We start from the raw sequence: 111,748 nt of genomic DNA on the forward strand, positions 1-111,748 counted from the left end.
GGGCGGGGCAGACGGGGCGTCAGGTGAGGGGTGGCAGCTGCGCGTGGACGGCGGCGCGGGCGGCCCGGGCGTCGGGCGCGGACAGCGCGAGCTCGGCCAGCCGGACGCACTCGTCGCGGGTGACGGAGAGCAGCGTCGTCGCGACCTCGGCAATGGCACGCGCCGTCATCGACAGGCTGGTCACGCCGAGGCCGGCCAGCACGACGGCGAGCGCGGGGTCGGCCGCGGCCTCGCCGCAGACCCCCACCGGTCGGCCGGCTTGGACGCCCGCCTCGGCGGTCAGGTGCACCAGGCGCAGCGCCGCCGGCTGCCAGGCGTCGTTGAGCGCGGCGAGGTCGCCGAGCAGCCGGTCGGCGGCCATCGTGTACTGGGTGAGGTCGTTGGTGCCGAGGCTGGCGAACGCGACCGCCGACATCAGCGCGTCGGCGGTGAGCGCGAGCGCCGGCACCTCGACCATGACGCCGGCGGTGGCCAGGCCGTGGGCGTGGGCGCGCTCGACGAAGTCGGCGGCCTCGCCGGCGGTCGAGACCATGGGCGCCATGACCCAGACCTCGGTTCCGGACGTCGTGGCAGCCCGGGCGATGGCCTCGAGCTGGTGGTCGAGCACCTCGGAATGCCGGACGGCCGTGCGGTAGCCGCGGACGCCGAGGGCGGGGTTGGCCTCCGTGGCGTCGGTGAGGAACGGCAGCGGCTTGTCCGCGCCGGCGTCGAGGGTGCGGACGACGACCTTCTTGCCGGCGAACGGCTCCAGCACCGCACGGTACTGCTCGACCTGCTCGTCGACCGTGGGCTCCTCGGCGCGGTCGAGGAAGCAGAACTCGGTCCGGAACAACCCGACGCCCTCGGCGCCGGCCTCGGCGGCGGCCGCCGCGCCCTTGGGGTCGCCCACGTTCGCCAGCAACTGGACGCGGTGCCCGTCGGCCGTGCGACCGGTGCCGTCGAAGGTCCATTCGCGGTTCGCCAAGGCCTGCACCTGGGCGACGGTGTCGGCGGACGGGTTCGGCTCGATGGTCCCGAGGGCGCCGTCGACCAGGACGACGGCGCCGTCGGCCAGGTCCAGCACGCCCGGCGCCGCGACGACCGCGGGCAGTCCGAGCGCACGCGCCAGGATCGCCGTGTGCGAGGTCGGCCCGCCGCCCTCGGTCACCAGCGCCAGGCAGGTCGACGGGTCGAGCGTGGCGGTGTCGGCGGGCGCGAGGTCGTGCGCCACCAGGACGAACGGCTCGTCGCGATCGGGAACGCCCGGCGCCGGCCGGCCGTCGAGCACGGCCACGATGCGGTCGCGGACATCGGCGACGTCGCGGGCGCGCTCGGCCATGTAGCCCCCCAGCGACTCGAGCATCGCCTGGACCTCGGCCGCGGCCTCCCACACGGCGCGCGCCGGCGCCGTCCCGTCGTCGACCTTCTTCTGCGCCGCCGTGACCAGCGTCGGGTCGGCCGCCATCAGCGCCGTCGCCTCGAGCACGGCGGAGCCCTCGCCGTGCGCCGTCGTCGCCCGGTGCTCGAGGTCGGCGCGGACCTGCTCCGCGGCGGCGGCGATGCGCGCGCTCTCGGCGGCGACGTCGGCGCCGTCGGCCAGCCGCGCCTCCGCCGCCGGCTCCGCTACCGGATCCGGCATCCGGACCACCGGACCGACCGCTCGCCCGGAACTGACACCCACCCCGCTGATCACTGCCACGGCGTTCCTCCTCGAACCTGTCCCACACACGATCATCGGCACTTCCCGCCTCGACGCCGCGGGAAGTGCCGACGATCACAGCAACTGCGCTACCTCGGCTGCCCGTCCGACGGCGGCGGCGTCCGCGGTGCCGCCGGCGGCTCAGGAGCGGGCGGCGGCGGGGGCGCCACCGGCCGCTCCGCGTCGGCCGGACGGTCCGGTGCGGCCACGCCGGCCGGGACCTTCTCCTCCTCCTGGACGATCTCCGCGGCCTCCTCGCCGAGCGAGGCCTGCACCGCCTCGTCGTCCTCCTCGCGGCCAGGCGTCCGCAGGTTCCACTTGGTGATCACCCAGCGGAACAGGAAGTAGTAGACGACGGCGTAGCCCAACCCGATGACGATCAGCAGGAGCGGCTTCTCGGCGATGCGGAAGTTGATCGCGTAGTCGATGAAGCCGGCCGAGAACCCGAACCCGTCGCGGATGTCCAGCGCGTTGGTCAGCGCCAGCGCCGTCCCGGTCAGCACCGCGTGGATGAAGTACAGCGGGAACGCGACGAACAGGAACGAGAACTCCAGCGGCTCGGTGACGCCGGTGAGGAACGAGGTCAGCGCGGCGCCGAGCATGATGCCGCCGACGATCTTCTTCTGTGCCGGCTTCGCGGTCTGCCAGATCGCCAGGGCGGCGGCCGGCAGGGCGAACATCATGATCGGGAAGAAGCCGGTCATGAACGCGCCGGCCGTCGGGTCGCCGTTCAGGAATCGCAGGATGTCGCCCTGGACCGGGTCGCCGCCCGGCGGCGTGTACTCGCCCAGCTGGAACCAGGGGAACGAGTTGAGGATGTGGTGCAGGCCCAGCGGGATGAGCAGCCGGTTGAAGAAGCCGTAGAGCCCCCCGCCCAGCACGTCGTTCTCGGTGACCCACTCGCCGAGGTTGGTCAGGCCGGCGTCGAACGGCTTGTACAGGAAGCTCATGCCGACGGCGATGAAGACGGCCGCGACGGCGGTGATGATCGGCACGAACCGGCGGCCGCCGAAGAAGGCGAGGTACGGAGGGAGCTTGATCCGGTAGTACCGCTGCCATAGCAGGGCCGCGACGATGCCCATGATGATGCCGCCGAGCACGCCGAAGTTGATCAGCTGCTGCTCCTCGCCCTCGGCGGCCTCGCCGAGGACGTACGGAGACATCGCGTCGGTGACGCTCTCGTAGACCAGGTAGCCGACCACGGCGGCGAGCGCCGTCGAGCCGTCGGACTTGCGGGCGAACCCGATGGCGACGCCCAGCGCGAAGATCAGCGCCAGGTTGTTGAAGATGCCGGCGCCGGCCGCGCCGACGACCTCGGACACCGGCTGCAGCCAGTGCAGCCCGTCGTACTGGGCCAGGCCGGCGGGCAGCCCCTCCGGAACGGTGCCCGGCTCGCCGCCGAGCATGTCGTTGGAGCCCAGTCGCAGCAGCAGCGCCGCGGCGGGCAGGACCGCGATCGGCAGCATGAGGCTGCGGCCGATGCGCTGCAGGACGGCCAGGCCGGGGAAGCCGCGCTTCCCGGTCGCGGTGGCTGTCACGGCACTCATTCCAGCTCCCCTCTCGCGGTCGTGAGGATCTGACGGTTCACGTGCGTCTCCTCTACAGGTGATGTCCCGGGCCGGAGCCCGTGTGGGGGGTTCGTTCCAGCGTCATGTGCACCTGGTACCGGTCGGCGCGGTACCACGAGGTGACGTGCTCCATCGGCCGTCCGGCGGCGTAGGAGGTCTTGCGGAAGACGAGCAGCGGCGCGGCCGGCGGGACGCGCAGCAGCCGGGCGCGCAACGGGTCGGCGCCCTCGGCCCAGACCGTCTGGGCGGCGGAGTCGAGGACGCGGCCGTAGTCGTGCGCCAGGATCGAGTAGACGGAACTGGTGAGGTCGCGTTCGAGCAGTCCGGGCAGCGGCGATGACGGCAGCCACGACACCTCGTGCGCCATGGGGGCGCCGTCGGCCGAGCGCAGCCGCTCGATCCGGTAGGCGCGGTCGGTGACGTCGAGCCCCAGAGCGGCCCGGGCCGGCGGCGGCGCGGCGGTCTCGTCGGCGCCCAGGACCACCGTCGACGGCTTGTGGCCGCGGCGGCGCATGTCCTCGGTGAACGACGACAGGTGCATCTGCGATTCGATGCTGGCGGCCGCCACGAACGTGCCCTTGCCGCGGACCCGGTAGAGCCGGCCCTCGGCGACCAGCCGGCCGACGGCCTCGCGGACCGTGGCCCGGCTGACCTTGAACCGGGCGACCAGTTCGCGTTCCGAGGGGACCGGGGCGTCAGGCACCAGCTCGCCCTCGATCATGGCGAGCAGGATCTCTCTCAGCTGCCGGTGTTTGGGCACCGGTCCGTCGACCACGTTCACGGAGACCCTCTTTCCGGACTTAACGGACACTGGTAGTAACTGGTCTAGATGACTTGACCAGTGGCCCATACAATGTGGCTGCGCCTCTCGCTTGTCAAGGGGTTGTGGCAGCCGACCGCGAGGTCTGACGCCAGTCCCTGCGCGAGGTGCGGCCCGAATCGACCGGTCGACGGACTTTCCGCGGCCCCGACCTGATGCGAGTCCCGTGCTGTCCTTGCGCCGATCCACGCTCAAGTACCTCCAGGTGCGCGACTACCTGCGTGGCCTCGTCGTGAGTGAGCTGCGCCCCGGTGACCCCGTGCCGTCGGAGCGGATGCTCTGCGAGCGGTTCGGCGTGTCGCGCATGACGGTGCGCCAGGCCGTCGACGCGCTGGTCGTCGAGGGGGTGCTCGAGCGGGTCCAGGGCCGCGGCACGTTCGTCGCGCCACCCAAGGTCGACCTGCAGGTCCGGCTGGCGTCGTTCACCGAGGAGATGACCCGCCGCGGCATGACGGCGGGCGTCAAGGTGCTCGCGTCGGGCTTCGTGCGAGCCGAGCCGGACATCGCCGAGGCGCTCAAGGTGGCGCCGGGCGAGGAGCTCATCCACCTGCACCGGCTGCGTTTCGCCGACGACGAGCCCATGGCCGTCGAGCACACGTGGCTGCCCGCCGTCCGGCTGCCCGGCTTCCTCGACGACGGCATCCCGGCCAGCGTCTACGTCGAGCTCGACGCCCGAGGGCTGGTCCCGGACTGGGGCGAGGACACCATCGACGCCGGCGAGGCCGACCACGAGGAGGCCAAGCTGCTCATGATCAAGCCGGGCAAGCCCGTGCTGCGCATCTCGCGGCGCGCGTTCACCGGCGACGCCGCCATCGAGTACAGCCGCTCGGCCTTCCGCTCGGACCGCTACACGCTGTGGGTCCCCGTGGCCCGGCCCAACCCGTCGGTGGTGCCGCGGCGGCGTACGGCCACACCCTGACCCCGTCCCCACCCCTCGACAGGAGAGAAGCGCGTGACCGAAACGATCATGGCTCGCGAGATCGCCGAGCAGCCCGAGGCGCTGGCCCGGACGCTCGACGCGCTGCTGCCGCTGCGCCCGGAGCTGCGCACGCTGACCGAGGGCCGGCGCGTCGTGCTGTTCGTGGCCCGCGGGTCGTCGGACAACGCCGCGATCTACGGCCGATACCTGCTCGAGGTGCACGCGGGCGTCCCGGGCGGGCTGGCCGCGCCGAGCGTCGCGACGCATTACCACGCCGACCTCGACCTCTCCGAAGCCGTCGTCGTGTCGGTGTCGCAGTCGGGCGAGACCGAGGAGATCGTCGAGACGCAGGCATGGGCCGCCGCGCACGGCGCCCGCACCATCGTGGTCACGAACGACGGCGGCAGCTCACTCGCCGCCGCGGCCGACCTGGCGCTGGTCACGCGCGCCGGCGCGGAGCGCGCGGTGCCGGCCACGAAGTCCTACACCACGCAGCTGGCCGCCATGGCGGTGCTGGCCGACTCGTTCGCCGCCAAGCCGGGCACGCTCGACGCCGACCTCCGCCGCGTCCCCGCCGAGGTGCAGCGGCTGATCGAGCGGCGCGACGGCGTCGACGAGGCGGCCGAGCGGCTGGCGTCGACGCCGGAGACGCTGGTCAGCGGCCGCGGCATCACCTTCGGCACGGCGCTCGAGACGGCATTGAAGCTCGAGGAGACCTGCCTGCGCCCGGTGCGCGGGCTCTCCTACGCCGACCTGCGGCACGGGCCGATCGCCGTCGTCGACGCCGAGCACGTCGCGCTGCTGGTGTCGGCGGCCGACGGGCCGATGGTCGTCGGCCTCACGGAGCTGGCCCACGACCTGCGCCGGCGCGGGGCCGCGGCCACCATCGGCGTGGGCGGCGACGCCGCGTTCGCCGGCGCCGTCGACGTCTGCGTCACCGGCCCGGACCTGCCGGAGTCGGTGGCGCCGCTGGCGCTCGTCGTTCCCGCACAGTTGACGGTCGAGGCGCTGGCGCGCAGGCTCGGGCTGGACCCGGACGCGCCCCGCGGGCTCTCCAAGGTCACCCAGACCGACCCGGCCGGCAGCTGAGCCGGCCCCGCACTCTCAGCACACCCAACGGAGGGGACACATGGACAAGGCCGAGCAGATCCTGGCGGCGCTGGGCGGCGCCGACAACATCGTCGAGATCGAGCCGTGCGCCACGCGGCTGCGCACCGAGGTGCACGACGCCGCGCTGGTGGACGAGAAGGCGCTGAAGGCCGCCGGCGCCTTCGGCGTCATCTCGGCCGGGCAGGTGGTGCAGGTCGTGGTCGGGCCCGAGGCGGACACCATCGCCACCGACATCGAGGATCTGATGTGACCCAGCTCGACGTGCTGTCGCCGGTGCCGGGGCGGGTGATCGAGCTGGCCGAGGTGCCGGACCCGGTCTTCGCCCAGGCACTGGTCGGCCCCGGCCTCGCGGTGGACCCCGTGCGCACCGGCCGCGTGACGGCGGTGGCCCCGGTGGCGGGCACGCTCGTCAAGCTGCACCCGCACGCGTTCGTCATCCAGACCGCCGGCGGCGCCGGCCTGCTGACCCACCTCGGCATCGACACCGTCCAGCTGGCCGGCGACGGCTTCGAGCTGCACGTGGCCGAGGGCGACACGGTGGCCGCCGGCGACGCCGTCGTCACCTGGGACCCGGCGGCCGTCGAGACGGGCGGCCGCTCGCCGGTGGTCCCGGTCGTCGCGCTCGAGGCGATGCCGTCGGACCTGACCGGGCTGCACCCCGCCGGGCCGGCCGAGGCCGCCGACGTGCTGTTCACGTGGGTCCGGTGAGCGGCGGGCTCGACCCGCAGCTCGCCGGCCGGCGGGCGGCGCTGATCGACCTCGACGGCACGCTGGTCGACAGCGAGCCGGCGAACCAGGCCGCCTACCGGTCGTACTTCACCACCCGCGGCTGGGAGGTGGGGCCCGACGTCTACCGGCAGTTCGCCGGCCGCCGCGGCGCCGACGTGTTCGCCCAGCTGCCCGGGCCGTGGACCGGCGAGGACGCCGCGGCGCTGGTCGAGGGCGTGCTGGCACACGTGGACCACGACGCCCACCCGCTGCGCCCGCTGGCCGGCGCGGCCGAGCTGATCCGCCGGCTGCACGCGGCCGGCGTGGCGATCGCGCTGGTGACGTCGGCCAAGCTGAGCTGGGCCGAGTACGCGGTGGGCGACGTGCTGGGCGTGCGCGACTGCTTCACGGCACTGATCACCTGGGAGACGGTCGGCGCCGGCAAGCCCGACCCGGCGCCCTACCTGGCCGGCGCCGACGCGGTGGGTGCGCCGCCGGCCGACGCCGTGGCGCTCGAGGACACCGTGCCCGGCCTGCGGTCGGCGCTGGCCGCGGGCGTGGGCCTGGTGATCGGCGTGGCGTCGGGCGCCGACCGGGGGACGCTGCTGGACGGCGGCGCGCACCGCGTGGTGGCCGGGCCGGGCGACCTGCTGAAGTCCTGACCACCGTTTGATCGATCTGGGTACGGGTACATCGCCGCCATAGCAAGCCTGCGACTGGTCGACGAGCCCCGTAGGAGGTCGGAACCATGATGATCGTGCTCGCACTGCTGCTCCTCGCGGTGGCCGGTGTCGCGGTGTACGTGATCGCGATGGACGGGACCGGTCAGATGATGATCGACGAGTTCGGCCTGAACACCGAGGTCCCGATCTGGGCCGTCTTCGTGGCCGGCGCCGTGACGATGTTCGTGGTGGTGGCGGCCGTGGCCGCGTTCGCCTCGGGCATGCGCGCCGCGAGGGCCCGCCGGACCGAGATCCGGTACCTGCGCCAGAAGGTGGCCACCCAGGAGACGGCCGAGGATCACGCGGTCGCCGACCGCTCCACCACGGACGGCGCGCCCGCCGGCCGGACCACCGACGACACCGTCGCCGACGACGGACAGCACCACCGGCTGGGTCGCTGGCGCCGGCGCCACGCCGCCGACGACACCCGGACCGACAAGCCGCCGGCCGAGGCCACGCGCAGCTGAGACGTGGGCGTGGTGACACCGGGCCCCGGTCGTGGAGGAATCCACGGCCGGGGCTTCGTCTGTGCCGGTCAGCCCGGGGAGTGCGGCCGCGGCGCCGGCTGCAGCCCGGCGGGCAGCTCGTAGCCGGCTTCCCACGGGAACCGGCCCGCTGCGTCGTCCCAGATCAGCTGCAGGGCCGGGACCGGCCCCGCGGCGCCGAGGTCGTAGTAGCGCTGCGCCGACCCCAGCAGGGGTGGGTCGCCGCCGTCGTGGAACGGGAACAGCCGCAGCTTGTGGTCCCAGCCCGCCAGCCGCAGCGGGCGCCCCGGGCCGAAGCGCTCGCCGTCGCGCACCCGCTGGCCGAACTCGTTGAGCAGCCACGCGCTGGTCTGCAGGTCGAGACCGTAGACCAGCAGCTCGGGGTGCTCGAAGCCGTACAGCCCGACGGTGTAGGCGAACGGGGGCGACCCCGCGGCGTACTGCACCGCCCAGCCGTGCCGGCGGACCGTGTCGCGCAGCCACGCGTCCTCCTGGTCCTGCCATTGCTGCAGCTGGAGAGCGGTGCACGCGATCGACGACATGTCAGGCCTCCGGGGATTCCATCGAGGGAACAGGAGTTCGAACGTTACGCGGACCCACTGACAATGTCGCGGCGACGGCGGCTCAGCGGTCGCGCCGGCGCTTCGCGGCGGCGATGTCCGCGCGCAGCTCGTCGGCGTTGCGGCGCGGGCCGTACCCAGGCGTGCCGGGCTGGATGCGCCAGCCCTCGGCGAGCGGGCCGATGTCGACGGCGTCGAAGCCGAACCGGTCCATGACCTTCGCCACCTGTGCCTTGGCGCCCTCGTCGTCGCCGGCGACGACGAGGGCGCGGCGGTCCGGCGTGCCGGGCGGGGCGCCGTCGGTCGTCAGGGCCGAGGCGTAGATGTGGTTGAACGCCTTCACGACGTGCGACTGCGGCAGGTGCGCCTGCAGTAGCTGCGAACTGGTGGTGCTCTCGTCGTCGAGCTCGGCGATGTGGCCGTCGCGCTGCCAGTAGTAGTTGGTGGTGTCGACCACGGTCTTGCCGTCCAGCGGCTCGGCCGGCACGTCGTGGATCGCCCGCAGCGGGATCGTTACGACGACGATGTCGCCCCCGGCCGCGGCCTCGTCGGTCGTGCCCGCCCGGGCCCGGTCGCCCAGCTCGTCGACCAGATCGACCAGCGTCTCGGGCCCGCGGGAGTTGCTGAGGACCACGTCATACCCGTTCGCCACCGCGAGGCGCGCCAGCTGGCCGCCGATGTTGCCGGCGCCGATGAAGCCCAGAGTCGTCATGCTCGGTTGAACATCGAAGCACCGGCGAACAGTCCCCGGACCAGGCGGGGATCACTCCTCGCCGGCGAGCGACAGCACCCGCAGGCGCTGCCCGGCGTACCAGGTGGCACCCACGATGACGACCGCGAGCAGCACCCCGGCCACCGCGAGCCGGACGTCCGACGACACCAGGTCGCGGGTGGCGATCGCCTCGGTCAGCGACAGCGACCACTGCTGCACGCTCAGCGTCCGCGCGCCGGGGACGAACGAGCCGAGCAGGCCCTCCCAGATCAGCGCGTACGCCAGCCCGTACACGACGGCGTGCCGGGTGACGACGGCCAGCAGCAGGAAGATCGCGCTGTAGGCGATGGACGCCACCAGTGCGGCCACGCCGAAACCGAGCGCGATGCGCCCGGCCGTCCCGGACATCACCAGGCCCGCCACGAACGTGGGAACCGCGGCGAACAGCACGGTCCCCGTCGCGGCGACCGCGAACTTGCTCAGGATGATCCTCGGCCGCGAGATCGGCTTGGACAGCAGATACACGACGGAGCCGTCGTCGATCTCCGGGCCGATGACACCGGTGCCCACGATGAGCCCGAACAGCGGCACCAGGGCCGCCACCGCGACCGCGCCGAGAAAGTCGGCCGTGACCTGGTGGTCGACGCCGACGGTGAGGCGCAGCAGCACGGCCATGGCGAGCAGCAGCACCGACATCGCCAGCAGCAGCCAGGCCCGCCGGCCTCCGAGCAGCGCCCGGTAGGTCAGCCGGACAACGGTCCCGTTCATGCCTGAACCCCTAACTCTTCACCAGGTAGGAGAAGACGCTCTCGAGCGACTCGTCCGTCGGCGAGACCTCGTAGAGCCGGATGCCCGCGGCGCGGGCGACGCGTGGCAGCAGCTCGGTGAACCGCAGGAAGGACACCGCCTCGACGCTCAGCACGTCGTCGGTCAGCTGGACGCCGGCGGTGGAGCCGTCGGCGATGAGCGCGGACGCGAGCGCACGGTCGTCGGAGGAACGGATGACGTACTGGTGCGGCCGGTCGATCATGAGCCGGCGGATCTCGCGGAAGTCGCCGGACGCGGCGTGCCGGCCGGCGACCATGACCTCGATCTGTTGCGCCAGCTGCTCGACCTCTTCGAGGATGTGCGAGCTGAACAGCACCGTCCGGCCCGCGGCGCCCATCTGGCGCAGCAGGTCCATGAGGTGCAGTCGCTGCCGCGGGTCCATGCCGTTGAACGGCTCGTCGAGCAGCAGGACGGCGGGGTCGTGCACGAGCGCCGAGGCCATCTTGACCCGCTGGCGCATGCCCTTGGAGTACTCGCCGACCTTGCGGCCCTGCGCGAACTCCATCTCGACCGTGGCGAGCGCCCGCTTGGCCGCGGCGCCGGGGTCGGGCAGGCCGTGCAGCTCGGCGTTGGCCAGCACGAACTGCCAGCCGGTCAGGAAGTCGTAGGAGGCCTCGCGCTCGGGCACCAGCCCGATGGTGCGGTAGATCTCCGGGTTCTTCCAGACGGTGACGCCGTCGAGCGTGACGGTGCCGGCCGAGGGCGCCAGGAACCCCCCGAGCATGCTGATGAGCGTCGACTTGCCGGCGCCGTTGGGACCGAGCAGGCCGGTGATGCCCGGGCCGATGGTCATCGTGACGTCGTTGACGGCGACGACGTTGCCGTACCAGCGCGACACGGTGTCCACGGAGAGGACGTTCATGAGACGGAGACCTTCCGGTAGCGCAGGTTCAGCAGGGCCCAGCAGGCGCCGATGACGGCGAATGTCACCAGCACGTACACGACGCCACCGGCGTCACCGGGCGGTGGTGCGACGGCGGACGAGGAGGCGTCGAGCACCCAGGATTGGAAGCCGTCGACCAGCGTGATGGGCGACAGCAGCCCCAGCCAGCCGGCCAGGTCGGCGTTGCCGACCTCGTAGCGGATGATCCCCTGCAGGGCGCTGACGGCGGCGAAGCTCAGCGCGAAGACGGTGATGATGGCGGCGACGCCGAGTCCGCGCCGCGGCGTCAGCGATGCGATGACCAGCCCCACGCCGGCGAACACCACCGCGAACACCGCCGCGCCGACCAGCGCCAGCAGCACGTCGCCGGTCTCGCGGCCGACCGGGAACTCCGCCAGCAGCGCACCCACGTACATGATCAACAGTGGCGCCGTCAGCAGCAGGAACAGCGCCGTCGCCAGCCCCGCGAACTTCGCCAGCACATAGTCGGAGCGCTCGAGCGGCCGCGAGAAGTACAGCGGGACCGTCTTGAACCGCAGGTCGCGCGAGAGCGACGCCGGCGCCTGCGCGGCCACGAAGATGGTCAGGATGCCCTGGGTCACGACCGCGTAGCGCGAGTACGCCAGCGGCAGCTCGCCGGTGATGCTGGACGTGACGTTGGCGATGACGGTGATGATGAACGCGGGCAGGCACATGACGCCGAGCAGCAGCATCGGCAGCACCTTGGCGCGGGCCGACCGGCCCAGGCCGTAGGCGCCGCGCAGGCTCTGCGCGAACAGCGCCCGGGTGACCTGACGCCGGCCGAGCCGCGGGCCGTCGTACTTGCGGTAGCCGATGTCGTGGATGACACCCGACGGCGGATTGGGCATCGGGCGGCTCATTCCTGGTCCTCTCCGAAGACCTCCGAGATGTGGTGCCGGCGCTGCTCCAGCCGGATCAGCCCGACCCCCTGGGCGGCGACGGTGTCGCGCACGACGTCGTAGGTCTCGTCGTCGTCGAGCGAGAGCTCCAGCAGGTGGCCGTCGCGCTTCACCGTCAGCCCGGCGGCCGTCAGCGCGTCGGCGACGGCATCGGTCTCGGCCGACACCTCGATCGCCAGGAACTGGCTGGTGCGGGTGAACTCCGACGTGGACGACGACCGCAGCAGCTGGCCGCCGTCGACGACCACCACGTGGTCGGAGATGCGCTCCAGCTCGCCGAGCAGGTGCGACGTCACCAGCACGGTGATGCCGAACTCGGCCCAGATGCGCCGGATCAGCAGCAGCATCTCGTCGCGGCCGACGGGGTCGAGCCCGTTGGTCGGCTCGTCGAGCATGACGATCTCGGGGTCGTGCACGAGCGCCTGGGCCAGCTTGACCCGCTGCTTCATGCCGGTGGAGTAGCCGCCGATGGGGCGGTACCGCTCCTCGTAGAGGCCGACGTGGCGCAGGGTGTCGGCGGTCCGCTCGCGCGCGGCGTCGGCCGGCAGCCCGGACATGCGCGCCATGTGCACGACGAACTCGGTGGCGGACACGTCGCCGGGCAGGCAGTCGTGCTCGGGCATGTAGCCGACCCGCTCCCGGATCGCCGGCCCGTCCTTCGTCACGTCGAGCCCGAAGACGCGCGCCGTGCCGGACGTCGCCGGCGACAGCCCGAGCAGGACCTTGATCAGCGTCGACTTGCCCGCGCCGTTGGCGCCGACGAGCCCCACGACGCCCGGCTCGACGTCGATGGTGAGCCGGTCGAGCGCGGTGGTCGCCGGGAACCGTTTCGTCAAGTCCTCGGTCTGGATGACTGGCACGGCTCGACGCTACCGGTGCCACCCCGCCGCGCGCGTCGGGCGGGGGTACGACACGCGATGTCGTACCAGAGCACGACCTTCCCCGAGCCGGCGGCACGGTGTGACCCTGAGACCACTCTCAGGGTCGCGCCGTCAGAGCGTGTCGGCGGCCTTGCGCGCGGCGATCTGGACCGGGTCCCACACCGACGAGAACGGCGGCGCGTAGGCGAGGTCGGTCATGGCCAGCTCGCCGACCGTCAGCTCGGTCCACAGCGCCATGGCGCACACGTCGATGCGCTTCGCCGAGCCGTCGCGGCCGACGATCTGGGCGCCCAGCAGCCGGCCGGTCGGGCGCTCGGCGACCATCTTGACGGTGATCGGCTGTGTGCCGGGGAAGTAGCCGGACCGCGTCGTCGACTCGATGGTGACGGCGACGTGGTCGAGCCCGGCCTCGACGGCGTCGCCCTCGGTCAGGCCGGTGCGGGCGAGCTCGAGGTCGCACACCTTCGTCAGCGCGGTGCCGACGATGCCGGGGAACCGGGCCGAGCCGCCGCCGAGGTTGGTCCCCAGGATCCGGCCCTGCTTGTTGGCGTGCGTCCCCAGCGGCACGTGCACCCAGGCGCGGCGGACCCGGTCCCACGTCTCGACGCAGTCGCCGGCCGCCCAGACGCCGTCGGCCACCCGCTGGGTGTCGTCGGTGCGCAGCCCGCCGGTCTCGCCCAGCGGCAGCCCGGCGGCGCGGGCCAGCTCCGTGGCCGGCCGCACGCCGGTCCCGAGCACGACGATGTCGGCCGCGAACGTGCCGGCGTCGGTCACGACGGCGGTGACGCCGCCGGCGCCGGCCTCGAACGCCGTCACGTCCGCGGAGGTGACGACGTCCATGCCCATGCGCTCCATGGCGGCGTGCACCTGGGTGCCGAGGTCGGGGTCGAGGGTGTTCATCGGCTCCGGGCCGCGGTCGACGACGGTGACCGTCAGGCCGCGGCGGACCAGCGCCTCAGCCATCTCGAGGCCGATGTACCCGGCGCCGACGACGACGGCGCGACGCACCTCGCGGCCGAGGTGGGCGATCACGGCGCCGCCGTCGTCGAGGGTCTGCACGCCGTGGATGCCCGCGGCGTCGGCGCCGGGGACGTCCGGTCGCACGGGCGTCGCGCCGGTGGCGACGATCAGCTGGTCGTAGCCGAGCCGCTCGCGCCGGCCGGCCGCGTGGTCGACGACCTCGACCCAGCCGGCGTCGGTGTCGATGGCGACCGCCTCGGTGAGCAGGCGGACGTCGATGCCGTTGGCGCGGTGTTCCTCGGGCGTGCGCGCGACCAGCGCGCCGGGCGAGGCGACGTCGCCGCCGATCCAGTACGGGATGCCGCACGCCGAGTAGGACGTCCAGTGCCCGCGGTCGACGGCGATGACGTCGAGGTCGCGGCCGGCCGCCTTCGCCGTCCGCAGTGCCTGCGAGGCCGCGCTCATTCCGGCGGCGTCCGCCCCGATCACCAGCACGCGGTCAGCCATCGGCACCTCCGGGGACGACGTGCCGGCGGATCCAGGCGTGCATGGCGATGGCCGCCGCGGCGCCGGCGTTGATGGACCGGGTGGAGCCGAACTGCGCGATCGACAGGACGGCGGTGACGTGTTCGCGCGCGGCCTCGGACAGGCCGGGTCCCTCCTGCCCGAACAGCAGGACGCAGGCGCGCGGCAGGTCGAACGTCTCGAGCGGGACCGCACCGGGCAGGTTGTCGATGCCGATGACGGGCACGCCCTCGGCCCGCGCCCAGGCGGCCAGGGCGGCGAGGTCGGCGTGGTGCCGTACGTGCTGGTAGCGGTCGGTGACCATGGCGCCGCGGCGGTTCCAGCGGCGCCGGCCGACGATGTGCACCTCGGCGGCGAGGAACGCGTTCGCCGTCCGCACGACCGAGCCGATGTTGAAGTCGTGCTGCCAGTTCTCGATCGCCACGTGGAACGGGTGCCGGCGCCGGTCGAGATCGGCGACGATGGCCTCGTTGCTCCAGTAGCGGTACCGGTCGACGACGTTGCGGCGGTCGCCCCGGGCGAGCAGGTCCGGGTCGTAGCGCGGATCGTCGGGCCGAGGACCGGGCCACGGGCCCACGCCCGGCAGCTCCGGCCCGTCGGGCACCGTCTCCTCGCTCACGGTGCCCAACGGTAGCCGGGATCGTGCCGGCGTCAGCCCTGGGCCTTGAGCTTGTCCAGGGCGACGGCGGCCAGCGCGTTCAGGTCGAACGTCGTCGACTCCGGGTTCCCGGCGACGTAGACGCCGCGGTCGCCGTCGATCATGTAGATGACGCGGGTCGGGACGGCCGGCATGTTCGCCGACTCCGTGACGGTCTCGACCGCGATGACCTCGTCGGCGTCGACCTCCGGTGCGTCGACCGTGCTGGTGCGGACGGTCATGTCGAGGGTCTGGCCGGCGGCCTCGCCGCTGATCGTGATCTCGCCGCAGCGGTCGTAGTAGTCCTGGACGCTGGCGACGTCGTCGGCACTCGCGTGGGTGTAGACGGCGTTGACCAGGACGTCCGCGCCGGAGGTCGCGGACATGCCGGCGGACTCGGCGCCGTCCTTCTGCAGCGGGTTGTTGTCGTAGGCCTGGCAGTCGGCCGGCTCGTAGCTGACGCCCTCGAGCAACTGCGCCATGCCCTCGGCGGCGCTGCTCAGCTGGGCGACGTCGAACGCGGACACGGTGGCGCCCTCGGGCAGGTCCTCGGCCGTGAGCAGCGCGGCCTGCAGTTCGCCGGCGGCGGCCTCGCCGCCCTCATCCTCGGCGCCGGCCTCGTCCGTGGCGTCGCCGGCGGGGGTCTCGCCGGCCGCGGCGGTCTCGTCGCCGCCGGTGGTCGCGTCGCCGCCGGGCTCGTCGTCACCGCCGCACGCTGCGAGGAGGAGGGTGGCGGCCACAAGCGCAGAAATTCCGAGCTTTCGCATGATGTGTCTGGATCCTTGACTGAGGGGTGTGCATAGGACATCCCCTGACATGAGCAGTCGTATCCGCTGTCACGCAGGGGAACGGCGGCAAATCTACCGACCTCCGGGCGCGCGCGTGGGCGGTGCCGAAGATTTGCTCCGGACGGCCGATGCACGACGTGGACCGGCCGAACTGGTATCCCTTGGGGCATGGCCGTCGACTTCCACGAGTACGTGGCGACCCGGCGACGGCCCCTGCTCCGCCTGGCCTACCTGCTCACCGGCGACCCCCACCACGCCGAAGACGTCGTCCAGACCGCGCTGCTGCAGGCCTTCCGGCAGTGGCGGCGCGTGAGCAGGGCCGACCAGCCCGACGCCTACGTGCGGCGCATGGTGGTCAACGCCTACATCGACGGCAAGCGCCGGCGCAGCTCCACCGAGTCCCCGACAGCCCCGGAGGACCTCCCCGCCGCCGTCCAGCACGACCACACCGACGCCCACGCCGAGCGGTCGCTCATGTGGACCGCGCTGGCCGGGCTGCCGCGGGTCCAGCGCGCGGTCCTGGTGCTCCGCTACTACGAGGATCTCGACGACGCCCGCATCGCCGAGCTCCTCGGCAGCAGTCCCGTCACCGTCCGGTCGAACGCCTCACGGGCGCTGGCCAGGCTGCGGAAGGAGTGGACCCGTGTCTGACCTCGACCCGGAGCTCGAAGCCTTCCTGCGCACCACGCTGATCGACCACGCCGCCGACGCCCCGGCCGGTGACGACCTCGCCGCCGCCGTGACCCGCGTGGGGCGGGCACAGCGCCGCCGGCACCGGCTGACCGGCGGGGCGGTGGCCCTCGCGCTCGGCGCCGTGGCGGTCCTCGCCGGGTCGCAGCTCGGGCCCTTCGCCGACGACGTCGAAGCGCCACCAGCCGGCGCCCGCCGGGACCTCGGGACCGGGGTCGGGAAGGCACTCCCGCCCGAACCGTCGATGCGTACCTGCGACGGGACCGGCTGGCCGGCCTTCGACGTCGCGCTGCTCACCGAGCGGCCACCGGTGGACCCGTCCAGCGACCTGGGCCAGGACATCGCCGGCAGCGATCTCGACACGAGCCCCGTCCAGGCCGCCCGCTGGGCCCTGGCCGGGCAGGTGGGCAACGTCGCCTATCTGCTCGGATGGACGTCCAGTGGCGCCGTCGTGAAGACGATGTTCAGGAACGACAACCCGGCGGGCACCTGGACACGTGCCGGTGCGGTGGAGTTCTGCGAGCTGCAACTCGCGTTCGCCGACGGCCGGCAGCCGGCCTCCTGGTCACTGGCCGCCGAGCCCGGACCCGAGGCCACCACGATCCGGATCCATCTTCTGCCGCCCTGGTGCGCTGAGGGCTACGTGGACACCGCGCCCGACCTGCTGACCGACGTGCTCGTCGACTACCGCGACGACTCCGTCGTGGTCACGCCGCTGGTGCGGCCGCCGGCAGAGCCGGAGACCCACAGCTGCGAGGCGGGGGAACCCAGTGTGGTCGACGTCGATCTCGCCGGGCCGCTGGGCGACCGACAGCTCCTGGACGGCCGCTGGGACCCGCCCCGGCCGGTCGGCCAAGGGGCCTGACGGATCAGCGTCCGCGACCGGCCGCCGTGGTCGATCGCTGTTGATCGGCTCCCATGCTCCGCGGGACACTCCCTAGAGGCCGAGGTCGGCCTGGGAGTAGGCGGCCCGGTACTCCAGCCCCGCCGCCTCGATGCGCTCCTTCGAGCCGGTCGCCCGGTCGACGATGACGGCGACGGCGACCACGCCGGCGCCGGCCTCGCGCAGCGCCTCGACGGCGGTGAGGACGCTGCCGCCGGTGGTGGAGGTGTCCTCGACGGCGAGGACGCTGCGCCCGGCGACGTCGGGACCCTCGATGCGCCGGCGGAGGCCGTGCTGCTTGGCGTCCTTGCGCACCACGAACGCGTCCAGGGTGCGCCCGGCGGCGTGCGCGGCGTGCAGCATCGAGGTCGCGACCGGGTCGGCGCCCAGCGTGAGCCCGCCGACGGCGTCGAAGGCGAGGTCGGCGGTGAGGTCGTTCATGACGTGCCCGACCAGCGGGGCCGCCGCGCCGTCGAGCGTGATGCGGCGCAGGTCGACGTAGTAGTCGGCCTCCTTGCCGGACGACAGCACGACCTTCCCGTGCACGACGGCCTTCTCGGTGATGTGGCGGCGCAACTCGTCCCAGGCACTCACGAGGCACGAGCGTACGGCAGGCTGTGCACCGTGCAGCCCGGTGCCGTCGTCGTCGTGTCCGGCCCGCTCGGTCCGTGGGCCGCCGGGCGGGCGCTGGCCGAGCCCGGACGCCTGCCCTACCCCGTCGTCGTCGCCGAGCCGGTCGCCGACCGCACGCCGTACGCCGTCGCCTGGCTGGCGGCCGCGGCCCGCGACCTGCTCGCGGCGCCCGCGCTCACCGCGTCGCCGCTGCTCCTCGTCGCGCACGGCACGGCCGGTCCGCTGCTGCCGGCGCTGGCCCGCGCCCAGCGGGCCGCCGGCCGCCGCGTCGGCGGCTACGTGTTCGCCGACGCCACCCTGCCGCGGGCGGGCTCCCCGTCGCACCTCGACCTGCTGCGGGCGGCCGACGGCGAGCAGGCCGACGCCGTCCACACCACCCTGCACGACGGCGCCGGCTGGCCGCCGGGCGCCGCCCACCCGGGTGACCACGACTTCTGGACCGAGCGGCTGCCGCCCGCACCGGACTGGCCCGACGCGCCGTGCGGCTACCTGCACACCGGTGCCGCCGTCGCCGGCATCGGGCCGGCCGACTTCTGGACGCGGTCGGCCGCGGCTCGCGGCTGGCCGGCGCACACGATGGCCGGCGGCGAGGACGTGGCGGACGCGCTGGCGGGGCTGATCGCCGCACTCCCCGGCTGACCACGACCCACGCGATCAGCGCCGGCGTGCCGCGGGGTGCCGCCGGCCGATGGCGCGCACCAGCCGGCGCGGCAGCCGCGGCAGGGCGGCGGCCGCGACCTTGTACACCGTCCCGGGGACCGAGACGGTCCTGCCCAGATCGAGGTCGCGCAGCGCGGCGTCGACCAGGGCGTCGGCCTCGAGCCACAGCCAGGACGGCAGCCCGGACATGTCGATCTGCGCGCGGTCGTGGAACTCGGTACGGACGAAGCCGGGCGCGAGCGCCATGATCCGCACGCCGGTGCCCTCGAGCTGCGGCGCCAGGCCCTCGCTGAACGCCGTCACCCACGCCTTGGCCGCGCTGTAGCTGCTGCGCGGCAGCCAGCCGGCGACAGAGCTCACGTTGACGACGGCGCCGTGGCCGCGCTCGATCATGCCGGGCAGCGCCGCGTGCGTCAGCCGCAGCACGGCCCGGATCAGCACGTCGACCAGGTACTCCTCGGCGGCGACGTCGTTGTCGAGGAAGGACTTCCCGAGCCCGAAGCCGGCATTGTTGACCACCAGGTCGACCGGGCGTTCGGTGGCGCGCAACCGCTTCTCGACCGCCTCGGTGTCGGTGGCGAGATCGGCCGGCAGCACCTCGGCGCCGACGCCGTAGGCGCCGCGCAGCTCGGCCGCGACCGACTCGAGCCGGCCCTCGTCGCGAGACACGAGGACCACGTCGTGGCCGCGCGCCGCGAGCGCGCGGGCGAAGGCCAGCCCGATGCCCGCGGTGGGGCCGGTGACGAGTGCCGTTGCCATGGAGCCATCCATCCTCTACGTGTCGGGCCTTGCACGACACAGTCTGCTCTCTGTCCGCGTTCCGCTCTCGACCGACGCCTCGCGCGGGCCACCGGCCCCTGGTCGTCGCCGGTGTGCAAGGCCCTCCACAGGCGCCGACGATCACCATGTGAGACCGGGTGGTCGATTCGGCCGAACCGGACGATCATGGTGACACTTCGGGCATTGCGGTCGATAAGGTCATGATTCGTGAACGATCTTTCTCACACGGCCGTCGCCGACGCGGCCCGCTACTTCGACACATGGGTGGCGTTCCGCCAGCAGTACGACCGCGTGCCGGGCATCCAGGCGGCCGTGCTGCACGAGGACAAGCTGCTGCTGTCCACCGCGTACGGCTGCGCCGACGTCGAGCAGGGCACGGCGCTCACGCCGCAGCATCTGTTCCGCATCGCGTCGCACTCGAAGACGTTCACCGCCACCGCCGTCCTGCAGCTGGTCGAGCGCGACCAGCTGCGTCTGGACGACCGCGCCGGCCGGTGGCTGCCGTTCCTGCGCGGCACCGCGCTCGCGGGCGTGACGGTGCGCGAGCTGCTCGGCCACGGCGGCGGCGTCGTCCGCGACAGCGGCAACGGCGACTACTGGCAGCTGGCGCACGCGTTCCCCGACGAGGACCGACTGCGCGCCATCCTGCTCGACGACGGCGCCGGCGTGCTCCCCGCGAACGAGCGGTTCAAGTACTCCAACATCGGCTACTCGATGCTCGGCCTCATCGTCGCGGCGGCGGCGGACATGCCGTACGACGCGTTCGTGTGCGAGCACATCGTCGAGAAGCTGTCGCTGGAGAACACCGGCCCCGAGTACGACCCGGACCGCGCCGGCGACTACGCCACCGGCTACACCGCGCTCTCCTACGCCGACCACCGCATCCCCATCGACCACGTCGACACCGCCGCCATGGCCGCCGCCACCGGGTTCTTCAGCACCGCCGAGGACCTCGTCCACTATGTGGCGGCGCACTTCCACGGCGACAGTCGGCTGGTCTCCGACGCGTCCAAGCGGCTCATGCAGCGGGCGGAGTGGAAGGTCGAGGGGCGCGGCGGCGCCGAGTACGGGCTGGGGTTCGGCCGGTCGATGATCGGCGACCGGCTGGTCTTCGGGCATGGCGGCGGCTACCCCGGGCACCTCACCCGCACGTCGTTCGACCCCGTCGGGCGGCTGGCCGTCTCCGTGCTGACCAACGCCATCGACGGGCCGGCGGTGATGCTCGCGGAAGGGCTGATCCGGCTGGTGAACCTCGCCGAGAGCGCCAGCCCGCTGCTGGAGCCGTCGCCGGTCGACCTGTCCCGGTTCACGGGGCGGTTCGCGACGATGTGGCGGGTCTTCGACGTGGTCGACCTCGCCGGGCGGCTCTACCTGCTGGACCCCACCGAGCGCGACCCGACCTCCGAGCCGGTGACGCTCGCCGTCGTCGACGACCACACGCTGCGCATCAGCGGCGGCACCGGCTACGCGCCGGTGGGCGAGCCGATCCGCTACGAGTTCGCCGTCGACGGCGTGGCGTCGGTGCAGGCCTTCGCCATGACGGCGCACCCGATCGACCGGGTGGCCCGCGCGGTGCGCACGCACGACCGCGTCTCACCGGGCACGCCGTTGCTCACGGATGGTGGCGGCGACGCTCCCGCGCGATGATCTCGCAGACGGCCCACAACAGGGGCAGGGCAAGGACGACGAGGGTGGAGGTCATCGCTCACTCACTCGGTTCGGGTCATGCCGTGGCTCCACTGGCCGGCCCACGCCGCCGCGGGGCACGGCCAGGTCTCTCCGCACTCGCGGCACGACGACGACCGATGGGGCATCCAGCGGCGGCCCGGGACGTGGTCGCGCAGCAGCCGCGAGGCGTAGGCGTCCACCTCATCGGGCGACCAGTCGACGAGTCCGTACCCGTGCGCTCGCGCCGTGAAGCGGGCCATCTCTCCTCCGTCGTGCCGGGCCTCTGGAAGGGCCCGCGCGTGCGGTCTCGTCCGCGGCCGTCCACATGTGTCGCGGATCGGGGGCTGGCAGCGCTTCGCCACGGCTTGGATCAGCCGAAACGCTGCGCCGTAGCCCTTGGCGAAGTATCGTGCATGATCTGAGCCACCCGCGGGAACAATTCGGCTGTCACGCCCGCCACCTGTGACGCCGTCCGCGACTTTGTGACATTGCCTGGAGATGCCGTGACAGACCATGATCCGGATTCCGCGGCCGCCTTTTTCGGTGGTGAGCTGGCGCGCGCGCGTCACCGCGCCGGCCTCACCCAGGAACAGTTGGCCGAAAAGCTGAACTACTCGCGCGGGGCCGTGGCTAATGTGGAAACTGCGCAGCGGCCTCCGCAGCGAGAGTTCGCGGAACGATGCGACGAGATCCTGGGTACTGACGGCCTCCTCGTCCGAGCATGGAAGATGGTCAGCCGTGAGTCGGTGCCCGCGAAGTATCGAGGGTTCATCGAGGAGGAAGAACGGGCAAAGTCGATCCACACGTACGAGCAGACATTTCCGCCCGGACTCCTGCAGACACAGGCGTATGCACGCGAGCTCCTGGCGGGCGTCAGGATGGCCTATGACAACCACGTCGACACGCAGGTCGAAGCCCGAATGCGGCGGCAAGAGATCTTGCGTCGCGATGATCCACCGAGGCTACGAGCCGTGATCGACGAGGCCGCACTCCGCCGGATGATCGGCGGTTCGGACGTCATGCGTGATCAACTCCAGCACCTGCTCAAAATGGGCGAGATGCGGCATATCACCATCCAGGTGATGCCCTTCGTCGCGGGAGCACATGCCGCGCTGAACGGACAAATGACGATCTTCGACCGCCTGAACGGGCAACCGGTGCTGTATTACGAAGGCCCCACCGGGGGTCATCTCATGACGGACAGCGGGGTCGTGGGAGATGCCGTGGACCGGATGGACGTGCTCCGGGCCCAGGCGTTGTCACCAGACGAATCGGCGGGCACGATCCGCCACATCATGGAGGAATTATGAGCGAGGTGTCGGAGCTGGCCGGCGCCGTGTGGCGCAAGTCCAGCTACAGCAACGGCGACGGCGGACAGTGTGTCGAGATCACGCCGTTGACGGACGGTGGCATGGCCGTGCGCGACAGCAAGAATCCCAACGGTGGCATTCTGAAGTTCACCGCTGGTGAGTGGTCGGCATTCGTGATGGGCGCGAAGGCCGGCGAGTTCGACTGAGACCGGACGAACCTCTGACCGCCCCCGCAGCCATCGGCAGCGGGGGCGGTCTGCTTCCCCTCTCCCCTGTGGGACTCGCCGCCGTCTGTGATCTCGCGCTCGGCCGTGAGCCGGCGGGACGGGCATGACCGCCCTGGCCGGACCCACGCGCGGGCCGTCGGGACGGCTGCGGATCACCGAGCTCACGCCGCTGACCCCGGCCATGCTGCGGCTGACGGCCGCGGTCGAGCAACCGCACCTGCCCCTCGATCCGGACTGCCCGAACCAGGTGCTGCGGCTGTCCCCGCCCGGCCCCGACACGGCCGCCGCGTCCGCCGTCGCCACGAGCGGGGCCCGGCCGGCCAGCCGCACCTACACGATCCGGCGGGCCGACCCGGCGTCCGGGCTGATCGACATCGACGTCGCCCTGCACGGCGACGGGCTGTTCGTTCGCTGGGTCCGCGGCGCGGCGCCCGGCGACCTGCTCGACTTCACCGGGCCGCGGCCGCACGCCGTCCCGTCGTTCGACGCCGACGCCGTGGTCATGGCGGCCGACGAGACCGGGCTGCCCGCCTTGGCCGCCGTCGTCGAGGCCGCCCCCGCGGGACTGGCCGTTCACGCCGTCGTCGAGGTGCCCGACGCCGCCGAGGAGCAACAGCTCACGAGTCCCGCGGACCTGCGGGTCACCTGGCTGCACCGCGACGGCGCCCCGGCCGGGACGACCGGCGCCCTCGAGCGGGCGGTCCGGTCGCTCCCCTGGCCCGAAGGCGCCGTCGACGTCTGGATCGCCGGCGAGGCGGGCGAGGTGCGCGCGATCCGCCGGGTCGCCGTCGCCGAGCGCGACGTCGAGCGCCGGCGGATCCACGCGTTCGGCTACTGGCGCCTCGGCCGCGCCGGCTCCCCCGCCTGACGGCGTCAGGCGGAGCGGACGCTCAGCTTGTCGGCGCCCTCGTCGAGGTCGACGACGACGGTGTCGCCGTCGCGCACCTCGCCGGCCAGGATCGCCTTCGCCAGCTGGTCGCCGATGGCCGTCTGCACCAGGCGGCGCAGCGGCCGGGCGCCGTAGACCGGGTCGTACCCCGTGAGCGCCAGCCACTCCTTCGCGCTGTCGGTGACCTGCAGCGCCAGCCGGCGGTCGGCGAGCCGCTGCGCGAGCCTGACGACCTGCAGGTCGACGATGCGGGCCAGCTCGTCGGTGCCGAGCGGCTCGAACATGACGATGTCGTCGATGCGGTTGAGGAACTCGGGCTTGAACGACGCCCGCACGACCTCCATGACGGCGTCGCGCTTGGACTTCTCGTCCAGCGACGGGTCGGCCAGGAACACCGAGCCGAGGTTCGACGTCAGGATGAGGATGACGTTGCGGAAGTCGACCGTGCGGCCCTGCCCGTCGGTCATGCGGCCGTCGTCGAGCACCTGCAGCAGGATGTCGAACACCTCGGGGTGCGCCTTCTCGACCTCGTCGAGCAGCACGACGGAGTACGGCCGGCGGCGGACCGCCTCGGTGAGCTGGCCGCCCTCTTCGTAGCCGATGTAGCCGGGCGGGGCGCCGACCAGCCGGGCGACGCTGTGCTTCTCGCCGTACTCGCTCATGTCGATGCGGACCATGGCCCGCTCGTCGTCGAAGAGGAACTCCGCGAGCGCCTTGGCCAGCTCGGTCTTGCCGACACCCGTCGGGCCGAGGAACACGAACGAGCCCGTGGGCCGGTCGGGGTCGGAGATGCCGGCGCGGGAGCGGCGGACGGCGTCGGACACCGCCGCCACCGCGGCGCGCTGGCCGACGACCCGGCTGCCCAGCTCGTCCTCCATGCGCAGCAGCTTCTCGGTCTCGCCCTCGAGCAGCCGGCCGGCGGGGATGCCGGTCCAGGCGGCCACGACGTCGGCGACGTCGTCGGGCCCGACCTCCTCCTTGACCATGGTGGTCGCCGCCTGGGTCTCGGCGGCCTCGCTGGCGGCGGCGAGCTCCTTCTCGAGCTCCGGGATGCGGCCGTAGAGCAGCTCGCTGGCGCCGGCGAGGTCGCCCTCGCGCTGCGACCGCTCGGCCTGGCCGCGGAGCTCGTCGATCTGCTCCTTCAGCGCGCCGACGCGGTTGAGCCCGGCCTTCTCCTGCTCCCAGCGGGCCTCGAGGGCGCGCAGCTCCTCCTCGCGGTCGGCGAGCTCGGCGCGCAGCGAGGCCAGCCGCTCGCGGGAGGCGGCGTCGGACTCCTTGTCCAGCGCCAGCTCCTCCATCTTGAGGCGGTCGACCTGACGGCGCAGCGTGTCGATCTCGACCGGCGAGGAGTCGATCTCCATGCGCAGCCGGGAGGCGGCCTCGTCGACCAGGTCGATGGCCTTGTCGGGCAGCTGCCGGCCGGAGATGTAGCGGTGCGACAGGGTGGCGGCCGCGACCAGCGCGGCGTCGGCGATCTGCACCTTGTGGTGCGCCTCGTAGCGCTCGCGGAGGCCACGCAGGATCGCGACGGTGTCCTCGACGCTGGGCTCGCCGACGTAGACCTGCTGGAACCGGCGCTCGAGCGCGGCGTCCTTCTCGATGCGCTCGCGGTACTCGTCGAGCGTGGTGGCGCCGACCATGCGCAGCTCGCCGCGGGCCAGCATCGGCTTGAGCATGTTGCCGGCGTCCATCGCGGAGTCGCCGGTGGCGCCGGCGCCCACGACGGTGTGCAGCTCGTCGATGAACGTGACGACCTCGCCGTCGCTGGCCTTGATCTCGTCGAGAACGGCCTTGAGCCGCTCCTCGAACTCGCCTCGGTACTTCGCCCCGGCCAGCATGGCGCCGATGTCGAGCGCGACCAGCCGCTTGCCGCGCAGCGACTCCGGCACGTCGCCGGCCACGATGCGCTGGGCCAGCCCCTCGACGACGGCGGTCTTGCCGACGCCGGGCTCGCCGATGAGCACGGGGTTGTTCTTCGTGCGCCGCGACAGCACCTGCACGACGCGGCGGATCTCGGAGTCGCGGCCGATGACGGGGTCGATCTTGCCCTCGCGGGCCCGCTCGGTGAGGTCGACGCCGTACTTGTTCAGCGCGTCATAGGTGCCCTCGGGGTCGGGGCTGGTGACGCGGGCGGAGCCGCGCACCTCGGTGAACGCCGCGCGCACCTTCTCGGCGGTGACGCCGTGCCCGGCCAGCAGGTCGCGCACCGGCGACGCCACGTGGGCCAGCCCCACGACGAGGTGCTCGGTGGAGACGTACTGGTCGTCGAGCTCGCGGGCGACCTCGCCGGCGTGCGACAGCACGGAGTAGGTGGTGCGGGCGAGGTTGGGCGACGCGACGGTGGACCCGGCCGCCTTGGGCAGCGCCTCGAACGCGGCATCGACGTCGCGGCGGACGGCTGCGAGGTCGGCCCCGGAGGCCTCGAGCAGCGAGCCGGTCAGGCCACCGGACTGGATGAGGAGCGCCCGCAGGACGTGTACCGGCTCGACGGCCGGGTTGCCTGCCGTGGCCGCGCTGCGGACGGCGACGGACAGCGCCTCCTGCGCCTTGGTGGTGAGCTGGTCGTTCATCGATCTCCTCGGGTGCGTGGTCTCGTGATAGAGGCAACCGCCACAGAGTTGAGCCTATTCCACTCAACTCTGCGATTTCCACCCAGGAGAGTCGCACCACCGAGTGGCGATGGGGCCGAAGGTCTTTCCCTGATTCCTCGGTCCAGCGCACAGGGCGGCTGCGGAGCGCTCGCGATCCTCGCACGACCCGACGTCGGGACAAGGACATGGGTCGGGGATGATGGGCGGCGATGTCCGGTCCTCGCCTCGCGGCCGCGCTGGCCGCCGCCGCCCTCGTCGGCGCCGCCCTGTCCGCGTGCTCCGCGCTCGACGACCGGTCCGTGCCGGAGTCCGACCTCGAGACCGCCGTGAAGCAGCTCATGGAGGAGCAGTCCGGTCACCCGGTCGAGTCGGTGACCTGCGACGGCGACCTGCCCGGCGAGGTCGACGCGTCGGTGCGCTGCACGGCCACGGTCGACGGCGAGACCGTCGGGCTCACCGTCACCGCCACCGACGTCGACGGCAACGACGTCCGGTACGAGGTGCGCACCGACACCGCGACCCCGGCCCCCACGCCGCCGGCGACGCCACCGGGCGAACCCACCCCGTCACCGAGCAGCTGACGCCGTCCAGCCGGTGACGTTGGCCCGCACGGCCGCCGCGAACACCGCGGCGGGGTCGCCCGCGCGCGGCGGCATGAACTCGCCGAGCTCGATCGAGACGAGCCCGTGCACGTTGGCCCAGAGCGCGGTGGCGATCGACTCCGGCGCCGGGGTGGCCGGGAAGGCGCCCGCGCGGACCGCCCGCCGGACCGCGTCGAGCAGCGGCTCGAACGTGCGCGCCCCGGTGCGCGCCGCGCGCCGGCCGACGTCGCCGGGCCGGAGCTCGTCGCCGAACATGACCCGGTAGCCGTAGGGATCGGCGAGCGCGTTCTCGCGGTAGGCGTGGCCGAGGCGCACGATGTCGTCGACCGGGTCGGCGCTGACGCCGACCGCGGCCAGCCGCCCGGCGAACCGGGCGAACACCCGCTCGTAGAGGGCCGTGACCAAGCCGGGCTTGCCGCCGAACAGGGAGTACACCGCCGCCGTGGACGTGCCGGCGTCGGCGGCCAGCGTGCGCAGGCTCAGCGCCGCCACGCCGCCGGACGACACCGTCTCGGCCGCCCGTTCGAGCAGCAGGTCGCGCAGCGCGTCGTCGTGCAAGCGAGGTCTACCCACTTGACGAGAATAACCTGACGCTGTTTCATAACAGTGTTAGATTATTCGCTCCACCCGTACGAGAGGTCACCGACATGCTCGAGCTCAGTACGGAGGCCACCCGGCTGGCCGGTGTCCTCCTGCTCGCCGCCGTCACCATCGAGTCCGGCGGTTGGTACCTGACCCGCATCGCGCGCGGCAAGGTCCCGGCCACGGACTTCCAGCGCTCGTTCGCGCGGGCCGGGCACGGTCACGCGGGCATGTTCGTCACGCTGGGCCTGATCACGGCGATCCTCACCGACGCGACGTCGCTGGACGGGTTCGCGGCGTGGGTGGCCCGCAGCGGCGTGCCGATCGCCGCCATCGTCATGCCGGCCGGGTTCTTCTTCTCCTCGCTCGGGCCCGGGCGCACGAGACCCAACCAGTTCATCTGGCTGGTCTGGATCGGCGCGCTGATCCTCGCCGCCGGCCTCGCCACCCTGGGCGTCGGCCTGCTGACGGCCTGACGCCTCCGGCCGGGGGCGGTCAGTCGCGGGCGACGTAGCGGGACCGGTAGACCGCCAGCGCCGACGTGAACGCCGGGACCGGCAGGTAGTCGGCCGGCTCGTCGGCCGCGCCGGTGATGAGGTCGAGTTGCTGGCGCAGGGCGTGCACCTCGGCCTCGAGCTCCAGGATGCGCTTGATGCCGACGAGGTTGACGCCGTCTTCCTGGGACAGTCGCTGCACCTCGCGGAGCATCTCGACCTCGCGCAACGAATAGCGCCGGCCGCCGCCGGGGGTGCGCCGGGGCGTCACCAGCCCGAGGCGGTCGTACTGGCGCAGCGTCTGCGGGTGCATGCCGGCCATCTCGGCCGCCACGGAGATGACGTACAGCGGCTCGTCGTCGCTGACCAGCCGCGCGGCGCCGGACATCGTCACGATGAAGCGTCCTCCGGCCTCCATGGTCATGCCTCCTTCGCCGCCAGGTTCATCAGCTCGGCCCGGACGTCCTCGCCCGAGGTGGCCGTCTGGAACTCCTCGAGCGCGTGCTTGGCATCGCCCTTGAGGTTCGGCGGCACCGACACCTCGACGGTGACCAGGAGGTCGCCGCGCGTGCCGTCCTTGCGCGCCGCGCCGCGGCCGCGGACCCGGAAGGTGCGGCCGTTGGGCGTGCCCGGCGGCAGCTTGAGGGTGACCGGGCTGCCGCCCAGCGTGGGCACCTTGATGTCGGCGCCGAGTGCGGCCTCGGGGAACGTGACCGGCACGGTGACCGTGAGGTGCTCGGCACGGCGGCCGAACACGGGGTGCGACCCGACGTGGATGATCACGTAGAGGTCGCCTGCAGGCCCGCCGCGCTCGCCCGGCACGCCCTTGCCGCGCAGCCGGATGCGCTGCCCGTCGACCACGCCGGCCGGGATGCGCACGTGCATGACCTTGCTGGTCGTGCCGCGGCCCGAGCCGCTGCACACCGGGCAGGGGTCGTCGACGACCAGGCCGCGGCCCCGGCAGTCCTTGCACGGCTCGGCCATGCCGAAGCCGCCGGAGTCGGTGCTGGTGAAGCCGGTGCCCGAGCACGTGGGACACACCCGCGGAACCGTGCCCGCCCGCGCGCCGGTGCCGGCACAGGCCGAACACGCCGACGAGCTGGTGAGCTTCAGCGGGATGGTCTTGCCCTCGACCGCCTCGGAGAACGTGACGGTGACCTCGCGCTCGACGTCGGCGCCCCGGCGGGCGCCGGTGCCCCGCGGTCGGTTGCGCTGGCCGAAGATGCCGCCGAACACGTCACCGAGACCGCCGCTGCCGCTTCCGGAGAACAGGTCCCCGAGGTCGAAGTTGAACGATCCGCCGCTCCCGCCGCCCGCCGGGGTGCGGATGCCGCTGCCGAAGAGCGTGCGCGCCTCGTCGTACTGCTTGCGCTTGGCGGGGTCGGACAGCACGGAGTACGCCTCGGAGACGTCCTTGAAACGCTCTTCGGCGGCCTTGTCGTCCTTGTTGCGGTCGGGGTGGAGCTCGCGAGCGAGGGTGCGGTAGGCCTTCTTGACCGTGGCCGCGTCGGCGTCCTTGGCGACGCCGAGGATCTTGTAGTAGTCCTTCTCGATCCAGTCCTTCGTGCTCACGGGCTCACCCCTCCTCTCCGTCTACGGAACGTCAGCTCTGGTCGTCCTTATTCTCCGCCGAGTCGTCCCCGGCGGACGAGTCGGCGGACGAGTCGGCGGACGGCTCCGGCAGCGCCTCGGTCGGCTCGGCCACCGCGACCCGGGCGGGCCGGATGACGCGCTCGCCGATGCGGTAGCCCGGCTGCAGGATCTGCGTGCAGGTGGGCACCTCGACGTCGTCGGCGTAGCCGTGCATGAGCGCCTCGTGGATCATCGGGTCGAAGGCGTCGCCCGGCTCGCCGAAGCGGACCAGGCCGGCCTTCGCCGTGACCGACTCGAGCGCCTCGCCGACCGACCGGAACGCCCCGGTGAGGTCGCCGTGCTCGCGGGCCCGGCCGATGTCGTCGAGCACGCCGAGCAGCTCGGCCAGCACCTCGGCCTTGGCGGCCTCGCGGTTGGCCTCGCGGTCACGATCGACCCGCCGCCGGTAGTTGACGTACTCGGCCTGCAGCCGGCGCAGGTCGTCGAGCCGCTCGGCCGCCTCGGCCTTCGCCGCCGCGAGCTCCGCATCGGACACGGTTCCGCCGGGACCGGGCGCGGCGGCCGTGGCCCCCGCGCCCGCCGCGGCGGACTCCGAGCCGGCGTCGGCGTCGGTGTCGCGCCGCTCGCCGGTCTCGGGGTCGATGCGGCGCCGGTCGCGGATGACGGGCTTCAGCTCCTCGGAGCCCTCCCCCGCGGTGTCAGGTCGCTGCGCATCGGTCACTTGGTGTCCTTCTCGTCGTCGACGATCTCGGCCTCGACGACGTCCTCCTCGGCGTTGTCGGTGGTGTCGGAGGACGTCGCGCCGTCGGCGCCCGCGTCGGGGCCGGCCTGCGCGCCGTCGCCGGACGGGGCCTGCGCGCTGGCGTAGATGGCCGCACCCAGCGCCTGGAACGCCGTCTGCAGCCGCTCAGTCGCCGACTTGATGGCGGACTCGTCGTTGCCCTCGAGCGCCTTCTTGGCCTCGGCGAGGGAGGTGTCGACGTCGTCGCGGACCTCCTGCGAGAGCGTGCTCACCTTCTCGGTGTTGTCGGCGAGGAACTTCTCGGTCTGGTAGACGAGCGACTCGGCCTGGTTGCGGTTCTCGGCGGCCTCGCGGCGCTTGCGGTCCTCTTCGGCGTACTGCTCGGCCTCGCGGACCATGCGCTCGATGTCGTCCTTGGGCAGCGACGAGCCACCGGTGATGGTCATGGACTGCTCGCGGCCGGTGCCGAGGTCCTTGGCCGACACGTGCACGATGCCGTTGGCGTCGATGTCGAACGTGACCTCGATCTGCGGGACGCCGCGCGGCGCCGGCGGCAGGCCGGTGAGGTCGAACGTGCCGAGCTTCTTGTTGTAGGCCGCGATCTCGCGCTCGCCCTGGTAGACCTGGATGCCCACCGTCGGCTGGTTGTCGTCGGCCGTGGTGAAGATCTCGGAGCGCTTGGTCGGGATGGTCGTGTTGCGCTCGATGAGCTTCGTCATGACGCCGCCCTTGGTCTCGATGCCGAGGGACAGCGGGGTGACGTCGAGCAGCAGGACGTCCTTGACCTCGCCCTTGAGGACACCGGCCTGCAGGCTGGCGCCGACGGCGACGACCTCGTCGGGGTTGACGCCCTTGTTGGGCTCCTTGCCGCCGGTGAGCTCCTTGACGAGGTCGACGACGGCGGGCATGCGGGTGGAGCCGCCGACGAGGACCACGTGGTCGATCTGGTCGACGGAGATGCCGGCGTCGCGGACCACGTTCTGGAACGGCGACTTGGTGCGGGCCAGCAGGTCGGCCGTCATCTGCTCGAACTGCGCGCGCGAGAGGGTCTCGTCGACGTGGACGGGGTTCTTCTCGGCGTCCTGCGCGATGTACGGCAGCGAGATGGACGTCTGGGTGCTGGACGAGAGCTCGATCTTCGCCCGCTCGGCGGCCTCGCGGACGCGCTGCATGGCGATCTTGTCCTTGGAGAGGTCGAGGCCGTGCGCGGACTTGACCTGGCCGATCAGCCAGTCGACGACCTTCTGGTCCCAGTCGTCGCCACCGAGGTGGTTGTCGCCGCTGGTGGCCTTGACCTCGACGACGCCCTCGCCGATCTCGAGGAGGGACACGTCGAAGGTGCCGCCGCCGAGGTCGAAGACGAGGATGGTCTGGTCGTGCTCGCCCTTGTCGAGACCGTAGGCCAACGCGGCGGCCGTGGGCTCGTTGACGATGCGCAGGACGTTGAGGCCCGCGATCTCGCCGGCCTCCTTGGTGGCCTGGCGCTGGGAGTCGTTGAAGTAGGCCGGGACGGTGACGACGGCGTCGGTGATGGTCTCGCCGAGGTACGCCTCGGCGTCGCGCTTGAGCTTCTGCAGCACGAACGCGGAGATCTGCTGCGGGGTGAAGTTCTTGTCGTCGATCTTCTGCGACCAGTCGGTGCCCATGTGCCGCTTGACCGAGCGGATGGTGCGATCGACGTTGGTGACGGCCTGCCGCTTGGCGACCTCACCGACCAGGACCTCGCCGTTCTTGGCGAAGGCCACGACGGACGGGGTGGTCCGCGACCCCTCGGCGTTGGCGATGACGGTGGCCTCGCCACCCTCGAGTACGGCCACGACGGAGTTCGTCGTGCCCAGGTCGATGCCGACGGCACGTGCCATGGCAGTTACCTCCAGAGTCCACTCAGCAGTTGAGTCAGTATGGCTCAACTATAACCTTGAGCCGATGCGGCTCAACTTCACTACCCCCGACAACGACCGACCGGCTCTGAGGATTCCCTCAGTTCCGCCGCGTACGCTGGCCCGCATGTTCCCGGAGTTCCAGGACGACGACCAGCCGCGGCGCACCGACCTCCGCACCAAGATCGTCGCGGCGGTGCTCATCCTGTGCCTCGTCGCCGGGGCGGCGCCGTTCCTCGCCGCCCTGTTCTTCTAGGCATGGCCGTTCAGGAGGACGCGCGCCCCACCGCGGTGCGCAGCCGGCTCCTGGGAGTCGACGCGGCCCGTGGCATCGCCCTGCTGGGCATGATGTCGGTGCACATCATCCCGGCGATCGGCGACGACGGCGGGCTCACCGCGTCGCGGCTCATCGCCAGCGGCCGCTCGTCTGCCCTGTTCGCTCTGCTGGCCGGAGTGGGCCTGGCGCTGGCCACCGGAGGACGCACGCCGCCGCGGGGCCGGCCGCTGGCCGCCGCGAGCGTCGGCGTGGCCCTGCGTGCGCTGGTCATCCTGCTGGTCGGGCTGTGCCTGGGCGCGTTCGACTCCGGCGTCGCGGTCATCCTGGTCAACTACGCGCTGCTGTTCGTGCTGGCGATCCCGTTCCTCGGGCTCGGGCCGTGGATCCTGCTGCCTCTCGGCCTGGCCTGGGCCGCCGGCGCGCCGCTGCTCAACCACTACTGGCGCATCGGCGAGCCGTTGTCGTCGTACGACTCGCCCTCCTTCGACTCGCTCGAGAACCCGGGCGCCCTGCTGCGCGAGCTGCTGGTCACCGGCTATTACCCGGTGTTCCCCTGGATGGCGTACCTGCTGGTCGGGCTGGGCATCGGCAGGCTGGCGCTGTCGTCGACCAGGGTCGCGACGCTGCTGCTGGCCGGCGGCGCGGCGCTGGCCGTGGCCGCCTGGGTGACGTCGACGGTGCTGCTCGACAACGGCGCGCTGGAGCACCTGGTCGCCGCCGGCCTGGGCGGGCACCCGGCCAGCCCGTTGGACTTCGCCGCGGCCGTGAACCACACGTCCTTCTACGGCACCACCCCGGCCACGTCGTGGTGGTGGCTGGTGGTGGCGGCGCCCCACACCGCCACGCCGTTCGACCTGCTGCACACCATCGGCACGAGCGCGGCGGTGCTGGGCCTCATGCTGCTCCTGGCGGCACGGGCCCGGCCGCTGGTCTGGCCGCTGGCGGCCATCGGCGGCATGACGTTCACGCTGTACACCCTGCACGTCGTGCTGCTCTCAGGCCCGGTGCAGGGCCACGACCTCTCGACCTACCTGACGCACGTGGTGATCGTGTTCGCCATCGCGATGCCCTGGCGCGCGTTCATCGGCCGCGGCCCGCTCGAGGCGGTGGCGGCCGCCATGGGCCGGGCCGGTCGCGACCTGGTGCTGTCACCGTCGCCGCGGCGACAGGACTGACAGGTCCACCGCGGCGGCCATCGCGGCGTAGCCGGCGTCGCCCGGGTGCAGGTGGTCGCCGGAGTCGTACTCCGGGCGGATCCGCTGCGGGTCGGCCGGGTCGCGGAGGACCGCGTCGACGTCGATGACCGCGTCGAACGCGCCGGACCCGCGGATCCACTCGTTGACCGCGACCCGCACGGCCTCGCGCTCCGGCGTCCACGTGCCCCAGCCCCGGAACGGCCCGATGGTGGCGCCGATGACGCGCATCCCCTGGTCGTGGCCGCGCTCGACGATCTGCTCGTAGGCCGCGATCAACCTCTCGGGGTCGTACTGCGAGTTCGGCTGCTGGATGTCGTTGACGCCCTCGAAGACCACGACGGTGCCGGCGCCGGTCTGGGTCAGCGCGTCGCGGTCGAGCCGGGCCAGCGCGTTGTCGCCCTGGCCGGGACTGTTGGCGTGCAGCAGCAGCCGGTTGCCGCCGATGCCGGCGTTCAGGACGCCGAACCGCTGCGGCCGCGGCAGCTGGAGCATGCGGTCGGCCAGGTAGTCGGGCCAGCGCCGGTTCGCGTCGCGGGTCGAGCCGCTGCCGTCGGTGATGGAGTCGCCGAGGAACACCACCGCGCCGGACGTCGCGCCGCGCACGTCCAGTCCGTCGAGGAACCAGAACGACGTGGTGGTCCGGTCGAACGCCGACCCCGACGGCGTGGCGGTCCGGTCGCCGTCGGCCAGCCAGCCGGTCGAGTGCGCCGCGGAGTGGTACGTCGCCGGCCCGGTCGGGCCGGGCACGTGCAGGCTGACGAGGACGTCGTTGTCGTCGGCGATCCGCAGCGCGACGGGGTCGGACACCACCTCCGCTCCGGCCGGGACGGTCACGCTCGCGTCGCCCGAGAACGTCACCGGCCGCAGCGTCGCCGCGTCGACGTCACCCGGGTTCGCGCCCGGCAGGGCCAGCGTCGCGGCCCCGACGACCAGCGGCTGCGTCCCGTACACGTTGCTGAGCCGGAGCCGGGCCTGCGTGCCGCCCACCGACACGTGCAGCCGCTGCCGGAACGTGGTGTCGGTGAAGCCGGCCAGCGCCGCGCCGCTCTCCGGCCGCGCCACCGCGGTGGCCCAGGTGCCCACCCAGCCGGTCGCACCTGCGGTGGCGTCAGCGGCGGCAGTGCTCGGGACCGCGGCGTCGGCGGGCGGCTCGGCCAGTGTGGCGCCGGCCATCAACGCGGCGCCCGCCGCGGCGGCGGCGGTCAGCAGCCCGGCCCAGCGGCGGAGGGATCTCGGCAACGAACGGGACGGCGGCATCGGCGGCTCCTCGTCGTGTCGGCTGCGTCCGGCGGGGGTGACCGCACGCGGCAGTCGTGACGCTAGAGCCGCCGCGGCCCGGCCCGCCAGCCGTGGTGCGCCGAACGGCCGGCCCCGTGCGGCAGACGGTTTCCGCTGCTACGTCCGCGCAGCTGCCCGCCAGGCTTGCGGACAAACTACTTTGTGCCTTAAAGTCATTGGCATGACGAACCCGGATGAGCTGACCCCTGAGGAGTCGCTGCGGCTGATCGCCCGCGAGCAGGCGGCGGTCGCCGGGCGGCACCGGAGCAGCATCGTGCTCTACTACCTGCCCTGGGGCCTCGCCCTGTTCATCGGCTTCGGCCTGCTCGCCCTCGATCAGGGGCCGGGCAGCGACGGCCCTTGGGCCGACCTCCCCGACGCGTTGCCGCTGGCCGTGCTGTTCGTGCTCATGGCGCTCGCCGCCGCCGTCACCGTCGTCACCTCGGCGCGCGAGGCCCGTCGGATCGGCGGCGAGAGCACCCGCCGCGGCGCCATCTACGGAGCCGGCTGGGCGCTGGGGTTCGGCACGATCTTCCCGCTCCTCGGCCGGTTCGCCGAGCACCTGCCCGAGGACCAGCGCGGGCTGCTGTTCGGGTCCATCAGCGTGGCCGTGACCGGCGTCCTGTACGTAGCCGGCGCGGCCATCTGGCTCGACTGGAGCATGTTCGTGCTCGGCGGCTGGCTGCTGGTGGTCAACCTCGTGGGCGCTCTGGCCGGACCGGGGTGGCACTCGCTGGTCATCGCGGTCGCCGGCGGCGGCGCGCTCATCGTCGCCGGGCTGGTGGCAACGGTGACGGCCCGGCGAGCCGAGCCATGACGACGCCGCCCGACCTCGACCCCGTCATCCACGCCCAGGCCCGGCTGCGAGTGGTCGCGGCGCTGTCCGCGCTCCCCACCGGCGACCACATGACCTTTCCCTACCTGCAGAAGGTGCTCGACATGACCGCCGGCAACCTCTCGGTCCACCTCGGCAAGCTCGAGGAGGCCCGCTACGTCGAGATCACGAAGACCCACCAGGGACGACGCCCGGTCACCTACGTCGCCCTCACCTCGCGCGGCCGCGCCGCGTTCGACGACTACACGACGGCGATCCGCGCCCTGCTCGACGGCGCCGCCGGAACGGAGCAGCCATGACCGGGCTCATCGCCCGCGCCGCCGGTGTCTCGCGCCGCTACGGCGATATCGTCGCGCTCGACCACGTCGACCTCGACATCCCGCGCGGGCAGCTGGTCGGCCTGCTCGGCCCGAACGGCGCCGGCAAGTCGACCCTCATCAACCTGTTCGTGGGGCTGCGCCGGCCCGACGACGGCCGGGTCGAGATCCGGGGCCGGAACCCGATGACGCCCGCCACCCGCCGCATCGTCGGCGTCACGCCGCAGGAGACCGGGCTGCCGCTGAGCCTGCGCGTCGGCGAGACCGCCCGCCTGGTGGCGGCGCACTTCGCCGACCCGGTCCCGCCGGCGGAGCTGTTCGAGCGGTTCGGCCTCACCGGGATCGAGGGGCGCCAGTGCGGCTCGCTCAGCGGCGGGCAGAAGCGGCGGCTCGCGGTCGCGCTGGCGTTCGCCGGCCGGCCCGAGATCGTCTTCCTCGACGAGCCGACCACCGGGCTCGACGTCGACGCGCGGCACCACCTGTGGGAGGGCATCCGCGCCTTCCACGCCGAAGGCGGCACCGTCGTCCTGACCAGCCACTATCTCGACGAGGTGGAGGCGCTGGCCGAGCGGGTCGTCGTCATCGACCACGGCCGCGTCATCCGCGACGGCAGCACCGCGGAGATCCGCGACGTCGCCGGCATGCGCCGGGTCAGCCTGACGGCCGGCGAGCTGCCGGCGCTGCCCGGCGTGGTGTCGGCGGCGAGCGACGACACCGGCCGGGCGCACCTCATGACCACCGACGCCGACGCGCTCGTACGCGAGCTCGTCACCGCCGGCGTGCCGTTCCGCGACCTCGAAGTGCGCAGCACGTCGCTCGAGGACGCGTTCCTGGCCATGACCGCGAACGACCACCGGAGCCTCGCATGAGCCTCGTCCTCACCTACGCGCGCTACCAGTTCCTCGAGACGGTGCGCATCCCCGTCGCCGTCATCGCGACCGTGTTCTTCCCGGCGGCGTCGATGCTGTTCTTCGTCGTCCCGAGCATCGGCAGCGACCCGCGAGCGGCCACCCTCGCCACCGCGTCCATGGTGGTGTTCGCGTCGATGGTCACCTGCCTGTTCCAGTACGGCGCCGGCGTGGCCGAGGACCGCGCGCTGCCGTGGGAGCCGTTCGTGCGCACGCTGCCCGCCGGCCCCGGACCCCGCTTCGCCGCCCGGGTGCTGGTCGGCACCGCGTTCGTGCTGGTGGCGGTCGTCCCGGTCGTGGTCATCGCGGTCCTGTTCACCGAGGCCACGCTGAGCCCGGCCCGGTTCGCCGCCGCCCTGGGCGCGTTGGTGGTCGTCGTCGTGCCCTTCACGCTGCTGGGCCTGGCCATCGGGTACTCGCTGCCGGCCAAGGCCGCCACCGCCGTCGCGACCATCTCGTTCCTGCCGCTGGCCTTCGGCGGCGGCCTCATGGGCGACCCCGAGGACCTGCCCGGCTTCATCGAGACCATCGCGCCGTTCCTGCCCACGCGCGGCGCCGGGGAGCTGATCTGGGCCGCCGTCTCCGACATCGCCGTCGAGCCGGTGTCGATGATCATGCTCGGCGTGTGGACGGTGGCAGCGGGTGCCGCGGCGGTGGTCGCCTACCGCCGCGACGAGGGCCGCCGGTTCAGCTGAGTCGGTCCTCCAGGCGCAGGACGGCGACACCGCGGGGCGGCAGCTCCACCCGTCCGCCCGACGGCGCCGGGCCCACCAGCGCCGTCGCCGCGGGCACCGGCACGAGTGCCGTCGCCGTCGCGTGGTTGAGCAGGAACGCGTAGCGCCCGGAGTCGTTCGACCGCACCGTCGCCTGTACGCCCGCGGGCAGCCCGGGCAGCACCGGCGTCACCCCGGCGCCCGTCAGCACCCGGCCGACCAGTGCGTCCATGGCGCCGTCGGCCAGCCGGGTGCCGACGTACCAGGCGACCCCCGTGCCGTAGGCGTTGCGGGTGACCGCTGGCCCGCCGGCCGGCTCGGACGACGCGAACGTGCCGACCACCTCGGCGCCGGCCGGCTCGACGATCTCGGACCAGACGGTCGCCGGGGTGACGGTGCCGGCGAGCTCGACGTCGACGGTGCCGCCCTCCTCGAGCGGCCAGAACTCCGCCACCCGCAGCCCCAGCACGTCGCGGAACGGCGCCGGGTAGCCGCCCAGGTGGACGCGGTCGTACTCGTCGACGATGCCGGAGAAGAACGACATCAGCAGGTGCCCGCCGCCGTCGACGTAGGCCGTCAGCCGGGCCGCGTCGGCCTCGGACACCAGGTACAGGTTCGGGACGACGACCAGCTTGTACGCGGACAGGTCGCGCGACGGCGGCACGACGTCGACGGCGACCGAGCGGCCCAGTAGTGGCGCGTAATGCGCCGTGATGGCGTCGAACTGCTCGAGCACCGCGGGATGCGAGCTGCGCTGCAGACCCCACCAGCTGCGCCAGTCCATGACCAGCGCGACGTCGGCCGTGCTGCGCCCGCCGGCCACCTCGGCGGCCGCCCGCAGCTCCGCCCCCAGCTCGCGGACCTCCTGGAATCCGCGGGTGTGCTCGCCGCCGTGCGGGACCATGGCCGAGTGGAACTTCTCCGCGCCGCCGCGTGACTGTCGCCACTGGAAGTACAGGACGGCGTCGGCACCCTGGGCCACGGCCTGCCACGACCACAGCCGCATCAGCCCCGGCGGCTTCGGACTGTTGCGCGGCCGCCAGTTCACCGCGCCGGGCGCCTGTTCCATGAGCATCCACGGCTGGCCGTGGCGCAGCGAGCGCATGAGGTCGTAGCCGAACCCGGCCAGCACGTGGGCGTCGGGATCGTACGGGTCGGGGTAGGAGTCGTAGCTGACGACGTCCTGGTGCGGCGCCCAGGCGAACGGATCGGTGCCGCGCGGCATCGGGATGAAGTTCGTCGTCACCGGCACGTCCGGGGTGATCCGGCCGACGATCTCCTTCTCCATGAGGTAGCAGGCCAGCAACGCGTCGGAGCCGAACTCGGTGAAGTCGATCTCCTGGGCCGGGTTCGGGAACGTCGGCGCCGACCGCGGCGGCTGCACCTCCTCGAACGACGAGTAGCGCTGTGACCAGAACGTCGTCGACCACGCCTCGTTCAGCCCGTCGACGTCGCCGTAGCGGCGCTGCAGCCAGACCCGGAAGTCCGCCGCCGACACGTCGCACCAGCAGCGCGACACGTGGCAGCCGTACTCGTTGCCGATGTGCCACTCGGCGAGGGCCGGGTGGTCGCCGTAGCGCTGCGCCACCCGCTCGACCAGCTGGCCCGCGTAGCGCCGGTAGACCGGGCTGGACGGGCAGTAGTGCTGCCGCCCGCCCGGCCAGAGAGTGACGCCGTCGGCCGTGACCGGCAGCGTCTCGGGGTGCAGCCGGGCCAGCCAGGGCGGCGGCGACGCGGTCATGGTGGCCAGGCCGGCCACGATGCCGGCGTCGGCCAGGGTGTCGAGGACGCGGTCGAACGTGGCGAACTCGAAGCGGTCCGGCTCGGGCTGGACGACGGCCCACGAGAAGATGCCGACGCTGACCATGGTGACGCCGGCGTCCTTCATCAGCCGGACGTCGTCGGCCCAGACCTCCTCCGGCCACTGCTCGGGGTTGTAGTCACCACCGAAGGCGATGCCGGTGATCTTCGCGTTCCACGGGCGTGGGCTCAAAATCGCTCCCAATTTACCGGTTTGTTATTGCACCGTCAATAGCATCTTGTCCTACTGACATGAGCATTGACCCTACCAACTGCTGTCGCTACGTTACGGGGACCCCCACGTCCGAAATGTCCAGCGAGCACCAGGGCTATTGCACGCATCGCCGGGCTCAATGTACGGAGGTCCCGACCATGTCAATGAAGCGTGCCCTGACGGGTGTGGCCGCAGCCGCTCTCGCCGCGTCGGTGCTGGTCGTCATCCCCGGTGACGACCGGTCGAGCACCGCGGACGCCGCCCCCGAGGACATTCCCACCCCCGAGGAATTCTTCGGATTCGCCATGGGAACCAGCGGAAAGCTGGCTCCTTTCGAGGAGATCAAGGACTACTTCGAACTCGTCGCCGAGGAATCGGACAGCGTCGAGTACGAGGTCGCCGGCACCACGACGCTGGGACACGAATACCCCGTCATGCGGGTGAGCTCGGCCGAGAACCTGGCCGACCTCGACGAGATCCTCGAGGCCAACGAGCGCCTCGCCGACCCGCGCTCGGACCTCAGCGAGAGCGAGGCCCGCGCCCTCGCCGAGCAGAGCGTCCCCGTCTACTACCTCGAGGCGACTCTGCACTCCACCGAGGTCGGCAACCTGCCGGCGCTGGTCGACGTCATCCACCGGCTGTCGACCGAGCGGTCGGAGTTCGTCCAGAACATTTTGGACAACCTGGTGATCCTGGTGGTGCCGTCGGCGAACCCGGACGGGCAGCATCTGCTGGTCGACTACTTCAACGAGACCGAGGGTACGGCCTACGCGCGCACCTACCCGGACCTGTACCACAAGTACGTCGGCCACGACAACAACCGCGACTGGATCTTCTTCACGCAGGAGGAGTCGCGCATCCGCACCCGGCTGGAGCAGCAGTATCGTCCGGTGATCCTGCACTTCATGCATCAGGCCGGGTCCAACAGCCCGCGCATGTGGGTGCCCCCGTTCGACGAGCCGCTGGGCCCGAACATCGACTCGATCACGATCTCCGCCTCGAACGCGCTGGGCGCCGAGGTCGCCAACGCCGCCGCCGAGGCGGGACTGCCCGGCGTCAGCACCGACGACGCCTACGGCATCTTCTGGAACGCCGACGTGTTCGGCACCGGCCCGCACCGCGGCGCCTCGCTGTTCCTGCACGAGATCGCCTCGGTGCGCGACCTCGCGCTGCCGTTCTCGAACCCCGACGGCTCCCCGCCCGGCGCCCGCGACCGCACGATGCGCACGTTCGACCCGTACACGGAGCCGACGTGGACGCTGGAGCAGATCGTCGAGTACGCCAAGCTGTCGATGTACACCGGCCTGGACAGCGTGGCCAAGGACGCCGACGACTGGCTGTTCAACAACCTGTATCAGGTCAACCGCAGGAACATGGAGCCCGACGGCGGCCCCGAGACCTACCTGGTGCCGGCCGGCCAGCGCGACCCGTACGCCGTCAAGCAGCTGGTCCAGATCTTCGACACCGCCGGCGTCGAGGTCGACCGCGCGCTGTCGACGGTGCGGGTGGGCCGGACGACCTACCCGGCCGGCACGCTGCTGATCCAGACGCGGCAGCCGATGGGCAGCTGGGTCGACCAGGTGCTCGAGGTGGACCACTACCCGGAGCAGGCGCGCAAGTGCGCCGGCTGCCCGCTGATCATGCCGTACAGCGAGACGACCGACAATCTCGCCATGCTGCTCGGCCTGACGGTGGCGACGGCGGACGACGCGCGAGTGGCGCGCACGGAGCGGATCGACGCCGACGACATCACCGCCCCCGCGGTGCCGAACCCGCCGGCGAACGGCGCCTACCTGGTGCGGCCGACGTCGTACGGGCTGACGCACGTGATCTCCGGGCTGCAGGCGGACGGCGTCCCGGTGTTCCGGGCGACGGCGGCCTTCCAGTCCGGCAGCATGGCCTACGAGCCCGGCACGCTGATCGTGCCGGCGACGGCGGCGGCCCGCGGCGCCCTGGCCGAGGCGTCGGCGCTGACCGCGCTGCCGGTGACGACGGCGCCGCAGGTGCCCGCCGTCGCCGCGCTGGAGCTCAAGCCCGATACGACGATCGGGCTGATCCGCGGCGCCAACAACATGCCCGGCGGCTGGCTGATGTGGCTGGCCGACACCTACGGACTGAACTACGAGGTGGTCGAGGCCGACGACTACGCGAACCTCGCGCGGTTCGACACCATCCTCGTCGCCCCGGGGGTGAACAAGGCCCGCATCGTCACCGGCCTGAACCCGGCGCAGTACCCGGAGGAGTTCCACTGGGCCCGCGGCGTCGGCGAGACCGGCTGGCAGGCGCTGGCGACGTGGGTGCAGCAGGGCGGCAACCTGGTCGCCGTCGGCGCGGCCGCGGAGACGGCACGCGAGCTGCTGGCGCTGCCGATCACCAATGCCACGCCGCGTGACCGGGCCGCGTTCAGCGCCCCCGGCACGCTGCTGAACGCGCAGTTCGACCCGGCCGCCCCGGCCACCTGGGGCATGCCGGCGAACTGGCCGGTCTGGTACAACAACAGCCCGGCCTACACCGTGGCCGGAGGGTCCGGCGCCACCGTCGCGTCGAGCTATCCCACCTCCGGCGAGTTGCTGGCCAGCGGGTACGCCCACGGCCAGGCGGCGCTGGCGGGCCTCGCCAACGTGGTGACCGTGCCGGTGGGCGAGGGCCAGGCGACGGTGGCGGGTGCGGACATCACCTTCCGCAGCTGGCCGCGGTCGGCGTGGACCATCGTGTCCAACGCGCTGTACAACGGTCCCGGCACCCCGGTGTCCGCGGCCGAGCTACCGGCCCGGGTGACCGCCCGGTAGGCGCCGCGCACGACTCGCCCCCGTGGCCCGCCCTGGGCCGCGGGGGCGGTTCGCGCCTCGGGCGGGGTCAGGCCTCGTCGGCGCCAGGGCGGCGGGAGCCCAGCTCTTCGTCCAGCCGCAGCAGGCCGGGACCGTCGTCGCCGATGAGGTGCAGCCGGCCGAGGATCTCGGAGACCGTCGACTCCTCCTCGATCTGCTCCTCGATGAACCAGCTGAGCAGCGGGAGGCTGTCGATGTCGCCCTCGGCCAGGGCCAGCCGGTAGAGCGAACGGATGGAGTCGGAGACCTTCTGCTCGTGCGCCAGCGACGCCTCGAACGCCGCCACCACGGCCGTGCCGGGGTCCTGGGGCGCCGCGATGCCGCCGATCTGCGGGCGGTTGCCGCGGGCGGTGACGTGCTGGATGAACTTGACGGCGTGGGCGCGCTCCTCGTCGGACTGGATGCGCATCCACGACGCCATGCCCGGCAGGTTGGCGTCCTCGAGCGCGATGGCCAGCTGCAGGTAGGCCACGGACGACTCGACCTCGAGCGTGATCTGCTCGGAGAAGGCCTTGGCAAGCGTGTCGTTGAGCTTCATGAGCACGACGTTATCGCAGCTCAGAGCGCATTTCCACGAAGTCGTGCCTAACCTTGCGAAGGTTCGCCGAACCTCCGCGGCAGCGTCACTACCACCGGGATCGCGACCACCAGCACCACGATCGCCGCGCCCGCCACGAGCGCCGCGAAGCCGCCCGACGCCATCACCAGCCCGGCGATCGGCGCACCGCCACCGGCCGCCAGGCCCATGGCCACCTCGCCCCGCCCCTCGGCCCGCAGCCGCTCGCCCACCGGCACCGACGCCGTGAGCAGTGCGCTGCCGGCAAGCACGCCGGCGTTCCAGCCCAGGCCGAGAAGAGCCAGCGACACGAGCAGCACGACGCCGTCGCCCGCGCCGGCGGCCCCGACCACGCCGGCCGCGGCCATCAGCACGGCGGCCACCACCGTCACCACGGCCGGGCCGGCGCGGTCCAGCAGCGGACCGGAGACCAGCGACGGGGCGAACATGCACAGCGCGTGCACGCTGACGATGCCGCCCACCAGCGCCGGGCCGTGGCCGTGCGCCAGCAGGTGCACCGGCGCCACCGCCATGACCCCCACCATCACCAGGTTCGTCACGGCCAGCAGCGCGACCGCCCGCCACGCCGTCGCCGTCGCCGTCGTCGTCACCCCCGCCGGCACACCGCCCGCAGCCAAAGTCGATCTTGGAGAAACCGGGGTATCGCCGGGCGGAATGTCCGATCGACGGCGCACGTTCTCCACGATCAACTTTGGGAGGAGAAGGAGGAGGGTGGCCGCGGCGGCGAGGAAGGCGACGACGGAGACCAGGTACAGACCGGTCAGCGACGGCAGCCCGGCCGACGACGCGAGCCGGCCGCTCGCCGCGAGCAGGTTCGGGCCCGCGACCGCCCCGGCCGCCACCGCGAACAGCACGATGCCCAGCGCGCGGCCCCGGGCGTCCGGCCCGCCGGCCTCGGCCGCGGCGTAGCGGGCCAGGAACACCGGCGCGTTGCCGATCCCGAAGATCGCGCTGCCCACGAGCAGCAGCCCGAAACCTGCCCCGGCAGCGGCGGCGACGACCACCACCGCGCCGACGGCGCCCAGGACGTAGCCGAGGGCGAGCGCGGCGGGCCGGCCGGTGCGGGTGCTGACCCGCGAGATCAGCAGGGCGCCGACGGCGGAGCCGGCCACGTGCACGCCGATCGGCAGGCCGGCCGTCGCGGGGTCGCCGGTGAGCTCGGTGGCCAGCAGCGGCCCGGCCATGCCACCGGCGGCCAGGCCGATGCTGCCGACGGCGGTGGCGGCGGCGAGCAGCGCCACCCGGGTGCGGGTCGACGGGGGCCACGTGGGCGCCGCCGGAAGCATGGAGGTCGTCATGTCCCCACGATCGGCGCCGTCACCTGCGGGCGTCCAACACCTGTTCGAGCGCCATTGACCGTCTCATGTTGTCAATCGGTAGGGTGGCGGGGTGGCCGTCCCCGACGTCGACACCCGGCTGCTGCGGCATTTCGTGGCCGTGGCCCAGGAACTGCACTTCGGCCGCGCCGCGGCCCGGCTCCTGATCGCCCAGCAGGCGCTCAGCCGCGACGTCGCGCGGCTCGAACGCGAGGTCGGCGTCCGGCTGTTCGTCCGCACCACCCGGCGGGTGACCCTCACGCCGTCGGGCGAGCGCCTGCTGGCCCGGGCCACCGAGCTGCTGGCCCTGCACGACGCCATGCTCGCGGAGCTGCGCGACTCCGCCCGCCCGCTGCTCGTCGACGTCATGCACGACCGCTCGACCGCGCTGCGCGTGCTCGAGACGGCCCGGCCGCTGGCGCCCAGCGCCGAGCTCGAGGCGCGGTTCCACGGCGGGTGCGACGCCGCGGTGCGCGGCCTGCTGGCGCACCGGGTCGACGTGGTGTTCGGCCGGCTGGCCGGCATCCGGGCCGCGCTGCCCGCCGACGTGAACCGCCGTCCGGTCCGGCTGGAGCCGCTGGGCCTCATGATCCTCGACGACGACCCGCTCGCCCGCCACGACACCATCCCCATGGCGGCGCTGCGTGGCCGCACCGTCGACACCAGCGGCGGGAACCCCGAGGCGCCGGAATGGGTCGCACTCGGAGCCGAGCTCGTCACCGGCCACGGCGGCACCGTCGCCCCGGACCACCACCCCGGCATGGCCGCCGTCGCCGCCGCGCCGCCCGAGGAGACCACCCACCACCTGCGCACCACCGGCTGGCCGGTGCTCACCAAGACCGACGCCGCGCCGATCCCGGGCACCGTCGTGCGGCCGCTCACCGATCCGGTCCCGCTGTACCCGTGGACCATGGCGCACCGGGCGGCGCTGCGCCACCCCGGCATCGACGCCCTGCACCGGGCGCTGGACGAGCTGATCCCCGCCGAGGGCTGGCTCGACCCGCCGCCCGGCGCCTGGCTACCGGCCGCCGACCGGGCGCTGCTCGGCGACGCCCCCCGCTGAGGCCGGCCGGCCCGAGACCCAGGTGTCGGCGACCAGGGGCACGCCGGGGCGGTAGGCGAGGTGCACGTACGACGGCGCGTCCAGCACGACGAGGTCGGCGCGCGCACCCGGCGACAGCCGGCCGACGTCGGTGCGCCGCAGGGCCGCCGCGCCACCGGCGGTGGCCGCCCGGAGCGCCTCGGCCGGCGTCAGCCGCATCTCGCGCACCGCGAGCGCGATGCAGAACGGCATCGACGACGTGTAGCAGGAGCCGGGGTTGCAGTCGGTGGCGATGGCGACGGTGACGCCGGCGGCCAGCAGCCGGCGGGCGTCGGGGTACGGCGACCGGGTCGAGAACTCGACACCGGGCAGCAGGGTCGCGACAGTGCCCGAGCCGGCCAGCGCGGCCACGTCGGCGTCGTCGAGGAACGTGCAGTGGTCGGCGCTGGCCGCACCCAGCTCGCAGGCCAGCTGCACGCCCGGGCCGGGACCGAGCTGGTTGGCGTGCACGCGCGCGCCCAGGCCGCGGTCGATGCCCGCCGTGAGCACCGCGCGCGCGGCGTCGGCGTCGAACGCCCCGGTCTCGCAGAACACGTCGACCCAGCGGGCGTGCGGGGCGCAGACGTCGAGCATGGCACCGGTGACGAGGTCGACGTACGCCGCCGGGTCGGAGGCGTACTCGGCCGGCACCACGTGCGCCCCGAGGTACGTCGTCTCGTCGGTGTGCTGCCCGGCGAGCGCGAGCGCGCGGGCCTCGTCGGCCACCGTCAGGCCGTAGCCGCTCTTGATCTCGACGGTGGTGGTGCCCTGACGGCGCATCTCGGCCACCAGCCGGGCGAGATTGGCCGCCAGCTGCTCGTCGGCCGCGGCCCGGGTGGCGGCGACCGTCGTGCGGATGCCGCCCGCGGCGTAGGGCTGCCCGCTCATGCGCGCGGCGAACTCGGCCGACCGGTCGCCGGCGAAGACCAGATGCGCGTGACTGTCGACGAAGCCGGGGACGACACAACGTCCGCCGAGGTCGACACGGGTGTCGGCGCTGGGCGCGGCGGGGGCCGGGCCGACCCAGAGCACCCGGCCACCGGAGTCGGCGATCAGGGCAGCGCCGGAGATCTCGCCGAGCGGCGAGCCGTCACCGTGGGCGGGATCGTTGGTCACCAGCAGCCCGATGCCGTCGAGCAGGGTCGTTGCCACGACCGCAGCCTAACGAGACCGAGCTACGGGCTGGTGCTGGCGAGCACGCCCCAGGTGACCAGTTTCTCCCGCAGCTCGGCGGGCGGGATCTCGTAGAGCAGGGCGGCCAGCGAGATGTCCTCGGACCGGATGGTGAGCACCGGGCTGCCGAAGTCGTTGCGCTGGCGCTGGATGGAGGCCACGAAGGTGGCCAGCCGCTCGGCCTCGGGCGGTGCGTTGCGCAGCGCGTCGAGATCGAGGACGACCTTGCCCTCTTGGGCCGGGATACGGGACCGGGCGCCGTCGGACACCAGGGTGTCGACCGGGACGCCGTAGAACTCGGCGAGCTCAGCGATGCGCCGGATGGACGCCACGCGGTCGCCGCGTTCGTAGGAGCCGACCACGACAGCGCGCAGCCGGCCACCGGACTTCTCTTCGACGGCCTGCAGCGAGAGCCGGCGACGCTTGCGCAGCGCGCGCAACCGTGCACCCACGACCTTCGCGAAGTCCTCCTCGGTCGAGTCGGGACTGCCGTCGTTCATCGTCGAGCTCCCCAAAGGTGCCTCGTCCTCCGTACTGATCCGCCCGCACCAGCACGCCTGCGCCGCCCCCCTGGCAGGTCCCGGACTACGCCCGGACAGATCAGAGGATACCGGGCATTCGCGCCCGGTTGATCACCGGACGTCCGTGACCTTCTTCAGCTTCGCATGCTAAGAGGTGTGGCAGGAACACGCCAGCGGCACGTGTTCCACGTCACACCATGCGTAACGGGACTCCTGGATTCCGCGCCTGCTCCAGGACCACCTGGGCCGGCAGCGGCTTGGACATGAAGAATCCCTGAGCGCGGTAACAGCCGAGGTCGAGCAGCGTGGTGACCGCTGCCGGATCCTCGACCCCCTCGGCCACCGTGGTCAGGTTGAACGCCTCGGCGAGGCGGACGATCGCGGCGACGATGGCGCGATCGCCGCTGCTCTCGGCGAGCGCCGAGACGAAGCTGCGGTCGATCTTGAGGATGTCGACGGGGAGCTGCTTCAGCTGGGCCAGCGAGCTGTACCCGGTGCCGAAGTCGTCGATGGCGAGCGTGACGCCCAGGCCCCGCAGCCCGTTGAGGGTGGCCCGCACGTCGTCGATCTCGCGCATCACCGTGCTCTCGGTGATCTCGATGCCGAGCTCGGCGGGGGCCAGCCCGTACCGGCTCAGCAGGGTCGCGACGAAGCCGACGAAGTCGGCGCTGATGAGCTCGCCGGCGGAGATGTTCACGCGGACCAGGGGCGGCGGCACGGGCGACGTGCGCTTCCACGTCGCCAGCTGCCGGCAGGCCTCCTCGAGCACCCAGCGACCCAGCTCGGCGGCGAGGTTGATCTCTTCGACGACGGAGATGAAGGCGTCGGCGGCGAGCAGCCCGCGCTCGGGATGCTGCCAGCGCACCAGCGCCTCGACCCCGGTCATGCGGCCGTCGCGGAGGTCGAACTCGGGCTGGAAGTACAGCCGCATCTCGTTGTTGCTGATGGCGGTGCGCAGGCGCAGCTCGAGGTCGGCGCGGACGAGGAGTTTGGACCGCAGGTCGTCGTTGAACACCACTACCGAGTCTCCACCGCGCTCCTTGGCCTCGAGCAGCGCGACGTCGGCGTTGCCGAGCAGCTCGTCGACCGTGCTGGGTACCTCGCCGTTGACCACCACGCCGATGCTGGCGCTGCGGCTGATGGAGTGCCCGCCGACCTCGAGCGGCTCGGCGACGCGGTCGAGGATGCGCCGGGCGGCCCGCTCGGCCGCCGACGTGGACCCGATGTCGTGCAGCACGATGACGAACTCGTCGCCCGCGAGCCGCGCGACGAAGTCGTGCGGACGGACCGAGTCGCGCAGCCGGTGGGCGACGGCCTGGATGAAGTTGTCGCCGACGGTGTGGCCCAGCACGTCGTTCACGGTCTTGAGGCGGTCCATGTCGGCGAAGAGGACCGCGAGCGGGGCGCGCGGGTCGGCGTCGAGCACCGCTTTGAGGTCCTCGACGAAGGCCCGGCGGTTCCACAGGCCGGTGAGCTCGTCGTGGTACGCCTGATGGTGCAGGCTCTCCTCGGCCGCGACCCGGGCGTCGAGCTGCACCAGCAGTGCGGCGATGGCCCGCAGCGCCCGCACCTCGGCGCGGGTCCAGATGCGGTCGCCGAAGTGGATCAGCCCCAGCACGCCGAGCGTGGTGTCGTCGTGGATGAGCGGCACCATGGCCAGGGAGACCTCGGGCACGCCGGAACCGGCGCGGACCCGCTCCTGGTATTCGAGCTGCCCGTCGGACGGCCGGGTGATGAACGGCTCGCGCTGGTCCTTGATCATCGCGAAGATCGCGTCGTCGGTCTCCCACGGCACGATGCCGAGCGGATCGGGCTCGGGCACATCGCGCCGCCGCGGCCATTCGTCGACGAGCACGCTGGCCTGCAGCTCGGGATCGTTGTGCCGGAGGAAGCAGGTGTCGGCGCCGAAGTAGCGGCCCAGTTCGCCGAGCACGCGGTACAGCGTCTCGGCGAGGTCGCGGGCGGTGACGCTCATGAGCTCCGCGGCGACGTAGGTGACCAGGGCGTCGAGGCGCCCGTGCTGGTCAGTGACCTCGCCCGCCTCCATGACCGCCGTGCACAGCTGGGCGGAGACCGTCAGCAGGTCGCGGTCCTTCTGCGAGTACGACCGGCCGTCGAGGCGCACGAGGCAGAGGCTGCCGCGGAAGTCGCTGTAGGCCACCCGGGCGGCCATGACGCCGACGCCGGAGGCGGTGGTGTGCTCGACCAGCGCGCCCGTGGGATCGGCGGCGGCCTGCGCGGTGACGGCACGGATGGCCTCGCGCATGACGGTGATGTCCTTGCCGTATACGCCGGACTGGGCCGCGCTGCCCCACGAGACCAGCGGCATGCCGCCGTCGACCGCGAGCACGTCGGCAGAGATGGAGTCCGTGGCCCGAGCCAGCGCCTCGAGAAGTGGCTGGATCGTCTCCGGGTCCATCTTCATAGGTTGCTCCCTGCCTCCAGGGCGTCCCGGACGGTGCGGTGGGCAGACAGGCGGCGGCTCCGGACGCTGACGTTAGGAGCGTAGCCGATCCGCATCACCAGCGCGACGTGCCTCCGGTCCAGACCGGTGACACCGCCGAATTCATCGTGCAGGCGGCGAAGCCGGTCGGCGTAGCGGGGCGACAGCTCCTCGTAGTCGGCGTCGTCGACGGCGTAGATGAACACCGGTGACGTGGGGTGTACCGCCAGCCCCAGCCGCTCGGCCTCGATCCAGACCCGCTCGACCGCCTGGCCGCCGCGCACGTAGTCGGCCTGCGACGACCCCGCGACGGAGAGGACGGCCAGCCCGGCGGCGGCGTCGATGCGGTCGCGGGTGGACTCGCCGAGGGCCCGGCCGAGGTCCTGCTCGGCCAGGACGGCCATGACGTCGGCCCGGCGGGCGACGCTCAACTTGGCGAGATCGGAGCGGTCCAGCTCGAGGGTGCGGACGTCGATGCCCCAGTCGAGCGCGTCGATGCCGGGCCAGCGCAGCTCGCGCATCATCTCCCGGTGCAGGTGCTCGGTGAGGTAGCGCAGCCGGTCGGACTCGCCCAGCAGCTCGGCCAGCTCGTGCAGCCGGTCGCGGTCGGTGACGAGGTGCAGCTCGGCGTCCTCGGCGGCGGCCGCGGCGCCCAGCACGGCGCCGGTCCCCGCCGGCAGCGGGACGGGCTCGTGGAAGTGCCGGTTCGAGACCCGGCGCAGCATGCCGTCGTACAGCGCGGCGAGCTCCGGGTCCGTACCGGCGCCGAAGCGCAGGCGCGCGACACGGTCGCCGTCGGGCCGTATCTCGACGTCGCCGAGCAGGCCGTGCCGGGCGGCCGCGACCCGCGCGTTGAACAGCGCCGCGCCGATGGCGACGTGGCTGCCGCGGTACGCGACGTCGAGCGTGGAGGTCTGCGCCGGGTCGAGGTCGATGTCCAGGCCCTCAGGGCCGAGGGTGAAGAGCCACGGCTGCGTGTTGCCGCCCGACGGCGCCAGCCGCGCGGCGTGCGCGACGGCGGCCCGCGACTCGGCCGGCACCGGCTCGGGGTCGCGGACGAGGTCGGCACCGAGGTCGGCGGCGGCGGCCGCCGGCGGCTCGGCCAGCTTGGACAGCACGACGTCGAGGTCCACCCGGGCCCGTCCGGACGACAACGGCGCACCCAGGGCGAGCCGCCGAACGGCGGCGGCCACCGACGCTGCGCCCAGTGTGATGTCGCCGCCCAGCTGCGGCCAGGTGTTGAGGCTCTCGTCGACCTCCGCCATCGAGGCGGCCATCGACGCCGACAGTTCGGCCGGCTCCAGTACCCGCATCACGTACGGGACCCTGTCGTGCGTCGACAGGCCCGCAAGGTCGGCCGGGCGCGCTTCGCCGAGAAGCCCGTGGAACAGCGGCCGGTTCGGCTCGAGGTCGTACCGCTCGACGTCCAGCAGACCGCGATCGCTGGTCTCCATGATGACCGGCAGGCGGTGCCGCCGCGCGGCTTCGCGCACCGCCAGCTTCAGGTCGAACGAGTCGCACTCCTCGACGACGATGTCGAGGCCGTTCAGGAAGTCGTCGATCGACTCCAGGGTCACACCGGACGGCTCGATGCTGACCTCGAGGTACGGGTCCAGCTCCGCGATGCGGCGGGCCGCCACGACCGCCTTGTTCACACCGAGGTCGAAGATCGTCGCCGGGATGCGGTTGAGGTTGGACAGCTCGATCTCGTCGAAGTCGGCCAGCCGGATGTGCCCGCAGCTGCGCTCCAGCGCCAGCGTGTGCGCGATCGCGTGACCGACGCTGAGGCCGACGACGCCGACGGAGAGCCGGCGCAGCCGTTGCTGCTCCTCGGCGGTGATCTTGTTGCGGTTGCGGTTGGTGCGCAGCGTCTGGAAGGCCTCGGGCCCGAGCAGGTGCACCAGGGTGCGCCGCCACGGGTAGAAGTACCACCGCGTCGGCTCGTCGACGATCTCCGGGGAGGGCGCGGAGAGCAGCCGCGCGAGGTCACGCCGCTGCTGCTCGATGGTGTCGACGACCTGTACCGTCGGATCCGTCCTCAGGCCGGCCAGCAGGGAGGGGTCGTCCACAAGCTCGGGGCGCCAGCTGGCCCCGTTCGTGGCATCGGTCATCGTGTGCCCGGAACCTCCGTGCCCGTCGCGGTGCGGAACTCGTTCTCGAACAGACGGCGCTGTTCCTCGGTGGCGCGCCCCACCGCCGTCGCGCCGTCCCACGTCAGCATCGTCGTGCGGTAGCGATCGTCGGGGTAGCGGGCCGGGATGACGCCGGGCAGTTCCTCGGCGCCGGAGCTGGCCCAGCGCGACGCCGCGTGCTCCGCCGCCGAGCAGTAGGCGTAGCGCACCCCGAGCAGCCGCATGGCGTGCACGAACGCCCTCGACATGAGGTCGGCCAACGCGGACTTGTGCTCCGACGTAGCGTCCACCCAGACGCCCTTGAGCTCGATGACGCCGTCCGGCAACGCGGACTCGATCCAGTGACTGGCCAGCGAGGCCGACACCGGCTCGCTGACGAGCTCGCGGGGCGCGTAAGCGTCGCGCACGGATCGCAGCGGGCCGTTGACGTAGCAGCCGGCCCAGACCTTCCCGCTGTCGTCGGACACGATGGCGAACACCGGTGCGCTGGAATCCTGCGTGGCCACGGGCAGCGCCAGGGCGTGCTCGACGCGATGGCGCCGGTAGCTGGCCCGGGCGCCGTCGGCGTATGCGGTCCAGTCGTCGAACCGCTGGCTCGGCGTGGAGAAGCGCATCGTCATGCCCGACGCCTCGTCCCGGAAGCGGTACAACGCGCGGGTGGTGTCGGCGACAGGCTTGAGGGGGCTGGTCATGGCATCCGCACCTGGCTTCACGGCTCCGTCCGGTCTGCTCGATCTGTACCGTATGCGCCGTTCAGGTTATAGATGAATTATGCCCGACTCGGCGCGAGGGTGACGCCGGAATGGAGAACGCGACGGGTGCCTGCCCCCCAACAGACCCGCCGCGTCTCCACCTTGCGGCAGCAGGACCAGCCCGCGGAAACCTGCCACCGCCCCGTTTGGGACGTGGTGCGAACGTCCCCGGACGCGCGCACCACGTCCCCTTTTCGCGGTACGGCCTGTGCAGGGCGGAGGGCCGTACCGGTCCAAGGTCACGGCCCGGAGGCCGTGAGTCGCACCGCCACTCGCTGCTCCTACGGTCTGAGGAGCCACTTTCGCGGCATCCCCGTCCCTCATGACCTATCCAACGAATTGGACCAGAGCACCGAATTGCTGGTGCGGATGATTAGAGAATAGACACGAGAAACCCATCGCGCAACAACTACTTTGCGTAACAAAATGTGACGCAGAGTAGCGGAATCACGCCTGCCGGGAGCGTGACGCTCCGTGATCGAAAACTCACTCTACGTCACTGTTCTCCAGCTCAGAGGCGGTGCGGACCTGGCGACGCCGCCTCTTTCCGCACGTCGGCCACGACACCGGACCATAACGCCCCGTAATGGTGCCGTGAAGCGAAACGGGCGTTTTTCCCAGGCGAACCGAGAATACGATTCCCTCGGCGCATTTTCGTTTCGGCGCAATGCCCGCCTCGGGAATCGGCCCGAGGCGCGCAATGGATGTCGGTGCCGCTCACCGGCGACGACGCGGGCTCCGGCGCGGCCGTCCGCGCCGGGTCACGGGCGCACGGGCCCGCCGGACCGGGCGGGCGCACCGCCCGTCGACGAACTGTGAACTCGATCTTGCCCGTCGTCATCGGACCGGTCAGACTCTCCACAAATGTCTGTTTCCCCGGCTTCCTACCGCGAGGCGTTCGCGGCGACCGAGTTCCGCTGGCTGTGGTCCGCGCACCTGCTGTCGGTCGTCGGGGACCAGCTCGCCCGCGTGGCGCTCACGCTGCTGGTGTTCGACCGGACGGCGTCGGCCGGGCTGGCGGCGCTCACCTACGCGCTGACCTACCTGCCGGACCTCGTCGGCGGCGCGGCGCTGGCCGGGCTCGCCGACCGCTTCTCCCGCCGCGGCGTCATGGTGGTGACCGACCTCGCCCGGGCCGGCCTCGTGGCGATCATGGCCGTCCCCGGCGTCCCGCTGGCCGGGCAGATGGCGCTGCTGGTCGTGGTCCAGCTGCTGACGGCGCCGTTCTCGGCCGCACGGCAGGCGGCGCTGCCGGACATCCTGAGCGGCGACCGGCTCACGCTCGGCCTGGGGATCTTCTCGATGACGTACCAGGTGGCGCTCGTCGTCGGGTTCGGCGCGGGCGCGGCGCTGGTGGCCCAGCTGGGCGTCTCCGCGGCGCTGCTGATCAACGCGGCGACATTCGCGCTGTCGGCGCTGCTGATCGCCCGCGGCGTCGGCCCGCACCACCCCGTCGCCCCCGCCGTCGACCCGCGGACGGCCGGCGCCGGTCAGTGGGCGACCATCCGGGCCGGCTGGCGGGTCGTGGCCGGCGACCCGCGGCTGCTGACGCTGCTCGCCATCGCCTGCTGCTCGGGGTTCTACGTCGTGCCCGAAGGGCTCGCCGTGCCGTATGCGGCGGAACTCGGCACCGGCCCGGCCGGCGTCGGCTGGCTGCTGGTGGCCAACCCCGTCGGCACCGTCATCGGGATGCTGCTGCTGCGCCGGGTCCGGCCGGACCGGCGGCTGGCGCTCATGGGCCCGCTCGCGGTGGCCAGCAGCCTCGTGCTCATCCCGACGGGCTGGACGCCCGGGCTCGCCGTGACGGTGCTGCTGTGGACCGTCAGCGGGGCGTGCTCCGCCCACGACATGGTGGTCCAGGCCACCTACGTCGAGTCCGTCCCCGCGCACTGCCGCGGTCAGGCGGTCGGGCTCGCGATCGCCGCTCTCCGGGCGGCACAGGGTGTCGCCATCATCGCCGCGGGCATCCTGGCCCAGCTGCTGACGCCCTCGACGATCATTCTCGTCGCGGCGGTGCTGGGAGTCCTCGCTGCCGCGGCCGCATGGCACCGGTGGTCACGACTGGCCCCGCCCCGCGCCCATCCACCACCCCAGGGCGAGGCCGACATTCCCGGCCGGCCATGAACGACCGGCTGATTCCGACGCACTGTGGGACCTCAGGTCCAGGTGTTGTCGCGCATGTCACCGCTCCTCTCGCTCCGCTCGGGCGCCGTGCTGTTCGTTCACGTCCAGGTGTTGTCGCGCATGTCACCGCTCCTCTCGCTCCGCTCGGGCGCCGTGCTGTTCGTTCACGTCCAGGTGTTGTCGCGCATGTCCCGCTCCTCCTTCGCGTGCCTCGGGCGTCATGGACAGCCGGTTCTCACGTCCAGGTGTTGTCACGCATGTCCCGCTCCTCTCCGTCCGATGGGTCCAGGTCCGCTCCGACTCAGGTCCAGGTGTTGTCGCGCATGGCACGTCTCCTCTCGCTCCGCTCGGGTGCTGTCCGGTCCGCCTCACGTCCAGGTGTTGTCGCGCATGACGGGTCTCCCTTCGTCCTCGTGCCGGCTGTGAGCGGGGTTCGTCGCTCAGGTCCAGGTGTTGTCGCGCATGGCACTTCTCCCTCCGCCTGGTCGTTGTGGGTGCGGTGGTGCCGGTCAGGTCCAGGTGTTGTCGCGCATCGCTGTGACCTCCCCGTCTCGCGTCAGGGCAGCCTCGGTTCGGGCGCCGTCGCACATCGGGCGAGCTCTCCTTCCGCGGCGTCGCGTTCGCATGGTCGAGAGTGCGGCAAACGCCCGCATTTGTGCACTCATTGTCGCCGACCCCGGCGGCGACAGAACGTCCGGAATTCAGCTACTATGTGCCCACCCCGCATGACCCCGGCTAACTGCGCAGGTGAACGCGAGTGCACGGCTTGATTCGGCGAGCACGGAAGGTGGTCGCGGGCTGGGCCCTCTGGCAGGCGCCAGCGCCGGTCCGGATCCTCGTGCTCCTCGTGTCCGCCGTGGCCGTCGGCACCAGTGTCGGAACCGCTTTCCTGTTCCCCGTCACCACCACCGACCTCACCCGGTTCGCCATCCTGGCGGTCTGCGCGGTCATCGCCATCGAGCTCACCCGCCACATCGAGCGGCGCCGGGTCTACGGGCACAGCAGCTCGGTCGCCTACATCGACACCAAGGCGGTCTGGAGCTTCGCGGCGGTCATCGTGCTGCCGCCCGTCTTCGCCACGCTCATGGTGGTCCTGACCTATGTGCTCTCCTGGACCCGCGTGCAGCACGAGCGGCCCGGCGGCCTGGTGTACCGGTGGACGTTCTCCGGCGCGACGGTGCTCTGCGGCACCCAGGCGGCGGTCGCGGTGCTCGCGCTCGGTATGCACTCCTACCCCGGGGCGCCCGCCACGGCCGGGCTCGACGGCCTCGCCGACCTCGGCATCATCGTGCTGGCGGCCACGCTGCGGTGGGGCCTCAACGTCGCGCTGATCATGGCCGCCATCGCGCTCAGCAAGCCCAACATCCAGGCCCGCGAGCTGTTCTCCAACTTCGGCGAGCAGATGCTCGAGGCCGGCGCCATGGGCCTCGGGCTGGTAGCTGCGGCCATCGTGGTGGCCAACCCGTTCGTCATGCCGGGCATCGTCATCGCCATGGTCGCCCTGCACCGCGGCATCCTGGTCAACCAGTACCAGCAGGCCTCGCGCACCGACGCCAAGACCGGCCTCTCCACAGCCGGCTGGTGGCACGACTTCGCCGAACAGGCCCTCGTGCGCGCCCGCGACCACGGCAGCACGCTGGGCCTGCTCATCGTCGACCTCGACCACTTCAAGCGGCTCAACGACACCTTCGGCCACCCGCACGGCGACCGCGTCCTCAAGGCGGTGGCCGAAGAGCTCATCGCCGAGATCCGCAACGAGGACGCCTGCGGCCGCTGGGGCGGCGAGGAGTTCGTGGTCGTGCTGCCCGACGTCGGCGACCGCACCAACCTGCGCAACGTGGCCGAGCGCATCCGCCGGCGCATCCAGTCCGTCGTGGTCGAGCCCCCGGCGCACCTCACGCAGACCGGCGACGCCACGGTCACGGCCTCCGTCGGAGGCGCCGTCTTCCCGTCGCCCGCCATCAACAGCCTCGACGAGCTGCTGCTGGCCGCCGACACCGCCCTCTACGCGGCCAAGAACGCCGGGCGCAACACCGTCCGGCTCAGTGGTGCCGACCAGCCGGCCGGTCCGAGCCAGCAGCCGCTGCCGCACCGGGCCGAGCCGCCGTCGGCGACGTCCTGACCCCCGCTCCGGCACCCCGCACCGCTCCGGAATGATGGACTGATGCGCGCATTCATCGGGGCCGCCACGTCGGCCGGCCAGGGCAGCCCGGCGGCCGGCGTCACCGTCGCCGACATCGACACGGGTGTGGTCACGCCGCTCGACGAGTCGGCCCTCGCCGGCGTCGATGACCCCATGTACCTGGCCCTGTCGCCCGACGGCCGGGTGCTCTACGCCGTCCACGAGACCGCGGCCGGCGCCGTCAGCGCGTGGGTGCCCGGCGACGACGGCGTCCGCCCGCTGGGCGTCCCGCGCCCGACCGGCGGAAACGGACCCTGCCACCTCTCCGTCCATCCGAGCGGACGGCATCTGCTGACCGCCGACTACGGCTCCGGCTCGATCAGCGTCCACCCCATCGGACCCGACGGCGCCCTCGGCGAGGCGACGCACGTCGTCCAGCACGAGGGCGAAGGCGCCGACCCGGACCGCCAGGCCGGCCCGCACGCGCACATGATCGTCACCGACCCCGTTCGCGGCCACGTGCTGGCCGCCGACCTCGGCACCGACACCGTCTACCGGTACCGGCTCGACGAGGCCACCGGCCGGTTGTCACTCGACGACGAGATCCGGCTCGCGCCAGGATCGGGGCCGCGGCACCTCGTGCTGAGCGAGCCGTACGCCTACGTCGTCACCGAGCTCGCCTCGACCGTGACCGTCCTGGACCTGACGGCGCCCGCGGCGGACGCCGTGGTCGCCGACGTCGCCACGCACGTCGACGACGGCCGCGGCCCCAGCTACCCGTCGGCCATCCGGCTGAGCCCCGACGGCCGGTTCCTGTACGTGGCCAACCGGGTCGTCGACGACATCGCCGTCCTGTCCGCCGACGGGCCCGCCGTCGAGCTGGTGGCGACCGTTCCGTGCGGCGGCGTGCACCCCCGCGACATCGAGCTCGACCCGGACGGTCGGTACCTCTACGTCGCGAACCAGTTCTCCGACCAGCTAGTCTCGTTCCGCGTCGACCAGCGGACCGGCGTGCCCGAGCCGACCGGTCAGGTGCTCAGCACGCCGAGCCCGTCGAGCGTCCTGTTCGGCTGACGCGGCGTCAGGACCGCGACCGCTGCCACCGGGACCGCTGCCGCGCCGGGCGGTCGCGGACGGTGTCGTGCGCGGTGGCCGGACGGTGGGCGCGGTCGGGCGAGAGCCGGCCCAGGCGGCGCCGTCGCCCGGCCGTCGCGGTCTCGCGCGGCAGGTGCGGCTCGGGCGCCACGGGCGGCGTCTGGCCGGTGATGGGCGGGTCGGGCTCGAGGCCGGTGAGGTGCCGGGGCCGGGCGATGAGGAACATCGCGGCGACCGCCAGCACGGACATGCCCAGCATGACGCCCGCCATGGGCACCGCCGACCCGGAGCCGAACGCCCCGACGAGCGGCGCGCTGACCGCGCCGACGGCGAAGTTCATCGCGCCGAGCAGGGCCGCCGCCGTTCCCGCCGACCGGCTGTGGCGGGCCAGGGCGAGCACCGGGATGTTCGGCATGGTGAAGCCGACCGAGGTGAGGATGACGAACAGCGGGACGGCGATGCCGTAGATGCCGAGCGCCCCGGTGGCCGCGAACACCAGCATCAGCGCGGCCGCCGACGACGCCGCGACCAGCGCTCCGGCCACGATCCACTGCGGCCGCACCCGCCGGACCAACCGCGCGTTGAGCTGCGTGGCGATGATCAGGCCGAGCGAGTTGACGCCGAACAGGATGCCGTAGCCCTGCTCGGACAGCCCGAAGACGTCCTGGAACACGAAGGACGAGCCGGCGATGTAGCCGAACAGCGCTGCCATCATCAGCCCGCCGGTGAGTATGAGACCGACGAAGGCGCGCTCGTGCAGGATCGAGCCGTAGGTGCGGACGGTGTCGGCGATGCCGCCGGAGCGGCGCCGGTCCTCGGGCAGCGTCTCCTCGAGCCCGAACACGACGACGGCGACCAGCCCGAGGCCCAGGGCGGCGAGCACCCAGAAGACGCCGCGCCAGTCGGTGAACTGCAGCACCTGGCCGCCCAGCGTCGGCGCGAGCACCGGCGCGACGCCTGTGACCAGCATGAGCCGCGACAGCAGCTGCACGGCCGGCAGCCCGGTGTAGAGGTCGCGGACCACGGCCATCGAGACGACGGCGCCGGCCGCGGCGGCCATGCCCTGCAGCACGCGGAAGACCCCGAGAACCTCGATGGTGGGCGCGAGGGCGCACAGCAGCGACGCCACCACGTGCATCAGGGTGGCGGCGATGAGCGGACGGCGGCGGCCGACGGCGTCGGACCACGGCCCGAGGATGAGCTGGCCGACGGCGAAGCCGAGCAACGTCCCGGTGAGCGTCAGCTGGACCTGCGCCTCGGTGGCCCCCAGGTCGCCGGCGATGTCCGGGAACGCGGGCAGGTAGAGATCGATGGTCAGCGGGCCGAGTGCGGTGAGCGCGCCGAGCACGAGGACCCGGCGGATCATCGCGCTGCGGGACAGGCCGGTGCCGCCGTCGGCGTCCGGCACGGCGCGAGTGCGCGCAGGCAAGGGCAACCTCTTCCAGAGGATGTGCACGAGTGGAGGGTCGACTGGCCCGCGACGCCTGCGGCGCGGAAACCGCCATCAACAACTGTGCCAGACGCCGCTGACATTCCGACAGTGCCTGTCGTGTGACGAGGCGCACCGCGCCCGGCTGGCTCCCCTGTCAGCGCAGCAGCGGCGCGACGGCCTTCCAGCCGGGGTCGGGACGGGTCTGCAGCGTCGCGGTGCCGTGCGTCCAGAGCGGCAGCACCTGGCCGACGCCGGAGGGGTCGACCTCGAGGCCGTCGACGTAGAAGTGCACGACGATCTGCCCGCCGCCGGTGACCCGGCCGACGTGGATGACGCGCGGGCCCTCGCCGCCGAGCTCGGCCAGCGCGCGCCGCACGACCTCGTCGGCGTCGTCGAGGATGCCGGTCGCGAGCGGCTGGCCGTCGGGGCCGGGCGGGTAGCCGAGGACGACGGCGATGTGGGTGTCGGCGAGCGGGCGCTCCACGCGGTCGAGCGGACGGCGCACCAACGCGACGACGGGGCCCTTGCGGCCGGCGCCGCGCAGCGTCGCCCATGTCTCGCCGGACGGGCGCAGCTGGCCGACCACCGTCCCCAGCATGGACACCGGGATGGCGTCGATGGGGGTGTCGGCCGAGACCTCGACCTCGCCGATCCATCGCTCGGCCTCGTCCTCGCCGAGCGCGGCGTCGAGGCCGTGGAACGCGACGGAGAGGCGGTGCTCCTTGTCGAGCAGCGGGAACAGCGGATGGTGGATGACGACGTCGAGCACACCGTGCTGCACGTCGACCCGGGTGCCGGCGACCAGCTCGCGCAGCTCGATGTCGTAGTCGTCGACCTTCATGACGACGGAGTCGAACAGCGCGGGGTCGGCCCGGCGCACGGGTGCGAACTCGACGTCGGGGTCGTCGGGGGCGGCCAGGGCCCAGCGCTCCGTCACGCCGCGCAGCTCGGCCTTGCCGCCGCTGGACACCACCAGCGTGAACCGCTTCGCCGAGCTGGGCGACACCTCCCAGTTGAGCGACGGGTCGATGGCGGCGACCGGCGGGCGCAGCAGCTCGATGAGATCGTCGGAGCGCTTCTCCTCGTACGCGGCGAGGACGTCGTCGCGGCTCTCGGACCACCATGCCCAGAACCGGGCGATCGCGGGCCGGGGGTCGTCGGCCCCCCTGGTCTTGCGCCGGAAGATCGCCATTCGAGCATCATAGGAGGGTCCGGCCCGCAGTCGGCCATGATGTCGGCCATGGAGTTCGCCGACGTCGTCACCCGCCGCCGCATGGTCCGCAACTACACCGACGAGCCGGTCGACCCGGCCGTCGTCGACCGCATCCTCACCGCCGGGCTGCACGCGCCGAGCGCCGGCTTCAGCCAGGGCTGGGCCTTCCTGCTCCTCGACACCCCCGAGGACGTGGCGCGGTTCTGGGTCGCCGCGACCCCGCCCGGCGAGGGCACCGACTCGTGGTCCGCCGGCCTGCGGCGGGCCCCGGTGCTCATCGTGCCGCTGTCGTCGAAGGCGGCCTACCTCGACCGGTACGCGGAGCCCGACAAGGGCTGGACCGACCGCGACGAGGCCCGCTGGCCGGCGCCGTACTGGGACATCGACACCGGCATGGCCGGCCTGCTCATGCTCCTCACCGTCGTCGACGAGGGCCTGGGGGCGTGCTTCTTCGGCATCCCGCCCGAGCGGGTCGGCGGCTTCCGGGCCGAGTTCGGGGTGCCGGACGACCACAAGCCGATCGGGGTCATCAGCGTCGGCCACCGCGCGGCGGACCGGAAGTCGCCGTCCCTGCGCCGCGGCCGCCGCGACCTCGACGCCGTCGTCCACCGCGGCGGCTGGTGAGCTGATCTCCCAGCGGACGGTCGCCTCCGGCTCGCCCGGCGGGCCGGGTCGGCGAGGGCTGTTGATCGGGCCGCTCACGGGCACGCGCGGCTCAGCCCTCGCGCATGGGGATGCGCACGCCGCGGTCGGCGGCGACGTCGGCGGCGTGGTCGTAGCCGGCGTCGACGTGGCGGATGACGCCCATGGCGGGGTCGTTGGAGAGCACCCGGGCGATCTTCTCGCCGGCCAGCGCGGTGCCGTCGGCGACGGTGACCTGCCCGGCGTGGATGGACCGCCCCATGCCGACCCCGCCGCCGTGGTGGATGGACACCCAGCTCGCCCCGGACGCGGTGTTGACCAGCGCGTTCAGCAGCGGCCAGTCGGCGATGGCGTCGGAGCCGTCGGCCATGGCCTCGGTCTCGCGGTAGGGCGAGGCGACGGAGCCGGCGTCGAGGTGGTCGCGGCCGATGACGACGGGCGCGGACAGCTCGCCTGACGCCACCATGTCGTTGAACCGCAGCCCGGCGACGTCGCGCTCGCCGTAGCCGAGCCAGCAGATGCGCGCCGGGAGCCCCTGGAACTGCACCTTCTCGCCGGCCAGCCGGATCCACCGCTCGAGCGGCTCGTTGCCGGGGAACAGCTCGAGCACGGCGCGGTCGGTGGCGGCGATGTCGGCGGGGTCGCCGGACAGCGCGGCCCACCGGAACGGCCCCCTGCCCTCGCAGAACAGCGGCCGGATGTAGGCGGGCACGAACCCCGGGAACGCGAACGCCCGCTCGTACCCGGCCAGCTGCGCCTCGCCGCGGATGGAGTTGCCGTAGTCGAACACCTCCGCACCGGCGTCGAGGAAGCCGACCATCGCCTCCACATGAGCGGCCATCGACTCGCGCGCCCGCCGCGTGAAGCCGGCCGGGTCCTTCGCCCGCTCCCCCGCCCAGTCCTCGAACGCCACCCCCACGGGCAGGTAGGCCAGCGGGTCGTGCGCCGACGTCTGGTCGGTGACGACGTCGATCTGCGCCCCACGAGCCAGCAGGTCCGGCACCACCTCGGCGGCATTGCCGAGCACCCCGATCGACACGGCCCGGCGGTCGCGGCGCGCCTCGCCGGCCAGCCGCAGCGCGTCGTCGACCGACGCGGCCTGCACGTCGAGGTAGCCGTGCTCGATGCGCCGGGTGATGCGCGACGGATCGCACTCGACCACCAGCGCCACGCCCCCGTTCATCGTGACCGCCAGCGGCTGCGCGCCGCCCATGCCGCCCAACCCGGCGGTGAGCGTGACGGTGCCGGCCAGCGACCCGCCGAACCGCTTCGCCGCGACCGCGGCGAACGTCTCGTAGGTGCCCTGCAGGATGCCCTGGGTGCCGATGTAGATCCACGACCCGGCCGTCATCTGCCCGTACATCGTCAACCCGAGCGCCTCGAGCCGGCGGAACTCGTCCCACGTGGCCCAGTCGCCGACCAGGTTGGAGTTGGCGATCAGCACCCGCGGCGCCCACTCGTGCGTCGGCAGCACCCCCACCGGGCGCCCGGACTGCACCAGCATGGTCTCGTCGCCGCGCAGCGTGGTCAGCGTACGCACCAGCGCGTCGAACGACGGCCAGTCCCGCGCGGCCTTGCCGGTGCCGCCGTAGACGACCAGCTCGTCCGGGTGCTCGGCCACCTCCGGATCGAGGTTGTTCTGCAGCATCCGCAGCGCCGCCTCCTGCGGCCAGCCCTGTGCGGTCAGCTGAGTCCCCCGCGGGGCGCGGACGGGTCGGGGTGCGTTCATGTCGTTCTCCTTCTCATCAGCGGAGGTCGCCGACGGCGCCGGCCGCGGCCCGGGTGACCGCGCCGGAGCGGACCAGGCCGAGCACTGCCTCGATCTCCGGGGCGAGGTGACGGTCCGGGCCGGGCCCGGGGACGTGCTCGCGGATCAGGTCGCGGACGGCGCCGGTGCCGGCCGCCGGGGTCAGCGGCGCCCGCAGGTCCAGCGCCCGGGCCGCGGTCAGCAGCTCGACCGCCAGCACCCGGGCGACCCCGTCGACGGCGCGGCGCAACTTGCGCGCGGCCGCCCAACCCATGGAGACGTGGTCCTCCTGCATGGCGCTGGACGGGATGGAGTCGACCGACGCCGGCACCGCCAGCCGCTTCAGCTCCGACACGATGCCGGCCTGGGTGTACTGGGCGATCATGTGGCCGGAGTCGACGCCGGGGTCGTCGGCCAGGAACGGCGGCAGCCCGGCGTTGCGGGCGACGTCGAGGAACCGGTCGGTGCGCCGCTCGCTGATCGACGCGAGGTCGGCGGCCGCGATGGCCAGGAAGTCGAGCACGTACCCCACCGGAGCGCCATGGAAGTTGCCGTTGGACTCCACCCGCCCATCGGGCGTGACGACGGGGTTGTCGACGGCGGCCGCCAGCTCCCGCGATGCGACCAGCGACGCGTGCTCGACGGTGTCGCGGACGGCGCCGTGCACCTGCGGCGAGCAGCGCAGCGAGTACGCGTCCTGCACCCGCGTGCAGTCCGGCCCGCGGTGGCTCTCGACCACCGCCGACCCGGCCAGCAGCGCCCGCAGATTGGCCGCGGACTCCCGCTGCCCCGGGTGCGGCCGCAGCGCCTGCAGGTCGTCGGCGAACACCCGGTCGGTGCCCAGCAGCGCCTCCACGCTCATGGCCGCGGCGACGTCGGCCACCCGCAGCAGCGCACCGATGTCGTGCAGCGCCAGCACCAGCATGCCGAGCATGCCGTCGGTGCCGTTGATCAGCGCCAGCCCCTCCTTCTCGGCCAGCTCGACCGGCTCGATGCCGGCCGCGGCGAGCGCCGTCGACGCCTCCACCAGCGCACCCGAGGCGTCGCGCACCGGACCCTCGCCCATGAGCGCCAGCGCGCAGTGCGCCAGCGGGGCGAGGTCGCCGGAGCAGCCGAGGCTGCCGTACTCGTGCACCACCGGCGTGATGCCGGCGTCGAGCAGCCGCGCGTACGCCGTCGCCGTCGACAACCTGACCCCGGTGCGCCCGGTCGCCAGCGTCGACAACCGCAGCAGCATGAGCGCGCGGACCACCTCACGCTCGACCTCGGGGCCGGACCCGGCGGCGTGGCTGCGGATGAGGCTGCGCTGCAGCGCCGCCCGCTTCACCGCCGGGATGTGCCTGGTGGCCAGCGCGCCGAACCCGGTCGACACGCCGTAGTACGGCAGGTCGGCGGCGGCCAGCTTCTCGATCACCTCGCGGCTGCGCGCCACCGCCGCCCGCGCGTCGCCGGCCAGCTCGACGCCGGCGCTGTGGCGCGCCACCGCCACAACCTCGTCGAAGGACACCGGACCGGTGCCCACCAGCACCGCCTGCTGCTGCTCGCTCATCGAGTCATTGTGTGCCACCCGGCTCAGACGCCGCCGAAGCGGCGCTCGAGCAGGCCGTTGAGCAGCCCGGCCGCGGTGGCGGCGTCGTCGACGGTGACCACGGTGCGGACGCCGTCGGTGCGCTCGACCAGCAGCGCCTCGCCGCCGCGCAGCACGTAGCCTCGGGTTCCCCGCAGCGGGCCCATCGCCGAGACGCGGTAGCCCCAGCCGCCGAAGTCGCGGACCGGGCGGACGGTGACGGTGCCGGCCCGCTCGATGCGGTCGAGCGACGTGTGCATGCGCGGGCGTCCGAACCGGCCGCGGACGGTCAGTCCGCGCTCGTCGACGGTGACCGTGATGGAGAACATCGCCGCGGCCAGGAGGACCATGACGGCGCTCAGGGCCAGCACCCACCACTGCCGGCCGACGACGGCGACGACCGCGGTGACGCCGACGCCGGCCACCAGGACGACGACCGGGAGGCTGCCCGACGCGACCGACCGGGTCCACACCACCCGCTCCTCGACGCCGACCGCCAGCCGGGGCGCGTCGGCGGGCAGCTCGCCACCGCGGGCGTGCCAGCGCGGCACCAGCAGCGCCGCCAGCACCGCGACCGCCACCCCGATCGCGGCGGCCGCCAGCACGGCGCCACCTCGAAGCGGAGCGCCGGCGGCGTCGGCCAGTCCGCGCTGCGGCTCGGTCAGCCCCACGACCAGGGCCGTGACGAACGCCGTCGTACCGGCCGTGGTGGCAGCGACGACGCGCGTGACCGTCCCGTCGGCGCGGACGGCGAGCACCAGCGCCAGCCCGGCGAGGGCGAACGCCGCCGCGAAGCCGCCGACCATCCAGGGCACGGTGGACGCCCGGCTGAAGCCGTCGGCCGTCCCGTCGAGCCCCCAGTGGGTGGCCACCCGGGCGGGCAGCTCGTCGCGCCAGCTCCGCACCAGGACGACGCCCACGGCACCGGCGACGAGGGGCAGGCCGGCGGCGGCCAGCACCGCCCGGGCCACGACCCCTCGGCTCGGTCTCGTGGTCTGCTCGGTCATGAGTACTCCTTCCGGATCAGCTCCGTGAGCTCGCCGGCGCTCAGCCCCAGCCGGCGCGCCTCGGCGGTGACGTCGGCCAGGGCGTGCCGCAGCCGGGCCAACCCGTCGGCGCCGGACGGCGTGACCACCGCACCACGGCCGCGGCGCAGCTCGACCAGCCCTTCGTCGCGCAGCCGCTGGTAGCCGTGCAGGACGGTGTGCACGTTGAGGCCCAGCGACTCGGCCAACTCGCGCGCGCTGGGCAGCCGCTCCCCCGCGGTCAGCTCGCCGCGCGCGATGGCGCCCCGGACCGCTGCCGCCAGCTGAGCGAAGAGCGGCTCCGGCGACGCGGGATCGAGTCGGATGAGCACACTTCGATTGTATTGTTCTAGCTCTAATAGAACAACTTGGCCGTGATGGGCGTGCGGTACGGTCGGCCTCATGCCGGAGCTGCCCGCGCCTCCCGTGGCGAAGAAGGTCCCCGCCGAACGGACCGTCCACGGCGACACCGTCGTCGACCACTACGCCTGGCTGAAGGACCGCGACGACCCCGACACCGTCGCCTACCTCGAGGCCGAGAACGCCTACACCGAGGCGGCGTCGGCGCACACGAAGGCGCTGCAGGCCGAGATCTTCGACGAGATCAAGAGCCGCACCCTCGAGACCGACCTCTCGGTGCCCGTGCGCCACCACGGCTGGTGGTACTACACCCGCACGCTCGAGGGCAGCCAGTACCCCATCCACTGCCGCTCGCGCACCGAGCCGGCGCTGCCCGCCGACCCCGCCGAGGACATCGTCTCGCCCGCCGACGAGCAGGTGCTGCTCGACCAGAACGAGCTGGCCGGCGACTCCCCGTACTTCGCGCTCGGCACGTTCGACGTCAGCCCCGACGGCCGGCTGCTGGCCTACTCCACCGACTACGACGGCGGCGAGAAGTACACGCTGCGGTTCAAGGACCTCGAGACCGGCGCCGCGCTGCCCGACGAGGTGCCCGGCACCTACTACGGCTCGGCCTGGACCACTGACAACGGCGCGCTGTTCTACACGACGGTCGACGCCGCCATGCGGCCGTACCGCGTCTGGCGGCACCTGCTGGGCACCGAGGCCGCGGCCGACGTCGTCGTGCACGAAGAGACCGACGAGCGGTTCTTCGCCGGGGTCGGGCTCACCCGGAGCGAGCAGTACGTCGTCATCGAGCTGGGCAGCCAGATCACCAGCGAGACGTGGGTGCTGCCGGCCGGCGACCCGCACGGCGAGTTCCGTGTCGTCCAGCCGCGCGAGCAGGGCGTCGAGTACTCCGTCGACCACACCGGCGACCACTTCTACATCGTCCACAACTCCGACGCCGTCGACTTCGAGCTGGTCGTGGCGCCCGCCGGCTCGCCCGGGCGTGAGAACTGGCGGCCGGTCCTGCCGCACGAGCTCGGCGTCCGGGTCACCGGCGTCGACGCCTTCGCCGGCCACCTGGTGGTCTCGATGCGCCGCGACGGCCGCACCGAGCTGCACGTCCTGCCGCTGGCCGACGGCGCCGTCGCGGCGCCGGGGCGCGACATCGAGTTCGCCGAGCCGGTGCGCACGGTCCGGCCGGGCAGCAACCCCGAGTTCGACACGACGGTGTTCCGGCTCGGCTACGCGTCGCTCACCACGCCGGGCTCGGTCTACGACTACGACATCGCCGGCGGCGAGCTGACCCTGCGCAAGCGCCAGCCCGTGCTCGGCGGCGTCGACCTCGACGCGTACGAGTCGGTGCGCGAGTGGGCCACGGCCGCCGACGGCACCCGTATTCCGATCTCGCTGGTCAAGCGGCGCGACACCCCGCGCGACGGCAGCGCGCCGTGCGTGCTGTACGGCTACGGCGCCTACGAGGCGTCCATGGACCCGTGGTTCTCCATCGCGCGGCTGTCGCTGCTCGACCGCGGCTACGTGTTCGCCATCGCGCACGTCCGCGGCGGCGGCGAGCTGGGCCGGCGCTGGTACGAGGACGGCAAGCTGCTGCGCAAGCGCAACACCTTCACCGACTTCGTGGCCTGCGGCGAGCACCTGGTCTCGGCCGGGTGGACGGCGCATGACCAGCTGGCCGGGCGCGGCGGCAGCGCCGGCGGGCTGCTCATCGGCGCCGTCGCCAACCTGACGGAGTCGACGTTCGCCACCCTGGTCGGCGAGGTGCCGTTCGTCGACGCCCTCAACACCATCCTCGACCCGACGATGCCGCTGACCGTCGTCGAGTGGGAGGAGTGGGGCAACCCGGTCGACTCCGCCGAGGTCTACGCCTACATGAAGTCGTACTCGCCCACCGAGAACGTCGAGGCCAGGGCCTATCCGGCCATCCTCGCGACCGCCGGGCTGAACGACCCCCGAGTCGGCTACCACGAGCCGGCCAAGTGGGTCGCCCGGCTCCGCGCGACCGCCACCGGCGACCGTCCGCTGCTGCTCAAGACCGAGATGGGCGCGGGCCACGGCGGGCCGTCGGGCCGCTACGACGCCTGGCGTGACGAGGCCTTCACGCTGGCGTTCATCATCGACACGACGGCGCCGCGGTCGTAGCCGCTACGGCTGAGCGGCGATGTCCAGCACCCAGGTCACGCCGAACCGGTCCGTGAGCATCCCGTACAGGGGTGCCCACGGCGCCGGGCCCAGCGGCTGCCGGATGCTGCCGCCGTCGGCCAGCCGCTCCCACGCCGCGGTCAGCTCGACGGCGTCGGTGCCGCGCACCGAGACGAAGAACGGGTCGTCGCCGCGGCTCCACGGCCGCGACGCGGGCACGTCGTAGGCCATGACGGCGAACCCGTTCGGCCCGGTGACCTGGCCCCACACCACCTGGTCGGCCTCGGCGGGGTCCTCGACGGCGCCCATGTCCCGATACGTGGTGATCACCAGCTCGCCGCCGAAGGCGGACCGGTAGAACTCCAGCGCGGCTCGGGCGTCGCCGCGGAAGTTCAGGTGGGGGACGACGGTGACGGTCATGATCTCTACTCCTTCAGGGGTCATTCGTGGACGAACCCCAAGGTCGCAGCGGTAGCGGACAAACTGTGGCCGCTACTCGGGGCACGATGGACGGCATGACCACCTCAGCGCGACTGCTGGCCCTGCTCTCGCTGCTCCAGGCACGCCGCGACTGGCCCGGGCGGGACCTGGCCGAGCGGCTGGACGTCAGCGCGCGCACCGTCCGCCGCGACGTCGACCGGTTGCGCGAGCTCGGCTACCCGATCCGGACCACCAAGGGCCCCGACGGCGGCTACCGGCTGGAGGCGGGCTCCCGGCTGCCGCCGCTGCTGTTCGACGACGACCAGGCGGTGGCGCTCGCCGTCGCGCTGCGGACCGCCGCGAGCACCGGAGCGGGTGCGGGCGTCGCCGAGGGAGCGGCGCGGGCGCTGAGCACCGTCCGCCAGCTGCTGCCCGCCCGCCTGCGCCACCGCGTCGACGCGCTGCAGGTCACCGCCGTCGGCCGGGCCGGTCCGGCGGCCGATCCGGAGGTGCTGCTGACCCTCAGCGGTGCCGTCCGCGACCGCGCGGAGCTACGTCTCGACTACGCCGGCGCAGCGCCGGGCCGGCGGCGGGTGCAGCCGCACCACCTCGTCACCCGGGGCGGGCGGTGGTACCTCGTCGCCTGGGATCTCGACCGTGACGACTGGCGGGTCTTCCGCGTCGACCGGGTCACGCCGCGGATCCCTGCCGGCCGGCGGTTCACCCCCCGCGAGCTGCCCGGCGGCGACATCGCGGCGTTCGTGGCCGCCCGGTTCCGCGGCTCGGACGACCCGACCGGCGACTGGCCGTGCCGGGGCGAGGTCATCCTCGCGCTGCCCGCCGCCGAGGTGACGCCGTTCGCGTACGACGGGCTGGTCGAGGACATCGGCCCGGGCCGTAGCCGGCTGGTCCTCGGGGCGTGGTCGTGGGCCGGTCTCGCCGCGGCCGTCGCGCGCTTCGACGCCGACGTCGAGGTGGTCGGGCCACCCGCGTTGAGGGACGCGTTCGCGCAGCTCGCCCGCCGGTTCCACGCCGCCGCACGGTAGGCGCAATCCGGCAATCGTCACGTTCCTCGCCTTCATGACCTGCGCGGATGCCCCCGCATACCGCTGTCGTGATCGGGTAACCGCCACACATCGGCGAAACCCAGGGAGGGACCATGAAGGGAAAGCTGATCCTTCTGGCCGGCGCCGCGGTCGGGTACGTGCTCGGCACTCGCGCCGGACGGCAGCGCTACGAGCAGATCAAGGGGCGCGCCGACGCGTTGTGGCACGACCCCAAGGTCCAGCAGAAGGTCACCGACGCCCAAGAGGCCGTGAAGGCCAGGGCGCCCGAGATCCAGGAGAAGCTCACCGACGCCGCAAGCCGCGCCACAGACAAGGTCAAGTCGACCGTGCAGCGGCACGACACCGACGTCACGGAGGTGGGAACCCATGGCCGCAACGGACACTACCCGCAGCCAGGATGACCGCTCCGTCGCTGAGCTGATCAAGCAGTTCTCGGAGCAGACGTCGCACCTGATCCGCGACGAGATGAAGCTCGCCCAGGCGGAGATGTCGCAGAAGGCCAAGCACGCCGGCGCGGGGATCGGCTTGTTCGGCGGCGCCGGGCTCCTGGCGTTCTTCGGTGTCGGCGCACTGGTGAGCGCGGCCATCGCGGCGCTCTCGCTGACCGACCTCGAGGTGTGGGCCGCGGCGCTCATCGTCGCCGCCGTGCTGTTCGTGCTGGCCGGCATCGTCGCGATGGTCGGCCGCAGCGAGACGAGGCAGGCGTCGCCCACGCCCGAGCGCACGGTCGAGAACGTGAAGCGCGATGTCGAAGAGCTGAAGGAGAGCAGGCACTGATGGCCACTCCCACGAGGAACGACATGAAGACCGGCGAGCCGCCGAAGGGCGCGACGCCGGAGGAGATCGAGAAGCACATCGAGAGCACCCGCGCCGACCTCGGCGAGACCGTCGAGGCGCTCTCGCACAAGCTCGACCTGCGCAGCCAGGCGCAGGAGAAGCTGGCGAGTGCGCGCAGCAAGGTCGGCGCCGCGGCCACGACCATCAAGTTGCTGGCCATGCGGCCGGTGACGATGATCGCTGCCGGTGCGACGGTGGTCGTGGCGGGCGTGGCGGGCGCCGTCGCCTGGAAGCGCCGCCACTAAGGGGCACGGACATGGCGACGGAGACAGGGCGGCACTCGTCGGAGGGGTCGCAGCGCGAGGCGCTGCCGCATCCCGACGATGAGCGCAAGCCGGACAGCCCCACCCAGCTGACGAAGCCCTCGTGGCGGTACGTCGCCCGGCGCACCGTCCGCGAGTTCCTGCACGACGAGTGCCCGGACCTGGCGGCGGCGCTGACGTACTACGCCATGCTGTCGCTGTTCCCGGCGCTGGTCGCGCTGGCCTCGCTCCCCGCCCTCGTCGGCCAGGACAGCCAGCAGACCACCGACCGGCTGGTCCAGCTCGTCCAGGACATCGCGCCGTCGCTGGTCACGTCCGACATCGAGGGCCCGATCAATGAGCTCACCAATGCCCCGGGCGCCGGCGCAGCGCTGGTCATCGGTCTGCTGGCCGCGCTGTGGTCGGCGTCCGGCTATGTCGACGCGTTCGGCCGGGCGATGAACCGCATCTACGACGTCGACGAGGGCCGGCCGTTCTGGAAGCTGCGCCCGCAGATGCTCGGCATCACGCTGCTGACGATGGTGCTGGTCATCGCCGCAGCGGTGATGCTGGTGGTCAGCGGGCCGGTGGCACAGGCCGTCGGCGACACCATCGGCCTCGGCAGCACCGCGGTGACGGTCTGGAACATCGCCAAGTGGCCGGCACTGCTGCTGGTCGTCGTGATGATCGTGGCGATCCTCTACTGGGGCACCCCGAACGTGCGCCAGCCGAAGTTCCGCTGGATCAGCGTGGGCGCCGTCCTGGCGATCCTCGCCTGGGGGCTGGGCTCGGCCGCGTTCGGCCTGTACGTGGCCAACTTCGGCGCCTACAACAAGACCTACGGCTCGCTGGCCGGTGTGATCGTCTTCCTGCTGTGGCTCTGGCTGACCAACCTGGCGCTGCTGTTCGGCGCCGAGTTCGACGCCGAGACCGAGCGGGCGCGGCAGCTGCAGGCCGGCATGCCGGCCGAGGAGTCCATCCAGCTGCCGCCGCGCGACACCCGGAAGATCGACAAGGACGCCGCGAAGCAGGCCCAGCTGGTCCGCCGTGGCCGCCGGTTGCGCCGGTCGCGCGGTGACAGCGCCGAGCTGCCCGAGGAACGCGGCTGACCGACCTGTCCCCCGTGATCATCAGCGATCCCACCACTCCACGGTGGTGGGATCACTGATGGTCACGGGGGCTTCGGCGGGTCAGAGCACCCTCGCCCGGACGGTGCCGGCCCGGGTCTCGAGCCGGCGGGCCAGGCGGTCGAGCAGCCGGGCGGCTCGCCGCAGCCGGCGGCTGCGGCGGGCGCTGCGAGCGCTGCGGGCGACGCTGCTGGCGACGGCATCGCGCTGCAGCTCCTCGGCGCGGACTCGGTGCAGGGTGTCGGCATAGGGCTCGTACGTCATGGCGGCCTCCTCTCATCGGTGGCGCGTACAGGGCTCAGGTGGTGCGGTGCAGGCGGACGCCGCCGCTGACGGTGCTGACCGAGAGCAGCAGGGTGCGGTCGGAGTCGGCGGGGGCATCGGCGCGATCGAGGTCGGACCGGATGGGCCCGGAGACCGACGAGACGTCGAGGTGGGCGGCGGTGCCGGCGACGATGCCGACGGTGACGCCGCCGCTGGCGCTGCGGGCGCGCAGGTCGCCCTCGACGGCGCGGTGGACGGTGATGTCGCCGGATGCCGTCTTCAGCTCGATCCGCCCGTCGACGGTGTTGACCCGGATGTCGCCGGACGCGGCCGAGGCGCGGCCGTCGCGCAGCGGCTGCTCGATCTCGATGCCGCCGGACCCGGACTCGAGGTCGACGGTGCCGGTGGCGGACCCCACGCGGATGTCACCCGACCCGGTGCGGACGCTGGCGCCGGCGCACTCGTTGACGTAGGCGTCGCCACTGCCGGTGGTCAGCCGCAGGTCGTCGCAGGTGTCGACGGCGATGTCGCCGGACCCGCACTTCCCGCTGACGGCGCCGAACCGGCCGTCGAGGCGGATGTCGCCGGAGCCGGCCTGGGCGTCGACGGTGCTGCCCGCCGGCACGGTGACGGCGATGTCGACGGAGTCGGAACGGCCGAGGAACGACGTGCTGCGCGGGACCTCGATGCGCAGCGCGCCGGAGCGGAAGTCGACCAGGGTGCGCTGGGCGAGGTCGTCGCCGTCGTGCCCGGCCGGCCGCAGCTCGACGATGATCTCGGTGGTGTCGGCGGCGGTGACGACGACGTCGCCGGAGCGCTGCTCGACGGTGACGCCGATCGGGCCGTCGGCGGTGAACGTGTGCATGACGATGTCGGACACGGGAGTCTCCCTGGCGGATCGAACGGTCGGATGGTCGGCCGGCCCGCTGGTCAGCGGACCCAGCCGGAGAGGTTGCGGCCGACGCTGACGCGGGTCGACGACCGGGCCGGCTCGAAGGTCTGCAGAACGGCCCGGATCAGCCAGGCGTTGACGGACATCCCCTCGGCGGCCGCGGCCTCCTCGACCCGGACCTTGAGCGTCTCGGGCAGCCGCAGCGAGACGCGCGAGGTGCCCTCGTCCTCGGGCGGGCTGGGCGGAACCGGCGGGACGGGCGGATGCGGTGGGCGGGGCGGAGCGGCGACTGTCTCGGTGGCGACCATCTCGGGGTCGCCACCGCGCAGCCGTACCTCGACGACGATGTCGTCGAGTTGGTGGGTGATCTCGGCGGCCGCGTCGCCCAGAGCCTCCAGCAGCGTCAGCCGCAGCGAGGGCTCGACGGCGTACGACAGCCGCTCGGCCGCGTCGCGGACGTCGTCGGCGGCGGCCTGCCCGGCCGCGGCCAGCGAGCCGCGCAACGCTTCGACGTACTGGGTGAGCTCCATGACGCCATCATGGCGTCAGTATGGCGTCACGTCAAGCGCCATGCTGGCGCAGCACTGACGCCGCGCTGGCGGCGATGGCGCCATGAGTCCTGTGACCAGGTCAGCGCCTCTGCGGGAGCGGCTGTGCCATGAGTGCCTCGACGCACCACGACGCAGGCGGCGCGCAGATTGCTCACGCGCAAAGGCCGGCCACACCAACCCGGCGGGCGGTGGCGACACGGTGACGTCAGGACGACGCCACGACAGCGTCAGGCGCCGCGCTTCACCGAGGCGAGGAGGAGCTGGGCGACGTCGAGGACGTCGACGTCGTGGCCGCGGCCGGTGGCTTGGGCCTCCGTGAGGCCGTCGGAGAGCATGACGTGGCAGAACGGGCAGCCCACCGCGATGGCCTGGGCGCCGGTGTCGAGGGCCTCGGTGGTGCGGGTGGTGTTGATGCGGGTGCCGATGCGTTCTTCCATCCACATGCGCGCGCCGCCGGCGCCGCAGCAGAACGAGGTCTCGGAGTTGCGGGGCATCTCCCGCAGCTCGACCCCGGGGAGGGAAGCGACGAGCTCGCGGGGCGGGGTGTAGACCTGGTTGTGCCGGCCGAGGTAGCAGGGGTCGTGGTAGGTGACCGGGCGCCCGGCGACGGTCTCGGGGTCGGTGGGGGCGACCGGGGTGAGCCGGCCGTCGCGGACCAGGCGGTTGAGCAGCTGGGTGTGGTGCACCACCTCCAGCTCCAGGCCGAGCTGGGCGTACTCGTTCTTGATGGTGTTGAAGCAGTGCGCGCAGGACGACACCACCCGCACCGCTTTGGACTCGCGCAGCACGTCGATGTTCTGCGCGGCCAGCTGCTGGTAGAGGAACTCGTTGCCCGACCGCCGGGCGGGGTCGCCGGTGCAGGTCTCGCCGTCGCCGAGCACGGCGAAGGACACCCCGGCGGTATGCAGCAGCTCGGCGACGGCCTGGGTGGTCTTCTTGGCCCGGTCCTCGAACGCGCCCGCGCATCCGACCCAGAACAACCACTCCACCTCGGACAGGTCCTGGACCTCGACGCCGACGCGCTGCACCGGGAACGACAGGTCCGTGGCCCAGTCCATCCGCTTGGAGGCGTTGACGCCCCACGGGTTGCCGGCCTTCTCCAGGTTCTTGAACAACCCGTTCAACTCCGACGGGAACTCCGACTCGATCAGGGTCTGGTAGCGGCGCAGGTCCAGGATGTGGTCGACGTGCTCGATGTCGACCGGGCACTGGTCCACACACGCCCCGCAGGTGGTGCACGACCACAACACGTCCGGGTCGATGACCCCGCCGCCCGACGGACGCGCCGGGTCGCCCTCGGTCGGGCCGACCAGCGGCCGGCCGGCCTCCGCGACGGCGTCGGCCGGCGCGGCCTCGGCGTCCAGCAGGTAGGGGGCCTTCGCGTAGGCGTGATCGCGCAGGCTCAGCACGAACAGCTTCGGCGACAGCGGCTTGTCGGTGTTCCACGCCGGGCACTGCGACTGACACCGCCCGCACTCGGTGCAGGTGGAGAAGTCGAGCAGCCCCTTCCAGGAGAAGTCCTCGACCTTCCCCACCCCCAGCGAGGCGTCCTCGTCCAGGTCGTCGAGCGCCTCGAGATCGACCGGCTCGCCGTTCACGGTCAACGGCTTCGCCGCGCCCAGCGCCGGGCCGCCGTCGGACTCGCGCTTGAACCAGATGTTCACGAACGCCAGCCCGCGATGCCACGCCACACCCATGGTCAGGTTCCACGCGATCACGGTGAAGAACGCCCACGACACGATGATCTTCACTGCCGCGACCACGTGGACGGCGAGCTCGACGTCACCGGTGCCGACACCGTCGAACAGCGAGCCGACGAACGCCGTCAACGGGAAATGCACCACCTCGCCGTCGCCGAAGAGGCGGTACTCCAGCCCGCGCAGCACCAGGATGCTCGCCGCGATGGCGGCGATGGTGAGCTCCACGTAGTAGGCCTGCCAGAACGCCGACCCGAAGAACCGCGACCTGCGCCCCAGAGCGCGCGGATGCTCACGCTGGCGCACCACCGTCAACACCACGATCCCGAGCAGCGTCGTCCACGCGATCAGCTCGGTGAACCACTCGAACGGAACCCAGTGCCCGATCAGCGGCAACGCGAAGTACGCGTCGAACAACTGCCCGTACGCCGTCACCAACGTGAAGAACAACGCGAAGAACCCGACCATCACGAACCAGTGCGCCACCGCCACCACCGGCCGCTTCGCCATCTTCGTGTGGCCCAGGAACTCACGCACCAAGGTCCGCGTCCGCCCCCACGGGTTCTCCCGCCGCCCCGGCGCCGGTCCGCCCAGCCGGACCACCCGCAGCATTCGCACCACCGCGTCGGTGAACACCACCAACGCCAACACCGTCACCCCAAGAGCGGCGACTACCGCGACGTACTGCATGCGGGCTCGGCCTCCTCGCCGGTCGAACAGGTCTCGCGGTTCATATTACCCGTGAGTAACCACTAGGCACTCTCGACGTGTGTCCGGTGGAAGTTCAGATAGGAGCGGCTCGGCGTGGGGCCGCGCTGGCCCTGGTAGCGGGAGCCGTGCCGCTGCGAGCCGTAGGGGTCCTCGGCCGGCGAGCTGAGCGCGAAGAAGCACAGCTGGCCGATCTTCATGCCCGGCCAGAGCTTGATCGGCAGCGTGGCGACGTTGGACAGCTCGAGCGTGACGTGGCCGGTGAACCCCGGGTCGATGAACCCGGCGGTCGAGTGCGTCAGCAGCCCCAGCCGGCCGAGGCTGGACTTGCCCTCGAGCCGCGCCGCGACGTCGTCGCCCAGGGTCACCGTCTCGTAGGTCGAGGCCAGCACGAACTCCCCGGGGTGCAGCACGAACGGCTCACCGCCGTGCGGCTCGACCAAGCGGGTGAGGTCGGGCTGCTCCTCGGCCGGGTCGATGTGCGGGTACCGGTGGTTCTCGAACACGCGGAAGTACCGGTCGAGGCGGACGTCGATGCTCGACGGTTGGATCATCTCCGGGTCGAACGGGTCGAGCGCGACGCGCTTCGACTCGACGGCAGCCCGGATGTCGCGGTCGGAGAGCAGCATGTGGGGACACTACCGAACGTGCTCAGCCGTCCGGGGGCTGACGGCGGTAGGCCAGCGGCGCGCGCCAGCCGTAGCGGACCGCGAGCGCCCGCAGCGCGAACGTCAGCACGCTCGCGCCGACCCCCGTCCACACCGACAGCGCGTCGAGGCGCCACAGCAGCGCCGTCACCGTCGCGCCGACCACCGCGGGCAGCGCATAGATGTCGTCGTAGCGGAACAGCGACGGCACCTCGCGCGCCACGACGTCGCGCAGCAGGCCGCCACCGACCGCGGACGTCACACCCAGCAGCACGGCCGACACCGCCGGCACGTCCGCGGCCAGCGCCTTCACCGTCCCCGTCACGCAGAACAGCCCGAGCCCGGCGGCGTCGACCAGCAGCAGCGTGCGCCGGAACCGCGGCACGTGCGGGTAGTACAGGTAGACGACGGCGACGCCGAGCACCACGGGCACCAGGTACACCGGGTGCTCGAACACCGCCGGCCGCACGTTGATGATGACGTCGCGGACCACCCCGCCGCCCAGGCCGGTCAGCCCGGCGAGCAGGGTGCTCGCGACGATGTCGAACCCCTTGCGCGCCGCCAGCAGCGCGCCCGTGACCGCGAAGAAGAACACTCCGACGAGGTCCAGCACGAGCTGGGTCCGTTCCGGGAAGATCTCCACCGGACCAGCATCGGGCCTCTCCTGCCGTCAACCGCTGCGCAACGCGGTGATCGGCTCGACGGCAGACGCCCGCCAGGCCGGATAGGCCCCCGCGACCAGCCCGATCGCCCCGCCGAGCAATGGCGCCACCAGTGCCAGCCGGATGTCCAGCAGCGGCGTCCAGTCGCGCACGACCGACACCCCCACCGTCGCCAGCACCCCGATGGTCGACCCGATCAGCCCGCCGAGGAACCCGACGATCCCGCTCTCGACCAGGAACTGCCCGGCCACGTGCACCCGGCCGGCGCCGACCGCCCGCCGCAGCCCGATCTCGGAGATCCGCTCCAGCACCGACAGCAGCGTCACGTTCGCGATGCCCAGCCCGCCGACCAGCAGCGACAGCCCGCCGAGCGCCAGGAACAGCCCGTTGACGTCGGCTGACACGTTGTCGCGCAACGATCCCGGCCGCGGCGGCGCGGACACGTCGAGCAGGTCCGGGTTGTTGGGGTCGACGGCGATCGGCGCCTGCCGGCCGATCAGCTGGGCCGCACCGAGCTCCGTCCGCACCTCCAGCACCTCGGGCGCCTCCAGCCCGTACAGGTCCCGGGCCGTGGTCATCGGCATGATCACGGAGTCCTGCAGCTCCGACCGGTAGTCGACGGCGTCCAGGATCCCGATGACGGTGAACGCGCGGTCGCCGATGAAGATGGACGGCTGCGAGTCGACCCGGTTGATGCCCAGCCGGTCGGCGGCGTACCGGCCGAGCACGACGACGGCGTCGCCGCGCGAGTCGTGCCCCTCGTCGAAGAATCGGCCGCCGGACACCTGCGCACCCAGCGCCTCGAACAGCCCCGCCGAGGCCGCCGCCACCGGCACCGTCTGCTCCTGCGTCCCGTACGGCACGCCGCGCACCGCGTCGCCCCCGATGTCGACGGTCGCGAACGTGCCCGCCGACTCCACCCCGGCCAGCCGCTCCAGCCGGGCCGGCGCGTCCCACGGCAGCTGGGTCAGCGCGACCTGGCCGTCCGGGCCGTCGGTCTCCCCCGGTTCGACGGTGACCCGGGTCGCGGCGACCGCGTCGAACCGGTCGGAGATCTGCCCGGCCGCCGTCTGCCCGAGCCCGATCGTGGCCACCAGCGCGGCGATGCCCAGCACCGTCCCCAGCGTGGTCAGCGCCAGCCGCGACGGCCGCGCGGCCACCCCGGCGAGGGCCTCACCGGTCAGGTCGCGCAGCGTCATCCGGCGACCGCGACGGGTCACCCGCTGCCGCCCGCCCGCGCGCAGACGCCTCACGCGACCACGCCCGCGGCCGCGACGTCGGACATCACGCCGTCGACGATGCGCACCCGCCGCTGCGCCCGCGCGCTCACGCCGTCGTCGTGGGTGATGACGGCCAGCGTGAGGCCATCGGCGTGCAGCTCGTCGAAGAGGTCGAGCACCGACGCCGCGTTGCCGGAGTCGAGGTTGCCGGTCGGCTCGTCGGCCAGCAGCAGGCTCGGCTGCGCCACCAGTGCGCGCGCGATGGCGACCCGCTGCCGCTCGCCGCCGGACAGCGTGATCGGGTCGAAGTCCAGCCGGTGCCCCAGCCCCACCCGCTCCAGCGTGGCCCGGGCGCGCGCCGTCCGCTCCTTCCGCGGGACCCGCAGGTAGATCATCGCCAGCTCGACGTTCTCGAGGACGCTGCGGTGCGGCAGCAGGTGGAAGGCCTGGAACACGAAGCCGATCCGCTCGCCACGGACCCGGGTGCGCCGCCGCTCGGTCAGCGTGCTGACGTCGACGCCGTCGAGCCGGTAGGTCCCGCGCGACGGCCGGTCCAGCAGCCCGAGCAGGTGCAGCAGCGTCGACTTGCCCGACCCCGACGGCCCGATGATCGACAGGTACTCCCCCTCGGCGATGGTGAGGTCGACGTCGCGGACCGCCTCGACGCGCGGCGGCCCGGGGAACGCCCGGCCGACGCCGGTCATCTCAACCACCGGAGGCATCGTCCTCACCTCCGTCGCCGACGACGACCAGGTCGCCCTCCGCCAGGGTGCCCTCGACGGCGCTGACCTCGGCGTAGCCCTCGGCGGTGAGGCCGACCGCGACCTCCACCAGCTCGGCGACGCCGTCGCGCATGACCTCGACCCGCGACTCGCCGCCCGGTCCCGCCGTCAACGCCGCCAGCGGGACGGCGAGCACGTCGCCGTCGGTGCTCTCGATCGGCACGGTGATCCGCACGTTGGCGCCGCGCAGCGCCTCGGCCTGCTCGGGGGTGAGCTCGCCGGGCGTGACGGTGACGTCCCAGCCGGTGGCCTCGTCGCCCGTGGCCTCCTCGATGGCGGTGATGGTGCCCGGCACCTCCTCGCCGGTCGGCACCTCGATGGTGACGGGCTGGTCGACGGCGAGCCGCTCGTGGTCGGCGTCGTCGACGTTCGCGGTGACCACCAGCGAGGCGCCGCTCACCGACATGACGGCGCCGTCGACCTCGCCGCCGCGGCGCACGCTCACCTCGTCGACGCGGCGGGGCAGGCTCGGCACGAACACGACCTCCGCGGCGGGCAGCGGGGTCCCGGCGGCGACGGCGGCCTCGTCGCGGGCGGCCTCGGCGTCGTCGAGCCGGTCGCGGGCGTCGTCGAGCGCGTCCTGCAGCGCGTCCTCGTCGACGGGAGCTCCGTCCTGCCCGGGCGCGTCACCGGCCGCGTCGAGTGCGTCCTCGGCGTCCTCGACCGCGTCCTCGGCCTGGTCGACCTGGTCGTTCGCCGCGTCCAGCTCCTGCTCGGCCTGCGGGTCCGGCTCGGGCGGCTCGTAGCCGATGCGCTCGAACAGCTCCGCGACGGCGTTCCCGGTCGCTCCGGTGTACTCGTCGTCGACCTCGCCGGGATCGAGCCCCAGCCGCTCCAGCGTCAGCTCCAGCTGCTCGACGTCGGGACCGCTCATGCCCGGCCGCAGCGACCGGTACATGGGCAGCTCGCCGGCCAGAGCGATGAGCGGCCGGCCGACGATCTCCAGCAGCGCCGCGCCCTCGGCGATTTCCGCGCCCACCTCAGGCACCTGGCCGGTGACGATCGGCGGCATCTCGAGACCGCCCGTCTCCGGCGTGATGTCCACGGCGCCCGCGGAGGTGACGTCGCCGCGGGTCACCACCTCGCTGTTCAGCGTCCGCAGCTCAACCGGGACCGTGACCTCGGACGCCTCGGGGGCGGCCGTCCGCGCGACGGCGTCGGCGGGCGAGGTGATGCGGGTGCCGGCGTAGATGCCGGCACCCAGGGCGATGACGGCAGAGCCGCCGACGGCGAGGAGGGTCCGGCTGCGTGCCCGGCTCACCCGAGGCCACCGGCGTTGCCCGCCGGGCCCTCGGCCATCGCGTCGCGATAGCGCTCCAGCTCGGTCCGATGCTGCTCGACGAACTCCTCCTCGAAGCCCCACGCGACCTCCCGGCGGGCCTCGGTGACGTGCTCCTGCTCGCAGTCGTAGTCGGCCGTGGCGATGGCGATCTCATACTCCTGCAGCTCGGCCAGCGCCTCCTCGTCGATGTCGGCCGGGCGTCCCGGCCCGCCGAAGCTGACGCCCGGCCCGCCGTCGTCCTGGTCGTCGCCGGGGCCGCCGCTCTCCTGGTCGCTCTCCTGGTCGCTCTCCTCGTCGCTCTCCTCGTCGGCCTGGTCGTCGGCCTCGTCGTCGGCGGCGGGCAGGTCGTCCCAGCCGTACAGCTCGCTCATCCGCTCCATGACGGTGTTCTCGGGGTCGTCGACCGCCTCGACGTCGCTGTACCCGGCCTCGGCCATGCACCCGGCCCACGCCTCGGTGACCTCGATGACGCGCGGGTCGCTCTCGATGCGCCGGCGCAGCGCCTCGAGGTCCTCGAACAGGCCGTCGAACTCGCTCATGTCCGGGCCCATCATCCTGCCGCCGTCGTCGCCGTAGACCTCACTTCGGGCCTCGCCGTGACAGCCCTGGTTCTCGATCTCCGGCGGCCCGGTCTCGCCGGGCATGGGCTTGACGGCGACGGCGTTGCCGTCGCCGGACACCTGGACCATGTCGCCCCAGAGCGCCTGGTTGTACGCCTCGAGCGCCCCCTCGGAAAGGCCGTCGCGGATCTCCTGGTTCGGGTCGGCGACCTCCTCGTCCTCGCGGCCGGGGTCCATGAGGGTGGTCATGCCGTAGCCGTACTCGCGGGCGAACTCGTCCGGCGGGAGCGCGAACGCGTCGGCGAACGGGTCGTCCTTCGTCTCGCCGCCGAACGGGTCGACGGGCACGTACTCGAAGCCGGCCTCCTCCATGCAGGTCGCGACCAGCTCCTCGACCTGGCGCATCCGCTGCCGGTCCTCCTCGCTGAGGTCACCGGCCGAGATCGCCACGCTCATGCGCCCACCGCCCGCGAAGCCCGAGTTCTCGCCCATGTACTCCTCGAGCGGGCTCAGCTCCTCGCCGTCGTCGCTCGCCCGGCCGGTCGCGCCGCCGTCCGTCGTGCCGTCGTTGCCGCCCGCGTCGCTGTCGCCGCCGCAGCCGGACACCGCCAGGCCGGCCACGCACGCGAACGCCAGCAGCCGGGCCCGTGCTCGCCAATTCGTCATGCCAGCAGGGTGCGGAGGCGGCTGTGAAGAAGCTGTGAAGGAGCCGTCAGATCGGCGCTCTTCACAGGTTCCTGACAGGTTCCTGCGACACTCGAGTGCCATGGGAGCCCGGATCCTCGTGGCCGAGGACGACGTCAAGCAGGCCGAGCTCGTCCGCCGGTACCTCGAGCGCGAGGGTCACTCCGTCGTCATCACCCACGACGGACGCACCGCGCTGGACGAGGCACGACGGCGGCAGCCGGACCTGCTGGTGCTCGACGTCATGATGCCGCGCGTCGACGGCCTCGACGTCTGCCGCATCCTGCGGCAGGAGTCCGACACCCCGATCATCATGCTGACGGCGCGGTCCACCGAGGACGACCTGCTGCTCGGCCTCGATCTCGGTGCCGACGACTACCTCACCAAGCCGTACAGCCCGCGCGAGCTGGTGGCCCGGGTCCGGACGATCCTGCGGCGCGTGGAGCGGCACCGGGCGACGGACTCCCGGCACCGCATCGGCGCGCTGACCGTCGACGCCGACCGCCACCAGGTGTTCGTCGAAGGCCGCGAGATCGACGTCACGCCGGCCGAGTTCAAGATCCTGGCCTGCCTGAGCGCCGAGCCCGGCCGGGTGTTCCCACGGCAGAAGCTGCTGGAGCAGGCCTTCGGCTTCGACCACTACGCGCTCGACCGCACCGTCGACGTGCACGTCATGAACCTGCGCCGCAAGATCGAGGCCGACCCGGCGGCACCGGCGTACCTGCTGACGGTCTACGGCGTCGGCTACAAGATGGCTGATCTCCCAGGGGTGCGCGATGCGTCGTAACCTGTTCGTCCGCCTGCTCGTCCTGTTCCTGGGCGTCGCGGTGTTCTCCATCGCCGCCACGGCCTGGATCACCACGCAGAGCACCAGCGAGCGGCTGCGCGGCCAGTTCGAGCGCACCCTCGAGGCCGACTCCCACGTGTACCAGCAACTGCTCTTCTACGGGCAGGACCACGAGTCGTGGGACGACGTCGGCCCGCTGGTCGACGAGCTCGCGGCGCGGACCGGCAACCGGGTCGCGCTGACCGACGCCGACGGCTCGGTGCTCGCCGACTCAGCGGCCACGGACGGCGGCGCGGCGGCACTGCCGTCGACGCCGACCGCCGAGGTCGATCCCATGGCGCCGCTCGCCGTCATGGCCGGGACCGTGGCCGTGGGGTCGGCTCCGCTGGCCGTCGAGTCCTGGGCGGCAGGAAGCCCCGCGGACGACGAGACGCCCGAGGTCGCGACCGCGTCGCCGGCACCGGAGGACGCGTTCCTGCTCGACGGTGCGGCCTCGGTGACCATCGTCGGGGCCGGCGGTGGCGCGATGACCGGCGCGCCCGGCTGGCGGCTGACCGATGAGGAGGCGGCCACCCGCGAGCAACTGGTCGCCGAGGCGAACGCCTGCGTGCAGGCCCTGGGCGGCGGCGAGCTCTTCGTCGCTCCCGACGGCGCCGTCCTCCGCATCTCTCCCGACGAGTACTCCGTCGCCGTCGGGGGTCCCGGGCCTGCCGTCGGGACGCACGCCGACCCCGTCGCCGCAAGGTGCATCCCGGACGAGCTCACCGCCCCGAGCGCGGCCAGCAAGGCGCTGAACGAGGAGACGGCGCGGCTCACGGATGCGTGCCTCGCCGAGGCCGGTGTCGCGACCAAGCCCTCGTTCGACGAGAACGGCCTCGTCGCCGTCGCCGTCGCGGGCCAGGACCCGGCCGCCGCCGAGACGCTGCGGCACTGCTCGGCCCAGGCAAGTCAGCAGGCCATGGAGCCGTTCCTCGCCGATCCGGCGCTGCTCTACATCGGATCGACCGACCGGTTCGACGCCTTCTCCGGCGACGGCTGGTTGCGCACGGTGCTCACCGGGCTCGCCGTCCTGGCGGCCGCCACCGGCGTCACCGTCCTCGCCGGTCGGCGCCTCAGCCACCCGATCCGCACGCTGACGGAGGCCGCGCAACGCATGGCCTCGGGCGGGCGTGGCGCCCGGGTCCGCGTCACCGGCCACGACGAGGTGGCCCGGCTGGGCGAGGCGTTCAACGCCATGGCCTCGTCGATCGAGGAGAACGAGCGGCAGCGCAAGGCGATGGTCAGCGACATCGCGCACGAGCTGCGGACGCCCCTGGCCAACGTGCGCGGCTACCTCGAGGCGGCCGAGGACGGTGTCGTCCCTCTCGACCCGCAGCTGGTGTCGTCGCTGCTCGAGGAGTCGGCCTTGCTGCAGCGGCTCATCGACGACCTCCAGGACCTCGCCCTCGCCGACGCCGGCATGCTGCGGGTGCATCGTGAGGAGACCGACGTGGCGGAGCTGGCCCGTCAGGTGGTCGCCGCCCACCAGCCGTCGGCGTCGTCATCGGGGTCCGAGCTCGTGGTCGCCGTCGCGGCCCCGGGCGAGGTCGTGGCGGAGGTCGATCCGGTGCGGCTGCGGCAGGCACTGGGCAACCTGGTGGCGAACGCGGTGCAGTACTCGGGCGACGGCGCGACGGTTCTCGTGCGGGTCTCGCTGTCCGGCGACGACGTCGTGCTGGCCGTCCGCGACGACGGACCCGGCATCGAGCCCGAACACCTCGAGCATCTCTTCGACCGCTTCTACCGCACCGACACCTCCCGCGCACGGGCGACCGGCGGCAGCGGCCTCGGGCTCGCGATCACCAAGCACCTGGTCGAGGCGCACGAGGGGACGGTGACGGTGTCCACCATGGTCGGCGCCGGGTCGACCTTCACGATCCGGCTCCCGGTGCGGGTGGCGGCGCCGGTAGCGGGCTGACGCCGGCCGGGGACGTGCGCACCGCCCACGTGGATTGGTATGCTCGGCGTCGTGCCGCCTTGACGGGCGGCATCTGCGGATGTAGTTCAATGGTAGAACTCCAGCTTCCCAAGCTGATAACGCGGGTTCGATTCCCGTCATCCGCTCCACAGCTCATCGGCCCAGGTCATCGCCCTGGGCCGTCGTCGTGGACGGACCACCGTCACACGTCGACGAACAGCGTCACCGTGACGACGTCGCCGACCTGCAGGTTCTCGCCCAGCCGGACGACGTCCTTGACGGGGATGATGTAGCGGCCGTCCTTGGGGAACAGCGACGTCCTCCACTCGGTGGCCTCGATGCGGGCGCGGACGGGGATCATCCCCCAGCCGTAGGTCACCAGCGCGGCCGCCTCCTTCAACTCCGCGCTCTCGTCGTCGGGGACCGTGACGAAGTGATACGGCGACGGGCCGCGCCAGTGCCAGATCTCACCGGTGAACTCCAGCTCCACGCAGCGAGCCTAGCCGCCGGCACCGTTCATCGATCGGCCGCGCACATGCGTCACGACCAGCTCGGGCACGTCGCCGTCGGAGCCGCCGCGCCCGGGGAAGTCGAACACGCCGAGCATCAGCTGCATCGGGTAGTCCGGCGCCTGGTGGACCGTCCGTACCGTGTCGCCGTCGACGCTGAAGGAGACCACGCCGGGCCGCCAGTCGACGCCGTAGGTGTGGAAGTCGGAGATCTCGATGTCCAGCCGGGTCGCGTCGAACTCCTCACGCAGCTGCGGGTCGCGGAACCGGTGGATGCCCATGCCGACGTCGTGCGGGTCGGAGCCGAAGACCTCCATGACGCAGATCTCGCCGGAGCGCTCCGGGCGGTCCTCGATGCCGGACATCCAGAATGCCACCATCGACCGCTCCGACACGACGCCGCGCAGGCGCGCCTCGAACCGCCCGTAGGTCGGCGTGTAGCCCCAGAACGGCGGCTGCTCCTCGCGCACCGTCAGCCCGGGCACGAACGGCTGCTGCCCGGCGGTGCCGCCGGCCGGTCCCGAGAAGGCGCCGGTCTGCAGACATGAGACGCGCAGCGGCTCCTCGTGCCGGTCGGCGCACCACAGCCCCTGCGACGGCGGGATCCACAGCCGCAGTTCGCCGTCCTCGACGGCGTAGGTGGCGGCCGACTCCGCGCGCGAGCTCCAGTGCGGCAGGTAGTACGGGAACCAGACGTCCCGATCCAGGTCAGGTCCGGTGAATCGCTCATCGAAGTGCACGGCCATGCCGCCGCATCGTAGCCTCGCCCGCCCCGGACGAAAGGGGCCGGACGGTCACTCCTCCCAGACCGTGACGAGCGGCAGCCCGCGGCTCGCCCGGGCGGCGTCGACCAGTTCCTGCACCAGATCGGTCTTGGCGCGGGTGTACTCGTCGGGGTCGTCGATGCGGGTCGCGAGCTCGCGCTTCAGGTCGCCGTACGCGCCGGCCGCTTCGGGGTGGGCGCGCAGGTGGTCGCGGAGCAGCCGCTCGTTGCGGGTGCCCCAGGAGCTCGCGGTCACGACGTGCAGGTGGTGCGTGCGCCGGCCGTCGTCGTCGTCGCGGGGATAGAACAGCCGCTCTCGCATGCCGGTGTCGACGCGGTGGTAGCCGAGCCGGGCGAGCACGTCCTCGCGCTCGGCGACGGTGTCCAGCGAGGGCACCGAGGCCATGAGGTCGATGATCGGCTTGGCGGCGAGCCCCGGGACCGAGGTGCTGCCGATGTGCTCCAGCTCGAGGAACACCCCAGGCAGCGCGTCGCGCAGCTCCCGAGCCGCCGCCTCGGCCAGCACCGGCCAGGCCGGGTCGTACTCGCGCACCTCGATGACCATGGCGTCACCTTAGGGTGGGCGCATGCGTTTCGGCGTCCTCGGCCCGCTGGCCGTCTGGACCGACGACGGCGACCAGGTCACCGTTCCGGGGGTCAAGGTCCGGGCCCTGCTGGCCGCCCTCCTCGTCCACGGCGGCCGGGCCGCCTCGGTGGACCGGCTGGTCGAGGACGTGTGGGGCGACGACGCGCCGGCGAACCCCGCGGCCGCGTTGCAGGTCCGGGTCTCGCAGCTGCGCAAGGCGCTCGACGACGCCGAGCCGGGCGCTCGCGACCTCGTCGTCTCGCGCGCCCCCGGCTACGCGCTCGAGACCGACGCCGTCGACGCCGCGCGGTTCGCCGCGCTCGTGGCGCGAACCCAGTCCGCGGGCGCGGATCAGGACCCGCACCAGCGCAAGAACGTCCTCACCGAGGCGCTCGCCCTGTGGCGCGGACCGGCCCTGGCCGACTTCGCCGACCACGAGTTCGCCCGCACCGTCGCCGGCCGGTGGGAGGAGCAGCGCCTCGCCGCCCTCGAGCTGCTCGCCGAGGCGCGGTTGGAGCTGGGCGAGCACACCGTCGTCGCCGCCGAGCTGGCCGGGCCGGTCGCCGCGCACCCGTTCCGCGAACGCCTGCGCGCACTCCACCTGCGGGCGCTCTACCAGGCCGGCCGGCAGCGCGAGGCGCTGGACAGCTACGAGGAGTTCCGCCGCGGCCTCGCCGACGAGCTCGGACTCGATCCCGGCCCCGAGCTCGCCGAGCTGCACCAGGCGATCCTCGAGCAGGACCCCGGGCTCGCGCCGCGCCCGGCGGTCAGGCGCGGCCGCCGTCGCGTCACCAATCTCGCCGAGCCGCCGCCGCTCATCGGCCGCGAGGAGGCGCTCGCCGAGCTGCGCGAGCTGCTGGCAAGGAGCGGCTGGTCACGCTGACCGGGCCGGGCGGCGTCGGCAAGACCCGGCTGGCGACGGCGGCGGCGCACCCGCTCGTGGCCGGCTACGACGACGGCGGCTGGCTGGTCGAGCTGGCCGCGCTCGAGCGCCCGCAGCCCCGGCGCGCCGTCGACGACATCGCGGAGCTCGCCATGGCGGTCCTCGGCATCCGCGACGCCGCCGAGCCGGGCGAGCCGCCCGCGCCCCCGGCGCACCGGCTGGCCGAGGCGCTGCGCGAGCGCCGGCTGCTGCTGGTCCTCGACAACTGCGAGCACCTCATCGAGCACGCCGCGGCCCTCACCGAGCGCCTGCTGCGCACCGCACCGGGGCTGACGGTCCTGGCGACCAGCCGCGAGCCACTCGGCCTGAGCGGCGAGGTGCTGTGGGAGGTCCCGCCGCTCGACCTGCCGGAGGACGACGGCGACGGCGTCGGGCTCGCGTCGTCCGCGGCGGTGCGGCTCTTCGTCACCCGCGCCGCGGCGTCGGCCCGCGGGTTCACGCTGGACGAGTCGACCGGCCCGGTCGTCGCACAGCTGTGCCGTCGCCTCGACGGCATCCCGCTCGCCATCGAGCTGGCCGCCACGCGGGTGCGCGCGCTCGGCGTGCACGCGCTGCTCGACCGGCTCGACGACCGCTTCCGAGCGCTCGGCACCGGCCCGCGGGACCTGCCGGCCCGGCAGCGCACCCTGACCGCCGCCATCGACTGGAGCTGGAACCTGCTCGAGCCGGAGGAGCAGGTGGTGTTGCGCCGCCTCGCCGTCCACGCCGACGGCTGCACGCTCACCGCCGCCGAATCGGTGTGCGCGACCGAGAACGGCGTCGACGTGCTGGACGCGCTGGCCCGGCTGGTCGACCGCTCGCTGGTCGTCATGGACGAGCGCGACGGCGGGCCGCGGTACCGGCTGCTCGAGTCCGTCGCGGCGTACGGCGTCAACCGGCTGCACGAGGCCGGCGAGCACGCGCTGATCCGTGCCCGGCACGCCCGCTACTACACCGACCTGGCGCTCGCGGCCGACGCCGAGCTGCGCGGCGCCGGCCAGCGCGAGTGGCTGCGCCGGCTCGACGCGGAGTCGGCGAACCTGCGTGCGGCGCTCGACACCGCCGAGCGGCTGGGCGAGGCCGAGCTGGCGCTGCGGCTCACCAGCGCGCAGACCTGGTACCGGATGCTCCGTGGCCGGCTGTCCGAGGGCCGGCGCGCGCTCGAGACGGCGCTGGCGATCCCCGGCGACGTGCCGGCCGGCGTCCGCGGCGACGCCCTGACCTGGTACGTCGGCATCACGATCCTGCAGGGCGACCAGCACGACTGGCTCGCCCGCTGCGAGGCCGCCCTCCGCACGATCGACGACGGCGACGGCGACGGCGACCGCGCGCCCGCCGGCCGGGCCCGGGCGGAGTGGTTCCTCTGCTACGCCACGTTCGACCTCGGCGACGCCGCGGTCACGGACCGGCTGCTCGACCGGGCGTCCCGGGGATTCGCGTCGACCGGCGACCGGTGGGGTCGGGCCGCCGCGCTGGTCATGCGGGCGCGGGTGGCGCACGTCCACGGCGACCCGGAGGCGCTCGGCCGGTACGCCATCGAGGCGGCCGAGACCTTCCGCGAGCTCGGCGACGGCTGGGGCGTCCTGCAGGCGACCAGCTGGCTGATCGGGCAGGCCGACCTCACCGGCGACTACGATCAGGGTCTCAGGCTCTGCCGCGAGTCGCTGCCGCTGGCCGAGGAGCTGGGCCTGTGGCCCGACGTCGTCGGCGCGCTGTCCTGGCTGGGCTGGATCGGCATGCAGACGGGGGACCACGCCGTCGCGCGCGAGCACTGCGAGCAGGCGCTGCGCCTGGCCGCCGAGCACGGCCTGCACTCGGCGCAGGTGTTCGCCGCCCTGGGGCTGTCGCTCGCGGCCCGGCGCTCCGGAGACCTGGACGCCGCGGAGGAGCAGCTGACCCGGCTGCTACGGGCGGCGGAGCAGCAGGCAGCGGGCGCCGGCACCGCGTTCTACCTCCCGATCGTGCTCAACGAGCTCGGCTTCCTGGCCGCCGAGCGGGGCGACCACGAGACCGCGCGCGAGCTGCATCTGCGCGCCTACGACGCGGGGCAGGACATCGGCGCGACCGCCCGCGAGCTGACGTTCGCGCTCGCGGCGGCGGCCGCGGCGCTGGCACAGGCCGGCGAGGCGCATGCTGCCGCCGTCGTCCTCGGCGCCGCGGAGGCCGCGATGACCGCCACAGGACTACCGCTGGCGCCGTCGGACCAGGACGAAGCCGACCGGATCGCGGCGCTGATCCGGTCGGGGCAGGACGCGGCCGCGTTCGAGGCGGCCCATGCCGAAGGTGCGGCCATGACGCCCGCGGCCGCCCGGGACCTGGCCGGGCGGCGCTCGGGTGCCGGCGCTCACTTGGGTGCGTAGACCCCCACGATGATCCCGGAGTCGAACACCGTCTGGTCCACGAGCTCGAGGTGGGTGGTGTCGAAGCCGTCCCACAGCCGGTAGCCGTCGCCACCGGCGAGCACCGGGTACACCCAGAAGTGGTACTCGTCGACCAGCTTGTGCTCGAGCAGCGTCGTGTCCAGCTCGCCGGTGCCGTACTTGACGATGGTCTCGCCGGACTGCGCCTTCAGGGCGGCGACGGCCTGCGCCACGTCGCCCTCGAGGACCCGCGAGTTCCACTCCAGCTCGCCGGTGAGCGTCCGGGAGGCGACGTACTTCGGCAGCGCGTTGAAACGGTCGGCGATCGGGTCGCCGGCCCGGCTCGTCCAGGCGTCCTTGAACCCCTCGTAGGTGGCCCGGCCCAGCAGCATGGCGTCGACGTCGTCGACCAGCTTCTGGTTGTAGTCGTTGTGCTGTTCGTCCCAGTACGGCTGGCCCCACACGTGCGGCTCGCCGATGCAGCCGTCGAGGGTGATGAACGTGGACTCGATGAGCTTGCGCATGATGGTTCCTCCTGGCGGGTGGGGGACGCCCGGTCCGGCCGGCCCCGTCGTCTCGATGTCCCCCACGATGCGGGAAACGCCTTACGGTTCTCTTCAGGTCCGGTTCAGGGGCACTCACCTGGGTATCCCAGGAGAAGGAGGTACCCGTCATGATCACCCGACCACATCAGATCGGCATCTGGCTCGACCAGCTGGCGCCAGAGCGTCGCGCTGAGGCCGAGCAACTGGCCGATCTGGTCCGCGACGCCGTCGGCCCGCAGGACGAGCTCGACGAAGCGATCAAGTGGAACCGGCTCACGTTCACCGCGGGCGGCAACTGGCACCACTGGGTGTGCGCCGTCTCGGTGACGAAGCGGGCCGCCAGCCTGATATTCCACAAGGGTGCGCTGCTCGAGGACCCGAGAGGGCTGCTCGAGGGCGAGGGGCAGTACCTGCGCGGAACGTCCTACGAACGGGCACACGACGATCCCGATGCGATCGCCGGGCTGGTACGGCAGGCGGTGGACCGGCAGACCGACATGCTCGGCGGGCTGAACTGACACAATCCAGGGCATGCCCGACCTGATCGTCGAGCCGCTGGACCGGCGGCCCGAGCTCGCCACCCTCGCATCGCAGCTGACGAACCTGTGGCCGCGATTCATGCAGCAGGACCCGACGGCGAACCTGTACTACCCCGATGCCGAGACGGCCTACCCCGAGCACGTACTGGTCGCCTACGAGCCGCCGGACACCGCGGTCGCGCTCGCCTACACCGTCCCGTTCGCGTTCGGCGGCGAGAACCGCGAGCGGCTGCCCGACGACGGCTGGGACGGAATCGTGCGATGGGCGGCGCAGGACCGCGCCCGCGGCACGAAGCCGACGCTGGTGTCGGCGCTCGAGATCTCCATCGACCCCGCACGACGGGGTCAGGGCTTGGCGCCGGTGCTGCTGGCCGCCATGCGCGACAACGTGCGGCGGCTCGGGTTCACCGAGCTGGTGGCGCCCGTGCGGCCCAGCGCCAAACACCAGGAACCGCACACGCCCATGACGGAGTACGCCCATCGCACCCGGCCCGACGGCCTGCCCGCCGACCCCTGGCTGCGGGTGCACGCGCGGGCCGGCGCGACCATCGAGCGGGTGGCGCCGCGGTCCATGGTCATCGCCGGCACGCTCGCCGACTGGCGCGAGTGGACCGGCCTCCCGTTCGACGCGTCCGGCGAGGTCGTCGTGCCGCAGGCGCTGGTCCCGGTGCACTGCAGCGTCGAGCACGACCACGCGGTCTACGTCGAGCCGAACGTCTGGATGCGCCACGCGGTCGGCTGATCACCCGGGGCGTGCCGACGGCGTCAGCGATCCGCCTGGTGGTACTCCAGTCCGGCGGCCGACGGGATGAGGTAGGCCGCCCAGCGCTCGGCCGGCGGCTCCCCGCCCAGCCATCGCGCCGTCGTCAGTCCCGCGACCTCCGGTCCGATGAGCGCCAGCCGCAGCGGCACCTGCGCGTGCACCCGGGCCCCGATGCCGGCCAGCCAGCGGTCCAGCGGCCGCCGCCACAGCAGCGAGTCGCCGCCGCGGAAGGGGAACGCGGCACTGCGTGGCTCGGCGAGGTCCAGCGCGCCGACCGGGATGAAGAACACCAGCCAGTCCGTGCCGGACGCCTGCCGCACGGCCCGCGCGCCGCAGACGACGGTGCGCCGGCGCGGCAGCGTGACCAGCCCGGCCAGCCGCCCGAACCGCCGCAGGCCGGTGACCGAGCACGGCGCGTCGACCCAGGACTCGCCGCCGTCGGTGCCGCCCTGGCAGCCGGCCACGCCGGCGGCCGCCCAGAGCGCCGTCAGCGCCGCGTCGAGGCGGGCGTCGTCGCGCTCGCCCAACTCCATGGCCAGCTCGTACGCACCGCCGAGCCAGAGCGCGTCGTCGTGCAGATCGGATGCGTCGGCCGCCACGGCACCCATCATCGCGGTGCGCGACCCGTGCCGGGGGCGGTTTCGGACAACTCGGACTAGACGAGGTCCACGACGACCTTGATGTCGTCGGCGCCACGGTCCAGCGCCTTGGCGGCGGCGCTCAGCGGCACGCGGCGGGTGATCAGCCGGGCCAGCCAGTCGAGGTCGGCCTCCGCCAGCGCCCGGGCGGCCGACTCGTAGTGCCGGCGGTTCGCGTTCACCGAGCCGAACATCACGTCGTTCTCGAGCACCATCTCGCGGTAGTGGCTACCCGCTTCCACCGACACGCGCCGGCCCGGCGGGTACACGCCCGTCAGGCAGACGATCCCGAAGGCGGCCGTGGCCGACATGGCGCCGAAGGCGAGGTCGGACACGCCGGTCGCCTCGATCACGACGTCCGGCCGGGCCACCTCCGCCGCCGCCTCGAGCCCGTCGTGGTGGTAGCGCGCCCCCAGGGCGGCGACGGCGTCCGGCTTGGCCCCGTGCTCCGCCACGTCGAGAACGTGCACGTCGAGCCCGCGCTGGACGCCGAGCAGCGCCGCCAGCAGGCCGATGGGACCGGCGCCCGCGACCAGGACCGACCGGGGCTCGAACCAGGACCGTGAGCCGATGCGCTCGATCTGCTCCCAGGCCTTCGCGACCACGCTGGCCGGCTCGACCAGCATGCCGACCTCCTCGAGCACGGAGTCGAGGACCACCACGTCGCCCGCCTGCACGCACCAGCGTTCGCTGCCGAACCCGTCGAGCTCCTTGATGCCGTGCTCGGTGTACCGGCCGTTGCGGCACATGTCGAACTCGCCGTGGGCGCAAGCGAGGCACGGCTCGGGATCGGGCCGCCGCACCACGCCGGCCACCAGGTCCCCGCGGCGGACGGCGCTGCCGGCCGGCGCGTGCAGCACCAGCCCGAGCGACTCGTGCCCGATCACCAGGTGCTCGTGGCCAGGCGGTGCGCTGCCGTACATCCCGGCGACGATCTCCGTGTCGGTCCCGCAGATCCCGACCGCCAGACCGCGCACCACCAGGTCGCCCTCGCCGGGCGACGGATCGGGCACCTCACGGACGTCGAACGAACCTGCCCGGCCGGGCTCCACCGTCATCGCACGCACAGTGGGGCAGTACCCAGGACGTCAGGGCCGCAACGGTCCGGTGCCGGCGCCGTGCGCCGTCACGGCCGCCGCGATGTCGTCGAGGTCGGCGTCGTCCAGCCGCAGCCCGGCGGCCGGCAGCCAGCCGTCGATCTGGCTCGGCCGGCGGGCGCCGACGATGGCCGCCGTCACGCCGGGGAAGGTCAGCGTCCACGCCACGGCCAGGGCCGCGACGGTGACTCCCTTGCGCTCGGCGATGGGCCGCAGGTCCTCGACCAGGGCGAGGTTGCGGCGCAGGCCGTCGCCGGTGAACTGCGGGCTGCGGCTGCGCCAGTCGTCGTCGCCCAGCGCGTGCGCGCGCTCGGCGGTGAACGAGCCGGTGAGCAGGCCGGAGGCCATGGGGCTGTAGACGATGACGCCGGTGACGTGCTCGGCCGACCAGGGGATGACGTCGGCGGCGGCGTCGCGACGGATCAGGCTGAACGGCGGCTGCAGGGAGTCGACGTGGCCGACCGCCTCGGCGGCCTCGAGCTGCTTGACGTCGTGGTTGGACAGCCCGGCGGCGCGCAGCTTGCCTTCGTCGACCAGGTCGCGGAAGGTCTGCCAGTACTCCTCGACCGGCGTGCCGTCCTCGGCCGGCCAGTGCATCTGGAACAGGTCGATGCGCTCGACCTCCAGCCGCCGCAGCGAGCTCTCGACGTCGCGGCGAATGCTGGCGGGCGCCCCGATGCGGTCGGACTGCCGCTGCCGGTCGGACTCGTCCCAGACCAGACCGCCTTTGGTGAAGACGTACGGGCGGTCGGCGCCGGCGAAGTCACGCAGGGCCCGTGCGACCACCTCCTCGGAGTGGCCGAGGCCGTAGACACCGGCGGTGTCGATCCAGTTCACGCCCGCCTCGACGGCGTACCGGATGGCCCGGACGGACTCCTCGTCGTCCTGGGCGCCCCAGCCGTTGGCCCAGTCGGCGCCGCCGATGGCCCAGGCGCCGAAGCCCACGCGGGTGATGTCCATGCCGGTGCGGCCCAGAGGTGCGGTCTGCATGCCGCCAGCATCGGCCGTCGTCGGAGCCGCTGTCCAACAGGAGGAATCGATCGGTGCGAGAAGCCGTGGTCATCAATGTCCCGGCCCCCGCTTCGGCTACCCCTCGTGACCTACGTGATCAACGGCATCGCCGGCACCGTCAGTCCGGCAGCATCGGCATGACCAGCGCCTCGTCCCGGTTCAGCAGGACGGCCCGGGTGACGGCGCGGGTGCCGAACCGGTCGCGGACGTCGTCGATGGTGGCGTCGAGCGCAGCACCTCCGTGCCGGTCGATGGGCAGCGGCAACTGCAGCGGGTCGTCGTCCTCGAGGTTGCTCAGGGCGACGCCGACCAGCGTCAGCCCGCGCTGCTCGATGGTGGGCCCGACGGCGGCGACGAGACTTCTGGCGACGGTGAGCAACTGCCCGGTGTGCGACGTCGGCTCGGCCAGTGTGTGCGAGCGGGTGGCGCGCGTGTAGTCGCCGAACCGCAGCCGCAGGACGACGGTGCGCGCGACCCGCCGGGCGGCCCGGAGCCGCCGGGTGACCCGATCGATGATGCCGACGACGACGGCGTCCAGCTCGGCCGGCGTACGGGACCGGTGGCCCAGCGCGTGCTGGGAGCCGATGGAGTGGCGCCGCACCCCGACGACGACACGGCGGGGGTCGCGGCCGGTCGCGAGCGCGTGCAGGTGCCGGCCGGCCGCCGGGCCGACGATGGCGGCCAGCGACCGCTCGGGCACCAGGGCGATGTCGCCGACGGTCATGATGCCGCGCCGGCGCAGCTTGACTGCCGTCTTCTCGCCCACGCCCCACAGCCGCTCGATGGGCAGCGGGTGCAGGAACTCCTGCTCGCGATCGGGCTCGACCACCAGCAGGCCGTCGGGCTTGGCGACGGCGCTGGCCACCTTGGCGAGGAACTTGGTCCGGGCGACGCCGACGGTGATGGGCAGCCCGACCTTGCGGAGGACCTCGCGGCGCAGCCGGGCCGCGATGTCCGCCGGCGACCCGGAGATCAACGCCAGCCCGCCGACGTCGAGGAACGCCTCGTCGATGGAGATCCCCTCGACCAGCGGCGTGGTCTGCCGGAACACCTCGAAGACCGCCTCGCTGGCCGCGGAGTACGCCGACATGCGCGGCGAGACGACGACGGCGTCGGGGCACAGCCGGCGCGCCTGACGGCCACCCATCGCCGTCCGGACGCCGTGCGCCTTGGCTTCGTAGCTGGCCGCGAGCACCACGCCCATGCCGACGATGACGGGCCTTCCGCGCAGGTCAGGGTCGTCGCGCTGCTCGACCGACGCGTAGAAGGCGTCGAGGTCGGCATGCAGGATGTTCGCCGCCCTGGCCACGAACACATGTTCGCATCAGTTCGATCAAATGCCAAGACCTCCGACAGTCCGTGTCGCCTTGACAAGCGTAATTGTCGGTGGCAGGCTTCTCCGCATGCAGGACGTGACGGTGATCGAGGACCCCGCTGCGGCGGAGGCGTCCCTGGACCCCATGCGGACGCGGCTGCTGGCGGAACTCGCCGAGCCCGGGTCGGCCACCATGCTGGCCGCACGCGTCGGCCTGGCCCGGCAGAAGGTGAACTACCACCTGCGCACGCTCGAACGGCACGGCCTGGTCGAGCTGGTCGAGGAGCGGAGGAAGGGCAACGTCACCGAGCGGGTGCTGCAGGCGACGGCGGCGTCGTACGTCATCTCGCCCGTCGCCCTGGCGGCCGTCCAGCCCGACCCGTCCCGCTCGCCCGACCGGCTGTCGGCCCGCTGGCTGCTCGCGCTGGCGGCGAAACTGGTCCGCGACGTCGGCCTGCTGCTCACCGCGTCGGCCGCGGCGCGCAAGCGGGTCGCGACGTTCGCCATCGACGGCGAGGTGCGGTTCGCCTCGCCCGCCGAGCGCGCGGCGTTCGCCGACGAGCTGGCCGGCGCCGTCACGTCGCTGGTGTCCAAGTACCACGACGAGTCCGCCCCCGGCGGCCGCACCTACCGCGTCGTCGTGGCCGCCCACCCCAGCGTCGACACCGCCGCGAAGGTGTCCTGAGCATGGGCCACCACTTCGAGTCCGCCCAGCAGGCGGAGGTCGACGCCACACCCGATCAGATCTGGGAGGCCATCGCGACCGGCCCGGGCATCGAGTCCTGGTTCATGGGCCGCGCCGACGTCGAGCCCGGCCCCGACGGCGTCGTGCGCATCGAGTTCGGCGGCTACGCGCCCCAGCAGCCCGTCACCGCGTGGGAGCCCGGCCGCCGGCTCGCCTACGGCACCGAGACCGCGCCCGACGGCCGGTTCGTCGCCTACGAGTTCCTGCTCGAGGGGCGCGACCACGCCAGCACGACGCTGCGGGTCGTCGCCAGCGGCTTCCTCCCCGGCGACGACTGGGCCGACGAGTTCGACGCCATGACCAAGGGCAACGCGATGTTCTTCCACACCCTGGTCGAGTACGTCACGCACTTCGCCGGCCGCGCCGCGCGCCCGGTCACGGTCTTCGGCCCCATGGTCACCGACTGGGACCGCGCCTGGGCCGCCGTGCACGCCGAGCTGGGGCTCACCGACCCGGTGTCCGCCGGCGACGTCGTCAGCCTGCGGCTCGCGGACGGCGCGGCCGAGTCCGCCGTCGTGTACTACGCCAACGCGCACACCCTCGGCCTGCGCACTGACGATGCGCTGATCCGGTTCCTCAAGGGCTTCCACGGCCCGATGATCGCCGCCCACCACGTCTTCGCCGACGACACGCACCGCCACTCCGACGCCGCCTGGCAGGCGTGGCTGACCCGCGTCCTCGGCTGACCGTCCCCCTCGCCCAAGGAGAGAGTCCCCATCATGTCCACCGTCACCTCGGCCGACGGCACCACCATCGCCTACACGAAGGTCGGGTCCGGCCCAGCGCTGATCCTGGTCGACGGCGCCCTGTGCCACCGCGACTTCGGCCCCATGGCAGACCTCGCCGACGGCCTGGCCGCCAGGTTCACCGTCTACTTCTACGACCGCCGCGGCCGGGGCGAGAGCACCGACACCGCGCCGTACGCCGTCGAGCGCGAGGCCGAGGACCTCGAGGCGCTGATCGCCGAGGCAGGCGGTGACGTGCTCATGTACGGCTGCTCGTCAGGCGCCGCGCTGGCGCTCGAGGCGGCGAAGCGGCCCGGCTCCGGGGTGCGCAAGCTGGCGCTCTACGAACTGCCGGCCATCACCGACGACACCGGCAAGCAGTGGCCCCCGGACCTGCTGTCGCGCACCGACGAGCTGGTCGCCGCCGACCGGCGCAGCGACACCGTCAAGCTGTTCATGAAGACGGTCGGCACGCCCTCGTTCGTCATCGCGATCATGCGCCGCACGAAGGTGTGGAAGCGGCTCATGGCCGTCGCCCACACCATCCCCTACGACTTCCGGGTGCTCGGCGACACCGGCTACGGCAAGCCGTTCCCGGCCGACCGCTGGTCCGCGGTGACTCAGCCGACGCTGGTCATGGTCGGCGGCAAGAGCCCCGAGTACATGCGCAACAGCCAGCGCCGGCTGGCCGAGCTGCTGCCCAACGCCGAGCACCGGACCCTGCCCGGCCAGACCCACATGGTGAAGGCCGCCGTGCAGGTGCCGGTGCTCGCGGAGTACTTCAGCTCCTGACCACCTCCTGCGGCCGCTCCCCGGTGGCCGCGGCTGCCGCCGTCGCCGCCGGGCGCCGCCGCGGGATCAGCAGCCCGGCGGCGGCGCCGAGCACGGCGAGCACGGAGGCACCGGCCAGGGCGGCCACGAACCCGTCGGTGAACGCCCGCGGCGACTCGTAGCCGCCCCAGCCGGCGAACACCGCGACCAGCACGGCGACACCGAAGACGCCGCCCAGCTGGCGGAGCATGGTGTTCGTGCCGGCGCCCTTGCCGATCATGTGCGGCGGCACGGCGCCGACCACGGAGTTCTGGGTGGCGGGAATCGCCATCGCGATGCCGATGCCGCTGATGACCAGCGGCGCCACCAGCGGCCCGTACGCCATGCCCGGCTCGGCGACCAGCGCGATCCAGCCGAACCCACCGGCCTGCAGCAGCAGCCCGCCGACCAGGAACGGCCGCTCGCCCAGCCGGTCGACCAGCGCACCCGCCAGCGGCGCCACGACCATGAGGCAGCCGGTCCAGGGCACCAGCCGCAGCCCCGCCTCGAACGGCGAACGGCCCAGGCCGATCTGCAGGAACTGCGCGATCACGAACAGCGTGCCGAACAGCGACGCCGTCAGCAGGAAGCCGGTCGCGTTGCCCGCCGAGAACGCCCGTGACCGGAAGAACTCCAGCGGCAGCATCGGCTCCTGCGCGCGCCGCTCCCAGGTGACGAACGCGACCAGCAGCAGCGCGCCGAGCACCAGTGACGCCACGACCTCGGCGCTCCCCCAGCCGGCGACGTTGCCGCGCACCAGCCCCCAGACCAAGCCGAACGCTGCCGCCGTCCCCAAGGCAAGGCCGGGGAGGTCCAGACCGGTGCCGGCGCCGCGGCTCTCCTCGATGCGGGTCAGCACGAACGGCAGCACCAGCAGCCCGAGCGGCACGTTCAACCAGAAGATCCACTCCCAGGACACGCCCTCGGTGATCGCGCCGCCCAGCAGCGGGCCGCCGACCACCGACAGGCCGGTGACACCCATGAAGACGCCCATCGCCCGGCCGCGCCGTTCGGGCGGGTAGGCGGCGCTGAGGATCGCCAGCGAGAGCGGCATCAGCAGCGCCGCGCCGGCGCCCTGGGCGACCCGGGCGGCGATCAGCCAGCCGACGCCCGGCGCCAGCGCACACGCCGCCGAAGCGACGGTGAACGCGACCAGGCCGGCGGCGAACAGCCGGCGGCGGCCGTACCGTTCACCCAGCGCCGACCCGGTCATCAGCAGCACCGCCAGGCTGAGGTTGTAGGCGTTGACAGTCCATTCCAGCTCCTCCAGCGTGGCGCCGAGATCGTCCCTGATGGTGGTGAGCGCGACCGTCACGATCAGTGTGTCCAGGGCCACCATCAGCGAGGCGATCGAGGTGAGGGCCAGTACCCAGGCCCGGTGCGAGCGGGGCGTCATCACGCGACTCCATCCATGTCCACGAATCCGTCACCCGGGCAGATCCGCGCCCGGCGCGGAGATCGCCGATGACTTCCGCGGCGTCGGCGGATCTGTACGGGTATGAGGACGCACGAGGAGGATCGATGACCGTGACGACCGAGTCGGCGGCCGACGCGTTCGCCCGGCAGACCGACCCGTACCGCCGGGAGCTGCTGGCGCACTGCTACCGCATGCTCGGGTCGCTGCACGACGCCGAGGACACCGTCCAGGAGACCTACCTGCGGGCCTGGCGCGGCTTTGCCGGGTTCGAGGGCCGGGCGTCGCTGCGGACCTGGCTGTACACGATCGCGACCCGGGCCTGCCTGCGGGCTCTGGAGTCGCGGGGGCGGCGAGCGCTGCCGTCGGGCCTGGCCGCACCGGGCGCCGACCCGGACGCACCGCTGGACCCGCCGCTCACCGACGTGCCGTGGCTGGAGCCGTTCCCGGACGCGGGTGCCGACCCGCACGGCGGCGACCCGGCCGCCGTCGCCGCCGGCCGCGAGAGCACGCGGCTCGCGCTGGTGGCCGCGCTGCAGTACCTGCCGGCGCGGCAGCGGGCGGTGCTGATCCTGCGCGACGTGCTGCGCTGGCGGGCCGCCGAGGTGGCGTCACTGCTCGACACGACGACGACGGCGGTCAACAGCGCGCTGCGGCGAGCGCGGGCGCAGCTCGACGGGCTGGAGGCGGACGCCGTCGCCCCGGCGCCGCTGGACGCGCGGCAGCGTGATCTGCTCGACCGCTACGTGACGGCGTTCGAGCGGGCCGACGTCGAAGGCCTGGTCCAGCTGCTGGCGGGCGACGCCGTCCTCGAGATGCCGCCGCACGCGACCTGGTTCCGGGGCGCGGAGCGAATCGGCCGATTCCTGGCGCCGCGGCTCGGCGCGCCCGGCGACATGCTGACCGTCCGCATCCGGGCCAACGGGCAGCCGGCGCACGCGATGTACAAGCGCGGCGCCGACGGTGTTCACCGGGCACACGGGCTGGTGGTGCTGACGGTGGCCGGCGCGCGGATCGACCGGCTGACGGTGTTCCTGGGCTCCGAATGGGTCAGTGCCTGCGGTCTGCCCGCCGTGCGAGCTGCCGGCGCCACCACGTGACCCAGGTGAACGGGCTGATCGGGTTGCCCCGCTGGGCGCGGGCCTGATCGGCGGCGGCGCGCTCGGCCGCGGCCGCCTGCTCGGCCGCGACGGCGCGTTCGGCCCGCGCCTGCTCCTCGGCCGCCGCGCGTTCGGCCCGCGCCGTGCGCCACTCGGCGACTACGGTGTCGGCGTCGACCGGCCCGACCGGGATGTTGGGGCCGGACGGCGCGCGCAGCCACTGGACGATGCGCTCGTTCAGCTCGCCGACGACGTCGCGAACCCCCTGCTCGGTGCGGACGTCGCGGAGCGTCTCGGGCAGCCGGTGGATCTCTTTGCGCAGCCGCAGCGGCGTCGGCAGCAGCGCGTCGGTGGACTCGCCCTCGCGGGCCAGCTTGTCGCGGATCCAGGCGTACTCGTCGCCTGGACGGCGGGGGGGCAGCGGCTTGCCGGTGAGCGGCAGGTCGTCGAACTCGCCGCGCTCCTGAGCCTCGCGGACCTGCTTGTCGATCCACGTCTCGAAGCCCATGTCGGCCGGCTTGCGTTCCGCCATGACCCCATGGTCGCAGGTGGAGGTCGTCAACCCGGCGGGAGGGCCTTCTCGAACCAGTGGTGGGCGTACGGCTCGTCGTTGAACGCGTCGGTTTCGACGTAGCCGGCCGACCGGTACAGCGCGATGGCCTCGGTCAGGGCCGCGTTCGTCTCGAGCCGGACGGCGGGCGCGCCCGCCGCCGTCGCCCGGCGTTCCAGCTCGGCCAGCAGCCGGCGGCCCACACCCAGGCCGCGCGCACTGCCGTCGACCCACATGCGCTTCAGCTCGGCCGGCTCGGTGCCGTGGAACTTCAGCGCGCCGCATCCCACCGGCGCCTCGTGCAGGGTGGCGAGCAGGAGCAGGCCGGCCGGCGGGCGCAGGTCGGCGGCGTCGGCGCGGATGCTGCGGCCGGGGTCGAAGCCGGTCTCGAACCGCTCGTTCAGCTCGGCGGCGTAGGCGCGCAGGCAGTGCCGGGCGGCCGGGTCCTCGGGGTCGGCCGGCGCGATGCGCACCGTCGCCGCCGTCAGCAGCCGCTCCACCTCGGCCATGGCGGCGACCAGCCGGTCGCGCTGCCCCTCGTTCAGGGCCTCGAGCAACTGGGTGGCGAGCTCATCGCTGCGCTCGTCGAGCACGTCCTTCTCGGCCTCGCCCGCCTCGGTGAGCCGGGCCAGCGTGACCCGGCGGTCGGCCGGGCTGCGCTCCGTCGTGACCAGGCCTGACGCCTCGAGCGAGCGGAGCAGCCGGCTCACGTAGCCGGAGTCGAGGTCGAGCGCCGTGCGCAGCGACCGCACGTCGCGGCCGTCGCTCCCGGAGCCGATCTCCCACAGCAGACGTGACTCCCCCAGCGGCCGGTCGCGGGCCAGGAACCGGTCGGTGAGCGCCCCGACCTGCTGCGTGACGACCCGGTTGAACCGGCGGACCTGCGCGATCATCACCTCGTCCATTCTCTGACTCTAGTCAGGTTTTTCCGTACCCCCTAGAGTCGGCCCATGGCGGAACTCGATCTGACCGGGCGGCGGGCGCTCGTCACCGGCGGGGGCAGCGGCATCGGCGCCGCGGTGGCCCGGCGCCTCGGCACGGCCGGCGCTCACGTCATCGTCGCCGACGTCGACGGCGACCGCGCGGCCGCCGTCGCCGCCGAGTGCGGTGGCGAGGCCTGGCAGGTGGACCTCTCCGACACGGCGGCGCTGGCTTCGGTCGAGCTGGACGTCGACGTCCTGGTCAACAACGCCGGCATCCAGCACGTGGCCCGGCTCGAGGAGTTCCCGCCCGACCGGTTCGCGTTCATGCTGCGGCTCATGCTCGAGGCGCCGTTCCTGCTCGTCCGGGCCGCGCTGCCGGGCATGTATGCGCGCTCGTGGGGGCGCGTGGTCAACGTGTCGAGTGCGCACGGGCTGCGGGCCAGCCCGTTCAAGTCCGCCTACGTGTCGGTCAAGCACGGCCTCGAGGGCCTGTCGAAGGTGACGGCGCTCGAGGGGGCGGCGCACGGCGTGACCTCGAACTGCGTCAACCCCGGGTATGTCCGCACCTCGCTGGTCGAGGCGCAGATCGCCGACCAGGCCAGGGTGCACGGCCTGCCGGAGGACCGCGTGGTCAGCGAGATCCTGCTCGCCAACGAGGCGATCAAGCGCCTCATCGAGCCCGGCGAGGTCGCCGAAGCGGTCGCCTACCTGGCGAGCCCGGCGGCGCAGTCGGTCACCGGCACGAACCTCGTCATCGACGGCGGCTGGTCGGCCCGCTGACGCGGTCGTCTGACACGGCCCTAGACCGAGGTGCCGACGGCGTAGGCGATGAGGCGGACGGCCTGGGGCTCGAAGAGGACGGTGTAGTGGTTGACGCCGCCGGCGGGGAGGATGCGGACGGTCGCCGGGAGCTCGGCGGCGGCGATGCGGTCGGCGTCGAGGAGGCCCTGCGGCTCGTTCATCAGGCCGCGCGCGGCGTACAGCAGCGTCGCCGGGGCCGTCCCCTCGCGCAGCGAGCGCAGCACCACAGGATCGGCCAGCACGTCGGCGCCGTCGGCCCGCACGGCATCCAGAACGCACGACGACCGGCGTTCGCCGTCGCGGCCGACGAGGTCGTGGCGCAGGTATGCCGCCAGCAGGTCGCCGTACGGCGCGGACAGGCCGGGGCCGATGGCCGGGTGCTCGCGCCAGAAGTCCAGGTAGGCGTCATCGTCCGGGAAGGTCATCGAGAGCCGGGTCATCGCCGGGCCGATGACCTTCTCGAGCGCCTCGTCGATGTCGCCCTCAGGGGCCGGGAAGCCGACCCCGCCGTCGACCAGCACCAACGAGGACACTCGCGACGGATGCAGGTACGCCGTCAGTGCCGCGACGTAGGCGCCCATCGAGTGGCCCAGCAGGATCGCGTGCTCCACCCGCGCCGCGTCGAGGACGGCGACGACGTCGGCGGCGTGGGCGGCCAGGCCCCATGGCCCGCGGACCGACCGGCTGTCGGCGCGGCCGCGCAGGTCCGGCGCCAGCAGCCGGACGTCGCCGTTCAACGCCTGGGCGACCGCCCCGAACGCCAGCGCGTTCGCGGTGATGCCGTGCAGCGCCATGACGACGGGGCTGCCGGCCGGCGCGTGCCCCAGCTCGTGGACCGCGAGCGTGCCCCCGTCGACCGCGACCCCGAGTGTCATCGTCGGTCCAACCCGCTGATCAGCGCGGCCACGAACTCGTCGGGCTTTTCGATGTGCGGGCTGTGTGCGGTGTCGTCGATGACGGTCTCGGTGGTGTCGCCGCCGGCCGCCCGGTAGCGGTCGAGGACGGCGCGGGTCTGGGCGACCATGGGCTGCGGCGGGGCGACGTCGGCGCCCGGCCAGTCCGGCACCGCGCCGATGGAGCCCAGGTACGCCAGGTCGAACAGCGAGGTGTCGGAGACGATGACATCGTGGGAGCCGCGGATCCAGTGGATCGGTGGCTTCGGGTCGATCGCGTCGAGACCGTCCAGCCGCAGGTGCGTCGGCGCCATGGTGTTCAGCACGCCGCGGGTGCCCGGGCCCACGCCCGGCCAGGCGTCGGCCGGCACGGAGTCGCCGGGATAGTGGTCGTCGCCGACGGCGGTGGTCAGCATGGACGACACGTACGCCTCGGTCTCGTCGGGCGGCGGGACGAACGGCGGCTTCACGTACGCGGCCAGCATCATCGGCCGGGGCGAGGTGGGACCGTCGTCGCTGCGGTCGCCGTCGCGCAGCCGGGCCACGAAGTCGGGATTGGCCGCGCCGCCGCCGGACCCGGCCGCCGACGGATCGACCAGCACGCCGTCGGGCCCGCTGGTGGCGCCGAAGCCGTACGGCGACACCGGGTTGACCAGCGTGACGGAGCGGTACCGGGCCGGGGTGTCGAGCAGCAGCTGCAGCACGACGGCGCCGCCCATGCTCCAGCCGACCAGGTGGGCGCCGTCGAGGCCCAGCGTGTCGAGCAGCCCGGCGACGTCGTCGGCGTAGTCGCGGACGCCCCGCGTGGCGTCGACGGGCAGGGTGTCGGTGCCGCCGAACCCGCGCAGGTCGACTGCGACCGGGCGGAACCGTTCCGGCAGCCGGAGCATGGCGTGCTGCCAGAACACGCTGGACGAGACATTGCCGTGGACGAACACCACGGGCTCACCGTCGTCGCGGCCGGCCACCATGAGCGTGCTGACGGTGAGCCGCGGCGTTGGGTGGCGCGACTGCACCACCCCAGGCATGAGCGTCGATGTCATGGCCCCCTCCTCAGGCAGATCATGCCCTACATCGGGGCTCAGTACCGAGCCCTACTCGCCCGGGTAGCGCAGCCCGATCTGCCGGCGGATCTCGTCCATGGTCTCCATGATCGCGACGGTCTCGTCGAGCGGCATGATGTCGCTCTCGGTCGCACCCTCGCGCAGCAGCCGGCCGACCTCGATCGCCTGGTGGCGCAGTCCGCCGCCGATGCGCGGCTCGTCGAACCGCTCCGGCGCCTGCGAATTGGGTCTGCGCAGCGAGAACGACGTCGGCGTGTACCAGACGTCGTCGATCTCGACGCGCGCCAGCGTGCCCGTGATGACCGCGCGGTTCGCCGTCCGGGCGCCGAGGGTGGTGGTGACGACGGCGTGCGCGCCGGTCTCGTACGTGAACACCGCCGACGTCTGCGCGTCGAGGCCGTTGGGCAGCAACGTGCCGGCCGCGGTGACGGTGGCCGGGCGGCCCAGCACGTACGACGCGAACGAGATCGGGTAGACGCCGAGGTCGAGCAGAGCGCCGCCGGCCAGCGCGGGATCGTGCAGGCGATGGCCCCCGCCGGCCGGGATGGCCTGGCCGTGGTCGGCGACCACCGTCGTGACGTCACCGAGCGTGCCCGAGCGCAGCAGCTGGTCGATGCGGCGGAAGTGCGGCAGGAACCGCGTCCACATCGCCTCCATGAGGAACAGCCCGCGCTCGCGCGCCAGCGCCACGACGCCGCGGGCCTCGGCGCCGGTGACGGTGAACGGCTTCTCGCACAGCACCGGCTTGCCCGCCTCGAGCGCGAGCCGGATGTTCGCGGCGTGCGCCGTCTGCGGCGTCGCGATGTAGACGACGTCGACATCGGGGTCGGCGACCAGCTTCTCGTACGAGCCGTGGGCCCGCGGCACGTCGAACCGGCCGGCGAAGCGGCTCGCGCTCTCGTCGCTGCGGGAGCCGACCGCGATCACCTCGGCGTCGCCGACGAGCTGCAGGTCGCGCGCGAACGAGGCCGCGATGCCCCCGGTGCCCATGAGCCCCCAGCGGATCCGGCCGGCCGTGTCCGTCATCTGTCCCCTTAGCGGTACCCGGTGACGTCGGCGGGCTTGCCGGCGTCCTGCACCTCCACGAGGTACCGCCACGCGTCGGGACGGCTGCCGTCGAGGTCGGTGAAACGATAGACCTGCGCCAGCTGCCCGCTCGACAGCGACTGCCCGTTCCAGCGTGCGACGTCGGCGTCGGCGGCCAGCGCGGCGACCGCCCGGCCGACGTAGCGCGGCGTCTCGGAGATCGCGAAGTGCGGCACGGTGGTGAGCGCGTCGCGCCAGTTCTCCTCGGTGACGCCGAAATGGTTCAGCATCAGCTCCGACCGCAGCCAGCCCGGCGTGAGCGCGACGGCGGTCGCCCGGTGCGGGGCCAGCTCCTGGGCCTGGGCGAACGCCATGCGCAGCACGGACGACTTCGCGAGGTCGTAGAAGAACGAGACCCGGTAGTGGGTGGCGTTGTAGTCGGCCGTGCCGTCGGTCATCTCGACGACCAGTCCGCCCGGCTGCCGGAGCAGCAGCGGCAGCGCGAAGTGGCTGGTGATGATGTGGGTGTCGATGGCGAGCCGGAGGATCCGCAACCCCTTCTCCAGCGAGTGCTCCCAGAGCTTGTCCTCCCAGGCGAACAGCAGCTCGCCGCCCCAGATGTCGTTGACCAGCACGTCCAGCCGGCCCTGCTCCGTGTCGATGCGGTCGACCAGCGCCTGCACCTGCTCGGGCACCAGGTGGTCGGTCTGCACCGCGATGCCGGTGCCGCCGGCCGCGGTGACCAGCTCCGCGGTCTCCTCGATGGTCTCGGGCAGGTTCTGCTCGGACCGCTGCGCCCGCGTGCTGCGTGCCGAGCAGTACACCGTCGCGCCGGCCGCCCCCAGCTCGACGGCGATCCCCCGCCCCGCGCCGCGCGACGCCCCCGCGACGAGCGCGACCTTGCCTTCCAGCGTCTTCTCCATGCGTCCATGGTGCGGCCGCATTCCTGACACCGAGTGTCAGTCACTCGCCTTCGGCGAGTCTCTTCAAGTCCGCCAGACGGCGGTCCCAGGCGGCCGCCGTCGCGTCGACCCAGCGGGCGGTCGACGCCAGCCGCTCCGGCCGGACGGCGTAGCGCACCTCGCGCCCGGCCCGGTGCCGGCGCACGAGGTCCGACCGCTCGAGGACGGCGAGGTGCTTGAGCACGCCCGGCCGGCTGATCGGCAGCTCGCGTGCCAGCGCCGACGCGCTGTGCTCGCGGTCGGCCAGCAGCGCCAGCAGCCGCCAGCGCATCGGGTCGGCCAGGGCGGCGAACACCTCGACCGGCGGATCGCCGGTGGCCGAGCCCGCGGTCATGCGGGCTGCTTCCGGGCGAGATCGGCCAGCGTCGTCAGCCCGCCGCCCCAGCCGTCCTCGACCACCCGGACGTGCGCCGCCTTCTCCTCGTCGGTCATGGCGAGCGCGGCGAAGCCGCTCTCGGTGACCCGGACGGTGGTGCCGCCCTCCGCCGTCGCCCACAGCTCGATGGCGACGTGGGTCTGCCGGCCGGGCTCCGGCTCGGAGTCGGGCGCCCTCGCGTAGCGGTAGGTCAGCCGGTACGGCGGCTCGACCTTCTCGATGACGCCGCGGTACGTGCCGTGCTCGCTCCAGTGATGGACGATGCTGCCGCCCGGGCGCAGGTCGATGGCGGCGCCGTCGAACGCCCACCAGACCCGCACGTTCTCGGGCCGGGTGACCAGCTCCCACACCCGCTCCACCGGCGCCGCGATCTCCACCTCGCGCCTGACGTCGTCGGGCATCGGCGCCTCACCTCCCAGGGCGACGAACTGTCACCCCAGGGTTACACAGCACTGCACCGGATTGCAACCGAACGGTTACAGATCGCGGGGGAGCTTGAAGCGGTACCCGAGGCCCGGCTCGGTGATGAAGTAGCGCGGCGTCGACGGCTCGGGCTCCAGCCGCTGGCGGATCTGCGTCATGAACACCCGCAGGTAGTTGGTCTCGGTCCCGTACGCCGGGCCCCACACCTCGTGCAGCAGCTGCTCGTAGGTGACCAGCCGCCCGTGGTGACGGACCAGCATCTCGACGATGTGCCACTGCCGCGGCGTCAGCCGGACCGCGGCGCCGTCGCGGGTCACGCGCTTGGCGGCGAAGTCGATGGTGAAGTCGTCCGTCGACACGACGGCGTTGCCGTCGGGCAGGACGGCGCGCCGGGTCGCGGCGCGAAGCCGGGCGAACAGCTCGTCCATGCCGAACGGCTTGGTGAGGTAGTCGTCCGCGCCGAGATCGAGCGCCTCGACCTTGGCCGCCTCGGTCCCGCGCCCGGAGAGCACCACGATGGGCACCGACGACCAGCCGCGGATGCCGCGGACCACGTCGAGGCCGTCCATGCTGGGCAGCCCGAGGTCGAGGATGACGGCGTCGGGATGGTTGCGGGCGGCCAGCTGCAGGGCCCGCTCACCGCTGCCGGCCAGGTCGGCGGTGTATCCCCGGGCCTTCAGGTTCAGTGCGAGGGTCTTGCGGATGCCGGCGTCGTCGTCGACGACGAGGACGCGGCCGGCTGACTCCATGTCGCCGATCGTAGCCGGGCACATCGGTCAGACTGGGGTCATGGCACGCGGGCAGCTGCGGATCTACCTGGGCGCCGCGCCGGGCGTCGGCAAGACGTTCGCCATGCTCGAAGAGGCGCACCGGCGCCGCGGCCGCGGCACCGACGTCGTCGCCGGGTTCGTCGAGGTGCACGGGCGGGCCCGCACCACGGAGCAGATCGGCGACCTCGAGGTGGTCCCGCGGCGCACCGTCCACTACCGCGGCGCCAGGTTCGAGGAGATGGACCTCGACGCCGTCCTGCGCCGCAAGCCGGAGGTCGCGCTGGTCGACGAGCTCGCGCACACCAATGTGCCCGGCTCGCGCAACGCCAGGCGCTGGCAGGACGTCGAGGAGCTGCTCGACGCCGGCATCACCGTGCTGTCGACGGTGAACATCCAGCACCTCGAGTCGCTCAACGACGTCGTCGAGCAGATCACCGGCGTGCCCCAGCGCGAGACGGTGCCCGACGAGGTGGTCCGCCGCGCTGACCAGGTCGAGTTGGTCGACATGACGCCCGAGGCGCTGCGCCGGCGCATGGTGCACGGCAACGTCTACCCGAAGGAGTCGATCGACACGGCGCTGGGCAACTACTTCCGGGTCGGCAATCTCACGGCGCTGCGCGAGCTGGCCCTGCTGTGGCTGGCCGACAAGGTCGACGACCAGCTCGACCGGTACCGCGCCGACCACGGCATCGACGACACCTGGGAGGCCCGCGAACGGGTCGTCGTCGCGCTGACCGGCGGCTCCGAGGGCGAGACGCTGATCCGCCGCGCCTCCCGGATCGCCGCCCGCGGCAAGGGCGCGGACCTCATGGCAGTGCACGTCGTGCCCAGCGACGGGCTGGTCGGCGCCGATCCGACGCAGCTGGCCCGGCAGCGGCTTCTGGTCGAGAGCCTCGGCGGCACGTATCACCAGGTGCTCGGCGAGGACATTCCGGCGGCGCTGCTCGAGTTCGCCCGCGGTGTCAACGCCACCCAGCTGGTGCTCGGCGCGAGCCGCCGCGGGCGGCTGGCCCAGCTGTTCTCGCGCGGCGTCGCGCTGACGACGATGTCGCTGTTCGGCTCGATGGACGTCCATCTGGTCCCGCACCAGCAGGCCGGCCGCGGACGCACCGCCGCGCTGGGCAGCGCGCTGTCGCGGCACCGCCAGGTCGCCGGCTTCGTCGTCGCGCTGGTGGGGGTGCCGCTGCTGATCCTCGGCGTCCGGCTGCCCGAGGACGACGTGTCGCTGGCGACCGGCGAGCTGTTGCTGCTGGCGATGGTCATCGCGGCGGCGCTGGCCGGCGGCATGTGGCCGGCGCTGCTGGCGGCCCTCGGCGGTTTCCTGCTGCTCAACTGGTATTTCACCGAGCCGATCCACTCGCTGGAGGTCAACCGGCTCGAGAACGTCATCACGCTGGCGGTCTTCCTGCTCGTCGCCGCGTCGGTGAGCGTCGTCGTCGACCAGGCGGCCCGGCGCACCCGCGAGGCGGCCCGCGCGAGCGCCGACGCACAGAGCCTCGCCACCGTCGCCGGCAGCATGGTCGGCAACCCGCGTCCGCTCATCGGGCTGCTGGAGCGGCTGCTCGAGACGTACGCGCTGGCGTCGGTGACGCTGCTGGAGCGCCGGCCCGACGCGCCACGGCTGCCGGGCAGCCAGCACGACCCGGACCTGTGGACGGTGGTCGCCTGCGTCGGCGAGCGGCCCTGCCTCACCCCGGCCGAGGCCGACGTCGAGGTCCCCATCGACGACGTGCTGTCGCTCGCCCTGCGCGGTCCCGGCGCCCTGCCGGCCGAGGACCGCCGGGTCTTCGAGGCGTTCGCCGCCCAGGCCGCGCTGGCCCTCCGGCAGGAGCGGCTGGCCCGGCAGGCGGCGTCGGCCGGCACGATCGCCGAGGCCGACCGGATGCGCACGGCGCTGCTGGCCGCCGTCAGCCACGATCTGCGCACGCCGCTGGCCGCCGCCAAGGCCGCGGTCACCAGCCTGCGCAGTGACGAGGTCCGGTTCGACGCCGACGACCAGGCCGAGCTGCTGGCCACCGCGGACGAGTCACTGGACCGGCTCGCGGCGCTCATCGCCAACCTGCTCGACATGAGCCGGCTGCAGGCGGGAGCGCTCGGGGTGACGCTGCTGCCGACGGCGGCCTCCGACAGCGTCGCGCGGGCCCTCGACGAGCTGGGCGAGCCGGGCCGTGCCGTCGTCGTCGACCTGCCGGCCGGCCTGCCGCCGGTCCAGGCCGACCCCGCGCTGCTGGAACGGGTGCTGGTCAACGTCATCGGCAACGCGCTGCGGTTCAGCCCGCCGGACCGCCCGCCCACCGTCACCGCCCGCGAGGACGACGACACCGTCGAGCTGCGGATCGTCGACCACGGGCCGGGCATTCCCGAGGACCAGCGCGACCGTGTCTTCGTCCCGTTCCAGCGGCTCGGCGACAGCGCCACCGGCGTCGGCCTGGGTCTGGCGCTCTCGCGCGGGCTGACCGAGGCGATGCGCGGCACGCTCGTCCCCGAGACCACGCCCGACGGCGGCCTGACGATGCGGGTGAGACTCGCCGCCGCCGACACCGGCAGCTGGCAGAGTGGTTCCCGATGAGCGACTCGATGACCCGGGCGGCGACGGCGTTCCTGGCCGCCCTGGAGCCCGGCCGGCTCGCCGCGGCGAGCGCCCCGTTCGACGCGCCGGACCGGCGTACCTTCACCTACCTGCCGCGGTCGCGGCCGGGCCTCGCGCTGGCGGACATGACGCCGTCGCAGCGGGAGCTGGCCATGGAGTTGCTGGCCAGCGGGCTGTCGGCGCCCGGGCTGGCGGACGCGCGGGCGATCATGGAGCTCGAGACGGTGCTCGGCGCCGTCGAGCGGGCCGCCGGCAAGGAGACGTGGGAGCGCCGGCAGCCGCTGCGGTACTGGTTCCGCGTGCACGGCGAGCCCGGGTCCGCGGCGTGGGCGTGGAAGGTGGGCGGCCACCACCTCGCCGTCACGCTCACCGTCGTCGATGGGCGGGTCGCGGCGACGCCGCAGTTCTTCGGCGCCAACCCCTCGACCGTGCCGCCCGGCTACCCCGGGGCCGGACGGCGGACGCTCGCTCCGGAGCAGGACCTCGGGCGAGCGCTGGTGCGGGCGCTGCCGGCGGAGCTGCAGGCGGTCGCCGTCGTCTCACCGGAGGCGCCGCGCGACATCCTCACCCGCGACGACCCCGTCGCCGATTCCGGCCGGATCGCGCCGGGCCTGGCGTACGGCGACCTGCCCGCCGGCGGGCGCGAGCTGCTGGAGCGGCTGATCCGGTGGTATCTGGGCCGGGTGACGGCGTCCGCCGCGGACCCCGCCTGGGCGTCGATCGAGGCCGCCGGCCTGGAGCGGGTGACGTTCCGCTGGGCCGGCCCGGTCGAGCCCGGCCACGGCCACTACTACGCCGTGCTGGGCCCGACGTTCCTGCTGGAGTACGACAACACCCAGCAGGACGCCAACCACGTCCACTCGGTCTGGCGCGACCTGCGCCACGACTGGGGCGACGACCTGCTGGCGGCGCACCACGCCGCTCACCACTCAGCGCACCACTCCTAGGGAGTGAGCACCCGCGTGACCAGGAAGTCGCGGACCACCCGCTGGAACCGCTCCGGCTCCTCCATCGGCGGGGAGTGGCCGGACTTCTCGAACACCACCAGCTGCGAGTCGGGGATCAGCGACGCGATGGTCTCGCTGCACTCCACCGGCGTGATCCAGTCGCTGCGGCCCACCGTCACCAGCGCCGGGCAGGTCACCGACGGCAGGCCCGGCTTGACGTCGTAGGTCAGCTGGTTCACCGAGAAGGCGAAGTTGTGCGTGGCGTAGTGGTAGTCGACGGAGCCGACTCGCGCCGCGATCGACGCCGGGTCGTACTCGTGGTCGTAGAGCGGCAGGATCGACGCCCAGCAGTCGCGGAAGTCGTCGTTGTCGCGGATGCGGCCCTCCATGATGCGGGCGAGCTTGTCTTCGTCGACCTCGATGCGCGACGACGC

General features: G+C 73.0%; 110 protein-coding genes, 1 tRNA gene and 1 pseudogene (1 of these 112 cut by a window edge). 46 read left to right on the top strand and 66 right to left on the bottom strand.

Features of this window, described 5'->3' with window-relative positions; translation table 11 throughout:
• Nucleotides 1-19: 19 nt before the first annotated feature.
• From ptsP to E1212_RS04325, 3 genes are read right to left on the bottom strand one after another with little or no spacing between them, the layout of a single operon-like run.
• Nucleotides 20-1,714, bottom strand: coding sequence for a phosphoenolpyruvate--protein phosphotransferase (ptsP, locus tag E1212_RS04315; protein WP_131979655.1), 1,695 nt, complete (start codon nt 1,712-1,714; stop codon nt 20-22).
• A 53-nt stretch (nt 1,715-1,767) separates the two neighbouring features.
• Complete coding sequence (locus E1212_RS04320; RefSeq protein ID WP_131979658.1) at nt 1,768-3,225, bottom strand: PTS transporter subunit EIIC; 1,458 nt, start codon at nt 3,223-3,225, stop codon at nt 1,768-1,770.
• 52 nt (nt 3,226-3,277) lie between these two features.
• The gene (locus tag E1212_RS04325) at nt 3,278-3,967 is read right to left on the bottom strand and encodes a GntR family transcriptional regulator (protein WP_420814356.1); all 690 of its coding nucleotides are present in this window, start codon (nt 3,965-3,967) and stop codon (nt 3,278-3,280) included.
• Nucleotides 3,968-4,232: 265 nt separating this feature from the next.
• Here E1212_RS04325 and E1212_RS04330 point away from each other — a divergent pair, with 265 nt between their 5' ends.
• From E1212_RS04330 to E1212_RS04355, 6 genes are all read left to right on the top strand, one after another.
• Nucleotides 4,233-4,985, top strand: coding sequence for a GntR family transcriptional regulator (locus E1212_RS04330; RefSeq protein WP_420814349.1), 753 nt, complete (start codon nt 4,233-4,235; stop codon nt 4,983-4,985).
• A 48-nt stretch (nt 4,986-5,033) separates the two neighbouring features.
• Nucleotides 5,034-6,074, top strand: a complete 1,041-nt coding sequence (locus E1212_RS04335) for an SIS domain-containing protein (protein WP_420814357.1) — start codon at nt 5,034-5,036, stop codon at nt 6,072-6,074.
• A gap of 40 nt (nt 6,075-6,114) precedes the next feature.
• Nucleotides 6,115-6,345 carry a PTS sugar transporter subunit IIB gene (locus E1212_RS04340; protein WP_131979667.1) on the top strand — a complete coding sequence of 77 codons (231 nt, stop codon included), beginning with the start codon at nt 6,115-6,117 and terminating at the stop codon, nt 6,343-6,345.
• A complete protein-coding gene (locus tag E1212_RS04345; protein WP_238992245.1) occupies nt 6,342-6,803 on the top strand; it encodes a PTS sugar transporter subunit IIA in 462 nt (153 codons plus the stop codon). Before E1212_RS04340 ends, E1212_RS04345 begins: the two co-directional genes overlap by 4 nt.
• A complete protein-coding gene (locus E1212_RS04350) occupies nt 6,791-7,465 on the top strand; it encodes an HAD family hydrolase (protein WP_131979670.1) in 675 nt (224 codons plus the stop codon). Before E1212_RS04345 ends, E1212_RS04350 begins: the two co-directional genes overlap by 13 nt.
• A gap of 86 nt (nt 7,466-7,551) precedes the next feature.
• Nucleotides 7,552-7,992, top strand: coding sequence for a hypothetical protein (locus E1212_RS04355; RefSeq protein WP_131979671.1), 441 nt, complete (start codon nt 7,552-7,554; stop codon nt 7,990-7,992).
• Nucleotides 7,993-8,060: 68 nt separating this feature from the next.
• On the opposite strand, the gene E1212_RS04360 is transcribed toward E1212_RS04355, so the two are convergent.
• The 9 genes from E1212_RS04360 to E1212_RS04400 form a co-directional block, all read right to left on the bottom strand.
• Complete coding sequence (locus E1212_RS04360) at nt 8,061-8,552, bottom strand: DUF4262 domain-containing protein (protein ID WP_131979674.1); 492 nt, start codon at nt 8,550-8,552, stop codon at nt 8,061-8,063.
• Between the two features lie 82 nt (nt 8,553-8,634).
• Nucleotides 8,635-9,282 (bottom strand): NADPH-dependent F420 reductase, encoded by a 648-nt coding sequence (locus E1212_RS04365; protein ID WP_131979677.1) that lies wholly within the window; start codon nt 9,280-9,282, stop codon nt 8,635-8,637.
• A gap of 51 nt (nt 9,283-9,333) precedes the next feature.
• On the bottom strand, nt 9,334-10,050 hold the full coding sequence (locus E1212_RS04370; RefSeq protein WP_131979679.1) for an ABC transporter permease: 717 nt from the start codon (nt 10,048-10,050) through the stop codon (nt 9,334-9,336).
• A gap of 10 nt (nt 10,051-10,060) precedes the next feature.
• The gene (locus E1212_RS04375) at nt 10,061-10,972 is read right to left on the bottom strand and encodes an ABC transporter ATP-binding protein (protein ID WP_131979682.1); all 912 of its coding nucleotides are present in this window, start codon (nt 10,970-10,972) and stop codon (nt 10,061-10,063) included.
• Nucleotides 10,969-11,874 carry an ABC transporter permease gene (locus E1212_RS04380; RefSeq protein WP_203416381.1) on the bottom strand — a complete coding sequence of 302 codons (906 nt, stop codon included), beginning with the start codon at nt 11,872-11,874 and terminating at the stop codon, nt 10,969-10,971. Before E1212_RS04380 ends, E1212_RS04375 begins: the two co-directional genes overlap by 4 nt.
• Nucleotides 11,871-12,773 (bottom strand): ABC transporter ATP-binding protein, encoded by a 903-nt coding sequence (locus tag E1212_RS04385; protein WP_131979685.1) that lies wholly within the window; start codon nt 12,771-12,773, stop codon nt 11,871-11,873. The genes E1212_RS04380 and E1212_RS04385 overlap by 4 nt, the downstream gene beginning before the upstream one ends.
• Before the next feature lie 132 nt (nt 12,774-12,905).
• Nucleotides 12,906-14,261, bottom strand: coding sequence for an FAD-dependent oxidoreductase (locus tag E1212_RS04390; protein ID WP_131979688.1), 1,356 nt, complete (start codon nt 14,259-14,261; stop codon nt 12,906-12,908).
• Complete coding sequence (locus tag E1212_RS04395) at nt 14,254-14,898, bottom strand: TrmH family RNA methyltransferase (protein ID WP_203416383.1); 645 nt, start codon at nt 14,896-14,898, stop codon at nt 14,254-14,256. The genes E1212_RS04390 and E1212_RS04395 overlap by 8 nt, the downstream gene beginning before the upstream one ends.
• Before the next feature lie 32 nt (nt 14,899-14,930).
• The gene (locus E1212_RS04400; protein WP_131979693.1) at nt 14,931-15,683 is read right to left on the bottom strand and encodes a DUF5642 family protein; all 753 of its coding nucleotides are present in this window, start codon (nt 15,681-15,683) and stop codon (nt 14,931-14,933) included.
• A gap of 189 nt (nt 15,684-15,872) precedes the next feature.
• On the opposite strand from E1212_RS04400, the gene E1212_RS04405 reads away from it, so the two are divergent.
• Together E1212_RS04405 and E1212_RS04410 are read left to right on the top strand one after the other, a co-directional pair.
• Nucleotides 15,873-16,355: a SigE family RNA polymerase sigma factor gene (locus E1212_RS04405; protein ID WP_131979697.1), complete on the top strand. Its 483-nt coding sequence runs from the start codon at nt 15,873-15,875 to the stop codon at nt 16,353-16,355.
• Nucleotides 16,348-17,259 carry a hypothetical protein gene (locus E1212_RS04410; RefSeq protein ID WP_131979700.1) on the top strand — a complete coding sequence of 304 codons (912 nt, stop codon included), beginning with the start codon at nt 16,348-16,350 and terminating at the stop codon, nt 17,257-17,259. Before E1212_RS04405 ends, E1212_RS04410 begins: the two co-directional genes overlap by 8 nt.
• Nucleotides 17,260-17,331: 72 nt before the next feature.
• Here the strand turns inward: E1212_RS04410 and pyrE are convergent, their stop codons facing one another.
• On the bottom strand, nt 17,332-17,871 hold the full coding sequence (gene pyrE, locus E1212_RS04415; RefSeq protein WP_131979703.1) for an orotate phosphoribosyltransferase: 540 nt from the start codon (nt 17,869-17,871) through the stop codon (nt 17,332-17,334).
• Between the two features lie 30 nt (nt 17,872-17,901).
• Between pyrE and E1212_RS04420 the strand changes: the two genes are divergently transcribed.
• The gene (locus E1212_RS04420; RefSeq protein ID WP_131979705.1) at nt 17,902-18,549 is read left to right on the top strand and encodes a hypothetical protein; all 648 of its coding nucleotides are present in this window, start codon (nt 17,902-17,904) and stop codon (nt 18,547-18,549) included.
• Nucleotides 18,550-18,564: 15 nt separating this feature from the next.
• On the opposite strand, the gene E1212_RS04425 is transcribed toward E1212_RS04420, so the two are convergent.
• On the bottom strand, nt 18,565-19,329 hold the full coding sequence (locus tag E1212_RS04425; protein WP_131979708.1) for an SDR family NAD(P)-dependent oxidoreductase: 765 nt from the start codon (nt 19,327-19,329) through the stop codon (nt 18,565-18,567).
• Nucleotides 19,330-19,557: 228 nt separating this feature from the next.
• Here E1212_RS04425 and E1212_RS04430 point away from each other — a divergent pair, with 228 nt between their 5' ends.
• The gene (locus E1212_RS04430) at nt 19,558-20,997 is read left to right on the top strand and encodes a serine hydrolase domain-containing protein (RefSeq protein WP_131979711.1); all 1,440 of its coding nucleotides are present in this window, start codon (nt 19,558-19,560) and stop codon (nt 20,995-20,997) included.
• A gap of 62 nt (nt 20,998-21,059) precedes the next feature.
• Here the strand turns inward: E1212_RS04430 and E1212_RS04435 are convergent, their stop codons facing one another.
• Complete coding sequence (locus E1212_RS04435) at nt 21,060-21,278, bottom strand: hypothetical protein (RefSeq protein WP_131979715.1); 219 nt, start codon at nt 21,276-21,278, stop codon at nt 21,060-21,062.
• A gap of 243 nt (nt 21,279-21,521) precedes the next feature.
• Here E1212_RS04435 and E1212_RS04440 point away from each other — a divergent pair, with 243 nt between their 5' ends.
• From E1212_RS04440 to E1212_RS04450, 3 genes are all read left to right on the top strand, one after another.
• A complete protein-coding gene (locus E1212_RS04440; protein ID WP_162605311.1) occupies nt 21,522-22,328 on the top strand; it encodes a helix-turn-helix domain-containing protein in 807 nt (268 codons plus the stop codon).
• A complete protein-coding gene (locus E1212_RS04445; protein WP_131979721.1) occupies nt 22,325-22,534 on the top strand; it encodes a DUF397 domain-containing protein in 210 nt (69 codons plus the stop codon). The genes E1212_RS04440 and E1212_RS04445 overlap by 4 nt, the downstream gene beginning before the upstream one ends.
• A gap of 124 nt (nt 22,535-22,658) precedes the next feature.
• Nucleotides 22,659-23,423: a siderophore-interacting protein gene (locus E1212_RS04450; RefSeq protein ID WP_131979724.1), complete on the top strand. Its 765-nt coding sequence runs from the start codon at nt 22,659-22,661 to the stop codon at nt 23,421-23,423.
• Nucleotides 23,424-23,428: 5 nt separating this feature from the next.
• On the opposite strand, the gene clpB is transcribed toward E1212_RS04450, so the two are convergent.
• Entirely contained in the window at nt 23,429-26,014 is a 2,586-nt protein-coding gene (gene clpB, locus E1212_RS04455; protein WP_131979727.1) for an ATP-dependent chaperone ClpB, read from the bottom strand.
• A 230-nt stretch (nt 26,015-26,244) separates the two neighbouring features.
• Here clpB and E1212_RS04460 point away from each other — a divergent pair, with 230 nt between their 5' ends.
• The gene (locus E1212_RS04460; protein ID WP_131979730.1) at nt 26,245-26,616 is read left to right on the top strand and encodes a DUF4333 domain-containing protein; all 372 of its coding nucleotides are present in this window, start codon (nt 26,245-26,247) and stop codon (nt 26,614-26,616) included.
• On the opposite strand, the gene E1212_RS04465 is transcribed toward E1212_RS04460, so the two are convergent.
• The gene (locus E1212_RS04465) at nt 26,602-27,210 is read right to left on the bottom strand and encodes a TetR/AcrR family transcriptional regulator (RefSeq protein ID WP_131979733.1); all 609 of its coding nucleotides are present in this window, start codon (nt 27,208-27,210) and stop codon (nt 26,602-26,604) included. The two genes, E1212_RS04460 and E1212_RS04465, sit on opposite strands and share 15 nt — an antisense overlap.
• Nucleotides 27,211-27,284: 74 nt before the next feature.
• On the opposite strand from E1212_RS04465, the gene E1212_RS04470 reads away from it, so the two are divergent.
• On the top strand, nt 27,285-27,695 hold the full coding sequence (locus tag E1212_RS04470) for a hypothetical protein (protein ID WP_131979735.1): 411 nt from the start codon (nt 27,285-27,287) through the stop codon (nt 27,693-27,695).
• Between the two features lie 19 nt (nt 27,696-27,714).
• Here E1212_RS04470 and E1212_RS04475 read toward each other — a convergent pair whose 3' ends face one another.
• From E1212_RS04475 to dnaK, 4 genes are read right to left on the bottom strand one after another with little or no spacing between them, the layout of a single operon-like run.
• Complete coding sequence (locus E1212_RS04475) at nt 27,715-28,131, bottom strand: heat shock protein transcriptional repressor HspR (RefSeq protein ID WP_275296149.1); 417 nt, start codon at nt 28,129-28,131, stop codon at nt 27,715-27,717.
• Between the two features lie 2 nt (nt 28,132-28,133).
• Nucleotides 28,134-29,285 (bottom strand): molecular chaperone DnaJ, encoded by a 1,152-nt coding sequence (dnaJ, locus tag E1212_RS04480; RefSeq protein ID WP_131979741.1) that lies wholly within the window; start codon nt 29,283-29,285, stop codon nt 28,134-28,136.
• A 31-nt stretch (nt 29,286-29,316) separates the two neighbouring features.
• Nucleotides 29,317-30,027, bottom strand: coding sequence for a nucleotide exchange factor GrpE (grpE, locus tag E1212_RS04485; protein WP_238992246.1), 711 nt, complete (start codon nt 30,025-30,027; stop codon nt 29,317-29,319).
• On the bottom strand, nt 30,024-31,910 hold the full coding sequence (gene dnaK / locus E1212_RS04490) for a molecular chaperone DnaK (protein ID WP_131979744.1): 1,887 nt from the start codon (nt 31,908-31,910) through the stop codon (nt 30,024-30,026). The genes grpE and dnaK overlap by 4 nt, the downstream gene beginning before the upstream one ends.
• 145 nt (nt 31,911-32,055) lie before the next feature.
• Between dnaK and E1212_RS30685 the strand changes: the two genes are divergently transcribed.
• Nucleotides 32,056-32,184, top strand: coding sequence for a hypothetical protein (locus tag E1212_RS30685; RefSeq protein ID WP_275296150.1), 129 nt, complete (start codon nt 32,056-32,058; stop codon nt 32,182-32,184).
• A gap of 2 nt (nt 32,185-32,186) precedes the next feature.
• The gene (locus E1212_RS04495) at nt 32,187-33,380 is read left to right on the top strand and encodes a heparan-alpha-glucosaminide N-acetyltransferase domain-containing protein (RefSeq protein ID WP_131979747.1); all 1,194 of its coding nucleotides are present in this window, start codon (nt 32,187-32,189) and stop codon (nt 33,378-33,380) included.
• Here E1212_RS04495 and E1212_RS04500 read toward each other — a convergent pair.
• On the bottom strand, nt 33,354-34,658 hold the full coding sequence (locus E1212_RS04500) for an SGNH/GDSL hydrolase family protein (protein WP_131979750.1): 1,305 nt from the start codon (nt 34,656-34,658) through the stop codon (nt 33,354-33,356). The genes E1212_RS04495 and E1212_RS04500 overlap by 27 nt on opposite strands.
• A gap of 202 nt (nt 34,659-34,860) precedes the next feature.
• Here E1212_RS04500 and E1212_RS04505 point away from each other — a divergent pair, with 202 nt between their 5' ends.
• The 4 genes from E1212_RS04505 to E1212_RS04520 are packed head-to-tail and all read left to right on the top strand — an operon-like array spanning nt 34,861 to nt 37,434.
• Nucleotides 34,861-35,496, top strand: coding sequence for a transporter (locus E1212_RS04505; protein WP_131979753.1), 636 nt, complete (start codon nt 34,861-34,863; stop codon nt 35,494-35,496).
• Entirely contained in the window at nt 35,493-35,813 is a 321-nt protein-coding gene (locus E1212_RS04510; RefSeq protein ID WP_131979756.1) for a transcriptional regulator, read from the top strand. Before E1212_RS04505 ends, E1212_RS04510 begins: the two co-directional genes overlap by 4 nt.
• Nucleotides 35,810-36,700 (top strand): ABC transporter ATP-binding protein, encoded by an 891-nt coding sequence (locus tag E1212_RS04515; protein ID WP_131979759.1) that lies wholly within the window; start codon nt 35,810-35,812, stop codon nt 36,698-36,700. Before E1212_RS04510 ends, E1212_RS04515 begins: the two co-directional genes overlap by 4 nt.
• Entirely contained in the window at nt 36,697-37,434 is a 738-nt protein-coding gene (locus tag E1212_RS04520) for an ABC transporter permease (protein WP_131979762.1), read from the top strand. Before E1212_RS04515 ends, E1212_RS04520 begins: the two co-directional genes overlap by 4 nt.
• On the opposite strand, the gene E1212_RS04525 is transcribed toward E1212_RS04520, so the two are convergent.
• Nucleotides 37,427-39,445: a beta-galactosidase gene (locus E1212_RS04525; protein ID WP_203416385.1), complete on the bottom strand. Its 2,019-nt coding sequence runs from the start codon at nt 39,443-39,445 to the stop codon at nt 37,427-37,429. The two genes, E1212_RS04520 and E1212_RS04525, sit on opposite strands and share 8 nt — an antisense overlap.
• Nucleotides 39,446-39,651: 206 nt before the next feature.
• On the opposite strand from E1212_RS04525, the gene E1212_RS04530 reads away from it, so the two are divergent.
• Complete coding sequence (locus E1212_RS04530; protein ID WP_162605312.1) at nt 39,652-42,255, top strand: M14 family zinc carboxypeptidase; 2,604 nt, start codon at nt 39,652-39,654, stop codon at nt 42,253-42,255.
• Nucleotides 42,256-42,322: 67 nt separating this feature from the next.
• On the opposite strand, the gene E1212_RS04535 is transcribed toward E1212_RS04530, so the two are convergent.
• Complete coding sequence (locus tag E1212_RS04535) at nt 42,323-42,832, bottom strand: ferritin (protein ID WP_131979766.1); 510 nt, start codon at nt 42,830-42,832, stop codon at nt 42,323-42,325.
• Nucleotides 42,833-42,879: 47 nt separating this feature from the next.
• Complete coding sequence (locus E1212_RS04540; RefSeq protein ID WP_131979769.1) at nt 42,880-44,169, bottom strand: MFS transporter; 1,290 nt, start codon at nt 44,167-44,169, stop codon at nt 42,880-42,882.
• Nucleotides 44,170-44,260: 91 nt separating this feature from the next.
• Between E1212_RS04540 and E1212_RS30690 the strand changes: the two genes are divergently transcribed.
• Nucleotides 44,261-45,250, top strand: a complete 990-nt coding sequence (locus E1212_RS30690) for a LysR family transcriptional regulator (protein ID WP_131979771.1) — start codon at nt 44,261-44,263, stop codon at nt 45,248-45,250.
• On the opposite strand, the gene hutI is transcribed toward E1212_RS30690, so the two are convergent.
• The 5 genes from hutI to E1212_RS04570 all read right to left on the bottom strand — a co-directional run bounded on the left by hutI (nt 45,206) and on the right by E1212_RS04570 (nt 52,229).
• Complete coding sequence (hutI, locus tag E1212_RS04550; RefSeq protein WP_131979774.1) at nt 45,206-46,420, bottom strand: imidazolonepropionase; 1,215 nt, start codon at nt 46,418-46,420, stop codon at nt 45,206-45,208. The two genes, E1212_RS30690 and hutI, sit on opposite strands and share 45 nt — an antisense overlap.
• Nucleotides 46,421-46,443: 23 nt before the next feature.
• The gene (locus E1212_RS04555) at nt 46,444-46,941 is read right to left on the bottom strand and encodes a helix-turn-helix domain-containing protein (protein ID WP_131979776.1); all 498 of its coding nucleotides are present in this window, start codon (nt 46,939-46,941) and stop codon (nt 46,444-46,446) included.
• Nucleotides 46,942-47,152: 211 nt separating this feature from the next.
• Nucleotides 47,153-49,387 carry a putative bifunctional diguanylate cyclase/phosphodiesterase gene (locus tag E1212_RS04560; RefSeq protein WP_131979779.1) on the bottom strand — a complete coding sequence of 745 codons (2,235 nt, stop codon included), beginning with the start codon at nt 49,385-49,387 and terminating at the stop codon, nt 47,153-47,155.
• Entirely contained in the window at nt 49,384-51,516 is a 2,133-nt protein-coding gene (locus E1212_RS04565; protein ID WP_131979781.1) for an Rv1355c family protein, read from the bottom strand. The genes E1212_RS04560 and E1212_RS04565 overlap by 4 nt, the downstream gene beginning before the upstream one ends.
• Nucleotides 51,513-52,229 (bottom strand): hypothetical protein, encoded by a 717-nt coding sequence (locus E1212_RS04570; protein ID WP_131979784.1) that lies wholly within the window; start codon nt 52,227-52,229, stop codon nt 51,513-51,515. The genes E1212_RS04565 and E1212_RS04570 overlap by 4 nt, the downstream gene beginning before the upstream one ends.
• A 924-nt stretch (nt 52,230-53,153) precedes the next feature.
• Here E1212_RS04570 and E1212_RS04575 point away from each other — a divergent pair.
• The 3 genes from E1212_RS04575 (at nt 53,154) to E1212_RS04585 (ending at nt 57,609) form a co-directional block, all read left to right on the top strand.
• Nucleotides 53,154-54,413, top strand: coding sequence for an MFS transporter (locus E1212_RS04575; protein ID WP_131979787.1), 1,260 nt, complete (start codon nt 53,154-53,156; stop codon nt 54,411-54,413).
• 787 nt (nt 54,414-55,200) lie between these two features.
• A complete protein-coding gene (locus E1212_RS04580; protein WP_131979790.1) occupies nt 55,201-56,535 on the top strand; it encodes a GGDEF domain-containing protein in 1,335 nt (444 codons plus the stop codon).
• 42 nt (nt 56,536-56,577) lie between these two features.
• Nucleotides 56,578-57,609 carry a lactonase family protein gene (locus E1212_RS04585; protein ID WP_131979792.1) on the top strand — a complete coding sequence of 344 codons (1,032 nt, stop codon included), beginning with the start codon at nt 56,578-56,580 and terminating at the stop codon, nt 57,607-57,609.
• Nucleotides 57,610-57,616: 7 nt separating this feature from the next.
• On the opposite strand, the gene E1212_RS04590 is transcribed toward E1212_RS04585, so the two are convergent.
• Together E1212_RS04590 and E1212_RS04595 are read right to left on the bottom strand one after the other, a co-directional pair.
• Entirely contained in the window at nt 57,617-59,059 is a 1,443-nt protein-coding gene (locus E1212_RS04590) for a multidrug effflux MFS transporter (protein WP_203416387.1), read from the bottom strand.
• 157 nt (nt 59,060-59,216) lie between these two features.
• Nucleotides 59,217-60,254: a hypothetical protein gene (locus E1212_RS04595; RefSeq protein WP_131979795.1), complete on the bottom strand. Its 1,038-nt coding sequence runs from the start codon at nt 60,252-60,254 to the stop codon at nt 59,217-59,219.
• 48 nt (nt 60,255-60,302) lie between these two features.
• Here E1212_RS04595 and E1212_RS04600 point away from each other — a divergent pair, with 48 nt between their 5' ends.
• Nucleotides 60,303-60,899, top strand: coding sequence for a nitroreductase family protein (locus tag E1212_RS04600; protein WP_131979798.1), 597 nt, complete (start codon nt 60,303-60,305; stop codon nt 60,897-60,899).
• Between the two features lie 91 nt (nt 60,900-60,990).
• Here E1212_RS04600 and hutU read toward each other — a convergent pair whose 3' ends face one another.
• Genes hutU through E1212_RS04620 form a run of 4 tightly spaced genes read right to left on the bottom strand, consistent with a single transcriptional unit; the run spans nt 60,991 to nt 65,588 of the window.
• Entirely contained in the window at nt 60,991-62,646 is a 1,656-nt protein-coding gene (gene hutU / locus E1212_RS04605) for a urocanate hydratase (protein WP_131979800.1), read from the bottom strand.
• Nucleotides 62,647-62,662: 16 nt separating this feature from the next.
• Nucleotides 62,663-64,213, bottom strand: a complete 1,551-nt coding sequence (hutH, locus tag E1212_RS04610; protein WP_131979803.1) for a histidine ammonia-lyase — start codon at nt 64,211-64,213, stop codon at nt 62,663-62,665.
• A gap of 23 nt (nt 64,214-64,236) precedes the next feature.
• Nucleotides 64,237-65,238 carry a DUF1648 domain-containing protein gene (locus tag E1212_RS04615; protein WP_131979805.1) on the bottom strand — a complete coding sequence of 334 codons (1,002 nt, stop codon included), beginning with the start codon at nt 65,236-65,238 and terminating at the stop codon, nt 64,237-64,239.
• Nucleotides 65,235-65,588, bottom strand: coding sequence for a GntR family transcriptional regulator (locus tag E1212_RS04620; RefSeq protein WP_131979808.1), 354 nt, complete (start codon nt 65,586-65,588; stop codon nt 65,235-65,237). Before E1212_RS04620 ends, E1212_RS04615 begins: the two co-directional genes overlap by 4 nt.
• A 70-nt stretch (nt 65,589-65,658) precedes the next feature.
• On the opposite strand from E1212_RS04620, the gene E1212_RS04625 reads away from it, so the two are divergent.
• Nucleotides 65,659-67,761: a S9 family peptidase gene (locus E1212_RS04625; RefSeq protein ID WP_131979811.1), complete on the top strand. Its 2,103-nt coding sequence runs from the start codon at nt 65,659-65,661 to the stop codon at nt 67,759-67,761.
• 3 nt (nt 67,762-67,764) lie between these two features.
• On the opposite strand, the gene E1212_RS04630 is transcribed toward E1212_RS04625, so the two are convergent.
• Nucleotides 67,765-68,181, bottom strand: coding sequence for a VOC family protein (locus tag E1212_RS04630; protein WP_131979814.1), 417 nt, complete (start codon nt 68,179-68,181; stop codon nt 67,765-67,767).
• A gap of 95 nt (nt 68,182-68,276) precedes the next feature.
• On the opposite strand from E1212_RS04630, the gene E1212_RS04635 reads away from it, so the two are divergent.
• From E1212_RS04635 to E1212_RS04655, 5 genes are all read left to right on the top strand, one after another.
• A complete protein-coding gene (locus E1212_RS04635) occupies nt 68,277-69,227 on the top strand; it encodes a helix-turn-helix transcriptional regulator (protein ID WP_131979816.1) in 951 nt (316 codons plus the stop codon).
• A 113-nt stretch (nt 69,228-69,340) separates the two neighbouring features.
• A complete protein-coding gene (locus E1212_RS04640) occupies nt 69,341-69,649 on the top strand; it encodes a YtxH domain-containing protein (protein ID WP_131979819.1) in 309 nt (102 codons plus the stop codon).
• Nucleotides 69,615-70,025 (top strand): phage holin family protein, encoded by a 411-nt coding sequence (locus E1212_RS04645; protein ID WP_131979821.1) that lies wholly within the window; start codon nt 69,615-69,617, stop codon nt 70,023-70,025. Before E1212_RS04640 ends, E1212_RS04645 begins: the two co-directional genes overlap by 35 nt.
• Nucleotides 70,025-70,330: a DUF3618 domain-containing protein gene (locus E1212_RS04650; protein ID WP_131979823.1), complete on the top strand. Its 306-nt coding sequence runs from the start codon at nt 70,025-70,027 to the stop codon at nt 70,328-70,330. The genes E1212_RS04645 and E1212_RS04650 overlap by 1 nt, the downstream gene beginning before the upstream one ends.
• 11 nt (nt 70,331-70,341) lie before the next feature.
• Nucleotides 70,342-71,436, top strand: a complete 1,095-nt coding sequence (locus tag E1212_RS04655; protein ID WP_131979825.1) for a YihY/virulence factor BrkB family protein — start codon at nt 70,342-70,344, stop codon at nt 71,434-71,436.
• 81 nt (nt 71,437-71,517) lie between these two features.
• Here E1212_RS04655 and E1212_RS04660 read toward each other — a convergent pair whose 3' ends face one another.
• From E1212_RS04660 to E1212_RS04705, 10 genes are all read right to left on the bottom strand, one after another.
• On the bottom strand, nt 71,518-71,718 hold the full coding sequence (locus E1212_RS04660) for a hypothetical protein (protein WP_131979827.1): 201 nt from the start codon (nt 71,716-71,718) through the stop codon (nt 71,518-71,520).
• A 34-nt stretch (nt 71,719-71,752) separates the two neighbouring features.
• The gene (locus E1212_RS04665) at nt 71,753-72,598 is read right to left on the bottom strand and encodes a DUF4097 family beta strand repeat-containing protein (protein WP_131979829.1); all 846 of its coding nucleotides are present in this window, start codon (nt 72,596-72,598) and stop codon (nt 71,753-71,755) included.
• A 50-nt stretch (nt 72,599-72,648) separates the two neighbouring features.
• On the bottom strand, nt 72,649-73,140 hold the full coding sequence (locus E1212_RS04670; RefSeq protein ID WP_131979831.1) for a toxin-antitoxin system HicB family antitoxin: 492 nt from the start codon (nt 73,138-73,140) through the stop codon (nt 72,649-72,651).
• A 248-nt stretch (nt 73,141-73,388) separates the two neighbouring features.
• Nucleotides 73,389-75,548 (bottom strand): (Fe-S)-binding protein, encoded by a 2,160-nt coding sequence (locus E1212_RS04675; protein WP_131979833.1) that lies wholly within the window; start codon nt 75,546-75,548, stop codon nt 73,389-73,391.
• Nucleotides 75,549-75,610: 62 nt separating this feature from the next.
• Entirely contained in the window at nt 75,611-76,195 is a 585-nt protein-coding gene (gene dcd / locus E1212_RS04680; protein ID WP_131979835.1) for a dCTP deaminase, read from the bottom strand.
• 22 nt (nt 76,196-76,217) lie between these two features.
• On the bottom strand, nt 76,218-76,856 hold the full coding sequence (locus tag E1212_RS04685; RefSeq protein ID WP_203416389.1) for a trimeric intracellular cation channel family protein: 639 nt from the start codon (nt 76,854-76,856) through the stop codon (nt 76,218-76,220).
• A gap of 27 nt (nt 76,857-76,883) precedes the next feature.
• Entirely contained in the window at nt 76,884-78,074 is a 1,191-nt protein-coding gene (locus E1212_RS04690; protein WP_131979837.1) for an ABC transporter permease, read from the bottom strand.
• 50 nt (nt 78,075-78,124) lie between these two features.
• Nucleotides 78,125-78,817: an ABC transporter ATP-binding protein gene (locus E1212_RS04695; protein WP_131979839.1), complete on the bottom strand. Its 693-nt coding sequence runs from the start codon at nt 78,815-78,817 to the stop codon at nt 78,125-78,127.
• On the bottom strand, nt 78,801-80,138 hold the full coding sequence (locus E1212_RS04700) for an efflux RND transporter periplasmic adaptor subunit (RefSeq protein ID WP_131979841.1): 1,338 nt from the start codon (nt 80,136-80,138) through the stop codon (nt 78,801-78,803). The genes E1212_RS04695 and E1212_RS04700 overlap by 17 nt, the downstream gene beginning before the upstream one ends.
• The gene (locus E1212_RS04705; protein ID WP_131979843.1) at nt 80,135-81,385 is read right to left on the bottom strand and encodes a thioredoxin domain-containing protein; all 1,251 of its coding nucleotides are present in this window, start codon (nt 81,383-81,385) and stop codon (nt 80,135-80,137) included. The genes E1212_RS04700 and E1212_RS04705 overlap by 4 nt, the downstream gene beginning before the upstream one ends.
• A 100-nt stretch (nt 81,386-81,485) precedes the next feature.
• Between E1212_RS04705 and E1212_RS04710 the strand changes: the two genes are divergently transcribed.
• The 3 genes from E1212_RS04710 (at nt 81,486) to E1212_RS04720 (ending at nt 84,296) form a co-directional block, all read left to right on the top strand.
• The gene (locus E1212_RS04710; RefSeq protein WP_131979845.1) at nt 81,486-82,190 is read left to right on the top strand and encodes a response regulator transcription factor; all 705 of its coding nucleotides are present in this window, start codon (nt 81,486-81,488) and stop codon (nt 82,188-82,190) included.
• A complete protein-coding gene (locus E1212_RS04715; RefSeq protein ID WP_131979847.1) occupies nt 82,180-84,147 on the top strand; it encodes a sensor histidine kinase in 1,968 nt (655 codons plus the stop codon). Before E1212_RS04710 ends, E1212_RS04715 begins: the two co-directional genes overlap by 11 nt.
• A gap of 75 nt (nt 84,148-84,222) precedes the next feature.
• Nucleotides 84,223-84,296 (top strand) — tRNA-Gly (locus tag E1212_RS04720).
• A 53-nt stretch (nt 84,297-84,349) separates the two neighbouring features.
• Here E1212_RS04720 and E1212_RS04725 read toward each other — a convergent pair.
• From E1212_RS04725 to E1212_RS04735, 3 genes are read right to left on the bottom strand one after another with little or no spacing between them, the layout of a single operon-like run.
• Nucleotides 84,350-84,637, bottom strand: coding sequence for a DUF1905 domain-containing protein (locus E1212_RS04725; RefSeq protein WP_131979849.1), 288 nt, complete (start codon nt 84,635-84,637; stop codon nt 84,350-84,352).
• Nucleotides 84,638-84,646: 9 nt separating this feature from the next.
• Entirely contained in the window at nt 84,647-85,402 is a 756-nt protein-coding gene (locus tag E1212_RS04730; protein ID WP_131979851.1) for a glycoside hydrolase family 16 protein, read from the bottom strand.
• Between the two features lie 48 nt (nt 85,403-85,450).
• Nucleotides 85,451-85,984 (bottom strand): GrpB family protein, encoded by a 534-nt coding sequence (locus tag E1212_RS04735; RefSeq protein WP_131979853.1) that lies wholly within the window; start codon nt 85,982-85,984, stop codon nt 85,451-85,453.
• A 22-nt stretch (nt 85,985-86,006) separates the two neighbouring features.
• On the opposite strand from E1212_RS04735, the pseudogene E1212_RS04740 reads away from it, so the two are divergent.
• Nucleotides 86,007-89,287: pseudogene (locus E1212_RS04740) on the top strand (AfsR/SARP family transcriptional regulator).
• Here E1212_RS04740 and E1212_RS04745 read toward each other — a convergent pair.
• Complete coding sequence (locus tag E1212_RS04745) at nt 89,272-89,811, bottom strand: dihydrofolate reductase family protein (protein WP_131979855.1); 540 nt, start codon at nt 89,809-89,811, stop codon at nt 89,272-89,274. The pseudogene E1212_RS04740 and the gene E1212_RS04745 sit on opposite strands and share 16 nt — an antisense overlap.
• A gap of 149 nt (nt 89,812-89,960) precedes the next feature.
• On the opposite strand from E1212_RS04745, the gene E1212_RS04750 reads away from it, so the two are divergent.
• On the top strand, nt 89,961-90,350 hold the full coding sequence (locus E1212_RS04750) for a DUF1801 domain-containing protein (protein ID WP_131979857.1): 390 nt from the start codon (nt 89,961-89,963) through the stop codon (nt 90,348-90,350).
• A 13-nt stretch (nt 90,351-90,363) separates the two neighbouring features.
• Nucleotides 90,364-91,113 (top strand): Long-chain-fatty-acid--CoA ligase, encoded by a 750-nt coding sequence (locus E1212_RS04755; RefSeq protein ID WP_203416395.1) that lies wholly within the window; start codon nt 90,364-90,366, stop codon nt 91,111-91,113.
• 23 nt (nt 91,114-91,136) lie between these two features.
• On the opposite strand, the gene E1212_RS04760 is transcribed toward E1212_RS04755, so the two are convergent.
• The 4 genes from E1212_RS04760 to dinB form a co-directional block, all read right to left on the bottom strand.
• Nucleotides 91,137-91,733, bottom strand: a complete 597-nt coding sequence (locus E1212_RS04760) for a hypothetical protein (protein ID WP_131979859.1) — start codon at nt 91,731-91,733, stop codon at nt 91,137-91,139.
• Between the two features lie 56 nt (nt 91,734-91,789).
• A complete protein-coding gene (locus E1212_RS04765; protein WP_131979861.1) occupies nt 91,790-92,839 on the bottom strand; it encodes a glucose 1-dehydrogenase in 1,050 nt (349 codons plus the stop codon).
• Nucleotides 92,840-92,860: 21 nt separating this feature from the next.
• Nucleotides 92,861-93,859 (bottom strand): aldo/keto reductase, encoded by a 999-nt coding sequence (locus E1212_RS04770; RefSeq protein WP_203416399.1) that lies wholly within the window; start codon nt 93,857-93,859, stop codon nt 92,861-92,863.
• Nucleotides 93,860-93,998: 139 nt separating this feature from the next.
• Entirely contained in the window at nt 93,999-95,195 is a 1,197-nt protein-coding gene (dinB, locus tag E1212_RS04775) for a DNA polymerase IV (RefSeq protein ID WP_203416401.1), read from the bottom strand.
• A gap of 88 nt (nt 95,196-95,283) precedes the next feature.
• Between dinB and E1212_RS04780 the strand changes: the two genes are divergently transcribed.
• Genes E1212_RS04780 through E1212_RS04790 form a run of 3 tightly spaced genes read left to right on the top strand, consistent with a single transcriptional unit; the run spans nt 95,284 to nt 97,457 of the window.
• The gene (locus tag E1212_RS04780; RefSeq protein ID WP_203416403.1) at nt 95,284-95,880 is read left to right on the top strand and encodes an ArsR/SmtB family transcription factor; all 597 of its coding nucleotides are present in this window, start codon (nt 95,284-95,286) and stop codon (nt 95,878-95,880) included.
• Between the two features lie 2 nt (nt 95,881-95,882).
• On the top strand, nt 95,883-96,626 hold the full coding sequence (locus E1212_RS04785) for an SRPBCC family protein (protein WP_131979865.1): 744 nt from the start codon (nt 95,883-95,885) through the stop codon (nt 96,624-96,626).
• A gap of 33 nt (nt 96,627-96,659) precedes the next feature.
• Nucleotides 96,660-97,457, top strand: a complete 798-nt coding sequence (locus E1212_RS04790; protein WP_131979867.1) for an alpha/beta fold hydrolase — start codon at nt 96,660-96,662, stop codon at nt 97,455-97,457.
• Here E1212_RS04790 and E1212_RS04795 read toward each other — a convergent pair.
• Nucleotides 97,447-98,871 carry an MFS transporter gene (locus E1212_RS04795; protein ID WP_131979869.1) on the bottom strand — a complete coding sequence of 475 codons (1,425 nt, stop codon included), beginning with the start codon at nt 98,869-98,871 and terminating at the stop codon, nt 97,447-97,449. The genes E1212_RS04790 and E1212_RS04795 overlap by 11 nt on opposite strands.
• A gap of 125 nt (nt 98,872-98,996) precedes the next feature.
• Here E1212_RS04795 and E1212_RS04800 point away from each other — a divergent pair, with 125 nt between their 5' ends.
• Nucleotides 98,997-99,989 (top strand): sigma-70 family RNA polymerase sigma factor, encoded by a 993-nt coding sequence (locus E1212_RS04800; RefSeq protein WP_131979871.1) that lies wholly within the window; start codon nt 98,997-98,999, stop codon nt 99,987-99,989.
• Here the strand turns inward: E1212_RS04800 and E1212_RS04805 are convergent.
• Nucleotides 99,940-100,521, bottom strand: coding sequence for a DnaJ family domain-containing protein (locus E1212_RS04805; protein WP_131979873.1), 582 nt, complete (start codon nt 100,519-100,521; stop codon nt 99,940-99,942). The genes E1212_RS04800 and E1212_RS04805 overlap by 50 nt on opposite strands.
• A gap of 26 nt (nt 100,522-100,547) precedes the next feature.
• On the bottom strand, nt 100,548-101,444 hold the full coding sequence (locus tag E1212_RS04810) for a bifunctional helix-turn-helix transcriptional regulator/GNAT family N-acetyltransferase (RefSeq protein ID WP_131979875.1): 897 nt from the start codon (nt 101,442-101,444) through the stop codon (nt 100,548-100,550).
• Between the two features lie 45 nt (nt 101,445-101,489).
• Here E1212_RS04810 and E1212_RS04815 point away from each other — a divergent pair, with 45 nt between their 5' ends.
• Nucleotides 101,490-102,242, top strand: coding sequence for a 3-hydroxybutyrate dehydrogenase (locus E1212_RS04815; RefSeq protein WP_131979877.1), 753 nt, complete (start codon nt 101,490-101,492; stop codon nt 102,240-102,242).
• A gap of 20 nt (nt 102,243-102,262) precedes the next feature.
• On the opposite strand, the gene E1212_RS04820 is transcribed toward E1212_RS04815, so the two are convergent.
• The 7 genes from E1212_RS04820 to E1212_RS04850 all read right to left on the bottom strand — a co-directional run bounded on the left by E1212_RS04820 (nt 102,263) and on the right by E1212_RS04850 (nt 107,756).
• A complete protein-coding gene (locus tag E1212_RS04820; RefSeq protein ID WP_131979879.1) occupies nt 102,263-103,138 on the bottom strand; it encodes an alpha/beta hydrolase in 876 nt (291 codons plus the stop codon).
• Nucleotides 103,135-104,199 carry an alpha/beta hydrolase gene (locus E1212_RS04825; RefSeq protein WP_131979881.1) on the bottom strand — a complete coding sequence of 355 codons (1,065 nt, stop codon included), beginning with the start codon at nt 104,197-104,199 and terminating at the stop codon, nt 103,135-103,137. Before E1212_RS04825 ends, E1212_RS04820 begins: the two co-directional genes overlap by 4 nt.
• Before the next feature lie 51 nt (nt 104,200-104,250).
• On the bottom strand, nt 104,251-105,246 hold the full coding sequence (locus E1212_RS04830) for a Gfo/Idh/MocA family protein (RefSeq protein ID WP_131979883.1): 996 nt from the start codon (nt 105,244-105,246) through the stop codon (nt 104,251-104,253).
• Between the two features lie 8 nt (nt 105,247-105,254).
• Nucleotides 105,255-106,169, bottom strand: coding sequence for an SDR family oxidoreductase (locus tag E1212_RS04835; RefSeq protein WP_131979885.1), 915 nt, complete (start codon nt 106,167-106,169; stop codon nt 105,255-105,257).
• Between the two features lie 40 nt (nt 106,170-106,209).
• Nucleotides 106,210-106,542 (bottom strand): ArsR/SmtB family transcription factor, encoded by a 333-nt coding sequence (locus E1212_RS04840; RefSeq protein ID WP_131979887.1) that lies wholly within the window; start codon nt 106,540-106,542, stop codon nt 106,210-106,212.
• A complete protein-coding gene (locus E1212_RS04845; RefSeq protein ID WP_131979889.1) occupies nt 106,539-106,985 on the bottom strand; it encodes an SRPBCC domain-containing protein in 447 nt (148 codons plus the stop codon). Before E1212_RS04845 ends, E1212_RS04840 begins: the two co-directional genes overlap by 4 nt.
• A 75-nt stretch (nt 106,986-107,060) precedes the next feature.
• Nucleotides 107,061-107,756, bottom strand: a complete 696-nt coding sequence (locus tag E1212_RS04850; protein WP_131979891.1) for a response regulator — start codon at nt 107,754-107,756, stop codon at nt 107,061-107,063.
• A gap of 40 nt (nt 107,757-107,796) precedes the next feature.
• Between E1212_RS04850 and E1212_RS04855 the strand changes: the two genes are divergently transcribed.
• On the top strand, nt 107,797-110,346 hold the full coding sequence (locus E1212_RS04855; protein ID WP_131979893.1) for a sensor histidine kinase: 2,550 nt from the start codon (nt 107,797-107,799) through the stop codon (nt 110,344-110,346).
• The gene (locus tag E1212_RS04860; protein WP_131979895.1) at nt 110,343-111,314 is read left to right on the top strand and encodes a DUF3500 domain-containing protein; all 972 of its coding nucleotides are present in this window, start codon (nt 110,343-110,345) and stop codon (nt 111,312-111,314) included. Before E1212_RS04855 ends, E1212_RS04860 begins: the two co-directional genes overlap by 4 nt.
• Here the strand turns inward: E1212_RS04860 and E1212_RS04865 are convergent.
• A protein-coding gene (locus tag E1212_RS04865) for an alpha/beta fold hydrolase (protein WP_131979897.1) crosses the window boundary here: on the bottom strand, nt 111,311-111,748 show its 3' portion. Its footprint extends 411 nt past the window's final position; the window shows 438 of its 849 coding nt (coding positions 412-849); the start codon falls outside the window, past its right edge; its stop codon occupies nt 111,311-111,313. The two genes, E1212_RS04860 and E1212_RS04865, sit on opposite strands and share 4 nt — an antisense overlap.

The sequence above is a fragment of the Jiangella ureilytica genome (assembly GCF_004348545.1).
Classification (GTDB): Bacteria; Actinomycetota; Actinomycetes; order Jiangellales; family Jiangellaceae; genus Jiangella; species Jiangella ureilytica.

Coding starts and splice junctions, on each gene's coding strand:
- E1212_RS04645 (WP_131979821.1), top strand. CDS start 69,615: ATGGCCGCAACGGACACTACCCGCAGCCAGGATGACCGCTCCGTCGCT.
- E1212_RS04860 (WP_131979895.1), top strand. CDS start 110,343: ATGAGCGACTCGATGACCCGGGCGGCGACGGCGTTCCTGGCCGCCCTG.
- E1212_RS04595 (WP_131979795.1), bottom strand. CDS start 60,254: ATGGCGATCTTCCGGCGCAAGACCAGGGGGGCCGACGACCCCCGGCCC.
- E1212_RS04600 (WP_131979798.1), top strand. CDS start 60,303: ATGGAGTTCGCCGACGTCGTCACCCGCCGCCGCATGGTCCGCAACTAC.
- E1212_RS04425 (WP_131979708.1), bottom strand. CDS start 19,329: ATGGCAACGGCACTCGTCACCGGCCCCACCGCGGGCATCGGGCTGGCC.
- E1212_RS04520 (WP_131979762.1), top strand. CDS start 36,697: ATGAGCCTCGTCCTCACCTACGCGCGCTACCAGTTCCTCGAGACGGTG.
- E1212_RS04670 (WP_131979831.1), bottom strand. CDS start 73,140: ATGGAGCTCACCCAGTACGTCGAAGCGTTGCGCGGCTCGCTGGCCGCG.
- E1212_RS04800 (WP_131979871.1), top strand. CDS start 98,997: ATGACCGTGACGACCGAGTCGGCGGCCGACGCGTTCGCCCGGCAGACC.
- clpB (WP_131979727.1), bottom strand. CDS start 26,014: ATGAACGACCAGCTCACCACCAAGGCGCAGGAGGCGCTGTCCGTCGCC.
- E1212_RS04650 (WP_131979823.1), top strand. CDS start 70,025: ATGGCCACTCCCACGAGGAACGACATGAAGACCGGCGAGCCGCCGAAG.
- E1212_RS04335 (WP_420814357.1), top strand. CDS start 5,034: ATGGCTCGCGAGATCGCCGAGCAGCCCGAGGCGCTGGCCCGGACGCTC.
- E1212_RS04730 (WP_131979851.1), bottom strand. CDS start 85,402: ATGGCCGTGCACTTCGATGAGCGATTCACCGGACCTGACCTGGATCGG.
- E1212_RS04770 (WP_203416399.1), bottom strand. CDS start 93,859: ATGCAGACCGCACCTCTGGGCCGCACCGGCATGGACATCACCCGCGTG.
- E1212_RS04855 (WP_131979893.1), top strand. CDS start 107,797: ATGGCACGCGGGCAGCTGCGGATCTACCTGGGCGCCGCGCCGGGCGTC.
- E1212_RS04790 (WP_131979867.1), top strand. CDS start 96,660: ATGTCCACCGTCACCTCGGCCGACGGCACCACCATCGCCTACACGAAG.
- E1212_RS04585 (WP_131979792.1), top strand. CDS start 56,578: ATGCGCGCATTCATCGGGGCCGCCACGTCGGCCGGCCAGGGCAGCCCG.
- E1212_RS04640 (WP_131979819.1), top strand. CDS start 69,341: ATGAAGGGAAAGCTGATCCTTCTGGCCGGCGCCGCGGTCGGGTACGTG.
- E1212_RS04450 (WP_131979724.1), top strand. CDS start 22,659: ATGACCGCCCTGGCCGGACCCACGCGCGGGCCGTCGGGACGGCTGCGG.
- E1212_RS04535 (WP_131979766.1), bottom strand. CDS start 42,832: ATGAAGCTCAACGACACGCTTGCCAAGGCCTTCTCCGAGCAGATCACG.
- dnaK (WP_131979744.1), bottom strand. CDS start 31,910: ATGGCACGTGCCGTCGGCATCGACCTGGGCACGACGAACTCCGTCGTG.
- E1212_RS04630 (WP_131979814.1), bottom strand. CDS start 68,181: ATGACCGTCACCGTCGTCCCCCACCTGAACTTCCGCGGCGACGCCCGA.
- E1212_RS04625 (WP_131979811.1), top strand. CDS start 65,659: ATGCCGGAGCTGCCCGCGCCTCCCGTGGCGAAGAAGGTCCCCGCCGAA.
- E1212_RS04565 (WP_131979781.1), bottom strand. CDS start 51,516: ATGACCGATGCCACGAACGGGGCCAGCTGGCGCCCCGAGCTTGTGGAC.
- E1212_RS04570 (WP_131979784.1), bottom strand. CDS start 52,229: ATGACCAGCCCCCTCAAGCCTGTCGCCGACACCACCCGCGCGTTGTAC.
- E1212_RS04495 (WP_131979747.1), top strand. CDS start 32,187: ATGGCCGTTCAGGAGGACGCGCGCCCCACCGCGGTGCGCAGCCGGCTC.
- E1212_RS04460 (WP_131979730.1), top strand. CDS start 26,245: ATGTCCGGTCCTCGCCTCGCGGCCGCGCTGGCCGCCGCCGCCCTCGTC.
- E1212_RS04845 (WP_131979889.1), bottom strand. CDS start 106,985: ATGCCCGACGACGTCAGGCGCGAGGTGGAGATCGCGGCGCCGGTGGAG.
- E1212_RS04660 (WP_131979827.1), bottom strand. CDS start 71,718: ATGACGTACGAGCCCTATGCCGACACCCTGCACCGAGTCCGCGCCGAG.
- E1212_RS04825 (WP_131979881.1), bottom strand. CDS start 104,199: ATGACATCGACGCTCATGCCTGGGGTGGTGCAGTCGCGCCACCCAACG.
- E1212_RS04390 (WP_131979688.1), bottom strand. CDS start 14,261: ATGGCTGACCGCGTGCTGGTGATCGGGGCGGACGCCGCCGGAATGAGC.
- E1212_RS04830 (WP_131979883.1), bottom strand. CDS start 105,246: ATGACGGACACGGCCGGCCGGATCCGCTGGGGGCTCATGGGCACCGGG.
- E1212_RS04375 (WP_131979682.1), bottom strand. CDS start 10,972: ATGAACGTCCTCTCCGTGGACACCGTGTCGCGCTGGTACGGCAACGTC.
- E1212_RS04500 (WP_131979750.1), bottom strand. CDS start 34,658: ATGCCGCCGTCCCGTTCGTTGCCGAGATCCCTCCGCCGCTGGGCCGGG.
- E1212_RS04540 (WP_131979769.1), bottom strand. CDS start 44,169: ATGACGACCTCCATGCTTCCGGCGGCGCCCACGTGGCCCCCGTCGACC.
- E1212_RS04750 (WP_131979857.1), top strand. CDS start 89,961: ATGATCACCCGACCACATCAGATCGGCATCTGGCTCGACCAGCTGGCG.
- E1212_RS04360 (WP_131979674.1), bottom strand. CDS start 8,552: ATGTCGTCGATCGCGTGCACCGCTCTCCAGCTGCAGCAATGGCAGGAC.
- E1212_RS04835 (WP_131979885.1), bottom strand. CDS start 106,169: ATGGAGAAGACGCTGGAAGGCAAGGTCGCGCTCGTCGCGGGGGCGTCG.
- E1212_RS30685 (WP_275296150.1), top strand. CDS start 32,056: ATGTTCCCGGAGTTCCAGGACGACGACCAGCCGCGGCGCACCGACCTC.
- E1212_RS04615 (WP_131979805.1), bottom strand. CDS start 65,238: ATGACCGAGCAGACCACGAGACCGAGCCGAGGGGTCGTGGCCCGGGCG.
- E1212_RS04340 (WP_131979667.1), top strand. CDS start 6,115: ATGGACAAGGCCGAGCAGATCCTGGCGGCGCTGGGCGGCGCCGACAAC.
- E1212_RS04400 (WP_131979693.1), bottom strand. CDS start 15,683: ATGCGAAAGCTCGGAATTTCTGCGCTTGTGGCCGCCACCCTCCTCCTC.
- E1212_RS04690 (WP_131979837.1), bottom strand. CDS start 78,074: ATGACGCTGCGCGACCTGACCGGTGAGGCCCTCGCCGGGGTGGCCGCG.
- E1212_RS04560 (WP_131979779.1), bottom strand. CDS start 49,387: ATGAAGATGGACCCGGAGACGATCCAGCCACTTCTCGAGGCGCTGGCT.
- E1212_RS04805 (WP_131979873.1), bottom strand. CDS start 100,521: ATGGCGGAACGCAAGCCGGCCGACATGGGCTTCGAGACGTGGATCGAC.
- E1212_RS04655 (WP_131979825.1), top strand. CDS start 70,342: ATGGCGACGGAGACAGGGCGGCACTCGTCGGAGGGGTCGCAGCGCGAG.
- E1212_RS04635 (WP_131979816.1), top strand. CDS start 68,277: ATGACCACCTCAGCGCGACTGCTGGCCCTGCTCTCGCTGCTCCAGGCA.
- E1212_RS04320 (WP_131979658.1), bottom strand. CDS start 3,225: ATGAGTGCCGTGACAGCCACCGCGACCGGGAAGCGCGGCTTCCCCGGC.
- E1212_RS04470 (WP_131979735.1), top strand. CDS start 27,285: ATGCTCGAGCTCAGTACGGAGGCCACCCGGCTGGCCGGTGTCCTCCTG.
- E1212_RS04355 (WP_131979671.1), top strand. CDS start 7,552: ATGATGATCGTGCTCGCACTGCTGCTCCTCGCGGTGGCCGGTGTCGCG.
- E1212_RS04810 (WP_131979875.1), bottom strand. CDS start 101,444: ATGGACGAGGTGATGATCGCGCAGGTCCGCCGGTTCAACCGGGTCGTC.
- E1212_RS04705 (WP_131979843.1), bottom strand. CDS start 81,385: ATGACGAATTGGCGAGCACGGGCCCGGCTGCTGGCGTTCGCGTGCGTG.
- E1212_RS04365 (WP_131979677.1), bottom strand. CDS start 9,282: ATGACGACTCTGGGCTTCATCGGCGCCGGCAACATCGGCGGCCAGCTG.
- E1212_RS04735 (WP_131979853.1), bottom strand. CDS start 85,984: ATGGTCATCGAGGTGCGCGAGTACGACCCGGCCTGGCCGGTGCTGGCC.
- E1212_RS04370 (WP_131979679.1), bottom strand. CDS start 10,050: ATGAACGGGACCGTTGTCCGGCTGACCTACCGGGCGCTGCTCGGAGGC.
- E1212_RS04435 (WP_131979715.1), bottom strand. CDS start 21,278: ATGGCCCGCTTCACGGCGCGAGCGCACGGGTACGGACTCGTCGACTGG.
- E1212_RS04575 (WP_131979787.1), top strand. CDS start 53,154: ATGTCTGTTTCCCCGGCTTCCTACCGCGAGGCGTTCGCGGCGACCGAG.
- E1212_RS04840 (WP_131979887.1), bottom strand. CDS start 106,542: ATGACCGCGGGCTCGGCCACCGGCGATCCGCCGGTCGAGGTGTTCGCC.
- E1212_RS04515 (WP_131979759.1), top strand. CDS start 35,810: ATGACCGGGCTCATCGCCCGCGCCGCCGGTGTCTCGCGCCGCTACGGC.
- E1212_RS04380 (WP_203416381.1), bottom strand. CDS start 11,874: ATGAGCCGCCCGATGCCCAATCCGCCGTCGGGTGTCATCCACGACATC.
- E1212_RS04710 (WP_131979845.1), top strand. CDS start 81,486: ATGGGAGCCCGGATCCTCGTGGCCGAGGACGACGTCAAGCAGGCCGAG.
- E1212_RS04785 (WP_131979865.1), top strand. CDS start 95,883: ATGGGCCACCACTTCGAGTCCGCCCAGCAGGCGGAGGTCGACGCCACA.
- E1212_RS04675 (WP_131979833.1), bottom strand. CDS start 75,548: ATGCAGTACGTCGCGGTAGTCGCCGCTCTTGGGGTGACGGTGTTGGCG.
- E1212_RS04780 (WP_203416403.1), top strand. CDS start 95,284: ATGCAGGACGTGACGGTGATCGAGGACCCCGCTGCGGCGGAGGCGTCC.
- E1212_RS04695 (WP_131979839.1), bottom strand. CDS start 78,817: ATGCCTCCGGTGGTTGAGATGACCGGCGTCGGCCGGGCGTTCCCCGGG.
- E1212_RS04745 (WP_131979855.1), bottom strand. CDS start 89,811: ATGCGCAAGCTCATCGAGTCCACGTTCATCACCCTCGACGGCTGCATC.
- E1212_RS04820 (WP_131979879.1), bottom strand. CDS start 103,138: ATGACACTCGGGGTCGCGGTCGACGGGGGCACGCTCGCGGTCCACGAG.
- E1212_RS04405 (WP_131979697.1), top strand. CDS start 15,873: ATGGCCGTCGACTTCCACGAGTACGTGGCGACCCGGCGACGGCCCCTG.
- E1212_RS04850 (WP_131979891.1), bottom strand. CDS start 107,756: ATGGAGTCAGCCGGCCGCGTCCTCGTCGTCGACGACGACGCCGGCATC.
- E1212_RS04815 (WP_131979877.1), top strand. CDS start 101,490: ATGGCGGAACTCGATCTGACCGGGCGGCGGGCGCTCGTCACCGGCGGG.
- E1212_RS04510 (WP_131979756.1), top strand. CDS start 35,493: ATGACGACGCCGCCCGACCTCGACCCCGTCATCCACGCCCAGGCCCGG.
- E1212_RS04445 (WP_131979721.1), top strand. CDS start 22,325: ATGAGCGAGGTGTCGGAGCTGGCCGGCGCCGTGTGGCGCAAGTCCAGC.
- E1212_RS04555 (WP_131979776.1), bottom strand. CDS start 46,941: ATGAACGACGGCAGTCCCGACTCGACCGAGGAGGACTTCGCGAAGGTC.
- E1212_RS04795 (WP_131979869.1), bottom strand. CDS start 98,871: ATGACGCCCCGCTCGCACCGGGCCTGGGTACTGGCCCTCACCTCGATC.
- hutH (WP_131979803.1), bottom strand. CDS start 64,213: ATGAGCGAGCAGCAGCAGGCGGTGCTGGTGGGCACCGGTCCGGTGTCC.
- E1212_RS04475 (WP_275296149.1), bottom strand. CDS start 28,131: ATGGAGGCCGGAGGACGCTTCATCGTGACGATGTCCGGCGCCGCGCGG.
- E1212_RS04325 (WP_420814356.1), bottom strand. CDS start 3,967: ATGATCGAGGGCGAGCTGGTGCCTGACGCCCCGGTCCCCTCGGAACGC.
- E1212_RS04755 (WP_203416395.1), top strand. CDS start 90,364: ATGCCCGACCTGATCGTCGAGCCGCTGGACCGGCGGCCCGAGCTCGCC.
- E1212_RS04715 (WP_131979847.1), top strand. CDS start 82,180: ATGCGTCGTAACCTGTTCGTCCGCCTGCTCGTCCTGTTCCTGGGCGTC.
- dcd (WP_131979835.1), bottom strand. CDS start 76,195: ATGCTGCTCTCCGACCGCGACATCCGGGCTGCCGTCGAGTCGAAGCGC.
- hutU (WP_131979800.1), bottom strand. CDS start 62,646: ATGAACGCACCCCGACCCGTCCGCGCCCCGCGGGGGACTCAGCTGACC.
- E1212_RS04505 (WP_131979753.1), top strand. CDS start 34,861: ATGACGAACCCGGATGAGCTGACCCCTGAGGAGTCGCTGCGGCTGATC.
- ptsP (WP_131979655.1), bottom strand. CDS start 1,714: ATGATCGTGTGTGGGACAGGTTCGAGGAGGAACGCCGTGGCAGTGATC.